Raw genomic sequence first — 113,931 nt, forward strand, 5'->3', positions numbered from 1 at the left:
TGGCGACCATGCCGGAGTCCTGCTGATAGGCCACCGGCGCCAGTTTCTTGAACACCGTCTGGTCATCGCCGAACACCAGTTTGTGGCCCGTGGCGCTGTGCTGGAAGTGGTAGTGAATGCCTTCTTCTTCGCACAGGCGCTGGATGAAATGCAGGTCCGATTCGTCGTATTGCACGCAGTAAATGCGGTCGGGGTAGATCGAACCGGTCTGGAAGGCGTAGGCGTTGCCCTGGATGCCGTGTTCTTCGAGGACCTTGCCGATGATTTTCGGCACGCTGAGGTTCTGGAAGATCCGCTGGTTGATCCGGTGCGCGAGATACGCCAGTTGCGGGCGCAGGGTCACGGAATAGCGCGTCAGGCGCTTGCCGGAATCGCCTTGCGCGGCGCGGTAGATCAGGCCGTGGATGCCGCTGCCGTCGGGCGACAGCTGCAGGAAGGCCGGTTTGTGCAGCAGGGTTTCGAGGTCCAGCGACGGCTGCTCACTGACCAGCTCCACCTCGAACACAAAAGGCTGGCTGATGGCTTCCCGGCCGCTCAGGGTAAACACCTGGAAATCGGCGGAAAGACCTTCGATGGTCAGGGCAAAGTGGGTTTCATTGGCCGGCGCGAACATCCCTTGTTCCTCGTGCTGTACAGCGGCGTTCGTCGATGACCGTCAAGCGGTTCAACGCACGCGAAATTCTGGAGGGGCGTAAACAACATCGACCAGCAGAGCTGGCCGATGCTTGTAACGATCAGCCGTAATTAAACGACTGGAGCACGCCAGTCATCGGAACCCGAAGTACCGGATACTTCGTGGGTCCAGGTGATTTTGCGGTAGGTGAACTGCACTTCTTCCAGGTGGGTGAAGTGGGCGTTCGATGGATCCTGGCAGTTGTGCATCTTGTTGTTGATGGCGACGATGATCGCGTCTTCCAGTTTGGTGGTGTAGTAGTGCTCTTGGGTACCTTGAGCCGAAGTGCGGTACCACTGGATAACGATTTCGCTCATGCGCTCGCCCGAGGTCAGGGCAGCTTGCAGCAGTGGCGAAGCCTTGTCGTAGACCTTGGTGATGATCACTGGCTTGTGAACGCGCTGACCGGTTGGCTGACCGGATTGCGGGTCACGCGGGATGATCACGTCGTGGCTGAAAGCCTGAACCATAACCTGGTCTTCGTGGCCTTCCTGGTAGGTGTTGCCAACGGAGTCGGCGGTGAAGGCGCCGGCAGTGATCAGGCCTTGTTTTTCGCCGGTAACCGACATGTACGCTGGTGTTGCCATGGGAGGTGCTCCTTGCGGATAAAGTTAGGGTGCCCGGGAGGCGAAATCGCCCGGTGGGTACCTGACTGTTATCAAGGAGCGTGCCAGCTTTTGGTGCGTCCCCGGGAGCCGGGGACTTGACCGCTCTGGCTCGCGTGTTTGAGCGTTTTTTGAACAGCGATGAAAGCAAAAGTGCGCNCACTCGGCTACAGGCGACGGTAACCGGGGGCTGTAGCGAAATAAGGCGGCGATTTCGCGAATCAAGTGCGCAAGAAGTTGCGCACCATGGCACATGGCTACCGCCTCTTCGGATCATCTAAAACTGAAATGACCAATCCATCGCCCCTTTTTGCCATTGCGTCACTGGCACGCCACCCTCCGATTCCTTGAAAGTCCCTGTCCAGAGCCCACCCCGTTTAATGCCGGAAGGCTAGAGCGCGGCAAACCGTCTTATAAATGAAACACCGCCCTCAGCTATACTCCCCCGCATTTCGACCCGCCCCGAGGACTGACTGTGAAGAACTGGACGTTGCGCCAACGCATTTTGGCGAGCTTTGCGGTGATTATCGCCATCATGCTGCTGATGGTGGTCGTCTCGTATTCGCGGCTGCTGAAGATCGAAGCCAGTGAAAACAGCGTCCGTGACGACGCGATTCCCGGCGTCTATTACAGCTCGATGATTCGTGGCGCGTGGGTCGACAGTTATCTGCAAACACAGGAACTGCTGGGGCTCAAGGAAGGGCAGGGCATCAGCAGTGAAGATGCGGCCGATTACAAGGCTTTCGAATCTCGGCTTCAGGAACAGATGGCCAATTATCGTGGCACGGTGGTGACGGACGAGGACAAGCTCGAATTCGCGGCGTTCGAGAAATATCACGATGCCTACCTGAAAATTCAGGATGCGGTGCTCGATTTGCACAAGCGCAATCTGGAAGCCGACGCCGTCAAGCTGTTCCACGAACAATTGACTCCGACCTGGTACTCGGGCCGGATGAAGCTCAACGACATCATTGGCGAGAACAAGAAAGTCGCCGACAAGGCCATGGCCAACATTGATGAGGCCGTGGCGGCGGCCAAGGTCAGCATGTTCGTCTCACTGCTGGTGGCCGTGCTGGCCGCCGGTTTCTGCGGTCTGCTGCTGATGCGCGCGATCATGGCGCCGATGAACCGCATCGTGCAGATCCTCGACATCATGCGCACCGGCGATCTGAGCAGCCGCTTGAACCTCGACCGCAAGGACGAGTTCGGTGCCGTGGAAACCGGCTTCAACGACATGATGACCGAGCTCACCTCGCTGGTGTCCCAGGCCCAGCGCTCGTCGGTACAGGTCACCACCTCGGTGACCGAGATCGCCGCCACCTCCAAGCAGCAACAGGCGACCGCCACCGAAACCGCTGCGACCACCACTGAAATTGGCGCGACATCCCGCGAAATCGCGGCAACCTCTCGCGACCTTGTACGCACCATGACTGAAGTCTCCACCGCCGCCGATCAGGCCTCGGTGCTGGCCGGTTCCGGGCAGCAAGGCCTGGCGCGGATGGAAGACACCATGCACTCGGTGATGGGCGCAGCGGATCTGGTGAACGCCAAACTGGCGATCCTCAACGAGAAGGCCGGCAACATCAATCAGGTGGTCGTGACCATCGTCAAGGTCGCCGACCAAACCAACCTGCTGTCCCTGAACGCCGCGATCGAAGCGGAGAAGGCTGGTGAATATGGCCGTGGTTTCGCGGTGGTCGCCACTGAAGTGCGGCGTCTGGCGGATCAGACTGCTGTCGCCACCTATGACATCGAACAGATGGTCCGCGAGATCCAGTCGGCGGTGTCCGCCGGGGTGATGGGCATGGACAAGTTCTCCGAGGAAGTGCGGCGCGGCATGGCCGAAGTGCAGCAGGTCGGCGAGCAGCTGTCGCAGATCATCCATCAGGTGCAGGCGCTGGCGCCGCGGGTGTTGATGGTCAACGAAGGCATGCAGGCCCAGGCCACCGGCGCCGAGCAGATCAACCACGCGCTGGTGCAGCTGGGTGATGCCAGCAGCCAGACCGTCGAATCGTTGCGTCAGGCCAGTTTCGCCATCGACGAACTGAGCCAGGTGGCCGTGGGCCTGCGCAGCGGCGTTTCGCGATTCAAAGTCTGATGAGCGAAATCACCGCCAAACGCAGCGCTGCGCCGGTGGCGAAGCAGGCGTTGTTCCTGCTGTTTCGCATCGGCAGCGAACGCTACGCCTTGCGTGCCACGGAAGTGGCCGAAGTGCTGCCACGCCTGCCGTTGAAGCCGATTGCCCGGGCGCCGCACTGGGTGGCGGGGGTGTTCGCCTACCGTGGCACAGTGGTGCCGGTGATCGACCTCAGTGCCCTGACCTTCGGCCATCCTGCGCAAGCGCGTACCAGCACACGGCTGGTGCTGGTGCATTACCGCACGGATGACTCGCAACCCTCGCAATGGCTGGGCCTGATCCTCGAACAGGCCACCGATACCCTGCGCTGCAACCCGGCTGATTTCCAGCCGTACGGCCTCGACAATCGTCAGGCGCCGTACCTGGGCCCGGTGCGTGAGGATGCGCAGGGGCTGGTGCAGTGGGTGCGGGTCAACGACTTGCTGGACGAGTCGGTGCGCACGCTGCTGTTCCCGACATCGCCGCTGGATCCGGCGCGGCTTGAGGAGCAGCCATGAGCAGCGACCAGCGCTTCTTCGATTTCCTCAAGGAACGCATCGGCCTCGACGTCGCTTCGGTCGGGCCGGCGATCATCGAACGGGCCGTGCGCCAGCGCATCACCCTGTCGCAAACGGTGAATGCCGATGAGTACTGGCAGACCCTGCAAGGCTCGCGGGATGAACAGCAGGCGCTGATCGAAGCGGTGATCGTCCCCGAGACCTGGTTTTTCCGTTACCCGGAATCCTTCGCCACGCTGGGCAAACTGGCGCGCAAACGCCTGGGCGAATTGAACAATATGCGCGCGCTGCGCATCCTCAGCCTGCCGTGTTCCACGGGCGAAGAACCCTATTCGATTGCCATGGCGTTGCTCGATGCCGGCCTCAAGCCCCATCAGTTCAAGGTCGATGGCATGGACGTCAGCCCCTTGTCAGTGGACAAGGCGCGGCGGGCGCTGTACGGCAAAAACTCGTTTCGCGGCCAGGAACTGGACTTTCGCGAGCGGCATTTTTTCGCCGAGAACGAGGGCTTTCGGGTGAGTGAAATCGTCCGCGAGCAGGTGCGCCTGCAGGTCGGCAACGTGCTCGATCCGTCATTGCTGGTCAACGAGCCGCCGTTCGATTTCGTGTTCTGCCGCAACCTGCTGATCTATTTCGATCAGCCGACCCAGCAGCAGGTATTCGCCGTGCTCAAGCGCCTGACCCATGTCGATGGCGTGCTGTTTATCGGCCCGGCCGAGGGCAGTCTGCTTGGGCGGCTCGGCATGCGTTCGATCGGGATTCCACAGTCCTTCGCCTTCAGCCGTCACAGCGATCCAAAACCCGAACCGTTACCGATGCCGACCGCGATTGCGCTGCCGTTGCCTGCGCGCCAACCGCTGCGCAGCACGCCACCGCCGCCGGTGCGCAACCGTCCGTTTGCTGGCGTGACGCCTTTGCCGGCGACGGCTAAAAGCACCAACCCCGAAGCGGCGACCTTGCTGGCCAACATCGCCGCCCTGGCCAACGAAGGCAAAAGCGCCGAAGCCCGGGCCGCGTGCGAGCAGTATTTGCGCAGCCATGAGCCGGTGGCCCAGGTGTTTTACTGGCTCGGCCTGCTCAGCGATGTCGCCGGCAGCGCCTTCGAAGCCCAGGGCTTTTACCGCAAAGCGTTGTACCTCGAGCCGCAACACCCCGAAGCCTTGATGCACCTGGCCGCGCTGTTGCAGGCCCAGGGCGACACGGCCGGCGCCAGACGATTGCAGGAGCGCGCCGCCCGCAGCGACCGTACCGCCGACAGTGAGCGTAAACGATGATCCCGTCCGACACCTTGAACGTCACCCACGAAGACGCCCGGGCCATCGACGATTGCTGGAACCGCATCGGCATCCATGGCGACAAGTCCTGCCCGCTGCTGGACGAGCACATCCATTGCCGCAATTGCTCGGTGTATTCCGCCGCCGCCACACGCCTGCTCGACCGCTATGCGTTGCAGCAGGACGAGCGCGATCCGGTGGCGACCCAGGTCGAAACCGAGCTGAAGACCCGTTCGCTGCTGATGTTCCGCCTCGGCGAAGAATGGCTCGGCCTGGCCACCCGCAGTCTGGTGGAGGTCGCGCCGTTGCAGGCGATTCACTCGCTGCCGCACCAGCGCTCCCGGGCCTTGCTCGGCGTGGCGAACGTGCGCGGTGCGCTGGTGGCGTGCCTGTCGCTGGTTGAACTGCTCGACCTCGACAGCAACGCGGCCCCGGCGACCGGCGCGCGGATCATGCCGCGCATGCTGATCATCTCGGCCCAGGGCGGGCCGGTGGTGGTGCCGGTGGACGAAGTCGACGGGATTCACGCCATCGACGAGCGAATCCTCGACGCCGCCTCACGCTCCGGTGCGCAAGCCAGCGCCAAATACACCCGAGGCGTGTTGCCTTTCAAAGGTCGCAGCCTGCGTTGGCTGGATGAAGAACAGTTGCTGTCCGCCGTGTCCCGGAGCCTCACATGACCCCCGAGCAAATGCGCGACGCCTCCTTGCTTGAGCTGTTCAGCCTCGAAGCCGAAGCCCAGACCCAGGTGCTCAGCGCCGGGCTGCTGGCGCTGGAGCGCAACCCGACCCAGGCCGATCAGCTCGAGTCGTGCATGCGTGCGGCGCACTCCTTGAAAGGCGCGGCGCGGATCGTCGGCATCGACAGCGGCGTCAGCGTCGCCCACGTGATGGAAGATTGTCTGGTCAGTGCGCAGGAAGGACGGTTGTTCCTGCGCCCGGAACATATCGACGCGCTGTTGCAGGGCACCGACTTGCTGATGCGCATTGCCACCCCGGCCAACGCCCCCCAACCGGCGGACATCGAGGCTTATGTGGCGTTGATGGGCGGATTGCTCGATCCGGCGGCGCCGCCACTAGTGCCCGCCGCTGCGAGTGCGCCGCTGATGGCCGAGTTGCAGCTTCAGCCACCGTCGGTGGCGGAGCCTGCGCCGGTTGAAATCCCGGTCGAGGTTGCCGAACCGGAACCCGCGCCGCGCAAGAGCAAACGCGCCACCGAAGGTGGCGAGCGGGTGCTGCGGGTCACCGCCGAACGTCTGAACAGCCTGCTCGATCTGTCGAGCAAATCCTTGGTGGAAACCCAGCGCCTCAAGCCGCACCTGGCCACGATGCAGCGCCTCAAGCGCATGCAGAGCAACGGTCTGCGGGCACTGGAGAGTCTCAATGTGCACCTCAAGGAACATGCCCTGAGCCTTGAAGCTCAGGAAGCGCTGGAGGATGCGCGGCGTTTGCTCGCCGAATCCCAGCAACTGCTGGCAGAAAAAAACGCCGAACTCGACGAGTTTGCCTGGCAGGCCAGCCAGCGCGCGCAAGTGCTTTACGACACCGCACTGGCCTGCCGCATGCGGCCGTTCGCCGATGTGCTGTCCGGGCAAGTGCGGATGGTGCGCGACCTCGGCCGCAGCCTCGGCAAGCAGGTACGGCTGGAGATCGAGGGCGAGAAGACCCAGGTCGACCGCGATGTGCTGGAGAAACTCGAAGCCCCGCTAACGCACCTGCTGCGCAACGCGGTCGATCACGGCATCGAAACCCCACAGGAACGCCTGCTCAAGGGCAAGTCGGAGGAAGGCCTGATCCGTCTGCGCGCCTCGCATCAGGCCGGTTTGCTGGTACTGGAACTGAGCGATGACGGCAACGGCGTGGATCTGGAAAAGGTCCGGCGCAGCATCGTCGAACGTCAGTTGTCGCCGGCCGAAACCGCCGCCCAGTTGAGCGAAGAAGAACTGCTGACCTTCCTGTTTCTGCCGGGTTTCAGCCTGCGCGACAAGGTCACCGAGGTCTCCGGTCGTGGCGTCGGCCTCGATGCCGTGCAGCACATGGTCCGCCAGTTGCGCGGCGCGGTGGTGCTGGAGCAGACGGCGGGCGAGGGCAGCCGTTTCCATCTGGAGGTGCCGCTGACCCTGTCGGTGGTGCGCAGCCTGGTGGTGGAAGTCGGCGACGAGGCCTACGCCTTCCCGCTGGCGCACATCGAGCGCATGTGCGACCTGGCGCCGGAGGACATCGTGCAGGTCGAAGGGCGCCAGCATTTCTGGCACGAGGGCCGACATGTCGGGCTCGTCGCGGCCAGTCAGTTATTGCAACGTCCGGCCAGTCAGAACAGCGGCGACACCCTGAAGGTCGTGGTCATCCGCGAGCGCGATGCGATCTACGGCGTGGCGGTCGAGCGCTTCATTGGCGAGCGCACGCTGGTGGTGCTGCCGCTGGACGAGCGGCTGGGCAAGGTGCAGGACATTTCCGCCGGGGCCTTGCTCGACGACGGCTCGGTGGTGCTGATCGTCGATGTCGAAGACATGCTGCGGTCGGTGGACAAACTGCTCAACACCGGGCGTCTGGAACGCATCGCGCGCCACGGCAATCAGGCGACGGAAGCCGCGCGCAAGCGGATTCTGGTGGTCGACGACTCGCTGACCGTGCGCGAACTGCAACGCAAGCTGCTGCTCAATCGCGGCTACGACGTCGCCGTTGCGGTGGACGGCATGGACGGCTGGAACGCCTTGCGTTCGGAGGATTTCGATCTGCTGATCACCGACATCGACATGCCGCGCATGGACGGCATCGAGCTGGTTTCGCTGCTGCGCCGCGACAACCGTCTGCAATCGCTGCCGGTGATGGTGGTGTCCTACAAGGATCGCGAGGAAGACCGCCGCCGTGGACTGGACGCCGGGGCCGACTATTATCTGGCCAAGGCCAGTTTTCATGACGACGCCCTGCTCGACGCGGTGGTTGAGCTCATCGGAGGAGCGCGGGCATGAAGATCGCAATCGTCAACGACATGCCTCTGGCGGTGGAAGCCCTGCGTCGCGCGCTGGCCTTCGAGCCGGCGCATCAGGTGCTGTGGGTCGCCAACAACGGCGCCGAAGCGGTGCGCCTGTGCGCGGAGAACACCCCGGACCTGATCCTGATGGACCTGATCATGCCGGTGATGGATGGCGTCGAGGCCACCCGGCGGATCATGGCCGAGAGCCCGTGCGCGATCGTCATCGTCACCGTGGACCGCCAGCAGAACGTGCACCGGGTGTTCGAAGCCATGGGGCACGGCGCGCTGGACGTGGTCGACACCCCGGCCATCGGCGGTGGCAATCCTCAGGAAGCGGCGGCGCCGCTGCTGCGCAAGATCCTCAACATCGGCTGGCTGATCGGCGAGAAAACCGCCCGCTCGCGCCCGGCACCTGCGACACCGCGCAGTACCGCCTCGCGCCAGCGACTGGTGGCGATCGGCTCTTCGGCCGGTGGCCCGGCGGCGCTGGAAGTCTTGCTCAAGGGCCTGCCGCGCCACTTTTCGGCGGCCATCGTGCTGGTGCAGCATGTCGACCAGGTGTTCGCCGCCGGCATGGCCGAATGGCTGGCCAGCGCCAGCGGCCTGGACGTGCGTCTGGCTCGCGAAGGCGAACCGCCGCAGGCCGGCGCGGTGCTGCTGGCCGGCACCAATCACCATATTCGTTTGCTCAAGAACGGCACGCTGGCCTACACCGCCGAGCCGGTCAACGAGATCTACCGCCCCTCGATCGACGTGTTTTTCGAAAGCGTCGCCAATTACTGGAACGGTGACGCAGTAGGGGTTTTATTGACAGGGATGGGACGCGACGGGGCGCAAGGGCTTAAGCTCATGCGCCAACAGGGTTACCTGACCATCGCGCAGGATCAGCAAAGCAGTGCGGTGTACGGCATGCCCAAGGCCGCAGCGGCCATCGACGCGGCCGTAGAAATCCGTCCACTGGAAAAGATAGCGCCACGATTGCTGGAGATATTCCCCAAATGAATACGTCCATCGGCAATCCTGGCCCCCGCAGCACTCAGGTGACCGCCCATGAATGACTTACAGATCGATGACATCAAAACCGACGAGAACGCCGCCATGGTGTTGTTGGTGGACGATCAGGCGATGATCGGCGAAGCCGTGCGCCGTGGGCTGTCGAATGAAGAGAACATCGACTTCCACTTCTGCTCCGACCCGCATCTTGCCGTGGCCCATGCGGTGCGGATCAAGCCGACCGTGATCCTGCAGGATCTGGTGATGCCGGGCCTCGACGGTCTGAGCCTGGTGCGCGAATACCGCAATCACCCGGCGACCAAAGACATTCCGATCATCGTCCTGTCGACCAAGGAAGACCCGCTGATCAAAAGCGCGGCGTTCTCCGCCGGGGCCAACGATTACCTGGTGAAACTGCCGGACAACATCGAACTGGTGGCGCGGATCCGCTATCACTCGCGGTCCTACATGACGTTGCTGCAACGGGACGCGGCCTACCGCGCGTTGCGGGTCAGCCAGCAGCAATTGCTCGACACCAACCTCGTCCTGCAGCGGCTGATGAACTCCGACGGCCTGACCGGGCTGTCGAACCGCCGGCATTTCGACGAATACCTGGAACTGGAATGGCGCCGCTCGCTGCGCGACCAGAGCCAGTTGTCGCTGCTGATGATCGACGTCGATTACTTCAAGTCCTACAACGACACCTTCGGCCACGTCGAAGGCGACGAGGCCTTGCGCAAGGTCGCCACGGCAATCCGCGAGGCCAGTGCCCGGCCGTCCGATCTGCCGGCGCGTTATGGCGGCGAAGAATTTGCGCTGGTGCTGCCCAACACCTCGCCGGGCGGGGCCCGACTGGTGGCGGAGAAGCTGCGCCAGACGGTCGCGGCGCTGAAGATTCCGCACAATGCCCCGGCCGAGGGCTCGAGCCTCACCATCAGCATCGGCCTGGCAACCATGGTGCCGGAGTCGGGCAGCGACTGCCGGTTGCTGATCTCGGCGGCGGATCGCGGCCTGTACCTGGCCAAGAACAACGGGCGCAATCAGGTCGGCATCGAATAGGTACGCGATACCCTTGTGGGAGCGGGCTTGCTCGCGAATGCGGTGGGTCATTCAGCAATGATGTCGACTGATACTCCGCCTTCGCGGGCAAGCCCGCTCCCACAGGGATCTGTGTCAGGCCATGTCAAGTGAATCGCCTTAACAGCCGCCGGACGGGCTGCCGTGACAGCTTGATTACGTTATACTCGCCGGCTTTCAAAAGTTCGCCAACGAGTGCTGCCCGTCATGGAAATCAACCCGATCCTGAACACCATCAAGGACCTGTCCGAGCGCTCCGAAACTATTCGGGGGTATCTTTGACTACGATCAAAAGCATGAGCGTCTGATCGAAGTCAATCGCGAGCTTGAAGATCCTGCCGTCTGGAACAAACCTGAATACGCCCAGGAACTGGGCCGCGAGCGCGCTGCGCTGGCGCAGATCGTCGATACCCTCGACGAACTGAACGGTGGCCTGGCCGATTGCCGCGAGCTGCTGGACATGGCCGTTGAAGAGAACGACGAGGGCGCGGTCAACGACGTCGTCGAAGTCCTTCAAGGTCTCGAGGAGTCGCTGTCCAAGCTCGAATTCCGCCGTATGTTCAGCCACGAGATGGACCCGAACAACGCCTACCTGGACATCCAGGCCGGTTCCGGCGGCACCGAAGCCCAGGACTGGGCCAACATCCTGCTGCGCATGTACCTGCGCTGGGCCGACAAACGCGGTTTCGACGCGACCATCATGGAGCTGTCGGCCGGTGAAGTCGCCGGGATCAAGGGTGCGACCGTGCACATCAAGGGCGAATACGCCTTTGGCTGGCTGCGTACCGAAATCGGCGTGCACCGTCTGGTGCGCAAGAGCCCGTTCGACTCCGGCAACCGTCGTCACACCTCGTTCTCCGCGGTTTTCGTCTCGCCAGAGATCGACGACAAGGTGGAAATCGAAATCAACCCGGCAGACCTGCGGATCGACACCTATCGTTCCTCCGGTGCCGGTGGTCAGCACGTAAACACCACCGACTCGGCCGTACGTATCACCCACGTACCGACCAACACCGTGGTGAGCTGCCAGAACGAACGTTCCCAGCACGCCAACAAGGACACCGCCATGAAAATGCTGCGGGCCAAGTTGTACGAGCAGGAAATGCAGAAGCGCAACGCGGCGTCCCAGGCGCTGGAAGACACCAAGTCGGATATCGGCTGGGGGCACCAGATCCGTTCGTACGTGCTCGATGCGTCGCGGATCAAGGATCTGCGCACCAACATCGAACGCAGCGACTGCGACAAGGTACTCGACGGCGACATCGACGAATACCTGGAAGCCAGCCTGAAATCGGGGCTGTAAGCTTTCAACCGACCTCAAGTCCCCCGCCATCGGCGGGGGCAACGAACCTGTGATGGAATATTTAAAGACATGAGCGACCTACAACTCGATCCGCAAGCCCTGCAACAGGAAGAAAACTCCCTGATCGCCCTGCGCAAGGAAAAGCTTGCTGCCGAGCGCGCCAAGGGCAATGCCTTCCCGAACGACTTCCGCCGCGAAAACTACTGCGAAGCACTGCAGAAACAGTACGCGGACAAGACCAAGGAAGAGCTGGCAGAGGCTGCGATCCCGGTCAAGGTTGCAGGTCGCATCATGCTCAACCGTGGCTCGTTCATGGTGATCCAGGACATGACCGGTCGCATCCAGGTCTACGTCAACCGCAAGACTCTGTCCGAAGAAACCCTGGCCGCGGTGAAAACCTGGGACATGGGCGACATCATCGCCGCCGAAGGCACCCTGGCCCGCTCCGGCAAGGGCGACCTGTACGTCGAGATGACCAGCGTGCGCCTGCTGACCAAATCCCTGCGCCCGCTGCCGGACAAGCACCACGGCCTGACCGACACCGAACAGCGCTACCGTCAGCGCTACGTTGACCTGATCGTCAACGAAGACGTGCGTCAGACCTTCCGCGTCCGTTCGCAAGTGATCGCGCATATCCGCAGCTTCCTGATGAAGCGCGACTTCCTCGAAGTCGAAACGCCGATGCTGCAGACCATTCCTGGCGGCGCCGCGGCCAAGCCGTTCGAAACCCACCACAACGCGCTGGACATGGAAATGTTCCTGCGTATCGCACCGGAGCTGTACCTCAAGCGCCTGGTGGTTGGCGGCTTCGAGAAAGTGTTCGAGATCAACCGCAACTTCCGTAACGAAGGCGTTTCGACTCGTCACAACCCAGAATTCACCATGTTGGAGTTCTACCAGGCTTACGCCGACTACGAAGACAACATGGACCTGACCGAAGAACTGTTCCGCGAGCTGGCGCAGCTGGTTCTGGGCAGCACCGACGTGCCGTACGGCGACAAGGTGTTCCACTTCGGCGAGCCGTTCGTGCGCCTGTCGGTGTTCGACTCGATCCTCAAGTACAACCCAGAGCTGACCGCCGATGACCTGAACGACATCGACAAGGCTCGCGCCATCGCCAAGAAGGCCGGCGCCAAGGTGCTGGGCTTCGAAGGTCTGGGCAAGCTGCAGGTGATGATTTTCGAAGAGCTGGTCGAGCACAAGCTGGAACAACCGCACTTCATCACCCAGTACCCGTTCGAAGTGTCGCCGCTGGCTCGTCGCAACGACGACAACCCGAACGTCACCGACCGCTTCGAGCTGTTCATCGGCGGCCGTGAAATCGCCAACGCCTACTCCGAGCTGAACGACGCGGAAGACCAGGCCGAGCGTTTCATGGCGCAGGTGGCGGACAAGGACGCCGGCGACGACGAAGCCATGCACTACGACGCCGACTTCGTTCGCGCGCTGGAGTACGGCATGCCGCCGACGGCCGGTGAAGGTATCGGCATCGACCGTCTGGTGATGCTGCTGACCAACTCCCCGTCGATCCGTGACGTGATCCTGTTCCCGCACATGCGGCCGCAAGCGTAAGTGTTTCAATAAAAAAGCCGCCTGAAATGGGCGGCTTTTTATTGCCTGTCTGGTACAAACGTATCAAATGGTTAATTTTGAAGAAAACAACAGAGGTATGCCTGTCGTGATCGGTGCAATGGCTCAAGAGGGTGCAGCGGGAATCGCCACTGCGGTCGCTGAAAGTGTTCAGTACCAAGGCCGCAAGGCCAGCCGGCAGGGCAGTGAACAGCGTCGACAGGACATTCTCGATGCGGCGATGCGCATTGTCGTGCGCGACGGTGTGCGGGCCGTGCGTCACCGGGCGGTGGCGGCCGAGGCCGGTGTGCCATTGTCGGCCACCACGTATTACTTCAAGGACATTGATGACCTGCTCACCGATACCTTCGCCCAGTACGTCGAGCGCAGCGCGGCCTACATGGCCAAGCTGTGGATCAACAACGAAGGCCTGCTGCGCGAAATGGTGGTCAGCGGCGACGGCAGCCCGGAGTCGCGTTCGCAACTGGCCGACGATATCGCACGGTTGATGGCTGATTACGTGCATCGGCAACTGGTCAACCGTCGCGAGCATTTGATGGCCGAGCAGGCGTTCCGCCAAGAAGCGCTGCTCAACCCGCGTCTGGCGGAACTGGTGCGTTCCCATCAGCAGATTCTGTTGCAGGGCACCTGCCAGTTGTTCCAGGTATTGGGCTCCCGCGAGCCGCAGCAGGATGCCAAGGTGTTGACGGCGATTATCGGACGGATGGAATATCAGGGCCTGCTCAACGACGCCGAGCCTTTGGCCGAAGAGGACATGCTCGGCATTCTGACGCGCTATATGCACCTGGTACTCGCGTCGGTCTGAAAGCCGATGGAGGTCCCTTGTGGGAGCGGGCTTGCTCGCGAATACGGTGNCCGTATTCGCGAGCACGCCCGCTCCCACAGGGGAAGGTGTTTCAGGTTCTAGGGAGTGTCGAATGAAAGCCTGGCGTGGCGTGCTGATCGCCTTGTCGTTCCTGCTGCTCAGCGGATGTCTGGTGACCTTCAAGGAGCCGCTGCCCGCCAGTGAACCGGCGCCCAAGGGCCTGCTCGGCCAATGGTCGAGCACCAATGCCTGGGGCGAGCCGATGAATCTGGAGCTGACGCGCCTGGGCAACGACCGCTATCAGGCGGTTGCGTATTTCAAAGCCAAACCCCGGGAGCGTGAAGCCTATCCGTTCACGGTGTCGCGCCATGGCAACCGCTGGTACCTGTCGGCGAAGGTGCCGGCGCAATACGGCGGGCACTTCATCATTGCCGGTTTCGAGATCACCGACAAGCGCGAGCTGGTGATCTACAACCTCGACCTCGAACAGATCAACCAGGCCATCGCCCAGAAGACCCTCGACGGCCAGGGCTTCCAGACCGATGACGGCGAAGGCGTGCAGGTCGACAGCCCGCTTGAAAAGGTCTTTGCTTACCTCGACGACCCGGCCAATTCCGATGTCTTCGTCGAAGCGGCGCGCTATCAGCATCAAGCCAAAGCCAAATAATTCAGTTCGTCACGTTTTCTACAGGAGTTTCGGGTGGACGATTACCAGCAGACGATACGCATTCTGTCCGATCGCATAGTGCTGGCGCAGACGCCGATCCGCGTGCTCGACGCGGTCAAGTGGGACGAGAACATCCGCAAGGGGTTCCTCAAGGCCAAGGGCAAGGAATTGCCGGCGGTGGATCGCGACTACTACCTCAACCGGCCGCTGTCCTTCGATTCGAGCAAGGTCAAGCTGGAATTCCAGAACATCGAGCGGGACATCACCCGCCAGCTCGGCCAGTTCAACCCGGTCGGCCAGATCATGCGCCGCATGTGCAAGGAATACCGGATGGTGGTGCGCATGCTCGAAGCGCGCGGCACCGAGGATTTCGGCCTGATTTCCCAGGAACTGTACGGCGCCGCGTCCGATGCGTTCCACGCCGGTGACCCGACCCTCGCCGACCTCGGCCTGATGATGTCGGACTATCTGAACAACATCGACGGCCGTGGTGACCTGAAGGACGAACCGAAGATTCTCACCGCCAAGGACGCCGTGCACCTGTTGCAAACCCGCCTGAACAAGGTGTTCGGCGAGGCCGAGGAAACCATCCGCGTGTTCGAGTCCGACGGCATCGTCGCCGACGCGGCGGCGGGTGCCGACTACATCAAGATCCGCACCGACGCGATGTTCAACGACCGCGACGTGCGCGCGCTGGAAGTCCACGAAGGCCTGGTGCACGTCGGCACCACGCTCAACGGTTTGAATCAGCCGATCTGCACCTTCCTCTCCAAAGGCCCGCCCTCGTCGACCGTGACTCAGGAAGGCTTGGCGATCCTGATGGAAATCATCACCTTCGCCTCCTACCCGAGCCGTCTGCGCAAACTGACCAACCGCACCCGTGCCATTCACATGGTCGAGGAGGGCGCGGACTTCCTGCAGATTTTCGAGTTCTTCCGCGAGCAGGGCTTCGAGATGGCGGAAAGCTACGGCAACGCCAGTCGGGTTTTCCGTGGTTCGACGCCGACCGGTCTGCCATTTACCAAAGACTTGTCCTACCTCAAGGGCTTCATCATGGTTTACAACTACATTCAGTTGGCCGTGCGCAAGGGCAAGCTTGAGCAGATCCCGCTGTTGTTCTGTGGCAAGACCACGTTGGAAGACATGCGAACCCTGCGTCAGCTGGTGGACGAAGGCCTGGTGGTGCCGCCGAAGTACCTGCCGGACCAGTTCCGCGACATGAATGCGTTGTCGGCGTGGATGTGCTTCTCCAACTTCCTCAATCACTTGAGCCTGGACCGGATCGAGGCGGATTACTCCAACATCCTGTAACCAACCAATATCCCTTGTGGGAGCTAGCCTGCTAGCGATGGCGGTCAACGTTCAAAAGTGAAGTTGCCTGACACGCCGCCATCGCGAGCAGGCTCGCTCCCACAGGTTTGATCTGTGTTCCAACCCGAAATTTTGCGAGGTTTCACCGGATGAGAATCCTCGGCATCCTTTGCCTGCTCCTGACCCTCGGCGGTTGCAGTTCCTTGCTGTTCTACCCCGAACCGGGTCAGCTTTTCACGCCAGAAAAGGCCAAGCTCGAATACCGCACCGTCACCCTGACCACCGCCGACGGCCTCAAGCTGAATGCCTGGTGGCTGCCGACCAAACCCGGGGTTGAGGTCAAGGGCACGGTGCTGCACCTGCACGGCAACGGCGGCAATTTGCCGATGCACCTGGGCGGGAGCTGGTGGTTGCCGAAGAACGGCTATCAAGTGCTACTGGTGGACTATCGCGGTTACGGTTTGTCCGAGGGCGAACCGAGCCTGCCGGCGATCTATCAGGACATTGATGCCGCCTTCGCCTGGCTGGACAAGGCGCCGGAGGTCAAAGGCAAACCGCTGGTGCTGCTGGGCCAGAGTCTCGGCGGGGCAATGGCCGTGCACTGGCTGGTGCAACATCCGGAAAGGCAAAAACAGCTCAAGGCCCTGGTACTCGACGGCGTGCCCGCCAGTTACCGCAGCGTCGGCCAATACGCCCTCAGCACCTCATGGCTGACCTGGCCGTTTCAGGTGCCGCTGTCATGGCTGGTGCCGGACAGCGACAGTGCGATCAACGCCATGCCGCAGCTCAACGGCGTGCCGAAACTGATCTTCCACAGCCTCGACGATCCGCTGGTGCCCCTTTCCAACGGCATCCGTCTGTATCAAGCTGCGCCGCCACCGCGTGTGCTGCAGCTGACTCGGGGCGGGCATGTGCAGACCTTCGGCGACCCGGTCTGGCGTCAGGTGATGCTGCGCTACCTCGACGATCCCGAACACTTCAACGGCCTGCGCCGCCTCGGCGAGATCCCGAATTATCCAACACCCCCGAATTCTGAAGACGAACCACCAGAGAGTCCGCAATGAGTGAAGAACGTAACGCCATCCCGCTGATCATCACCGGCATCTGCAGCATCCTCGGCACCGTCGGCGCCCTGTGGTACTACGGCTACCTGCACTTCGCCAAACCCGAGGATGCGTTGCTGCTCAACGACTTCACCATGCTCAAGACCGTTCCCGGCGAAGACTACAAGGTCTCCCTGACCCCGGCGCCGCAAGTGGCGCAATGCATCGATGGCGTGCTGGTGCTGTTCGACACCGAACAGAAAGGCCTGACCGGGGTGCTGGTCAACAGTCAGAAAAAGGCTGTGCGCTGCATGGGCCAAGAGACGCCGCAGAAGCTCGAAGAGTAAATCTGCGACGGACAAAAAAGCCCCGCCTGATCAAATCAGGCGGGGCTTTTCATTTACCGCTCAGCGAATCAGTGCGCGGTCGAGCTCACGGCCGAACGCGGCATCACTGGCTGGTTGTCGTTGGAAATGGTCACTTCCACGCGACGGTTCATCGCACGGCCCGAGACCGAGGTGTTATCCGCCACTGGGTATTCCTTGCCATAACCCTGTACGACGATACGCGAAGGGTCTACACCCATCTTGATCAGCGCAACCTGCACCGAAGTCGCGCGACGCTCGGACAGCGACTGGTTGTAGCTCGCGGTACCGGTGCTGTCGGTGTAGCCCTCGACGATCACTTTGCGATCAGGGTTTTCCTGGAGGAACTGCGCCAGTTTGTTGATGTTCACCAGACCGCTGGATTTCAGGTCGGCCTTGTTGGTGGCGAACAGCACGTCACCGAAAGTCACCAGCGTGCCGCGGTCGGTCTGCTTGGCGTTGAGACTGTCCTGCAGCTGTTTGATCTGCTGATCGCGGGCATCCAGACGGGCCTGGGCACGTTGGGCGGCGGCGTTCTTCAGGTTGTTTTCAGCGGTGCGCAGAGCGATGGTCTGCTTGGCCACTTCTACGCGCTGGTTGGTCAGATAAGCCAGTTGATCGACCTTGGCGGCGTCTTCTTTATCCAGATAAGCCTTGTCGGCCTTGTCCAGATAGTCGCTGGCATCCTTGGTTTCCAGCGCTGCGACCTTGCTTGCCTGCGGGTTGGCCTGCAGGCCGGCGTAGTTGGTGCGTGCCTGTTCCAGGTTCGGGTTGGGCGGCGTGGAGCAGGCAGCCAGGGCAACGCTTGCAGCCAGGAGAGCGGGGATCATCAGTTGTTTACGCATAATCGTTCGTCCTTTATATCGATAAGAGTTTCAGCCTTGCGGTCGGGATGCGCGCTTACTGCACTGGGCGCTGACTTTCCTGACGCAGTTCCTGAACACCTTTCTGGGAGTCCTTCACAGCCAGTTCGGCCTTGGCTGCCTGAGCCTTGCGTTCGGCAACGCGGGCATCCCACTCGGCCTGCTCGGACAAGCGACGGGCTTCGTCATACTTCTTGTCGTGCATGGCGATTTCGGCTTGCTTCAGCTTGTCCTGAGCTTGCTTCATCTCCACAGCGGCGAACTCGGTACCGCCAGCGCTGACCGCGCTGTTGACTGCCGATTGAGTGACGGCGTATTGCTCGGTCGGTGGGTTGCCGGCACAACCGGCCAGCACGAAGCTGGTGCCGATGGCCAGAGCAGCCAGTTTCAGACCGCGCAGGTGGGAGAACGAGGTTTGGGTCTTCATGGTCTTCAACTCCATTGGTTAACTCCTTGGAAGCTTCGAAATCCATCCTGGTCGAGGAGTGACAACCGTCATGTGTCAGCGCGTTTTGAAACGCTCGTTCCAGGCGTGGTTACCTGTTCCGACCGAAGGCATTTTTCAAAAGTTCAGAAAAGATGGCCCATCGCCAAAAAAAACTTTGACCGAACGGACAGGGCTCTAAACCGGGAACTTTGGCGGTGGGCAGAGGTACGCGCGGGCGAGAAACGGCGCAAAAGCGGAGGGGGGACACAGTCCCTGTGGGAGCTGGATTGCCAGCGATGAGGCCATCGAATTCAGCACATGTGCTGCTGAACTGACGCCATCGAGGGCAAACCATTCCCACCGTTCTGAAGGGTCAGGAGTCAGTGTTTCTGCTTCCCGGCAGCAGCCGACAAGTCATGCAGATGACGCCGCGACAACGCGAGAAAACGCGGGGTCGGGCCGACGTCTTCATACAGCGGATCGCCTTCTTCGTCGGTGGCGACCACGGTCGAGCCTTTCACATACGGCAGGCTCGCTTCGAACTCCTCGAGGGCGGCGCCGATCAGCTCGCCGAGCAGTTCTTCGGCATGGCGTTTGGGGTACATCTCGGCAATCGCCGCCAGCCGTGCGGCGGCTTCCACGTCCAGATGAATCGTGTAGCCGGTATCGGTCAGGCGACCCTTGGCGGTTTCTTCCCAATGCTGGGCGAGTTCACGGATTTTCATAAAAACCTCATGTCGCACCTGCTCATGGCAGGTCTTGGTGAGTGTCCGGCGTCTGCCGGCGGCAAGCCGTTGTGCGGCTTACTGTTGAGACTAGCTGCAACCCTCAAGGTTTAAAGTCCCTTCGTCGTCTGCTTGTAAGAAGCGTTCCAGAGCGGCACTCTCTGTTCATCCACTCACTTGCGATCCGTCACCGATTACTGCTGGAGAGATGCTGATGACCGATATTGATGCACGCTTGCGCGAAGACGTTCACCTGCTCGGTGAGCTGTTGGGCAACACCATTCGTGACCAGTACGGCGAGGCGTTTCTCGACAAGATCGAGCAGATCCGCAAGGGCGCCAAGGCCGACCGGCGCGGCTCGATGGACGCCGAACTCAGCGCCAGTCTCAATCAATTGAGCGAAGACGAACTGCTGCCGGTGGCGCGCGCGTTCAACCAGTTTCTCAACCTGGCGAACATCGCCGAGCAGTACCAGCTCATTCATCGCCGGGAAGAGACTCAGGCCGCGCCGTTCGAGTCCCGCGTGCTGCCGGAACTGCTCGCCCGCCTGCGCAACGAAGGGCACAGCGCCGAATCCCTGGCCCGGCAACTGGCGCGGCTGGAAATCGAACTGGTGCTCACCGCGCACCCGACCGAAGTGGCCCGGCGCACGCTGATCCAGAAGTACGACGCGATTGCCGCGCAACTGGCAGCCCAAGATCATCGTGACTTGACCACGGCCGAACGCGAGCAGATCCACAACACCCTGCAACGCCTGATCGCCGAAGCCTGGCACACCGAAGAAATCCGCCGCACCCGGCCGACTCCGGTGGACGAGGCCAAGTGGGGGTTTGCGGTGATCGAACATTCGCTGTGGCAGGCGATTCCCCACCATATGCGCAAGGCCGATCAGGCGCTGTTCGCCGCCACCGGTTTGCGCTTGCCGCTGGAAGCTGCGCCGATCCGCTTCGCTTCGTGGATGGGCGGTGACCGTGACGGCAACCCGAACGTGACCGCTGCCGTGACCCGCGAAGTGCTGTTGCTGGCGCGCTGGATGGCGGCGGATCTGTACCTGCGTGACGTCGATCACCTGGCGGCCGAACTGTCGATGCAGCAGGCCAGCGAAGCGCTCAAGGCCCGGGCCGGCGACAGTGCCGAGCCGTATCGGGCAGTGCTCAAACAATTGCGTGAACGGCTGCGCGCCACGCGCAACTGGGCCCATGCATCGCTGACCGCAACCACCCCGGCACCGGCCGATGTGCTGCACAACAACCGCGACCTGCTCGATCCGCTGGAGCTGTGTTTCAACTCGCTGCACGAATGCGGCATGGGCGTGATCGCCGACGGGCCGTTGCTCGATTGCCTGCGCCGGGCCGTGACCTTCGGTCTGTTCCTGGTGCGACTCGATGTGCGTCAGGACTCGTCCCGCCATAGCGCGGCCATGACCGAAATCACTGATTACCTCGGCCTCGGCAAATACGAGGAGTGGGACGAAGAACAGCGCATCAGCTTCCTGACCCGCGAACTGCAAAACCGTCGGCCGTTGCTGCCGGCGCATTTCAAACCCTCGGCCGACACCGCCGAAGTGCTCGCCACCTGCAAGGAAATCGCCGCCGCGCCGGGCGCTTCGCTGGGCTCCTACGTGATCTCCATGGCCGGTGCCGCTTCCGATGTGCTCGCGGTGCAGTTGCTGCTCAAGGAATCCGGCGTACTGCGGCCGATGCGCGTGGTGCCGCTGTTCGAAACCCTCGCCGACCTCGACAACGCCGGCCCGGTGATCGAACGCCTGTTGCTGCTGCCGGGTTACCGCGCGCGCCTGCAAGGCCCGCAGGAAGTGATGATCGGCTATTCCGACTCGGCCAAGGACGCCGGCACTACCGCCGCGGCCTGGGCGCAGTACCGGGCGCAGGAGCGGCTGGTGGAAATCTGCCGTGAGCAACAAGTCGAACTGCTGCTGTTCCACGGTCGCGGTGGCACCGTGGGCCGGGGTGGCGGTCCGGCGCACGCGGCGATTCTGTCGCAGCCGCCGGGGTCGGTGGCCGGACGTTTCCGCACCACCGAGCAGGGGGAAATGATTCGATTCAAATTCGGCCTGCCGGACATCGCCGAGCAAAACCTCAATCTTTATCTGGCGGCGGTGCTCGAAGCGACCCTGTTGCCTCCGCCGCCACCGACTCCCGAATGGCGGCATCTGATGGACGAACTGGCCGCCGACGGCGTCGCTGCTTACCGTGCGGTGGTGCGGGAGAACCCGCAATTCGTTGAGTATTTCCGTCAATCCACACCGGAGCAGGAGTTGGGCCGCTTGCCATTGGGCAGCCGTCCGGCCAAGCGCCGTGCTGGTGGCATCGAAAGCCTGCGGGCGATTCCGTGGATTTTCGGTTGGACCCAGACGCGCCTGATGCTGCCGGCCTGGCTCGGCTGGGAAACCGCACTGAACAATGCGCTGGAGCGCGGCGAAGGCGAGTTGCTGGGGCAGATGCGCGAGCAGTGGCCGTTCTTCCGCACCCGCATCGACATGCTGGAAATGGTGCTGGCCAAGGCCGACGCCGATATCGCGCTGTCTTACGACGAGCGTCTGGTGGAGCAGGAGTTGCTGCCGTTGGGTGCGCACTTACGCGACCTATTGTCGCAGGCCTGTTCCGTTGTCCTCGGCCTGACCGGTCAGTCGCAGCTACTGGCACATAGCCCAGACACCCTGGAATTCATCCGTCTGCGCAACACCTACCTCGACCCGCTGCATCTATTGCAGGCCGAGTTGCTGGCGCGTTCGCGGCAGCAGAATGTCGAGCAGGGCAGCCCGGTGGAACAGGCGTTACTGGTGTCTGTGGCGGGGATTGCCGCCGGTTTGCGAAATACCGGCTAAGGTTTTCTGCGTGGGGCGGGGCACCCGGGGCGAACCTCGGGTGCCGTTTATTGACTGTAGGAAAAATGCGGTCAGGCGACAGTTAATGATGGGGTTGCGACTTGGGGAACCGCGTCGCAAGGTCGCGGCGGGCGCCGGTTTCTCCGACTTTTGGCGTCTTGTGTGGGCGCAGCCTGCTGTGTATCTTGATCAGCCTTTGGCCGTTTGGGCGGCCACGACCCGTTTTATGAGATTGGCCCCACGAGGCGAATCCGTTGTTTTTTATATAAAAAATTGAGGAGCACATCGATGCGCGTCATTCTGCTGGGAGCTCCCGGGGCCGGTAAAGGTACTCAGGCTAAGTTCATCACCGAGAAATTCGGCATTCCGCAAATCTCCACCGGCGACATGCTGCGTGCTGCGGTCAAGGCCGGCACCGAGCTGGGCATCAAGGCCAAGAGCATCATGGATGCCGGCGGCCTGGTGTCGGATGACCTGATCATCGCGCTGGTCAAGGACCGTATCGCTCAAGCCGATTGTGCCAAGGGTTTCCTGTTCGATGGCTTCCCGCGCACCATTCCTCAGGCTGAAGCGCTGGTGACTGCCGGTGTCGAGCTGGACGCCGTGGTCGAAATCGCCGTTGAAGACGAAGAAATCGTTCAGCGTATCGCCGGTCGTCGCGTTCACGAGGCCAGCGGCCGCGTTTACCACATCGTCTACAACCCGCCGAAACTGGCCGGCAAAGACGACATCACCGGCGAAGAGCTGGTACAGCGCAAGGACGACACCGAAGAAACCGTGCGTCATCGCCTGTCGGTCTACCACTCGCAGACCAAGCCGCTGGTGGAGTTCTACCAGAACCTGTCCGCCAAGAACGGTGGCAAGCCGAAGTACAGCCATATCCCTGGCGTCGGTTCGGTTGAAGCGATCACCGCCAAAGTGCTTGAAGCACTGAGCTGAAAAACCTGATCCGCTGCATCATCCACGGCCCGCTTGCGGGCCGTAGTTGTTTATACTGGCGCACTTTTCCCCACCTGATTTACGGACACATCGATGAGCACCTTGCTGGCCCTGGACACCGCGACTGAAGCTTGCTCCGTTGCCTTGCTGCATGGCGGCAAGGTCACGAGCCATTACGAGGTGATCCCGCGCCTGCACGCGCAGAAACTGCTGCCGATGATCCAGCAACTGCTGGCCGACGCCGGCACCACCCTGCAAGCGGTGGACGCCATCGCGTTCGGCCGTGGCCCGGGCGCTTTCACCGGCGTGCGGATTGCGATTGGCGTGGTGCAAGGCCTGGCCTTTGCGCTGGATCGCCCGGTGTTGCCGGTGTCGAACCTGGCCGTGCTGGCGCAACGGGCTTATCGCGAGCACGGCGTGAGCCAGGTCGCGGCCGCCATCGATGCGCGGATGGATGAGGTGTATTGGGGCTGCTACCGCGAGACGGCCGGGGAGATGCGTCTGGTGGGCGCCGAGGCGGTGTTGCCGCCGGAAGTCGCCGCATTGCCGGACGATGCTTCGGGTGACTGGTTCGGTGCTGGCACTGGTTGGGGTTATGGCGAACGCATCGCTGTAAACCTGAGCGGGTTCGACGCTGGCATGCTGCCCCATGCCGAAGACCTGCTGACCCTGGCGCGATTTGCCTGGGAGCGCGGTGAAGCGATTCCGGCAGACGACGCCCAGCCGGTTTACCTGCGCGACAAAGTGGCCACCCCCAAGGCTCGTTGATCCTCGAAATCAAGTTTTCCCAATCGCGAGCAGGCTCGCTCCCACACGAGTGTCGCAAATCATGTGGGAGCGAGCCTGCTCGCGATGCGCTCATCGGCAAACGCCAATCGTCCGTTTCTAACCCCGCGCTTTAAACCTTTTGTCTTTTATGTGTTCTAGTTATCACTCGGCGATTTGCTAAGTCGGTCAGGTGCCGCTAAATTGCCATCATCGATACCGAGCATGACTTTATGCGTATAGACGGCGTTTCCACTCATTCCTACCCCATCAAGCGCAAGCCTCGCAAAGGCAATCCGGCGCTGGATGAGTCCGTCGACGATATCGACGGCGAGCTGGAATTCCCGACCGAAGAGCAACTGGCTGCCCGTGCCGCCAAAGCCACCGCCCAACGCCTGAGCAATCTGCCCGCCCGCCAACAAGACATGATTTATCACCGCGCGATGAAGAAAAGCGTGGCCATGGCCCTGGCCAGCTACCTGAGCACCGCCGGTTTTGTCGATTGGGATGCAGACGTGCTGGGCCTCGATCTGTACATCTGATGGATCTGCCTTACTACCTCGGTTGCCCGTCCTGGAGCGAAAACGCCTGGCGCGAGTATCTGTATCCGGTAGACGCCAGGACCTCCGATTTCCTCGGGCTCTATTCACAAGTGTTCAACGCCGTGGAAGGCAACACGACCTTCTACGCCAGCCCGTCGCCGGCCACCGTGCAGCGCTGGGCCGAGGTGATGCCGGAGCACTTTCGCTTCACTGCCAAGTTTCCCGGTGACATCAGCCACAGCGGCGATTTGCGCGATCAACTGACTGCCGCCGAAACCTTCCTCCAGTTGCTCAAACCGCTCGGTGAGCGCGTCTCGCCAATGTGGCTGCAACTGTCGAAAAGCTTCACGCCATACCGCTTGCCTGAGCTTGCCGCATTCATCGATGCGCTGGATTGTCCGCTGGCGGTGGAAGTGCGCCACGAACAGTTTTTCGCCAAGGGTGAGAGTGAGCGTTTGCTCAACCGGCTGTTGCTGGATCGTGGCGTGGAGCGCATCTGTCTCGATCCGCGCGCGCTGTTCAGTTGCCTGTCCACCGAATCGTCAGTGATCCACGCCCAATCAAAAAAGCCCCGCGTGCCGACACGGCCGGCAGCGTTCACTCAATTCCCGCAGGTGCGCTTCATCGGCCATCCGGAGCTTGAGGCCAACGACCCGTTCCTGGTGCCGTGGGTGGCGAAAATCGCCGAGTGGATCGAAGAGGGCCGCACGCCGTACATCTTCCTGCACACCGCCGACAACATTCTTGCGGCGAAGCTGGCGCAACGTTTTCACGCACAACTGATGCAACGTTTGCCTGGCCTGCGACCTTTGCCTGAGCTATACAGAGAACCCGCCGCTGAGCAACTTGGCCTGCTCTGAGGCGGATTTCTTTCCTGCCCAGGAGCCTGCCGATGGACGCCCAAGCCCGTCAACAACAAGCCCGTAAAGCCGAAACCTTCAAAGCCCTGCACGAACGCCCCGGGATTTTCGTGATTCCCAATCCGTGGGATGCCGGTTCCGCGAAGATGCTCGCCAGTCTCGGCTATCAGGCGCTGGCGACCACCAGCGCCGGTTATGCGTTTTCCCAAGGCAAGCCCGATGGTGGCCTGAGTCTTGACGATACGCTGGCCAATGTCCGGGCGATTGTCGCGGCCACGGATTTGCCGGTGGCAGTGGATCTGGAAAACGGCTTCGCCGACGCCCCGGCCGAATCGGCGCAGAGTCTGATCCGCGCAGCCGAGGCGGGCGCCGTGGGTGGTTCGATCGAAGATGCCACCGGCCGGGAAGACTCGCCGATCTACTGTTTCGAACACGCGGTGGCAAGGATCGAAGCCGCCGTCGCTGCCGTGCGCACCTTGTCGTTTCCCTTCACCCTGACCGCTCGAGCGGAAAACTACCTGCACGGCAATCCCGATCTCAACGACACCATCCGCCGCTTGCAGGCCTTTGCCGAAGCTGGCGCCGATGTGTTGTACGCGCCGGGCCTGCGCACCGCCGAAGAAGTCCTCGCGGTAGTGCGCGCAGTGGCGCCGAAACCGGTCAATGTGTTGATGTCCGGCGGCTTGAAACTGACCGTGCAGGAGCTGGAAGAAATGGGCGTGAAGCGGATCAGCACCGGCTCGGCGCTGGCACTGGCGGCATTGGGTGAGTTTTTCCGCGCGGCTGAAGAAATCCAGCAGTCCGGCACGTTCACCTTCACCTCCCGTTCGATGCCGTACGCCAAGGCCAATCAATTCTTCAAGGGATGAGCATGGGGCGCTGGCTGGTGTTGGCAGGCCTGCTGATCATCGGTGGCGGGCTGATCGGCGTCTGGCGCGGTTGGCTCGATGTGCCGCCGCAGTGGAACCCGTGGGCGCCGCTGGACGTGCAGGCGACGCCCAACTGGCTCACGGGTTACAAGTTGATGCGCCTGCGCAGCGATCCGCTGTTGTGCCAGCAGGCATTGGGCAGCTCTGGCCTGCGGGTTTCGCCACAGGCCGACAGTCCGGATGCCAAATGTCCGTTGATCAGCGCTTTGCGCGTGCAGGGCGGCGGGGTGGGGCTCAGCAGCAGCTTTCTCGCCAGTTGCCCGTTGGCCGTGGCGTTTGCGATGTTCGAGCGCCATACGTTGCAACCGGCGGCGCAGCAGGTCTACGGTCAATCCGTGGCGCGGGTCGATCATCTTGGCAGCTTTGCCTGCCGCAACGTCTACAACCGCGAGAGCGGCGCGCTCAGCCGCCACGCCAGCGCCGATGCCCTGGACATCGCCGGCTTCCGCCTGGCGGATGGTCGTGCGATCAGCGTGCTCAAGGACTGGCCGAAGCAAAACCAAGACGCGCAGTTTCTACGTCAGGTGCGCGATGGCGCCTGCGAGGTGTTCAGTGTGGTGTTGAGTCCGGATTACAACGCCGCCCATCGCAATCACTTTCATGTCGATGTCGGGCGCTGGAGCGTGTGTCGCTGAGGAATCAGGCGGCGATGCGCAGGTTCTGCTGAACGATTGGGCGTACCCAGCCGTTATCGAAGTCCAGGGCTTTCTGCTGCTCGACGATGGCTTCCGGCGGGAACGGCGGGTACGGCTGCAGCAGATCCAGGTCGAACTCGGCAATCGGCAGGTACAGCGGTTTTTTCTGCGGGGCAGGGCCCGGCTCCGGAACCGGCTGGCCGTTGTTGATCACGACCGGACGAACCCAGCTGCTGTCGAAATCCTGCTGCTTTTGCTGAGTCTTGATTTCTTCTGGCGGGAACGGAGGGTACGGCTCGGCCAGTGTCATGTCGATTTCGGCGATCGGCAGGAACAGCGGCTCCGGCGGACGCACCTCGGTTTCAACCACATCGCATTCACGCTGGCTGACGATGTGTGCGTGCAGTTCGCTGCCGACGGTCGGTTCTTCAGGGCTTTCCAGGTCGACCGGTGGGAACGTGCCGCAGGCCGGCACCACATCACTCGATTGTTCGGCCAGTGCCTGGGCAAAGAAATCCTGCCACAGGTGGCTGACACCGCCCAATGCTTGAGTGTTATGACGGCTGAAATCGCCTGTGGGCGAAAGGTAGCCAATCGATGTGGGAAGAATGCCTGACATTTTTTTCGGTTGACGCTCAGCTCTGGCAAAATGCGCGTTGATTGGGTTATCGGCGGTTTTTGCCGATCCTTAACTTTTTTGAGCGTGTTTTCCATGATTGAGCAACCCGCGGCCTGCCGCATCCATGTCGAGGCCCTCGGCCCGACGTTCGAAGCGCAGGCCGAGCAGTGGGCGCAGCGCCTGAAACTGCCGTTGCAGGTAGCTGATGGCGAGTTTGCCCTGCAGGTCGGCGAGCAGGGTTTGCAGCTGCAACAGCTGGGGCCGGATGCGCCGGGGCCGGTGCGGGTGGACTTTGTCGAGGGTGGCGCGGCCCATCGCCGGTTGTACGGCGGTGGCAGCGGGCAGATGATCGCCAAGGCGGTCGGCATCGCTCAAGGCGTGCGTCCTCGGGTGCTGGATGCGACGGCAGGGCTGGGCAAGGATGCGTTCGTGCTGGCCAGTCTCGGTTGCGAGATGAACCTGATCGAGCGCCAGCCATTGATCGGTGCTTTGCTGGAGGATGGTCTGGCCCGCGCTGCGGAAGACTTCGAGGTGGCGCCGATCGTGGCACGGATGAAGCTGCTCAAGGGAAACTCCATCGACGTGATGCGCAATTGGGAGGGCGAGCCGCCGCAGGTGATCTACCTCGACCCGATGTTCCCGCACCGTGAGAAAACCGCGCTGGTGAAGAAGGAAATGCGCCTGTTCCGCCCGTTGGTAGGCGATGACCCGGATGCACCGGCCTTGCTGGAAGCGGCGTTGGCGCTGGCCACGCACCGGGTGGTGGTCAAGCGCCCGCGCAAGGCGCCGTGCATCGAAGGGCCGAAGCCGAGCCATGCGCTGGATGGCAAATCCAGCCGCTATGACATCTACCCGAAGAAAGCGCTCAAGGCCTGAGCCGTCGCATAAGAAAATCCCACGCATGGCGTGGGATTTTTGTTTTCAGGGTCGAAAAGCCCGCATGAACAGCCCGACCACTTCCTGCACATGACTTTCCGCCGCCTCGCCGGTCAGCGGCTCACCGCAGCCGTACAACAGGCGGAAATTCCCGGCGCCCTTGATCAGGCAAAAGAAGTGTTCGGCGGCGTTGTGCGGGTTGTCGATGCTCAGCACGCCGGTCTCGTGAATCCGCCGCAGCAAACGTTCCATTCCCTGCACCATGCGCTGAGGGCCGGCCTCGAAGAAGATCAGTGACAGGTTGGGATCCTGACTGCCCAAGGCCATGATCAGACGATGCAGGTTCACCGATTCATCGCTGTTGATCAGGTGGTGAAAGCCTCGCGCAATGTTCAGCAACACATTTTCCACCGCGATGCCGTCCGGCAATTCGAAGAACAGCGGCGGCAATTGCTCCTCGCATTTGGCCACCACGGCGGCAGAGAACAGCGTCTCCTTGTCGTTGAAATGGCTGTAGACCGTCAGCTTCGACACCCCGGCCTCGGCGGCCACCGCGTCCATGCTGGTGTTGGCATAGCCATGACTCAGGAACAGGATTTTCGCCGCCTCGAGAATCGCCTGGCGCTTGGCCGGATCCTTCGGTCGGCCCGGGCCGTTTGGAGTGGAAAGATTGTTCGACATTCTTCGCTTTTAATACTGGACTGGTGAGTTTGCTATTAATAACATACCGGCCAGTATAATTATTCCAAGCCTCCTTAGCGAAAGGTCCTTCACCATGTTCCGCCATGCGTTGTCCTTTGCGGTGCCAGTCAGTCTGGCGTTTTTATTGTCGGCATGTGGCAAGGAAGAGGTGACGCAAGTCAGCGTGCGACCGGCCATGGTGGTGCAGCCAGAGCCTTCGGCGCAGGCGATGGAAAGTTATCCGGGTGAGGTTCGCGCCCGCTACGAACCCGATCTGGCGTTCCGCATCGGCGGCAAAGTCAGCCGACGACTGGTCGACGAAGGTCAGCGGGTGAAGGCCGATCAGCCACTCGCCGAGCTCGATCCGCAGGATGTACGCCTGCAACTGGAAGCCACCCGGGCCCAGGTTGCGGCCGCCGAAGCCAACCTGAACCTGGTGCGTGCCGAGCGTGACCGCTACAAGACCCTGATGGAACGGCAGATGGTCAGCCGCTCGGCCTACGACAATGCCGAAAATCTCTACCGCTCCGGCGAAGCCCGCCTCAAACAGATCAAGGCCGAATTCAACGTCTCGACCAATCAGGCCAGTTACGCCGTGCTGCGCGCGCCCCAGGATGGCGTGGTGGCCAAGCGTTCGGTGGAGGTCGGGCAGGTGGTCGCCGCCGGGCAGACCGTTTTCACTCTCGCCACTGACGGCGAACGGGAAGTGCTGATCAGCCTGCCGGAGCAGAGCTTCGGCCGCTTCAAGGTCGGCCAGCCAGTCTCGGTGGAGTTGTGGACGCAACAGAACCAGCGCTTCGCCGGGCAGATCCGCGAGCTGTCGCCGGCAGCCGATCCGAAATCCCGCACCTTCGCCGCACGCATTTCATTCACCGCCGGCAAGGTCCCGGCAGAACTGGGCCAGAGCGCCCGGGTCTTCGTGCAGACCGCCGATGTCATCCCGCTGTCGGTGCCGCTCTCGGCACTGACTGCCGAAAACGGCGCGACCTACGTCTGGGTCGTCAGCGCCAACAACACCCTGAAAAAGACCCCGGTGCGCGTCGGCCCGTTCGGTGAGAAAACCGTGCCGGTGCTCGAAGGCCTGAACGCCAGCGACTGGGTGGTCGCCGCTGGCGTTCACGTATTGCTGGAAGGGCAGCAGGTGCGTCCGGTGGATCGCTCCAACCGCGTGGTCAATCTGGCGGACAAGGAGTAATCCCCGATGGGTTTCAATCTTTCCGCCTGGGCGCTGCGCAATCGCCAGATCGTACTGTTCCTGATGCTTTTGCTGGCGATTGTCGGTGCCTTGTCCTACACCAAGCTCGGCCAGAGCGAAGACCCGCCGTTCACCTTCAAGGCGATGGTCATCCAGACCCGCTGGCCCGGCGCAACGGCTCAGGAAGTCTCGCGCCAGGTTACCGAACGCATCGAAAAGAAACTGATGGAAACCGGCGAGTACGAGCGGATTGTTTCGTTCTCGCGCCCCGGTGAATCCCAGGTCACGTTCATTGCCCGCGACTCGATGCATTCGGTGGAGATTCCGGATCTCTGGTATCAGGTGCGCAAGAAAGTCAGCGACATTCGCCAGACCCTGCCGCCGGGCATTCAGGGGCCGTTTTTCAACGATGAGTTCGGCACCACCTTCGGCAATATCTATGCGCTGACCGGCGACGGTTTCGACTACGCGGTGCTCAAGGATTACGCCGACCGCATCCAGATCCAGCTGCAACGGGTCAAGGACGTGGGCAAGGTCGATCTGCTCGGTTTGCAGGACGAGAAGGTCTGGGTCGAGCTGTCCAACGTCAAACTCGCCACCCTCGGCTTGCCGCTGGCAGCCGTGCAGCAGGCGCTGGAGGAACAGAACGCGGTGTCCACCGCAGGGTTTTTCGAAACCGGCAGCGAGCGTTTGCAGCTGCGGGTGTCGGGGAATTTTCAGACAGTCGACGAGATCAAGAACTTCCCGATCCGGGTCGGGGATCGTACGTTCCGCATCTCCGATGTCGCTGACGTGCGGCGCGGTTTCAACGATCCTCCGGCACCGCGCATGCGCTTCATGGGCGAAGACGCCATCGGTCTTGCGGTAGCGATGAAGGACGGCGGCGACATTCTGGTGCTGGGCAAGGCCTTGGAAATCGAATTCGCCCGCATCCAGAAAAACCTGCCGGCCGGCATGCAATTGCGCAAGGTCTCCGACCAGCCCGCAGCCGTGAAAACCGGCGTCGGCGAGTTCGTCCAGGTGCTGGTCGAAGCGCTGGCCATCGTGTTGCTGGTGAGCTTCTTCTCCCTCGGCGTGCGCACCGGCATGGTGGTGGCGCTGACCATTCCGCTGGTGCTGGCGATGACGTTCGCCTGCATGTATTACCTCGGCATCGGCCTGCACAAGATTTCCCTCGGTGCGCTGGTACTGGCGCTGGGTTTGCTGGTGGACGACGCGATCATCGCCGTGGAGATGATGGCGATCAAAATGGAGCAGGGCTTTGACCGGATCAAAGCCGCCAGTTACGCCTGGACCAGCACCGCGTTCCCGATGCTCACCGGTACGCTGATCACCGCCGCCGGTTTCCTGCCAATTGCCACGGCGCAATCCGGCACCGGCGAATACACCCGCTCGATCTTCCAGGTGGTGACCATCGCCTTGCTCGCATCCTGGGTAGCGGCGGTGGTGTTCGTGCCGTATCTGGGGGAAAAGCTCCTGCCGGATCTGGCGAAAATTCACGCGGCCAAACACGGCACGGCTGACGGCCACACTGATCCCTACGGCACGCCGTTCTACCAACGGGTACGGCGTCTGGTGGAGTGGTGCGTACGTCGGCGCAAAACCGTGATCGTGCTCACCGTGCTGCTATTTGTTGCGTCGCTGGCGTTGTTCCGGTTCGTGCCGCAGCAATTCTTTCCGGCTTCCGGGCGACTGGAGCTGATGGTCGATCTGAAGCTTGCCGAGGGCGCCTCGCTGGCCAATACCACGGCCGAAGTCAAACGGCTGGAAGCGATGCTCAAGGATCACGCTGGCATCGACAACTATGTCGCTTACGTCGGCACCGGTTCGCCACGTTTCTATCTGCCGCTGGATCAACAACTGCCGGCGGCGAGCTTCGCCCAGTTCGTCGTTCTGGCGAAAACCATCGAGGAGCGCGAAGCGCTGCGCACCTGGCTGATCGACACGTTGAACGAGCAGTTCCCGGCCTTGCGCTCGCGGGTCACGCGCCTGGAGAACGGTCCGCCGGTTGGCTATCCGGTGCAGTTCCGCGTCACCGGCGAACACATCGAGGAAGTCCGTGCTTTGGCGCGCAAGGTGGCGGCCAAGGTGCGCGAGAACCCGCATGTGGTGAATGTGCATCTGGACTGGGAAGAGCCGAGCAAGGTCGTGTACCTGAACATTGATCAGGATCGCGCCCGGGCACTGGGTGTGAGCACGGCGAATCTGGCGAAATTCCTTCAGAGTTCGCTGACCGGCTCCAGCGTCAGCCAGTACCGCGAGGACAACGAACTGATCGAAATCCTCCTGCGCGGCACCGTGCACGAGCGCACCGAACTGTCGTTGCTGCCGAGTCTGGCGGTGCCGACCGACAACGGTCGCAGCGTCGCGCTGTCGCAGATTGCCACGCTGGAATATGGCTTCGAGGAAGGCATCATCTGGCACCGCAATCGTCTGCCGAACGTGACCGTGCGGGCGGACATCTATGGCAAGGAACAACCGGCAACGCTGGTGAAGCAGATCATGCCGACGCTTGATCCGATCCGCGCCGAATTGCCGGACGGCTATCTGCTGGATGTCGGCGGTACGGTCGAGGATTCGGAGCGTGGGCAGAAGTCGGTGAACGCCGGGGTGCCGATGTTCATTGTCGTGGTGCTGACGTTGCTGATGGTGCAATTGCGTAGCTTCTCACGCACGGCGATGGTGTTTCTGACGGCGCCGCTGGGGTTGATCGGAGTGACGCTGTTTCTGCTGGTGTTCCGTCAGCCGTTCGGGTTTGTGGCGATGCTCGGGACGATCGCGCTGTCGGGGATGATCATGCGTAACTCGGTGATTCTGGTGGATCAGATCGAGCAGGACATCGCCGCCGGGCTCAAGCCGTGGCAGGCGATTATCGAGGCGACCGTGCGGCGGTTCCGGCCGATTGTGTTGACGGCTTTGGCGGCGGTGTTAGCGATGATTCCGCTTTCTCGCAGTGTGTTTTTTGGGCCGATGGCGGTGGCGATTATGGGGGGGTTGATTGTTGCTACTGCTTTGACGCTTTTGTTTTTGCCGGCGTTGTATGCGGCTTGGTTCCGGGTTCGCAAGGAGGCTTGAGGCTGTTTGAGCGTGGCGGCCTTTGGGCCGACCATGCTCTTGGGGTTTTGGGTGAATATCCGTTTCTGCGGGTGTTGCGGCTGGCGGTTTCGCCCTTACGGCGAGTCCCTTTTTCAAACGCCAAAAAGGAACCAAAAGGCTGGGCCCTGGCGTTCGGCCCCTCGCTGGGGCTCGGGGTTCCTTCGTTCCGGGATTCATCCGGGGGCATCGCCTCCGGTTTGCTTCGCTGCACCTCCTCTCGATGTGTTCGACTTCGTCGAACGGCGCTTCGCGCCTACCCCCGGATAAATCCCTCCACTCAGCCGGCCGAAGGGGCCGGCACGTCAAAAGCGTTACTCGAGCTAACGCTCATTGTGTTGAGTGGTTAGAAGCGAAGCGCATCGGAGTGTAGGGTTTTGCGCTTTTCTGTGGGAGCGAGCTTGCTCGCGAAGGCGGCCTGTCTGCCGACCATGCTCTATCGGTTGGACTCAATCTTGTCGGAGCTGGCCTGCTAGCGATGGCAGCCTGACAGCTGAGCAAAACAATGGTGTAGGACTCTGTGTCGCCTCCTACAAGTTTTTCAGACGCCTCCGATATTGAGTCGCTGTGTTGGCGGTGCTGTACTCGAGGCTGTTTTTCAGCCTTGGTTGAGCAGCGTTGATGAAGAAACCGCCGGTATTGAAAGGTCGGGCCGATCCGGTCTTTGAGTTGTTGATGCGCGCGCCTCACAAGCAGCGTCTGGCGGACTATCTTGCGTTGCTCAAGCCGCTGGATGATCAGGGGCGGTATCTGCCTTTTGAGGATTTGCGGTATCGCTGGGCCAGCGGGCTGGATTCGCGTTTGTGTTGGGCGCTGGTCAAGAAGGCGCGTGTCGCTCAGTACATTCATCTTCTGCGTTTGGGGGAACCGGCGCAGTGGGGGAAGTTTGTGCCGACGCCAACCGCGCAGAAGGCCCTTTCAGTGGTTGATCGGCAAACCACGACGGCGTCGCTGGAATACATGACCAGCCAGATAGGCGAGCGGGCGTATTTCAGTTATCTGCTCAACGATCTGATCGAGGATGAGGCGATCAGCAGCAGTCAGCTGGAGGGCGCCGCGACCACCACTCGTGTTGCCAAGGACATGCTCAAGCAACGGCGCCAGCCGCGGACGCCGGATGAGCGGATGGTCATGGGTAATTACCGGATGATGAATTTCGCCTGGGAAAAACGTTACGAGCCTTTGAGCGTGAGGTTGATTGCGTCGATGCATCGGGTCGGTGTCGAAGGCATTGATGACGCGCAGTACGACCCCGGACTTTTCAGGACGAACGATGAAGTGGTGGTGCAGGACGGCGAAGGAAATACCGTGCACTCGCCACCGCCTGCGGTCGGATTGGTGAGGCGACTGGATTTGCTCTCGCAGTGGATCAATCAACCACAGGGTTCACCTCGGCAAAAAAACTACCTGCATCCGCTGATCAAGGCGATCACGCTTCACTTTGCCCTGGGCTATGAACATCCCTTTCGCGACGGCAACGGGCGGGTCGCCAGGGCGCTGTTTTACTGGTTCATGTTCAAGCATGAGTTTTCGGCATTCCGCTATATCGCGATCAGTCTTTTACTGCGCAACGCGCCGGTAAAGTACGGGCGGTCGTATTTGCACAGCGAGGCTGATGAGCTCGACCTGACGTACTTCATCGAGTTTCAGTGTTCGGTGATTTTGCGGGCGGTGGAGGGTTTTACCGATGTGTACCGCAAGAGTGTGGCGTACAGCGAAGGCTTCGAGCGCTGGTTGACCTGTTCGGGCTTTTTTGATCGGCTGACAGAGCGGCAGCGGGCCATTTATCAGGTGGCCAGGAGCGGGGTGGCGAAGGAGTTCACGGCGGGGAACGTCAAGGAGCATCTTGGTTGTGCCTACAACACAGCGGTGTCGGCGTTGAGCGGGTTGGTTGAGCTGCAGGTTTTCGAGAAGAAGAAAATGGGACGCGAGTGGGTGTACTTTTTACGTGTGTCTGCTGGCGACGGATTGAACAACGGGAGTGAGAAAACTCACTCCCGTGTGGTGCCGGTTTAGAGCGTACCGAACACTTTTTTCGCCAGACTCGTCGCCGCAGCGGCCGGGTTCTTGCGAATGGTTTCTTCCTGTTTGCCGATCATTTCGAACAGGCCATTCAGCGCTTGTTCGGTCACGTAGCTTTCGATATTGGCGCTCTTCGCATCCACCACGCCGAAGGTTGCGGCCTGGCCGGCGAAGGCGTTGTATTTCTGGGCTACGCCGACTTTGTCGGTTGCCTGCTTGACGATCGGCAGGAACTTGGTGCGGATCTGTTCGCGGCTGGATTTGTCCAGGTATTGAGTAGCAGAGTCGTTGCCGCCGCTGAGGATGCCTTTGGCGTCTTCCACGCTCATTTTCTTCACGGCGTCGACGAGGATAGGCTGGGCCTGGGTGACGGCGGTTTCCGCGGCCTTGTTCATGGCGGTTTCCAGTTCTTCAACTTGAGCGCCCATGCCGAAGGCTTTCATCTTGCCGGCGACTTTCCCGAGTTTGCCCGGCAGTTCGATCTTCACGTCCGGGTTGTTGCTGAAGCCGCCCGGGGTGCCGAGTTGTTTGACGGCCAGTTGCGCGCCCTGGGTCAGGGCATCCTTGAGGCCACCGGTGGCGTCGCCTTGCGACAGGTCGCTGAGGGACAGGGCCAGTGCGTTGGCGGAGATCATCAGGCCCGCGCACAGGCCGGCGAAGCGAAGGGTAGGGCGGAGCATGGCGGCTTCCTTGTTCGGAGAGGGTTAGCGGGCGGCGTCGACGCGGATCTTCAGTGGCTGCGGATCCTTGCCATCAAGCTGCACGGCATGGTTTTCGGTGGTGATGAACATCAGCTCGCCGTTGACTTCGATGCGCGCGCTGACCGAGTAGCGGTGGCCGGGTTTGACCTGGGCCGGATCGTAGCTCAAGTGGAACGGCAGCGGCACCTGGCCTTTGACCGGTCCTTTCTGTTCGTCGAGTACCACGGCCGGAGCGTCGGCCAGCGAAACGTCCTGCAGGCTCACACTCAAGGTCGCACTGGGTGGCAGGGCGATGCGTTGCAGGTAGAACACTTCGCCGTCGAGGCTGACCTTGCCGGCCGGTGAGGTCGACTGGCAGGCGCTGAGCAGGGCAGCGGCAGCGAGAACGGTCATTTTTTTCATGGTAAATATCCTTTCATTGTGGGAGCGGGCTTGCTCGCGAAGGCGNNNCTCCCACAGGTTTGCATCAGGTCTCGGACTGAGCGGCGGGCTGATCGGCCGCATCTTCGCTGCGATGCAGTGCCACCTGACGGATCGACAAGCGAATCTCCGCCGGCAACACCCGTTTGGCCGCGCCTTCGGCCAGTTCGCCGAGCAGTTCGTGGTAGCTCAACTTGCCGGCTTCGTCGCGACGCAGTACGTCGAGGTCGAGCAGGGTCTGGATGAAGTGGCGGAACAGGCTCTTGTCGAAGAACTCCGGTGCGTTCAGGCCGTGCAGGATCGACAGGCGCTGGGCCATGACCGTGCACAGGTCTTCCAGCTCTTCGGCGCTGATGCTGTTCTGGCCGCTGTTGAGCAGCAGGGAAACGGTCATGTAGAAGCGTTGCAAGGTTTGGGCGATGCTCTTCGACAGCAGGGTCAGCAGCACGAAATGCCGCGAGCTCGGTGCCGGGCGCAGGTACACGTCTTTCTCGAAACGCAGCAGGCCTTGTTCGACGAACGCTTCCAGCCACTGATCGATCACCGCATCCAGTTCGTCCAGCGTCCAGCGAATGAACAGCTCTGATTGCAGGTACGGATACAGCGCGCGGGTGTAGCGCAGGATCTGTTCGCGGCTCATGCGCGAGGTGCTCTGGAAGAAGCTCGCCAGCAGCGCCGGCAGGGCGAAGATGTGCAGCACGTTGTTGCGGTAATAGGTCATCAGGACGGCGTTCTGCTCGTCCAGATAAAGAATCTTGCCCAGCGCATCGTTCTGCTCGGACAGCAGATCCATGTCCTTCACGTGCTCGATCAGCGCGCGGCCATCGCCTTCCGGCAACGTGGTGTGCGGCGAGTACGGGACCTTGCGCAGCAGCGCCAGATACAGATCCAGCACCCGCGCCATGGCCCGATCATCCAGCGCCAGGCGGGTGGTCGACAGCAGCGCCAGCGCCACCAGGTTGACCGGGTTGATCGCCGCCGCTTCGTTCAGGTGCTGCGCGACTTTTTCGCCGAGGCGATTGGTGGTTTCGTTGAGCCACGCCGGCTTGTACTGCGGGCCGAGTTCCTGCTGGCGCCAGTCGGGCTGTTCGCTGTCGAGGAACTCCGCGAGTTTGATCGGTTCGCCAAAGTTCACCGCCACCTGGCCGAAGCGCTGCTTTAGCGCGCCGATGACTTTGAAGATGTCGAAGATCGATTCTTTCTTCTTGCTCGCGCCACGCAGCTCGCCGAGGTAGGTGCGGCCTTCGAGCACGCGCTCATAACCGATGTACACCGGGACAAACACGATCGGCATCCGCGACGAGCGCAGGAAGCTGCGCATGGTGATTGCGAGCATCCCGGTTTTCGGTTGCAGCATGCGCCCGGTACGCGAGCGACCGCCCTCGACGAAGTACTCGACCGGGAAACCTTTGGTGAACAGGGTGTGCAGGTATTCGTTGAACACCGAGGTGTACAGTGGATTGCCCTTGAACGTGCGGCGCATGAAGAACGCGCCGCCACGGCGCAGCAGGCTGCCGATCACCGGCATGTTGAGGTTGATCCCGGCGGCGATGTGCGGCGGGGTCAGGCCATTGCGGAACAGCAAGTACGACAGCAGCAGATAGTCGATGTGGCTGCGGTGGCACGGCACGTAGATCACTTCGTGACCCTGGGCGACCTTCTGCACGCCTTCGATGTGGTTGACCTTGATCCCGTCGTAGATCTTGTTCCAGAACCAGCTCAGCACCACTTCCAGAAAACGGATCGCGGTGTAGGTGTAGTCCGAGGCGATCTCGTTGCCGTAGCGCAGGGCTTGGGCCTTGGCTTTTTCCGGGGAGATGTTTTCGCGCTCGGCTTCGTCGAGGATCGCTTGCTTGACCAGCGGCTGGTTGAGCAGGCCTTTGACCAGGTTGCGGCGGTGGGAAATGTCCGGACCGATCACTGCAGCCTTGAGGTTGCGGAAGTGCACCCGCAGGATCCGCTGGGCCATGCGCACCGTGCGCTCGTGGCCCTTGTTGTGTTCGATCAGTTCGCGCAGGTGGATCGGTGCGGAGAATTGCACGCGGGTCTTGCGCCCCAGAATCATGATGCTCAGCAGGCGACGCAGACGCCCGGTGACGGCCCAGCTGTCGGCGAACAGCAGTTTCCACGGGCTGTTTTCGCTGTCCGGCGACTGGCCCCAGAACACGCTGACCGGAATGATCTGCGCGTCTTCGGCAGCGTTCTGGCTGAGGGCGCTGACCAGTCGGGTCAGGGTCGGCGGTGCACCGCGCTTGTCCTGGCGACCGAGCCAGTCCGGGTCCGGCGTCAGGTAGAAAAACGCTGCCGGTTCGATCAGCGAACCCACGGACACCGGCAGCACCGGGCGCGGCAGGCCGGCCTTGGTGCACTCGGTGTCGACCACCGCCAGATCAGTCAGCGATGGATTTTGCAGGACGTAGAACACCGGACGACTGCGGTCGAGGTTGAGGGTGAACGACGACTGGTTGATCGTCTCGGAGCGAACCCAGAGATACAACAGTCGGCGCAAGGTGCCAAACACAAGACGGCGGAACGGGGAACGGGTCATACGGCTTCTGCGTGAGTGGATAAACCGAGCGTTTGCTCGGGCGGTCGACAGTTTGCCGTATTGGGCGAAAATCGGCAAAAAAGCGGCGAAGTAATCTCCTGTTGAGAGTTTTGCCGCCTGTCATATACTCGGCGATCTGTCGCCGGGGCCCTTTTATGGACGTCGGACGCAGGCTGACGTTCCTCAAAGGCTTTCCTGCGAAAAGCCTGTTCAATAATAAAAAAGGAGTATGAACAGATGGCAACACGTGAAACCGGCAACGTGAAGTGGTTCAACGACGCCAAGGGCTACGGCTTCATTCAGCGCGAAGACGGGGTGGACGTGTTCGTGCACTACCGCGCGATCCGTGGCGAAGGCCACCGTTCGCTGACCGAGGGTCAGCAGGTTGAATACGCGGTGGTGGAAGGGCAGAAGGGGTTGCAGGCTGAAGACGTTGTAGGCCTGTAACGCAAATCTTCAGAACACCGAAAATCATTGTGGGAGCGAGCCTGCTCCGGGCGGCGTTCCGACGATTGCGGTGTATCAGTCAGCCTTGATATCGACTGACACTACGCAATCGCGAGCAGGCTCGCTCCCACATTGTCATTGTGTTGCTGGTTTTTAAGCCGTTTTCCAGGTGATCTCTTCTTCACCATCGGCGCTGATCCGGATCCAGCGATCCGCCGTTTCTTCACCTTCTTCCTCGACCCACGTCCCCGGCGCGCAGCGCACTTCGACGTTCAGCGCGGCAAAGGCTGCCCGGGCGCAGGCGATGTCGTCGTCCCAAGGGGTCGCGTCGCTTTCCAGGTACAGGCTGTTCCACTTGCCCACGGCTTTCGGCAGCCAGGTCACCGGGATGTTGCCGGCCTTGCACTTGTACGTCTGACCTTTCTGTACCCAGTCGCTGCACGGGCCGAGGGCGGCGCCCAGCCAGGCGGATATGGCCTTGTGGTCGACGTCGGCGTCTTTCAGGTAAATCTCGATGTCCGGTTGGCGCATGGATATCCTCACTGCGGGTCTGAAAAATCCATTCGCGGATTTAGCCGGCCCCGGGTCGTTGCCCGGGACCAAAAGTTATTGAAGAACGAAATAATCGTAGCGCATCGAGACCGTGGTCACGAACGGCTCGGCCTGTTCGATCACCGCCGCGCGGCGCTCGGCACTGGCGCGCCAGCCGTGGGGCGTCATCGCCAGCAGGTTGGCGCGATCCTCGGGCTTGTCCAGCGTCAGTTTGAATTCCAGGGTTTCACTGTGCGCCAGCGCCATGCCTTCCGGCACCAGGGCCAGGTGCTTGTCGTCGGTGTATTCGCGCACTTCGTCGTACAGGCGTTCGCGCAGTTCCATCAGATGGCCGCTGGTCGGGCCGACTTTCATCAGGCCGCCGCCAACACTGAGCAGGCGTTTGGCCTCTTCCCAGTCCAGTGGGCTGAAGACGCTGGCCAGAAACTGGCAACTGCCGGAGGCCAGTGGCACCCGGGCCATGCTGGCGATCAACCAGGTCAGCGCCGGGTTGCGTTTGCAGGCGCGTTTGACCGCTTCCTTCGAGATGTCCAGCGCGTAACCGTCGGCGTCGGGCAAAGCCTCGGCGATCTGCGCGGTGTAGTAACCCTCGCCACAACCGATATCGACCCAGCGCGCCGGCGCATAACTCGCCGCCAGTTCCGCCAGGCGCTTGGCCACTGGCGCGTAATGCCCGGCGTTCAGAAAGTCGCGGCGGGCCTCGACCATCGCCTGATTGTCACCGGGATCGCGGCTGTTCTTGTGCTGCACCGGCAGCAGGTTGAGGTAACCCTGGCGCGCACGGTCAAAGCGGTGGCCGGCGGGGCAGACCACGCCGTTGTCCACCGCGTTTAGCGGTTCACTGCAGATCGGGCACGCGAGCATCAGACGAGCAACTTGATCAGGGTCTGGTAGTAGATCTCGGTCAGCACGTCGAGATCGGCCGCCAGCACGCGCTCGTTGACCTGGTGGATGGTTGCGTTGACCGGGCCCAGCTCAACAACCTGCGTACCCATGGTCGCGATGAAACGACCGTCGGAGGTGCCGCCGCTGGTGGACGCCTTGGTCTCGCGGCCAGTGATGTCCTTGATGCTCGACGACACCGCGTCGAGCAGCGCACCCGGCTCGGTGAGGAATGGCAGACCGGACAGCGCCCAGTCGATGTGCCAGTCCAGGCCGTGCTTGTCGAGGATGTCGGCGACGCGTTTCTGCAGCCCTTCAACGGTCGACTCGGTGGAGAAGCGGAAGTTGAACACCGCCACCAGATCGCCCGGAATCACGTTGGTCGCGCCGGTGCCGGAGTTGACGTTGGAAATCTGGAAACTGGTCGGCGGGAAGAAGTCGTTGCCGTGATCCCAATGCTCGGCTGCCAGCTCGGCCAGAGCCGGGGCAGCGAGGTGGATCGGGTTCTTCGCCAGATGCGGATAGGCGACGTGGCCCTGGACACCGCGCACGGTCAGTTTGGCGCCGAGGGAGCCGCGACGACCGTTCTTCACCACGTCGCCCACTAGCGTGGTGCTCGACGGTTCGCCGACGATGCACCAGTCCAGACGCTCGTTACGGGCTGCCAGGCGCTCGACCACAGCCTTGGTGCCGTGATGCGCCGGGCCTTCTTCGTCGCTGGTGATCAGGAATGCAACCTTGCCCTTGTGATCCGGGTAGTCGGCGACGAAACGCTCGGCCGCTACGGTCATCGAGGCCAGGCTGCCTTTCATGTCCGCCGCGCCACGGCCGCAGAGCATGCCGTGCTCGTCGATCACCGCGTTGAACGGGTCGATCTGCCAGGCCGTCACCGGGCCGGTTGGTACCACGTCGGTGTGGCCAGCGAAGCACAGCACCGGGCCGTCGCCTTTGCCGTGAGTCGCCCAGAAGTTATCCACATCTTCGATGCGCATCGGTTCCAGCTGGAAACCGGCATCGCCCAGGCGCTGCATCATCTGCTTCTGGCAATCGGCGTCGACCGGCGTCACGGACGGACGGCGGATCAGGTCGATGGCGAGTTGGAGGGTCGGCGAAAGGTCGGCGTGGGCCGTCATGGAAAACTCCGAAAGCTGGGGGGCAAGGCGCGCAAAATGGCGGTTATCTTAAAGCAAAACGGCGACCATTGGCCGCCGTTTAGTGCATCGGTGAGGATTTAGACCACCGGTGCCGGTTCAGGCGCCGCCGCAGGTTTTGGCAGCGACGACAGGAACGCCATGATCAGCGCCGCCACGTACGGCAGCGACTGCACCAGCAACATGGCCACCCAGAAGCGCATGTCGTTGCTCGGAATGCCCTGCACCAGGAAGATCCCCAGTGCCGCGCCCCACAACAGCAGCATGATGAACAGCTCTTCCCGGGCTTCGGAAATCGCCACCCAGAAGCCATGGTTGTCGGCGTTTTTCGGGGTGCGGAAGAACGGAATGCTGCTGGTGAAGAAGCCGTACAGCACCGCTTTGGCGATGGTGTGCGACAACGCCAGACCGGCCAGTGCCGCGCAGAATGCATCCTTGAGGTTCACGCCCACGGCGCGACGGTAGAGGAAGATGATCTTGCCGACCTTGAACACGAACAGCGCCAGCGGCGGGATCGCGAAGATCAGCAGCGGTGGGTCGACCCGTTGCGGCACGATGATCATCGCCGCCGACCACAACAGCGCGCCGACGGTGAAGAAGATGTTCATGCCGTCCGCCACCCAAGGCAGCCAGCCTGCGAGGAAGTGGTAACGCTGGCCGCGGGTCAGCTCGGTGTCTTTGCCGCGCAGCAGGCTGCGGGTGTGGCGCTTGATGATCTGGATTGCACCGTAGGCCCAGCGGAACCGCTGCTTCTTGAAGTCGATGAAGGTGTCCGGCATCAGACCCTTGCCGTAACTGTCGTGGTAATACGCCGCCGACAGGCCTTTCTCGAATACCCGCAGACCGAGTTCGGCGTCTTCACAGATGCACCAGTCGGCCCAGCCCAGTTCTTCCAGAACCGAACGACGGGTCATGGTCATGGTGCCGTGCTGGATGATCGCGTCGCGGTCGTTGCGGGTGACCATGCCGATGTGGAAGAAGCCTTTGTATTCGGCGTAGCAGAGCTTTTTGAAGGTGCTTTCGTTCTGGTCGCGATAATCCTGCGGCGACTGCACCACGGCGATTTTCGGGGCGGCGAAGTGCGGCACCATGTGCTTGAGCCAGTTCGGGTGCACGCAGTAGTCGGAGTCGATCACCGCGATCACTTCGGCGTCCTTGGCGGTGTGCGGGATCAGGTAGTTCAGCGCGCCGCCCTTGAAGCCGGCCAGAGGCGAGACGTGGAAGAACTTGAAGCGCGGGCCGAGCGTTTCGCAGTAGTCGCGCACCGGTTCCCAGACCGCCGGGTCCTTGGTGTTGTTGTCGATGATCAGGACTTCGAAGTCCGGATAGTCGAGGTTGGCCAGGGCGTTGAGGGTCTGTTTGACCATCTCCGGCGGCTCGTTGTAGCAGGGCACGTGGATCGAAACTTTCGGGCGGTAATCAGAATCGCCGACCACCGGCAGGAATTCACGCCGGCGTTTGTGAATCCACACCGCTTCGGCCAGTTCGTGGGCCTCGGTCAGCAACACGATGAACACCCCGAGCGCACCGAGCGCCAGCAGGAAGCCCACCGTCAGGCTGAACCACGTGCTGTACTGCTGGCTGTAGTCGTAACCGATCCACACCAGCACCGAACCGCACAGAAACGCGATAAAGGTCAGGAAGGTACGGCCGCGCTGACGCAGGGCCGAGCCGTCGATCATCAGCAGGGTCAGCGACAGCAGCGCCAGCACCACCGAACCGATGGCCAGCACGCGCCATTGCGGGATCGCCACCACCGGACCTTCGAAGTTGAATTTCTGCTGGCGCGCGGCGTTGAACACGCCCCAGTAGGCGCCAACCGAACCTTCGTCGCTGGCCTTCCACGGCTGGTCAAACGCTTCGATCACGAAGTAGTTGAAGCCCTGGCGGTTGAGTTTGTTGACCAGCGTGCGCAGGTAGATCGCCTGATCCGCCGGCGACGCATCGGCGCCACCGCGCATGCGGCCGTTGCTCGGCCAGCCCACTTCGGACAGCAGCAGCGGTTTTTTCGGGAACATCTTTTTCAGGTCGCGGGCGCGGTCGAAAACGAACTGCCCGGCCTTGTCCACCGGAATGAATTCCCAGTAGGGCAGAACGTGGGCGGCAATCAGGTCGACGTGTTTGGCCAGTTGCGGGTATTTCTCCCAGATATGCCATTGTTCGGAGGTGGTGACCGGTACCTTCACCGCTGCACGGACACGATCCAGCAGGACGATCAGGGCCTCAGGCGTGATTTCCTCCCGGAACAGTGCTTCGTTGCCGACCACCACGCGAACCACACTGCGCGAAGAGTTGGCCAACTCGATAGCTTTAGCGATCTCCCGCTCGTTGCGCTCCTGGTCGGGGCTGATCCAGATCCCCAGGGTCACGCGCAGACCGAATTCTTCCGCCAGTTTCGGGATGTCCTGCAGGGAGCCGTCGACCGAGTAGATGCGGATGTTGTCCGTCAGCTTGCTCATGATCTCCAGGTCGCGGCGCATTTCATCGTCGGACGGATACTGATCCTTCTGTGGGAACTGTCCCTGCTGGAACGGTGAATAGGAGAAACCGGAGATCTGCTCCGGCCAGTTCGGCGCGGAAACGGGGCGGTTGATCAGCGCCCAGAAACCGGTGAACAGGGCGGCGATTGCCAGAACCACCACCAGGTTGAGTCCAAATTTACGCGATGACATAGCTGTGTCGGGTTCCAAAGGCTGTGGAACGAAGGGTCGGCTGGTTGACGCCAGGAGGGCGCGCATCCTACACCGGCAGTTCGCTGAGTCCTACAAGAGACAGGGAAATGCCGGACGTTGGGCAATCCAACCTGACTTAAGTTCTTTCGTTTCAGTGTGTAAGACAAATCTTTGTTACGTGCAGCTTCAATTAAAGCAGGCGCGTTCGCCGTTCATAGCGCAAAGATGCTCTTGGCCGCCGACGGCCCTATAATGCGCGCCGGTTTTCAGGGTAATGGTCATGAGTACAGAAGATCCGCGGTTTGCAGGCATCGCCCGTTTGTATGGCATCGAGGGCCTCGAGCGCCTGCGTGCAGCCCATGTGGCGATTGTCGGCGTTGGCGGCGTCGGTTCCTGGGCGGCGGAAGCCATGGCCCGTTGCGGGGTGGGCGAGATTTCGCTGTTCGACCTCGACGACGTCTGCGTCAGCAACGCCAACCGCCAGTTGCACGCGCTCGACAGCACCGTCGGCAAACCCAAGGTCGAGGTGATGGCCGAGCGTCTGCGCGGGATCAACCCGGACTGCAAGGTGCACGCCGTGGCGGACTTCGTCACCCGCGACACCATGGCCGAATACATCACGCCGAACATCGACTGCGTGATCGACTGCATTGATGCGGTCAACGCCAAGGCTGCGCTGATCGCCTGGTGCAAGCGCCGCAAGATTCAGATCATCACCACCGGTGGAGCTGGCGGACAGATCGATCCAACGTTGATTCAGGTCTGCGACCTCAACCGCACCTTCAACGATCCGCTGGCTTCGAAAGTGCGTTCAACGTTGCGCCGTGACTACGGTTTCTCGCGAACCGTGACCCGCCATTACAGCGTGCCGTGCGTGTTCTCCACCGAACAGCTGCGCTATCCGAAGCCGGACGGCAGCATTTGCCTGCAGAAGAGTTTTGTCGGTGACGGCGTGAAACTGGACTGCGCCGGCGGGTTTGGCGCGGTGATGATGGTGACGGCGACGTTCGGCATGGTCGCGGCGACCAAGGCCGTAGACAAGATTGTGGCGGGCGTGCGGCGACCGGCGGATCGGGTCAAGCCTCAGGCCTGAAGCATAGGGCTGCCCAGCAGCCCTTTTACTGCGCCAGCTCGTTCATCCGCTGCAGCACGGCATTCAAGCCATTGCTGCGCGACGGCGACAACTGCCGCGACAGTCCCAATTGATTGAACCACTCCGGCAGATCGATTTGCTGCAACTCGGCGGCCGACAAGCCGTTGACCCGCAACAGCAACAACGCCACCAATCCGCGAATCATCCGCGCATCGCTGCCTGCTGCGAATTGCCAGTGACCGTCGCGCAACTCTCCAACCAGCCACACCTGGCTTTCACAGCCGTGCACCCGATTGGCCTCGCACTTGTCCGCATCGCTCAACGGCGGCAGGCGGTCACCAAATTGCATTAACAGCCGCGCCCGCTGTTCCCAGCCGGCGGCGTTCTGAAACGTTTGCAGCGCGTCGGCGGCCTCGACCGGCAGGCTCATCGCAACAGCTCCAGCGCCTGATCCAGCGCTTCAAAGAACCGCTCCAGATCTTCGGAATCGTTGTACAGCGCCAGCGACACACGAATCGCCCCGGCCAGTTCGAAACGCTTGAGCAACGGCATCGCGCAGTGGTGTCCGGCACGCACGGCGATGCCCTGTTCGGTCAGCAAGTGCGCAAGATCGGCGTTGTGCACACCTTCCACGACAAAACTGACCAGCGCCAGTTGCGGCTTGCCCAGCAGACGGATGCCATTGCGGGCAGCAAGGCCGCGCAACAGATAGTCGTGCAGCGCCGCTTCGTGGGTGGACACGGCGTCCTGATCCAGACCGGCCAGATAATCGAGGGTCGCGCCGAGGCCGATCACGCTGGCAATCGGCGGCGTTCCCGCTTCGAAACCCAGTGGCGCCGGGCGGAAACGCGCGTCGTGATAATTGGCTTCCAGCACCATTTCGCCACCGAACTGCCACGGGCGCAGTTGTTCGAGCGCGGCGTTGCGCCCGAACAGCACGCCAAGGCCATCGGGCCCGTACAACTTGTGGCTGGAAAACACATAAAAGTCGCAACCCAGCGCCTGCGCGTCATGCCGGCCGTGAACCACGCCTTGAGCGCCATCGACCACGGTCAACGCGTTGTGCGCCTTGGCCATTGCCAGCAGTGCCGGCAACGGTTGCCAGGCGCCCAGTACGTTGGACAACTGGCTGACCGCCAGCAAGCGAGTGCGCGGACCGATCAGGTGAACGGCAGCAGCGAGGTCGATCACGCCGTCATCGTCCAGCGGCAGGATCACCAGTTTGAGGTCGCGACGTTGTGCCAGTTGCTGCCACGGCAGCAGATTGGCGTGATGCTCCAGGGCGCTGATGACAATTTCATCGCCTGGAAGGAAAAGATGTTCCAGGCCGTAAGCCAGGAGATTCAGCGCACTGGTGGCGCCGTGGGTGAAGATGATCTGCCCGCTGTCACCGGCATTCAGCCACTGGGCAACCTTCAGGCGGCTGTCCTCGAACGCCTGCGTGGCGTGGGCGCCGGGCAGATGCTGAGCACGATGCACGTTGGCCGCGCCATTGGCGTAGTAATGCGCCAGCGCGTCGAGCAGGGCCTGGGGTTTTTGCGTGGTGGCGGCGTTGTCCAGATAGGTCTGGTCTTGCCGTTGCAGGGCGGCGATGGCCGGGAAATCGGCGCGCCAGGGGGAGGGAATCATCACGGTTTCAAGCCCTGGTGAAGATGGGCGGGTTAACGCCGAACCCTGTGGGAGCGGGCTTGCCCGCGAATGCGTCGTGTCAGTCAAAATGAAGGGTGACTGACACACCGTCTTCGCGAGCAAGCCCGCTCCCACAGGAGGTCACAGCGGCGCTTAGTTGTGAGCGTGCAGCGCTTCGTTCAGTTCGATCGCCGATTTGTGGGTTTTGCATTCCACAGCGCCGGTTTCCGAATTGCGACGGAACAGCAGGTCGGTCTGACCGGCCAGTTCACGAGCCTTGACCACTTTGACCAGGTTGTTGTGCTCGTCCAGCAGCGCCACCTTGGTGCCAGCGGTCACGTACAGGCCCGACTCGACGGTGTTGCGGTCGCCCAGCGGGATACCGATACCGGCGTTGGCGCCGATCAGGCAGCCTTCGCCGACCTTGATCACGATGTTGCCGCCGCCCGACAGGGTGCCCATGGTCGAGCAGCCGCCGCCCAGGTCCGAACCCTTGCCAACGAAGACGCCAGCGGAAACGCGGCCTTCGATCATGCCCGGGCCTTCGGTGCCGGCGTTGAAGTTGATGAAACCTTCGTGCATCACGGTGGTGCCTTCGCCCACGTAGGCGCCCAGACGCAGGCGTGCGGCGTCAGCGATACGCACGCCGGCCGGTACCACGTAGTCGGTCATTTTCGGGAACTTGTCCACCGAGAACACTTCCAGCAGCTCGCCGCGCAGACGGGCTTCGAGTTGCAGCTCGGCCAGTTCGCTCAGGTCGATCGCGCCCTGGCTGGTCCAGGCCACGTTCGGCAGCAGCGGGAAGATCCCGGCCAGGCTCACGCCGTGCGGCTTGACCAGGCGATGGGACAGCAGGTGCAGCTTGAGGTAAGCCTCAGGAGTCGAAGTCAGTTGCGCGTCTTCGGCCAGCAGGGTCGCGACCAGCGGCTTGTGGCTTTCGGCCAGGCGGGTCAGCAGCTTGCCTTGTACCGCGTCGATGCCTTTCACGGCTTCAGCCAGTTGCGCAGCCTGTGCGGTGGTGAAGGTGATGGCCTGGTTGCCTCCGGTGTAGCCGAGGATCGGTGCAACTGCGGCAACCAGTTCGGCCGAAGGGTTCAACAGCGGCTGGGCGTAGAACACTTCCAGCCACGCGCCTTGACGGTTTTGGGTGCCGACGCCGAAGGCAATACTGAACAGGGAGTTGGACATGTGAATACCTCTACAAAAAGTGACGGGCTGCTTACTTGAGCGCGGCCGCGTAGATATCTGGCTTGAAGCCAATCAGGGTTCGGTCACCGAGATCGAGCACCGGGCGCTTGATCATCGAGGGTTGAGCGAGCATCAGTTCGATGGCTTTCGACTGGTCGAGATCGGCTTTGCGTTCGTCGTCGAGTTTGCGAAAGGTCGTGCCTGCGCGGTTCAACACCGTTTGCCAGCCATGCTCGTCGCACCATTGGGTCAGGTGCTCACGGTCAATGCCGGCGGTCTTGTAATCGTGGAAGTCATAGCTGACAGCGTGTTCATCGAGCCAGGTGCGCGCCTTTTTCATGGTGTCGCAGGCTTTGATGCCGAAAAGGTGCAACGTTTTGCTTGAAACGGTCAAGGAATTGCCCCCTTTACAGGTGCTGGAAAAAAATGGTGTCGGATTATGCCATGACCAGACGGTTTCGCGGCGCCGGGGTTGCTTTTGCTGAGGGGGCTGCGACATAGGTGCAACGGTCACGCACAGCCTAAGCGGCTAATATGGCAGTTTCAACGCTGTCGATTGTCCGGGATTTCCGCTCTATGCAAACCGCTTATACCGTCCTGATCCTGCTGATGCTGGTCAGTGTCTCGCGCCTGGTGGGACGGGTGATTCCGCTGCCGCTGCCACTGGTGCAGATCGCCGCCGGTGCCTTGCTGGCCTGGCCGACCCTCGGCCTGCACGTGGCTCTTGATCCGGAGCTGTTCCTGTTTCTGTTCCTGCCACCGCTGCTGTTTTCCGATGGCTGGCGCATGCCCAAGCGGGAATTGTGGCGCCTGCGCGGGCCGGTGCTGACGCTGGCGGTCGGGTTGGTGCTGTTTACCGTGGTCGGGGCGGGCTACTTCATTCATTGGCTGCTGCCGACGATTCCCTTGCCGGTGGCCTTCGCGCTGGCGGCGGTACTGTCGCCAACGGATGCCGTGGCCGTCTCGGCCATTTCGCAGAACCGCTTGCCCACACCATTGATGCACATGTTGCAGGGCGAGGCGCTGATGAATGACGCTTCGGGCCTGGTGACGTTCAAGTTCGCCCTGGTCGCGGCGGTTACCGGTGCGTTTTCCCTGGCCAACGCCAGCCTGACCTTCGTACTGGTCGCGGTCGGCGGGCTGGCAGTGGGTGTGGCGCTGAGCTGGCTGGTCGGCCGGTTGCGCGCCTGGATGATCGCCCGGGGCTGGGACGATCCGGCGACCCACGTGGTGTTCATGTTGCTGCTGCCATTCGCCGCTTACGTGCTGGCCGAACGGCTCGGCGCGTCGGGCATTCTTTCGGCAGTGGCGGCGGGGATGATGCAGAGCTGGCTCGATCTGCTGCCGCGCCAGACCAGCACCCGGTTGCTCAATCGCAGCGTGTGGTCGTTGCTGGAGTTTGCCTTCAACGGTTTGATTTTTCTGCTGCTCGGCCTGCAGCTACCGGACATCATTAAAGCGGTGGTCAGCCACGAGACGTCGTTGTGGCCGACCCTGTTCTATCGCTGTCTCGATGTGGTGGCGATCTTCCTGGCGCTGGTCCTGTTGCGTTTTATCTGGGTGCAGAGCATCTGGCGTCTTTCGGTGCTGTTGCGTCGCCTGCGTGGGAAGGGGGATCTGACGCAAGTGCCGACCGCCCGTTCCTGCTGGTTGCTGACCGTTGGCGGTGTGCGCGGTGCGGTGACCCTGGCGGGTGTGATGTCGGTGCCGATGCTGATGGGCAGCGAGGTGTTTCCCGAGCGCGACCTGCTGATCTTCATCGCCGCCGGGGTGATTCTGTTGTCGCTGGTGGCGGCGTGTATTGCGCTGCCATTGCTGTTGCGTGGTATCGAAAAAAGCCCGGACGACAAGCGTCGTCAGGAAGTCCGTGACGCCTGGCGAAAGACCGCGGAAGCAGCGATTCACGCGCTGGAGACCGAAGAGGTCAACCCGCAGGATGCCGCGCAAGCCGCGCTGGCAGCGGAGCTCAAGGCGCGGATCATGTCCGAGTACCGCCATCAGCTGGAGGTGTTCAACGATTCGGCCGAAGCCCAGGCGCTGGCGTTCCAGATGGATCTGCTGGAACGCCGCTTGCGCCTCAAGGCATTGCGGGCGCAGCGCCTTGAGTTGTACAGCCTCAGTCGTCAGCATCAGATTGGTGATGACGTTTTACGTGAAGTGCTGGGCGAACTGGATTTGAGTGAGGCCAATCTGGGGCAGGTCAAATGATCCAGGCGGCCCTGGCCCACTGGCTACGCCGTCTGTGCAGCAGGGTACGGATAGGCCTTCGCCATGAAGGCCTTGTCCTTTTCACTGAGCACTCGATTCAGATCAATCTTGAAATCGCCGTGGGTCCAGTCCTGGCGAACGGGGTAATGCATGATCGATTTCGGATCGTAAGGCGAATAGTCGAACGAGCCTGCATCGAGCAGGTTGAAGTAGCGTTCATCGACAGACTGGCGCGCGTAATCGTCTTCATCGGCGTCTTCGGCCACGCCGTGTGAGGCGTAAACCGCAGGTTTGTTCCAAGGAATGTTTGACTCCGGGTGCAGGTGCTCATGTTCGGCTCCCAATGCGTGCCCGAACTCATGCATGACATTGGCGGCGAAGAACGCAGGTGCTCGCAGGTCCGGTGACAGCCTCATGGTCGGGTCTGGCGCTTCGACCAAAAGGGCGTTGTTACCGATGACAGACCAGTAAATACCGGGCTCGCTTTTGATACGAATATCCCCTGAGTCGCCCTCGACAAAATCGAACTTCAGGTTGATGTGAGGCAGCCAGTTGCTCGCTGCGGTTTTGACAGCCTCTTTGAACGCCTGGTCGCCATTCAGAAAGGCAATTCGCAATGTCTGGCCAGGCGTCCAGAAGTGAGCCGGTTTGCCGGCTGCGCGTTTTTTTCGGCGAGACTGGTTGATTGTTTGAATCATGTTCAAGTGTCCTTACTTGCAGGAAATAATTAACGTGTCCAGCAACTCGATGAGTTCGGGTGGTGAAGTTATTGTTGATCGTGAAAGTATGAAAGTTGTTTGATGTAAGTGGGTGTGTTCAATCCAGTTTCGTCAGGCGTTGCACCTGACGAATGTTGTTTTGAAGCAGGCATTTATTTCGGATAAAGCAGTTTCATCAATTGTTTGTCTTTTTTACTGATCTTGCGGTTGATCGGGACTTCCCAGTTGCCGATGGTCAAATCGTTCGATACGGGATGGTGCATGATCGATCGCCTGTCGTAATTCGTATAAAGCGCGTCCAGCGTATCGAAGGAGGCGAACAGATTGCGGTCGACCTGTTCGCGGGTCAGCGGATTCATTTCCCGATTTCGGTAAAACGCGTACACCTTGGGTTTGTCCCACGGAATATTGGCTTGAGGGTGCTGATGTTCGTGCAGGGCCCCCAGCGCATGGCCGAACTCGTGAACCACGATGGTTTCGAAATCGGCATGTTCCGGTTTGACGCCCAGATTCATCGTTGGATGGTCGGGATGAATCAATAGCGCATCGGTGCCGAGCACCGAACTGTTGTTATTGTTCCGAGTGGCGATGCGGATATCACCTTTCAGATCGTCGACGAATTCAAACTTGAGGTTGATATAGGGCAGCCATTTACAGGCTGCCTTGATAATCGCGACCTTAAGGTCTGGGTCGGGTGTATCGATGAATGCGATTTTTAACGTGCGGCCATTTGCCCAGAGTTTCGAGTAATTGACCACGGAGCGTTTGCGGCGAGAGCCGGGTGCGCTGTGTGTACCGGCATTTGCCGGATTCTCGCTGATGGCGGCTGTGTAAGCGGCCTGATCGTCAGGCCATTGAATCAGTTGGCAATCCAGAAGTTCTTTCATTGTTCACTTCTTCCATGAAGTTAAAGTTGGCGTTGGTTCACGCGCAGCGAGTGGCGCGACTCAAGACTAACGCCTGGCCGGCACAGGAATGAGATACAAAAAACAAGGGAAGTGTTACGTGATATTTGACCACCCGTGCCGGATTGGCCGGCACGGGCATTCAGACATTACTTGTGGCGCAGGACGAAGTCGCGAATACGCTCGGCAGCCTCGACGCACTCCGCCAGCGGCGCAACCAGTGCCATCCGCACGCGCCCGGCGCCCGGATTGACGCCATCGACGTCGCGCGACAGGTACGAGCCCGGCACCACGGTCACGTGTTCTTCGGCAAACAGATCACGGCAGAACGCGGCATCGTCGCCTTGCACATTCGGCCACAGATAAAAGCTGCCATCAGGGCGCTGCACGTCCATCACCGGGCTGAGGATCGCCAGCACGGCATCGAACTTCTCACGGTACAGCGCACGGTTGGCGCGCACGTGCACTTCGTCATTCCACGCTGCGACGCTGGCCAGTTGGGTCTGAACCGGCATCGCGCAGCCGTGGTAGGTGCGGTACAGCAGGAAGCCCTTGAGGATGTCGGCATCGCCGGCAACGAAACCGGAGCGCAGACCCGGCAGGTTCGAGCGCTTGGACAGGCTGTGGAACACCACGCAGCGCTTGAAGTCTTGGCGGCCCAGTTCTGCGCAGGCACTGAGCAGGCCCGGCGGCGGGGTTTGTTCGTCGAAGTACAGTTCGCTGTAGCACTCGTCGGCGGCGATCACGAAGTCGTATTCGTCGGCCAGGGCGATCAGTTTTTTCAGCACATTGACCGGAATCAGCGCACCGGTCGGGTTGCCCGGCGAGCACAGGAACAGGATCTGGCAGCGCCTCCAGATCTCCGGCGATACCGCATCGAAGTCCGGATTGAAGCCGTTCTCGTCCAGGCACGGCAGGTAGTGCGGCTTGGCGCCGGCGAGGAACGCCGCACCTTCGTAGATCTGATAGAACGGGTTCGGGCTGACCACCAGTGCGTCGTCGCCACGGTTGACCACGGTCTGGGTGAAAGCGAACAGCGCTTCACGGGTGCCGTTGACCGGCAGCACATTGCGCGCCGGGTCGATCCAGCCGTTCGGCACGTTGAAACGACGTTCGCACCAGGCCGCGATGGCTTCGCGCAGGGCCGGGATGCCGAGGGTGGTCGGGTACACCGCCATCTGATCCAGATTGTTGGCCAGCGCCTCGGCGACAAAGCTTGGCGAGCGATGCTTCGGTTCGCCGATGGACAGCGCGATCGGGCGCTTGTCCGGGTTTGGCGTAACGCTGCCGAGCAGGGCGCGGAGCTTTTCGAACGGGTAGGGCTGAAGCTGGGACAGAGCGTTGTTCATCGGTGCGGGATCTCGTGCAAAGCGGTTGAATCCGGGCGCGCAATCAAATGCTGATGCGCGACAGTTTGATATCGGGTTCCTGATTGACGCTCAACTGTTCGACGATGGCATCCTGCAAACGGCTGCACAGCAGCGGGTCGGACAGCGGTTGATTGTGGGCGTCGGTGATGAAGAACACGTCTTCCACCCGCTCGCCCAAGGTGGCGATTTTGGCGTTCTGCAGCGACAGGTCGAACTCGAGGAAAATCCCGCCGACCCGTGCCAGCAGGCCTGGACGATCCGGCGCAGTGAGTTCCAGTACGGTTACCGGACGCTGGGCGTCGTTGTGGATCGTCACCTGCGGGGCGAACGCAAAATGCTTGAGCTGGCGCGGCACCCGACGCTGGATGATCGTCGGGTAGTCGGCCGGGTTGCGCAGGGCTTCGGTCAGTCCCTCGCGAATCTGCTTGACCCGGACCGGATTGTCGCCGATCGAGTCGCCATCGGTGTCGAGCACGATGTAGGTGTCGAGGGTGAACTGGCTGCTGGACGTGATGACCCGGGCGTCGTGAATGTTCAGATTGAGCTGATCCATCGCAGCCACGGTCACGGCGAAGAAGTCGTGCTGGTCCGGCGCATAGATGAAGATCTGCGTGCCGCCCTCGAATTCGCGCTGGGTGGTTTCCTTGATCAGCACCAGCGGGCCGCCGTCAGCCGGTTGCTGGAGAATGGCGTCGGTGTGCCAGGCCACATCGCCGGCGGTGTGGCGCAGGAAGTAGTCGTCGCCCAACTGCGCCCACAATTGCTCGACGTCATCCGGGTCGGTGCCGCCGCGTACCAGGATGTCCAGTGCTGCGCTCTGGGTCTGGCGGATCTGTTCTTCGCGATCCACCGGGTTCTCCAGGCCGCGGCGCAGTGCACGCTTGGTCTCGGTGTAGAGCTGGCGCAGCAGACTGGCACGCCACGAGTTCCACAGCGTCGGGTTTGTCGCGTTGATGTCGGCCACGGTCAGCACGTACAGGTAGTCGAGACGTGTCTCGTCACCGACCGCCAGCGCGAAGTCATGGATCACCTGCGGGTCGGACAGGTCCTTGCGCTGGGCGGTGGTCGACATCACCAGGTGGTTCTGCACCAGCCACACGATCAGGCGGCTGTCCCACACCGGCAATTGATGGCGCTGACAGAACGCTTCAGCGTCCACGGCACCAATTTCCGAGTGATCACCATGCCGGCCCTTGCCGATGTCGTGGTACAGGCCGGCCATATAAATGAGTTCAGGCTTGGGCAGTTTCGCCATCAGCTTGGCGGCCAGCGGGAATTTCTCCGACACCTGGGTGTACTGCAATTTGCGCAGGTGCTTGATCAGGTTCAGCGTGTGCGCATCGACCGTATAGATGTGAAACAGGTCGTGCTGCATCTGCCCGACAATGAAGCCGAATTCCGGCAGATAGCGCCCGAGAATGCCGTAACGGTTCATCCGCCGCAGGTTGCGGTGGATGCCGATCTTGCACTTGAACAGCTCGATGAACAGGCTGGTGTTGCGGATGTCGTTGCGAAAGTTGTCGTCGATCAGGTGACGGTTTTCCCGCAGCAGACGAATGGTGTCGGCGCGTACACCTTTGATTTCCGGCTGCTGGGCCATCAGCACGAAGATCTCGAGCATGGCGAACGGCGTGCGGCGGAATACGTTGTCGTTGCGTGCCTCGATGTAACCGTCGTGCAGTTGGAAGCGCGAGTTGATCGGCTGTGGCGGCGCTTCGTCTTCCGGGGCGAGGATGACTTCCTCGAAGTGCTGGATGATCAGGTCGCTGAGCTGGGCGATGCTCATCACCACCCGGAAATACTGCTGCATGAAGTTTTCGACGGCCTGTTTGGCGTCGTCGCCTTCAAAACCCAGCAGCCCGGCGATGGTGCGCTGGTGATCGAACAGCAGGCGGTCTTCGGAGCGACCGGCGAGCATGTGCAGGGCGTAACGCACTTTCCAGAGGAATTCCTGAGAGGACGCCAGCAGGGCGTTTTCACTCTCGACCAGAAAGCCTTCGCCGGCCAGGGCGCGCAGGTTCAGGGTGCCGTACTGACGACGGGCTACCCACAGAATGGTCTGAATATCCCGTAGTCCGCCGGGCGAGCCTTTGACGTTGGGTTCCAGGTTGTATTCGGTGTCGTTGTACTTGTGGTGGCGAGCCTTCTGCTCGGCGCGCTTGGCCAGGAAGAACTCCTTGCTCGGCCACATGTGTGCGGTGCTGGTGACGTCGAGCATGCGCTGGCGCAGGCTCTCGGGGCCGCAGATGGTGCGGCTTTCCATCAGGTTGGTGACCACTGTCAGGTCGGCGCGGGCCTCTTCGGCGCATTCGTCGACCGAACGAACGCTCTGACCGACTTCCAGGCCGATGTCCCACAGCAGGGTGAGAAAACGCTCGATGGAATCGCGGAAGATTTCGTGGTCGGCGCTGTCCAGCAGGATCAGCAGGTCGATGTCGGAGTAAGGGTGCAGTTCGCCGCGACCGTAGCCGCCGACCGCGACCAGCGCGATGTCGGCGTCTTCGCTCCAGTCGAACTGGTCCCAGGCCTTTTGCAGGATGTTATCGACGAACCACGCCCGATCTTCGATCAATCGCCGGATGTCGCGACCGGCCCGGAAGCGTGCATCGAGCACCTCGCGGGCCTGGCGGATCGCCTTCTTGAACGCCGCGATGGGACTCGCTTTCAGGGCCAGTTCAGCCTGGAACTGGCCGCGGTCGAAGAGTTCGGGATCCACCTGCGGCATCGATTGACTTTCCTTCTATAGGCTGGGAACGGTGTCTGGGTCAGGCCGAGATGCGCGGGATGGTGTCGTCGCTGCGCAGGGTGAAGATCTCGTAGCCGGTGTCGGTGACAAGCAAAGTGTGTTCCCACTGTGCCGACAGCTTGCGATCCTTGGTGATAGCGGTCCAGCCGTCGCCCAGTACTTTGGTGTCGGCCTTGCCCTGGTTGATCATCGGCTCGATGGTGAAGGTCATGCCGGCCTTCAGTTCCATGCCGGTGCCGGCACGGCCGTAGTGCAGGATCTGCGGCTCTTCGTGGAACACCTTGCCGATGCCATGGCCGCAGAATTCGCGAACCACCGAGAAACCGTTCTTTTCCGCGTGTTTCTGGATGATTTCGCCAATGTCGCCGAGGCGGCAGCCGGGTTTGACGATTTCGATCGCCTTGTACATGCATTCCTGGGTGACCTGCGACAGGCGCTCGGCCCAGACCGGCACGGTGCCAACGTGGAACATGCGGCTGGTGTCGCCGTGGTAGCCGTCCTTGATCACGGTGACGTCGATGTTCAGGGTGTCGCCGTTTTTCAGCGGCTTGTCGTTCGGGATGCCGTGGCAGACCACGTGGTTGATCGAGGTGCAGATCGACTTCGGGTAGCCCTTGTAGTTGAGCGGGGCAGGGATGGCCTGCTGGACGTTGACGATGTAGTCGTGGCAGATCTGGTTCAGCTCATCGGTGGTCACGCCAGGCTTGACGTGCTCGGCAATCATTTCCAGCACATCGGCGGCCAGTTTGCCGGCGACACGCATGCCAGCGATGTCCTCGGGGGTTTTGAGGGTGACGGTCATACAGGCTCTCTCTGCGCTCGACGGCGCTTGCTGATACGAACAGGGGCGCGGCTGTTGATTTGGCGGCCCCGAAAAACGCGATTCTAACAGACCAAAGGCGCAAATCCGCGCCTGCGTGCATCGCTTCTCTCTATACAATGCGGCGCATTGTCCCGATTCCAAGGGGCTGGCGCGCATGTCCCTGACGCGATTGCAGATTCCGGGTTCCGTTTGCGTCGCCCCTGTGGTATAAAATGCGCCGCTTTCCGGGGATAGCTCCGGGAGCATTAACCCACACACGTGTCGACACGATGGCCTGGGTGCCTTTGATCCTCGGATCAATGGTTGGTCATTGGGATACGTGGAGGCCCAACCCGACTTATCAAGGAACTATCATGTCCCAAGTCAACATGCGCGATATGCTGAAGGCCGGTGTGCACTTCGGTCACCAAACCCGTTACTGGAATCCGAAAATGGGTAAATACATTTTCGGCGCGCGTAACAAGATTCACATCATCAACCTTGAAAAAACCCTGCCAATGTTCAACGAAGCTCTGACTTTCGTAGAGCGTCTGGCCCAGGGCAAAAACAAGATTCTGTTCGTCGGCACCAAGCGTTCCGCTGGCAAGATCGTTGCTGAAGAAGCAGCACGTTGCGGTTCGCCGTACGTCGATCACCGCTGGTTGGGCGGCATGCTGACCAACTTCAAGACCATTCGTGCTTCCATCAAGCGTCTGCGTGACCTTGAAGTACAAGCCGAAGACGGTACTTTCGCCAAGCTGACCAAGAAAGAAGCGCTGATGCGCACTCGCGATCTTGAGAAGCTGGATCGTTCCCTGGGCGGCATCAAGGACATGGGCGGTCTGCCAGACGCACTGTTCGTGATCGACGTTGACCACGAGCGCATCGCGATCACCGAAGCCAACAAGCTGGGCATCCCGGTCATCGGCGTTGTCGATACCAACAGCAGCCCGGAAGGCGTTGACTACATCATCCCAGGCAACGATGACGCAATCCGCGCTATCCAGCTGTACATGGGTTCGATGGCTGACGCAGTCATCCGCGGTCGCAACAACGTTGCTGGCGGTACTGTAGAATTCGCAGCTGAAGAAACTCAGGCTGCAGCTGAGTAATTGACGCCCTGGCGTTGACTCAGTAAGCAAAAAGGGGGCTTGGCCCCCTTTTTGCCACCTCGAAAACCATCTGTCGGCAGCGCAGCTACAGCATCTGTAACGTGCAGCGGCTACAAACAGGTTCGGGAAGAATTGAACGCCCGTTCGATCGGGTGGAATGGTTGAAAACCTATCCAAGAGGAATTTGAAAATGGCAGCAATTACTGCAGCGTTGGTCAAAGAACTGCGCGAGCGTACCGGCGAAGGCATGATGGATTGCAAGAAAGCCCTGGAAAAGGCTGGCGGCGACATCGAAAAAGCCATTGATGACATGCGTGCTTCGGGCGCCATCAAGGCTGCCAAGAAAGCTGGCAACGTTGCCGCTGAAGGCGCTATCGCCATCAAGGACGACGGCAAGGCTGCCGTTCTGATCGAAGTCAACTCGCAGACCGACTTCCTGGCTCTGCAGGACGACTTCAAAAACTTCGTTGCTGCCAGCGTTGACAAAGCATTCGCTGACAAGCTGACCGATGCAGCTCCGCTGATCGCTTCTCAAGAAGCCGCTCGCGAAGCACTGGTTGCCAAAGTAGGCGAGAACGTCAACATCCGTCGCCTGGTGCGCGTAGAAGGCGACGTAGTCGGCACCTACCTGCACGGCAACAAGATCGGTGTTGCTGTTGTCCTGAAAGGCGGCGACGTCGAGCTGGCCAAAGACATCGCAATGCACGTTGCTGCAAGCAACCCTGAGTTCCTGCTGCCTTCGCAAGTCTCCGACGAAGCGATCGAGCGTGAAAAGGCTGTGTTCCTGCAGCTGAACGAAGAAAAAATCAAAGGCAAGCCAGAAAACATTGTTGAGAACATGGTCAAGGGCCGTATCAGCAAGTTCCTGGCAGAAGCAAGCCTGGTTGAGCAGGCGTTCGTCAAGAACCCTGAAATCAAGGTTGGTGAGCTGGCCAAGAAAGGCGGCGCTGAAATCGTTTCCTTCACCTACTTCAAAGTAGGCGAAGGCATCGAGAAGCCGGTCGACAACTTCGCTGAAGAAGTTGCTGCCCAGCTGGCTGCCGCCAAGCAATAAGACGGTTTTTCAACTGTCGCCCGAAAGAGGCTGCCCGCTCACGCGCGCAGCCTCTTTTCAGATAGGGTTACCAATTTTTAATTGGTTTCCCCTTGGAACTGACTTACAAAGCCATGTTCCGATGGCGCTGAAGCAGCGCCAAGCTAGAGTGAACGCCAGCTGTAAACAGCTCGCAAAGAATTTTTAAAATACGCCGCAGGAGAGATTCGCAATGGCTCAGCAGGGCAGTGGTTATCAGGCTCGCTATAAACGCATTCTACTCAAGCTTAGCGGCGAGGCCCTGATGGGCTCGGAAGAGTTCGGGATCGATCCGAAAGTGCTCGATCGCATGGCGCTGGAAGTCGGCCAACTGGTCGGCATCGGCGTTCAGGTCGGTCTGGTGATCGGCGGTGGCAACCTGTTCCGCGGTGAAGCGCTGAGCAAGGCCGGCATGGATCGGGTCACGGGCGACCACATGGGCATGCTGGCCACTGTGATGAACGCCCTGGCCATGCGCGACGCGCTGGAACGTGCCAATATCTCCGCCATCGTGATGTCGGCCATCTCCATGGTCGGTGTAACCGATCACTATGACCGTCGCAAGGCCATGCGCCACCTGAACTCCAAGGACGTGGTGATCTTCGCGGCCGGTACCGGCAATCCGTTCTTTACCACGGATTCGGCAGCCTGCCTGCGCGCTATTGAAATCGACGCTGATGTCGTGCTCAAGGCGACCAAGGTCGATGGCGTCTACACCGCTGACCCGTTCAAAGACCCGCATGCCGAGAAGTTCGATCATCTGACATACGATGAAGTACTGGATCGCAAGCTGGGTGTAATGGATCTGACGGCTATCTGCCTGTGCCGCGATCACAAGATGCCGCTGCGCGTATTTAACATGAACAAGCCGGGCGCCCTGCTGAACATCGTGCATGGTGGCGCTGAAGGCACTCTGATCGAGGAAGTCCAACAATGATCAACGAAATCAAGAAAGACGCTAAAGAGCGCATGACGAAGTCCGTTGAGTCCCTGGCTCACAACTTCGGCCGTATCCGCACCGGTCAGGCGCACCCGAGCATCCTGGAAGGCGTGATGGTGCCTTACTACGGCGCTGATACCCCGATCAAACAAGTGGCCAACATCACCGTCAAGGATGCCCGTACCCTGCAAGTCGTTGCGTTCGAGCGCAACATGCTGGGTGCCGTGGACAAGGCCATCGGCAGTGCAGGTCTGAACCTGAATCCTACCAACTTGGGTGAGTTGTTGCTGATCAGCATGCCGGCCCTGACTGAAGAAACCCGTCGCGGTTTCACCAAGCAGGCGCGTGATGTGGCTGAAGACGCTCGTGTTGCTGTGCGCAACATCCGTCGCGATGCCAACAGCTCCCTGAAGGATCTGGTCAAGGAAAAGGAAATCAGTGAAGACGAAGAGCGTCGCGCAGCCGGCGAGATCGACGATCTGACCAAGAAGTTCGTGGCTGAAATCGACGCCAAGCTGGCCGAGAAAGAAAAAGACCTGATGGCCGTATAAGGGTCGAGTTTTAAATGGACAAGACCAAGCAGACTGCGCCGTCCGCGGTGCCGCGCCATGTCGCGATCATCATGGATGGCAATAATCGCTGGGCGAAAAAACGCTTCATGCCGGGTGTCGCCGGGCATAAAGCGGGCGTGGATGCTGTACGGGCGGTGATCGAGGTGTGTGCCGAGGCCAAGGTCGAGGTACTCACCCTGTTCGCTTTTTCCAGTGAAAACTGGCAGCGCCCGGCCGATGAGGTGAGCGCCTTGATGGATCTGTTCTTCAAGGCGTTGCGTCGTGAGGCCAAGCGCCTGAACGACAACAACATCAGTCTGCGCATCATTGGTGATCGCACGCGGTTCCATCCCGAGCTTCAGGCAGCCATGCGTGAAGCTGAAGCGATGACCGCCGGTGCCAACCGTTTCATCCTGCAAATCGCTGCCAACTACGGCGGTCAGTGGGACATTGCGCAAGCGGCACAGCGTCTGGCGCGTGAGGTTCAGGCCGGGCATTTGCGGCCGGAAGACATCACCCCGGATCTGCTGCAGACCTGTCTGGTCACTGGTGATCTGCCGTTGCCTGATTTGTGCATCCGCACCGGCGGCGAGCATCGCATCAGCAACTTCCTCTTGTGGCAGTTGGCCTACGCCGAGTTGTACTTCTCCGACCTGTTCTGGCCGGACTTCAAACACGAAGCCATGCGCAATGCGCTGGCCGATTTCGCTTTGCGCCAGCGTCGCTTCGGTAAAACGAGTGAGCAGGTCGAAGCTGGAGCCCGGGTTTAATGCTTAAACAACGCATCATCACTGCACTGATTCTATTGCCGATCGCCCTGGGTGGTTTTTTCCTGCTCGAAGGGTCCGGTTTTGCCCTGTTCATCGGGCTGGTCGTGAGTCTGGGTGCCTGGGAGTGGGCACGCCTGGCCGGCTTCACCGCGCAGGCATTCCGTGTCGGCTACGCGGCGGTGGTCGCGCTGATGCTGTTCGTCATGTACATCCTGCCGGGGCTGGCACCATGGGTGCTGGGCGCGTCGGTGATCTGGTGGGTGCTGGCGACCTGGCTGGTGCTGACGTATCCGCGCTCCAGCGAGCATTGGTCCAGCGCCGCCGCCAAGCTGGTAATCGGTTTGCTGATTCTGTTGCCTGCCTGGCAAGGGCTGATGCTGATCAAGCAATACCCGCTCGGTAACTGGTTGATCATGGCGGTGATGGTGCTGGTCTGGGGGGCTGATATCGGGGCGTACTTCTCCGGTCGTGCGTTCGGCAAGCGCAAGCTGGCTCCGCAAGTCAGTCCCGGCAAAAGCTGGGAGGGCGTGTATGGCGGTCTGGCGTTAAGTCTGGTCATCACTACGTTGGTCGCGCTGTTCCGTGACTGGACGGTGGCACAACTGTTCAAGGGTTTGATCGGTGCGGCGGTGATTGTCTTCATCTCGGTGGTGGGCGATCTGACCGAAAGCATGTTCAAACGCCAGTCCGGCATCAAGGACAGCAGTAATCTGCTGCCCGGCCATGGTGGTGTACTGGATCGCATCGACAGCCTGACGGCGGCGATCCCGGTATTCGCGGTGCTGTTGTGGATGGCGGCGTCGTGAGTCGCCCACAGCAGATTACCGTCCTGGGCGCGACCGGTTCGATCGGTCTGAGCACCCTGGATGTCATCGCCCGGCATCCGGAGCGTTATCAGGCCTTCGCCCTGAGCGGTTTTACCCGCCTGAGCGAACTGTTTGCCCTGTGTGTCCGTCATCTTCCTAAATATGCTGTAGTGCCGGAGGTCGGCGCCGCTCGCAACCTGCAGGATGATTTACGAGCCGCGGGTCTGCCGACGCAGGTGCTGGTCGGCGAGGAAGGATTGTGTCAGGTCGCTGCGGCACCCGAGGTGGATGCCGTCATGGCCGCCATCGTCGGCGCTGCCGGCCTGCGCCCGACTCTCGCGGCAGTCGAGGCGGGCAAGAAGATTCTTCTGGCCAACAAGGAAGCGCTGGTCATGTCCGGCGCCTTGTTCATGCAGGCGGTGCGCAAGAGCGGTTCGGTCCTGTTGCCGATCGACAGCGAACACAACGCGATTTTTCAGTGCATGCCGCAGGACTATGCTCGCGGGCTGAGTAACGTTGGGGTCCGTCGGATTTTGCTGACGGCTTCCGGTGGTCCGTTTCGCCAAACGCCGATGGCCGAACTGGCGCATGTTTCACCGGATCAGGCCTGTGCGCACCCGAACTGGTCCATGGGGCGCAAGATTTCGGTGGATTCGGCCAGCATGATGAACAAGGGGCTCGAACTGATCGAGGCCTGCTGGTTGTTCGATGCCAAGCCATCGCAAGTCGAAGTGGTGATTCATCCGCAGAGCGTGATTCACTCGCTGGTCGATTATGTGGACGGCTCGGTGCTGGCGCAGTTGGGCAATCCCGATATGCGCACGCCGATTGCCAACGCCCTGGCTTGGCCAGAGCGCATTGATTCGGGCGTGGCGCCGCTGGATCTGTTCGCTGTGGCGCGCCTGGATTTCGAAGCTCCCGACGAGGAGCGTTTCCCGTGCCTGCGCCTGGCGCGGCAGGCCGCCGAGGCGGGAAACAGTGCCCCGGCCATGCTCAACGCGGCGAATGAAGTGGCGGTTGCCGCGTTTCTCGACGGACGGGTTCGCTACCTGGAAATCGCGAGTATCATCGAGGAAGTCTTGAATCTCGAGCCTGTGGTGGCGCTGGATGATCTCGATGCGGTGTTCGCCGCTGATGCAACCGCCCGGACATTGGCCGGGCAGTGGTTGAGTCGTCACGGCCGATAGGTCTTGCAATACATGGCTTCACGCGGCACTGGACAGGATTGCGGAGAAAGTAGATGAGCGCGCTCTATATGATTGCCGGCACCCTGATCGCTCTGGGTGTGCTGGTCACCTTTCACGAATTCGGCCACTTCTGGGTCGCGCGTCGCTGTGGCGTCAAGGTTCTGCGTTTCTCCGTTGGCTTCGGCATGCCGCTGCTGCGCTGGCACGACAAGCAGGGTACGGAGTTCGTAGTCGCCGCGATTCCGCTGGGTGGCTACGTCAAGATGCTCGACGAGCGCGAAGGCGAAGTGCCGGCCGATCAGCTTCATCAGTCATTCAATCGCAAGTCTGTTCGTCAGCGTATCGCCATCGTCGCGGCCGGCCCTGTGGCCAACTTCCTGCTCGCGCTGGTGTTCTTCTGGGTGTTGGCCATGCTCGGTAGCGAGCAGATTCGCCCGGTCATCGGTTCGGTGGAGTCCGGCAGCATCGCCGCAACGGCTGGGCTGAGCGCCGGTCAGGAGATCGTCGCCATCGACGGAGAGCCGACCTCGGGCTGGGCTGCGGTCAACCTGCAGTTGGTGCGACGCCTGGGGGAAAGCGGCTCACTGCAATTGATGGTGCGCGAGCCTGGCTCCACGGCTGACTCACCTCGTGAGCTGGCGCTCGATAAATGGCTCAAAGGGGCTGACGAGCCGGACCCGATTCGCTCCCTCGGTATTCGTCCTTGGCGTCCCGCGTTACCGCCAGTGCTGGCCGAGCTCGATCCGAAAGGTCCGGCCCAGGCGGCAGGGCTGAAAACCGGTGATCGTCTGTTGACGCTTGATGGCAAGGCGCTGGATGACTGGCAGCAGGTGGTCGATACCGTTCGTACGCGTCCTGATACCAAAATCGTGCTGCGCGTCGAGCGCGACGGTGTTCAAATCGACGTCCCTGTGACATTGGCTGCGCGTGGCGATAAAAAGTCTCCAAGCGGTTACCTTGGGGCGGGCGTGAAGGCTGTCGACTGGCCGCCGGAAATGATTCGCGAGGTCAGCTACGGGCCTTTGGCGGCGATTGGCGAGGGTGCCCGTCGTACCTGGACCATGAGCGTACTGACGCTGGATTCACTGAAGAAAATGCTCTTCGGCGAGCTCTCGGTAAAAAACTTGAGTGGACCGATAACCATTGCTAAAGTGGCGGGCGCTTCTGCCCAGTCGGGCGTCGCTGATTTCCTGAATTTCCTTGCTTATCTGAGTATTAGCCTGGGGGTTCTGAATTTGCTGCCCATTCCTGTACTGGATGGGGGGCATTTGTTGTTTTATCTGATCGAGTGGGCGCGTGGTCGTCCCTTGTCGGATCGGGTGCAAGGTTGGGGGATACAGATCGGTATCAGCTTGGTGGTCGGGGTGATGTTGCTTGCTCTGGTCAACGATCTGGGTCGTCTGTAACGCTTCGCTGAATTGCGAATCTGCCGCATTTTGCGGCAGTTTGTTTATTGCCAGTTGGAATAAGAAAGGACTTCATGAAACGTCTGCTGCTAACTGCGGTTCTCACCGTATTGATGATCGCCGAAGTTCACGCCGAGTCCTTCACTATCTCTGATATTCGCGTCAATGGCCTCCAGCGGGTCTCCGCGGGTAGCGTCTTTGGTGCCTTGCCGTTGAACGTCGGCGAGCAGGCGGATGATCGTCGCCTGGTGGAATCCACTCGTGCGCTGTTCAAAACCGGTTTCTTTCAAGATATCCAGCTGGGCCGCGAAGGCAACGTTCTGGTGATCACTGTCGTCGAGCGTCCCTCGGTCGCCAGCATCGAGATCGAAGGCAACAAGGCGATCTCCACCGAAGACCTGATGAAAGGCCTCAAGCAGTCCGGTCTGGCCGAAGGCGAGATCTTCCAGCGCGCGACCCTCGAAGGCGTGCGTAACGAGCTGCAACGTCAATACGTTGCACAAGGTCGTTACTCGGCTACCGTCGATACCGAAGTGGTCTCGCAGCCGCGCAACCGCGTCGGCCTGAAAGTGAAGATCAACGAAGGCACCGTCGCCGCCATTCAGCACATCAACGTGGTGGGCAACACGGTTTTCCCCGAGGAAGACCTGACCGACCTATTCGAACTGAAAACCACCAACTGGCTGTCGTTCTTCAAGAACGACGACAAGTATGCCCGTGAAAAACTGTCCGGTGACCTGGAGCGTCTGCGTTCCTACTACCTGGACCGTGGCTATATCAACATGGATATCGCTTCGACCCAAGTGTCCATCACCCCGGACAAGAAGCACGTCTACATCACCGTCAACGTCAACGAAGGCGAGAAGTACACCGTTCGTGACGTCAAGCTCAGCGGTGACCTGAAAGTCCCTGAGGACCAGGTCAAGTCGCTGTTGCTGGTGCAGAAAGGTCAGGTGTTCTCGCGCAAGCTGATGACCACCACTTCCGAACTGATCACCCGTCGTCTGGGTAACGAGGGTTACACCTTCGCCAACGTCAACGGCGTGCCACAACCGCACGATGAAGATCACACCGTCGATATCCTGTTCGCTGTCGATCCGGGCAAGCGTGCCTACGTCAACCGCATCAACTTCCGTGGCAACACCAAGTCCGAGGACGAAGTGCTGCGCCGTGAAATGCGTCAGATGGAAGGTGGCTGGGCTTCGACCTACCTGATCGACCAGTCCAAGACCCGTCTGGAGCGTCTGGGCTTCTTTAAAGAGGTCAACGTCGAGACCCCGGCCGTGCCAGGTGTCGACGACCAGGTTGACGTGAACTACAGCGTGGAAGAGCAGGCTTCCGGTTCGATCACCGCCAGCGTCGGTTTCGCCCAAAGTGCCGGTCTGATCCTCGGTGGTTCGATCACCCAGAACAACTTCCTCGGTACCGGTAACCGCGTCAGCGTCGGCCTGACCCGCAGCGAATACCAGAGCCGCTACAACTTCGGCTACGTTGACCCCTACTGGACCGCCGATGGCGTGAGCCTGGGTTACAACGCGTTCTACCGCACCACCGACTACAAAGACCTCGACGTCGACGTAGCGAGCTATGCGGTAGACAGCCTGGGTGCCGGCGTGAACGTGGGCTACCCGATCAGCGAGACTTCGCGTCTGACCTTCGGTCTGTCTGCTCAGCAGGACAAGATCAAGACCGGTCAGTACACCGTTGACGAGATTTTCGACTTCGTTAAGCGTGAAGGCGACAACTACCTGAACTTCAAGGCTTCGGCGGGCTGGTCCGAGTCGACCCTGAACAAAGGTGTTCTGCCAACCCGTGGTCGTTCCCAGAGCCTGACCCTGGAAACCACCATTCCAGGCAGCGATCTGTCGTTCTTCAAGCTCGATTACCGTGGCCAGTTGTTCCAGCCTTTGAGCGAGAACTACACCATGCGCCTGCACACCGAGCTGGGCTATGGCGATGGTTACGGTTCGACCGACGGCTTGCCGTTCTATGAAAACTACTATGCTGGTGGTTTCAACTCGGTCCGCGGCTTTAAAGACAGCACGCTGGGTCCACGCAGTACCCCTAGTCGTGGCGCCGGTGTGACCGGTAACGCCGGTACGTTGCGTGACCCGGATCAGGATCCGCTGCCGTTCGGTGGCAACGTGTTGATCCAGGGTGGTGTCGAGGTGTTGTTCCCGCTGCCATTCGTCAAGGATCAGCGTTCGCTGCGTACTTCGGTATTCTGGGACGTGGGTAACGTATTTGACTCCAAGTGCGAGAAGACTACCAACGCGACTGTCGGCTCGACTTCTGCCACCCAATGCAACGACATCAGTCTGAGCAACATGGCCAGCTCCGTCGGTGTCGGCGTGACCTGGGTCACCGCACTGGGCCCGCTGAGCTTTGCACTGGCGATGCCGATCAAGAAACCGGATGAAGCTGAAACTCAAGTGTTCCAATTCTCCCTGGGCCAGACGTTCTAAGCGTCTGACCCAAGACAACGACAATGGATTTTGTAGGAGTGCATCGTGCGTAAGTTGACTCAATTGGTTCTCCTGGCCTCCGTACTGGTGGCAGGCCCGGCATTTGCCGACATGAAAATCGCCGTCCTGAACTATCAGATGGCTCTGCTGGAATCCGACGCGGCGAAGAAGTACGCCGTGGATGCCGAGAAGAAGTTTGGCCCGCAACTGACCAAGCTCAAGACCCTGGAAAGCAGTGCCAAGGGCATTCAGGATCGTCTGATGGCCGGTGGCGACAAGATGCAGCAAGGTGAGCGCGAGCGTCTGGAGCTTGAGTTCAAGCAAAAGGCTCGTGACTTCCAGTTCCAATCCAAGGAGCTGAACGAAGCCAAGGCTGTTGCCGACCGTGAAATGCTCAAGCAACTGAAGCCGAAACTGGATAGCGCAGTGGAAGAAGTCATCAAGAAAGGTGGTTTTGACCTGGTGTTCGAGCGTGGCGCAGTGATCGATGTCAAACCTCAGTACGACATCACGCGCCAGGTTATCGAGCGCATGAATCAGCTGAAGTAACCCATGACCGTGACTATCAAGCTCGGCCAGTTGGCCGAGTTCCTCGGCGCCACCCTGAGTGGCGACCCCGAGAAGCAAATCACTGGGCTAGCCACCTTGCAGGAGGCTGGCCCAGCTCAGTTGAGCTTTCTGGCAAACCCCCAATACCGTAAATACCTGGCTGGCACGCAAGCCGCAGCCCTGTTGCTCAAGGCTGCCGACGCGGAAGGTTATGCCGGTAATGCGCTGGTGGTGCCGGATCCTTACCTGGCTTACGCACGCATTTCCCATCTGTTCGATCCGAAGCCCAAGGCCGCTGCCGGCATTCATCCGACGGCAGTGATTGCCGAGGGTGCCGTGGTCGATCCGAGCGCCAGTATCGGTCCCTTCGTGGTGATCGAAGCCGGTGCTCGAATTGGGGCGGGTGTGACACTCGGCGCGCATTGCGTTGTCGGTGCGCGCAGTGAAATCGGCGAGGGCGGCTGGCTGGCCCCGCGAGTCACGCTGTATCACGATGTGCGGATCGGCAAACGCGTGGTGATCCAGTCTGGTGCCGTACTTGGTGGTGAAGGCTTCGGCTTCGCCAACGAGAAGGGCATCTGGCAGAAAATTGCCCAGATCGGTGGCGTGACCATCGGTGACGATGTGGAGATTGGCGTGAATACCGCCATCGACCGCGGTGCGCTGGCCGATACCGTGATCGGCAATGGTGTGAAGCTCGACAACCAGATTCAGATCGCCCACAACGTGCAAGTCGGTGACCACACCGCCATGGCCGCGTGCGTGGGGATTTCCGGCAGCACCAAAATCGGCAAGCACTGCATGCTCGCCGGGGGTGTTGGCCTGGTAGGGCACATCGATATTTGCGACAACGTATTCCTGACCGGGATGACCATGGTGACCCACTCGATTACCGAGCCGGGTGCCTATTCTTCCGGCACAGCCATGCAACCGGCGGCCGAATGGCGCAAAAGCGCGGCCCGTATTCGTCAGCTCGATGACATCGCGCGACGTTTGAAACAGCTGGAAAAGCGCTCCGGGGAAGTGACCCCTGGCGGTAATGCTTCATCTGAAGGCTGATACCATTTCCATATCAAGTGTGCACAGCCTCTGGACTGCCTCCTTGATTTGCTAGAGGAGTGCGCGTCAGTCGCGCTCCCAATCTTTACATAGGCTTCCCCCCGAAATGATGGACATCAACGAGATTCGCGAATACCTGCCTCACCGTTACCCGTTCCTGCTGGTGGACCGGGTAGTGGAGCTGGATACGGAAGGCAAGCGCATTCGCGCCTACAAGAATGTCAGCATCAACGAGCCGTTCTTCAACGGTCACTTCCCAGCGCACCCGATCATGCCGGGCGTGCTGATTATCGAAGCCATGGCTCAGGCTGCCGGGATCCTCGGTTTCAAGATGCTTGACGTGAAACCGGCCGACGGCACCCTTTATTACTTCGTCGGCTCCGACAAACTGCGTTTCCGCCAGCCAGTGCTGCCGGGGGATCAGTTGATCCTCGAAGCCAAGTTCATCAGCTGCAAGCGTCAGATCTGGAAGTTCGAATGCCAGGCTTCGGTCGACGGCAAACCGGTCTGCTCGGCTGAAATCATCTGTGCGGAACGCAAGCTATGAGTTTGATTGACCCTCGCGCAATCATCGATCCGTCGGCCGTGTTGGGCGATGGCGTCGAGGTCGGCCCGTGGTCGATCATCGGTGCAGGTGTGGAAATCGGCGAGGGTACGGTCATCGGGCCACACGTGATCCTCAAAGGTCCGACCCGTATCGGCAAGCACAACCGCATCTACCAGTTTTCCTCGGTAGGCGAAGACACGCCGGACCTGAAATACAAGGGCGAAGAAACCCGTCTGGTGATCGGTGACCACAACGTCATCCGTGAAGGTGTGACAATCCACCGTGGCACCGTTCAGGATCGTTCTGAAACGACTCTGGGTGATCACAACCTGATCATGGCCTATGCCCACATCGGACATGACAGCGTCATCGGCAACCACTGCATTCTGGTCAACAACACCGCGCTGGCCGGCCATGTACACGTTGATGACTGGGCAATCCTGTCCGGTTTCACCCTGGTTCATCAGTACTGCCACATTGGCGCCCACAGCTTTTCCGGCATGGGTACAGCGATCGGCAAGGACGTCCCGGCGTTCGTCACCGTATTCGGCAACCCGGCCGAAGCGCGCAGCATGAACTTCGAGGGCATGCGCCGTCGCGGTTTCAGCGAAGACGCCATTCACGCGCTGCGCCGTGCGTACAAAACGGTGTATCGCCAGGGCCTGACCGTCGAGCAGGCGCTGGCCGAACTGGCCGAGCCGTCCGCCCAGTTCCCGGAGGTCGCGATGTTCCGTGACTCCATCCAGTCGTCGACCCGCGGCATCACCCGCTGACCATGGCCAATCTGCGTATTGCGCTGGTGGCGGGGGAGGCTTCCGGTGACATTCTGGGCGCAGGCCTGATGCGTGCCCTCAAGGCACAGCACCCTGCGGTGGAGTTCATCGGTGTCGGTGGCCCGCTGATGCAGGCCGAAGGCCTGACGTCCTATTTTCCGATGGAGCGTCTGTCGGTCATGGGCCTGGTGGAAGTCCTGGGACGCTTGCGTGAACTGCTCAAGCGCCGCAAAGACCTGATCGCTACGCTTATCGCTGAAAAACCGGATGTGTTCATCGGCATCGACGCACCGGATTTCAACCTCAATATCGAACTCAAGCTGCGTCAGGCCGGAATCAAGACCGTGCACTACGTCAGCCCATCGGTGTGGGCGTGGCGGCAGAAGCGGGTGCTGAGGATCCGCGAAGGCTGCGACCTGATGCTCACGCTGCTGCCGTTCGAAGCCAGCTTCTACGAAGAGAAGGGCGTACCGGTGCGGTTCGTCGGCCATACGCTGGCCGATACCATTCCGCTGGAGGCTGATCGCGCCGCCGCGCGTGCCGAACTCGGTCTGCCGGACGGTCCGCTGGTGGCTTTGATGCCTGGCAGCCGGGGTGGCGAGGTCAGTCGACTGGGTGCGTTGTTCCTGGATACCGCCGAACGCCTGCGTGCCATGCGCCCGGGTGTGCGTTTCGTCATCCCGTGCGCCAACCCTGAGCGTCGTGCCCAGCTCGAGGAGCTGCTGGCCGGTCGTGATCTGCCGGTGACCTTGCTCAATGGCCAATCTCACCTGGCCCTGGCGGCGTGCAATGCGGTCCTGATCGCGTCGGGCACGGCGACCCTGGAAGCGCTGCTGTACAAGCGCCCGATGGTCGTGGCCTATCGTCTTGCGCCGCTGACGTTCTGGATTCTCAAACGCATGGTCAAGAGCCCGTACGTGTCCCTGCCGAACTTGCTGGCCCAGCGATTGCTGGTGCCGGAATTGTTGCAGGATGATGCGACGGTTGAGGCACTTGCCCAGACCCTGTCGCCGTTGATCGATGGTGGCGAAGAGCAGACCCGTGGCTTCGACGAGATCCATCGCACCCTGCGCCTGGACGCTTCCAATCAGGCGGCTGACGCCGTTCTGAACCTGATCGGGCAAACACGATGAGCAAGACAAGCATGCAGATGGGCCTGGATTTCACCCTGGTCGCCGAAGTCGAAGAGCTGGTGGCCGGCGTCGATGAAGTCGGTCGCGGTCCGTTGTGCGGAGCGGTCGTCACCGCAGCGGTGATCCTCGATCCGAATCGGCCGATCCTCGGTCTCAACGACTCGAAAAAACTCACCGAAGCCAAGCGCGAAAAGCTCTACGACGAAATCTGCGAGAAGGCGCTCAGCTGGTGCATCGCCCGCGCCGAGGTCGAAGAAATCGACGAGTTGAACATCCTTCACGCCACCATGCTGGCGATGCAACGCGCGGTCGCTGGCCTGCACATCCAGCCGAAACTGGCGATGATCGACGGCAACCGCTGCCCGAAACTGCCGATGCGTTCCGAAGCGGTGGTGCAGGGCGACGGCAAGGTGCCGGCGATTGCAGCGGCATCGATTCTGGCCAAGGTCAGCCGCGACCGCGAGATGGCGGCGTTCGAATTGATCTACCCGGGTTACGGCATCGGCGGCCATAAAGGCTATCCGACCCCCGTTCATCTGGAAGCGCTGTCACGCCTCGGGCCGACGCCGATTCACCGGCGTTCGTTTGCCCCGGTGCGTCAGGCTTACGAAGCGCTGGAAGGCCTGACGCAGGTTTAGCGGCAAGGCTGATGTTTTGTTCGGGGCCCGGTACAATCCGGGCCTTGTTGTCTCTATGTAACTGGACAGGATCACTATGCCGGCTTCATTCGTTCATCTACGCCTGCACACTGAGTACTCCCTGGTCGATGGGCTCGTGCGGATCAAGCCGCTGGTCAAGGCCCTGACCGGCATGGGCATGCCGGCCGTTGCGGTGACCGACCAGAACAACATGTGTTCGCTGGTCAAATTCTATAAAAACACCATGGGTGCCGGGATCAAGCCGATCTGCGGCGCCGACCTGTGGCTGTCGAACAAGGACCCGGATGGTCCGCTGAGCCGCATCAGCCTGCTGGTCATGAATGCCCAGGGCTATCGCAACCTGACCGAATTGATATCCCGTGGCTTCATCGACGGTCAGCGCAACGGCATGGTCATCATCGAGCGCGAGTGGGTCGCCGAGGCCAACGAAGGCCTGATCATGCTGTCCGCCGCAAAGGAAGGCGAGATCGGCATGGCCATGATCGGCGGCAACCCCGCCGAAGCTGAAACCCTGGCGCGCGAATGGATGGCGGTGTTCCCGGATCGTTTCTATCTGGAAATCCAGCGCACCAATCGTCCGAACGACGAAGAACAGTTGCACGGTGCCGTGGCCCTGGCCGACAAGCTCGGCGCGCCGCTGGTAGCCACCAACGACGTGCGCTTCATCAAGCAGGAAGACTTCGCCGCTCACGAAACCCGCGTCTGCATCGGTGAGGGCCGGGCCCTCGACGATCCGCGGCGTTCGAAGAACTACAGCGACCAGCAGTATCTGAAAAGCGCCGAGGAAATGGCCGAGCTGTTCAGCGACCTGCCGGATGCGATCGAGAACACCGTCGAGATCGCCAAGCGTTGCAACATCGATGTGAAGCTGGGCAAGCACTTCCTGCCGGATTACCCGATTCCCGATGGCATGACCATCGACGAGTATTTCCGCAAGGTCTCGTTCGATGGGCTGGAAGAACGCCTCAGCGTGCTGCTGCCCAAGGACACCACCGAGGACTACGAGGCCAAGCGTCAGGTCTACGTTGACCGGCTGAATTTCGAGCTGGATATCATCATCCAGATGGGGTTCCCCGGTTACTTCCTGATCGTGATGGACTTTATCCAATGGGCCAAGAACAACGGCGTGCCGGTGGGCCCTGGCCGAGGGTCGGGTGCCGGATCGCTGGTGGCCTATGTACAGAAGATCACCGACCTCGACCCGCTGGAATATGACCTGCTGTTCGAACGTTTCCTCAACCCGGAACGGGTATCGATGCCCGACTTCGACGTCGACTTCTGCATGGATGGTCGCGACCGGGTGATCGATTACGTGGCCGAAAAGTACGGCCGCAACGCGGTGAGCCAGATCATCACCTTCGGTTCCATGGCGGCGAAGGCTGTGGTCCGCGACGTGGCGCGGGCCCAGGGCAAGTCGTTCGGCCTGGCCGATCGCCTGTCGAAGATGATTCCGTTCGAAGTCGGCATGACCCTGGAAAAAGCCTACGAGCAGGAAGAAATCCTGCGCGACTTCATCAAGGTCGATGAAGAAGCGGCGGAAATCTGGGAGATGGCGCGCAAGCTCGAAGGTGTGGTGCGTAACGTCGGTAAACACGCCGGTGGTGTGGTGATCGCGCCGACCAAGCTGACCGACTTCTCGCCGATCTATTGCGACGAGGCCGGCGACGGTCTGGTGACCCAGTTCGACAAGGACGACGTCGAGGCGGCCGGTCTGGTGAAGTTCGACTTCCTCGGCCTGCGGACCCTGACGATCATCGACTGGGCGCTGAAGACCATCAACCGTGACCGCGCCAAGGTCAACGAACCGCCGCTGGACATCGCGTTCATCCCGCTGGATGACAAGCCGACTTATCAGCTGCTGCAAAAAGCTGAAACCACCGCGGTGTTCCAGCTTGAATCCCGCGGCATGAAAGAGCTGATCAAAAAGCTCAAGCCCGACTGCCTCGAAGACCTGATCGCACTGGTGGCCCTGTTCCGTCCGGGCCCGCTGCAATCGGGCATGGTGGATGACTTCATCAACCGTAAACACGGTCGCGCTGAACTGGCGTATCCGCACCCGGATTACCAGTACGAAGGTTTGCAACCGGTACTGGCGCCGACGTACGGCATCATCCTGTATCAGGAACAGGTGATGCAGATCGCCCAGGTCATGGCCGGTTACACCCTCGGTGGTGCGGACATGCTGCGTCGGGCGATGGGCAAGAAGAAACCCGAGGAAATGGCCAAGCAGCGCGGCGGTTTCATTGAGGGTTGTGCGTCGAACAATATCGACGCGGATCTGGCCGGTAACATTTTCGACCTGGTGGAAAAATTCGCCGGTTACGGCTTCAATAAATCCCACTCCGCCGCCTACGGCCTGGTCTCGTACCAGACCGCCTGGCTGAAAGCCCACTACCCGGCGCCGTTCATGGCCGCGGTACTGTCGGCGGATATGCACAACACCGACAAGGTCGTGACCTTGATCGAGGAAGTGCGCACGATGAAGCTGCGCCTCGACGCGCCGGACGTGAACACTTCGGAGTTCAAGTTCACGGTGAACGACGAAGGCCGCATCGTGTACGGCCTGGGCGCGATCAAAGGTGTCGGTGAAGGCCCGGTGGAAGCGATCACCGAGGCCCGTCAGGCCGGTCCGTTCAAGGATCTGTTCGACTTCTGCGCCCGAGTCGACCTCAAACGCATCAACAAACGCACGCTGGACGGTCTGATCCGCAGCGGCGCGCTGGATCGCCTCGGCCCGTACTTCCATGACGAGCAAAAGGCTTACCAGGCCAACATCGACCGCAACCGCGCCGTGCTGCTGGCGGCGATGGAAGAGGCGATCAAGTCGGCCGAGCAGACCGCGCGCACCCGCGACAGTGGCCACGCCGACCTGTTCGGCGGGTTGTTCGTCGAGGAGGACGCGGACGTTTACGCGGTCCACCGCAAGGCGAAGGAGCTGACCCTCAAGGAACGGCTCAAAGGTGAAAAAGACACCTTGGGCCTGTACCTGACCGGCCACCCGATCGACGAGTACGAAGGCGAAATCCGCCGTTTCGCCCGCCAGCGCATCATCGACCTGAAACCGGCCCGGGACACCCAGACTGTGGCGGGGATGATCATCGCCCTGCGGGTGATGAAGAACAAAAAGGGCGACAAGATGGGCTTCATCACCCTCGACGACCGTTCCGGGCGGATCGAGGCATCGCTGTTCGCCGATGCGTTCCACTCCGCGCAATCGCTGCTGCAGACCGACGCAATGGTGGTGGTCGAAGGCGAGGTCAGCAACGATGACTTCTCCGGCGGCCTGCGCCTGCGGGTCAAGCGGGTGATGAGCATGGAAGATGCGCGCACCAACCTCGCCGAGAGCCTGCGCCTGAAGTTGCAGACCCAAGACCTGAAAGGCGATCAGCTACGCTGGTTGGGTGAATTGCTCAAGCGTCATCGCGGGGCGTGCCCGATCACCATGGAATACACCAGTCCCGATGCGAAGACCTTGCTGCAGTTCGGCGAGACCTGGCGGATTGACCCGGCGGATGCCTTGATTCAAGCCCTGCGTGACCAGTTCGGGCGAGACAACGTCTTCCTCCAATACCGTTGACCGGGAGGTGCCATCAAAGCGCCTGCCCACAACCTGAATTTTTAATCTCGACCTCAGCGCGCCTCTCCCTTAAGGTAGGGCGCGAATAGACAACCGGCCGGCCCAAGCTCATTTGGGACACGACCCAAGACGGACGCCTATGAACCCGAATTTTCTAGATTTCGAACAGCCGATCGCCGACCTGCAAGCCAAGATCGAAGAGTTGCGCTTGGTCGGTAATGACAATTCGCTGAATATCGGCGATGAGATCTCCCGCCTGCAGGACAAGAGCAAGACGCTGACCGAAGACATCTTCGGCAAGCTGACCAGCTGGCAGATCGCACGTCTGGCGCGTCACCCGAAACGTCCTTACACCTTGGACTACATCGAGCACATCTTCACCGAGTTCGACGAACTGCACGGTGATCGTCACTTCTCCGACGACGCGGCCATTGTGGGCGGCGTGGCACGTCTGGAAGACCAGCCAGTGATGGTGATCGGTCACCAGAAGGGCCGTGAAGTGCGTGAAAAGGTACGCCGCAACTTCGGCATGCCGCGTCCGGAAGGTTACCGCAAGGCCTGCCGCCTGATGGAAATGGCCGAGCGTTTCAAGATGCCGATCCTGACCTTCATCGACACTCCGGGCGCGTACCCTGGCATCGATGCTGAAGAGCGTAACCAGAGCGAAGCGATCGCCTGGAACCTGCGCGTCATGGCCCGCCTGAAAACCCCGATCATCGCCACCGTGATTGGTGAAGGTGGTTCCGGCGGTGCACTGGCGATCGGCGTGTGCGATCAGCTGAACATGCTGCAGTACTCGACCTACGCGGTGATCTCGCCGGAAGGCTGCGCTTCGATTCTGTGGAAAACCGCAGAGAAGGCGCCGGATGCTGCTGAAGCGATGGGCATCACTGCCGAGCGTCTGAAAGGTCTGGGCATCGTCGACAAGGTGATCAGCGAGCCTCTGGGCGGCGCCCACCGTGATCCGGCCGCTGCCGCAGCATCGATCCGCGCCGAGCTGAGCTCGCAACTGGCGATGCTGAAGAAGTTCGACAACGAAGCGCTGCTCAAGCGTCGTTATGATCGTCTGATGAGCTACGGTCTCTAAGTCGAGCCGTTTCGGCCAACGATGCAAAACACTGTGGGAGCGGGTTTGCCCGCGAATGCGATGTAACATTCAACAATTGTGTTGGCTGTTTCATCGCTTTCGCGAGCAAGCCCGCTCCCACATTTGGTTTGTGAAAAGGTAGAAAAATGGGTCAGCCCTCGATTGATTTGCCTTCCAGGCTTCTGCGCAATCTCAAGCCCTGGCTCGGTGCTTCCCATTGGCGCATCGCCTTCTCCGGCGGCCTCGACTCCACCGTTCTGCTGCACCTCCTGGCCAATCTCGCCAAAGCCGAATCCCTTCCGGCGCTAAGCGCCATTCATGTTCATCACGGCCTTCAGGCTGCGGCCGATGCGTGGCCGGCGCATTGTCAGGATGTCTGCGACGAACTGTCGGTGCCGTTGCAAGTGCAGCGTGTGCAGGTGCAGCCGGGGGCGAGTTTAGAGCGCGCGGCACGGGATGCGCGCTATGCGGCGTTCAGTGCGGCGACTCAGGCCAATGATGTGCTGCTGACCGGGCAGCATCGCGACGATCAGGCTGAAACGCTGTTGTTCCGTCTGCTGCGTGGCGCCGGCGTGCGTGGGTTGTCCGGAATGCCGGCCACGCGAGCGCTGGGGCAGGGCAGTCTGGTGCGGCCGTTGCTCGACATCACACGCGCAGAGCTGGAAGCCTATGCGCGGGACCATGGCCTGCGTTGGGTCGAGGATCCTTCGAATCAGGATCGACAGTTTTCGCGCAACTATCTACGGCATCAGGTTCTGCCGTTGCTGAGCGGTCGCTGGCCTCAGGCGTACGCCAGCATGGCCCGCAGTGCGGCGCATCTGCGTGAGGCGCAAGGTTTGCTCGATGAGCTGGCGCAAATCGATCTGGCTACTGCGAAATTGCCCGCTGAGTTCGAGTGGTCGGGATTGCCATCGCTGGAGTTCGCGGCCATCGCGAAATTGTCCGATGCCCGTCAGCGAAATGCACTCAGCCACTGGCTTGGACCTTTGACCCGACTGCCGGATACCGACCATTGGTCGGGTTGGGTCGATGTGCGTGACGCCGGCAACGATGCCTCGCCGATCTGGCGTCTGGCGGATGGCGAGCTGCACCGAAGCGCCGGTCGCCTGTGGTGGCTCAGCGGACAATGGTTGCGTACACCGGTGGTCAGCGGCGACTGGCACGAGCCGTCGCTGGCGCTACGCTTGCCCGATAACGGACGTGTCATGTTCAGCGGTCAGACTCCCGCCGGGCCGCTGCAAGTCCGCTATCGGCAGGGCGGCGAGGTGATGCATCTGGCGGATCGCGGTCATCGTGATCTCAAGCGCCTGCTTAATGAGCGCGCGGTGCCGGGCTTCGTGCGTGGCAGATTGCCGCTGCTGTTTCGCGGTGAAGAATTGCTCGCCGTGGCGAACCTGCCGGGGCTCGACGGCCATGTGCTGGAAGGCTGGCGATTGCATTGGCAGCCCTCGGACGAAGATCAAGGTTTGAGATGAAGGGGGCATTCCGGTAGACTACGCTCCCTTCTTGATACAACTTCTGTGGATTCGCCTGAATTGCAGGAGTTGCCGATTACCAAGCAGTCTTTGCTGGGCGATTCCAAAAAATGTGTAGCGAGCAACGTACCGGTGTTTTCACTTCCGGTCTGTCCCAACGCGGCGGTTTTTTTGAAAGGTGCACTGTGATTAATGCAGGTGATCGGGGGCTTCGGCCTTCCTTCGCTTTCCCCGGCGGCTCGGACCGCTTTAACGCAGACTTCTAGGGTTTTTCATGACGCGCTACATATTCGTCACGGGCGGTGTTGTTTCTTCTTTGGGGAAAGGCATTGCATCGGCTTCATTGGCGGCCATCCTGGAGGCGCGGGGGCTTAAGGTCACCATGCTGAAGCTGGATCCGTACATCAACGTCGACCCGGGCACCATGAGCCCGTTCCAGCACGGTGAAGTGTTCGTCACCCACGACGGCGCCGAGACCGACCTGGACCTGGGCCACTACGAGCGGTTCATCCGCACGACCATGACCCAGAACAACAACTTCACCACCGGCCGTGTCTACGAACACGTGCTGCGCAAAGAGCGCCGTGGTGACTACCTGGGTGCAACCATCCAGGTGATTCCGCACATCACCGACGAAATCAAGCGTCGCATCATCAAGGGCGCCGGCGATGCCGACGTGGCGCTGGTGGAAATCGGCGGTACCGTGGGTGACATCGAATCGCAACCGTTCCTCGAAGCCATCCGCCAGTTGCGTGTGGAAGTCGGCTCCAAGCGCGCGATGCTGATGCACCTGACCCTGGTTCCGTACATCGCCACCGCTGGCGAGACCAAGACCAAGCCGACCCAGCATTCCGTGAAGGAACTGCGTTCGATCGGCCTGCAGCCAGACGTGCTGATCTGCCGCTCCGACCATCCGGTGGATGTGTCGTCGCGTCGCAAGATCGCGCTGTTCACCAACGTTGAAGAGCGTGCGGTGATCTCCCTGGAAGACGTCGACACCATCTACAAGATCCCGGCCGTACTGCACGCCCAGGGTCTGGACGATTTCGTCGTCGAGCGTTTCGGCCTGCAATGCAATGGCGCCGACCTGTCCGAGTGGGAAAAGGTCGTCGATGCCAAGCTGAACCCGGAGCACGAAGTCACCATCGCGATGGTCGGCAAGTACATGGAACTGCTGGACGCCTACAAGTCGCTGATCGAAGCGATGAGTCATGCCGGCATCACCAACCGCACCAAGGTCAACCTGCGCTACATCGATTCCGAAGACATCGAGAACCAGGGCACCGCGCTACTGGAAGGCGTCGACGCGATCCTCGTACCGGGCGGCTTCGGTCTGCGCGGCGTGGAAGGCAAAATCACTGCCGTTCAATACGCTCGCGAAAACAAGGTTCCATACCTGGGTATCTGCCTGGGCATGCAAGTGGCGGTCATCGAGTTCGCCCGTAACGTGCTGGGCTGGAAAGACGCCAACTCCACCGAGTTCGATCGTGCCAGCGGCCATCCGGTTGTCGGCCTGATCACCGAGTGGGAAGACGCTACCGGTGCCGTTGAAGTGCGTACCGAAGCGTCCGACCTGGGCGGCACCATGCGTCTTGGCGCTCAGGAATGCCTGCTCGAAGCCGGCTCCAAGGTGCACGACTGCTACGGCAAGGATGTGATTGTCGAACGTCACCGTCACCGTTACGAAGTGAACAACAACCTGCTGCCGCAAATCATCGAAGCCGGCCTGAAAATTTCCGGTCGCTCTTCCGATGCTGCGCTGGTTGAAGTGGTCGAAGCGCCGGATCATCCATGGTTCGTCGCTTGCCAGTTCCACCCTGAGTTCACCTCGACGCCACGCGATGGCCATCCGCTGTTCAGCGGCTTCGTCAAAGCGGCATTGGCTCAACACCAGAAGAAGGCGTAACCCCGATGGCACAGAAGATCATCCGCGTCGGCGACATCGAGATTGCCAACGACAAACCCATGGTGCTGTTCGGCGGCATGAACGTGCTGGAAAGTCGTGACATGGCCATGCAGGTTTGCGAAGAGTACGTGAAGGTCACCGAAAAACTCGGTATCCCTTACGTGTTCAAGGCCAGCTTCGACAAGGCCAACCGTTCTTCTGTGACCTCCTATCGCGGTCCTGGCCTGGAAGAAGGCATGCGCATCTTCCAGGACATCAAACAAGCCTTCGGCGTACCGATCATCACCGACGTCCACGAGCCTGACCAGGCCGCGGTCGTCGCTGAGGTCTGCGACATCATCCAGCTGCCGGCCTTCCTGTCGCGCCAGACCGATCTGGTCGTCGCGATGGCCAAGACCAACGCCGTCATCAACATCAAGAAAGCCCAGTTCCTCGCGCCTCAGGAAATGAAACACATCCTGAACAAGTGCGTGGAGGCGGGTAACGATCAGTTGATCCTCTGCGAGCGCGGTTCGAGCTTCGGCTACAACAACCTCGTGGTCGACATGCTCGGCTTCGGCATCATGAAGCAGTTCGAGTACCCGGTATTCTTCGACGTAACCCATTCGCTGCAAATGCCTGGCGGTCGTTCCGATTCCGCCGGCGGTCGCCGCGCCCAGGTCACCGACCTGGCCAAGGCTGGCATGAGCCAGTCGCTGGCGGGCCTGTTCCTCGAAGCGCACCCGGATCCCGACAACGCCAAATGCGACGGCCCTTGCGCCTTGCGTCTGGACAAACTGGAGCCATTCCTGGCCCAGCTCAAAGCCCTGGACGAACTGGTGAAGAGTTTTCCGACGGTAGAAACCGCGTAAACCTCAATTCTCCGGTAAAGTACCGCACGATTTGTCGCTCATGCCCTCGGGTATGAGCGTTGTCGTCTGCAAGCTGCCCGCTGCACACCACTTGCCGACGGTAAAAAGATTTCCTCTAGCTGCGTCGTTTTCGTCAACTTTGGAGTGTTTACAACAATGGCAAAAATCGTCGACATCAAAGGTCGTGAAGTTCTCGACTCCCGTGGCAATCCCACCGTGGAAGCGGACGTGCTTCTCGACAACGGCATCATCGGCAGCGCCTGTGCGCCGTCCGGTGCATCCACTGGCTCGCGTGAAGCGCTCGAGCTGCGTGATGGCGACAAGAGCCGTTACCTGGGCAAGGGCGTGCTCAAGGCGGTAGCCAACATCAACGGTCCGATCCGCGATCTGCTGCTGGGCACCGACCCAAGCGACCAGAAAGCCCTGGATCACGCGATGATCAAGCTGGACGGTACTGAAAACAAAGCGACCCTGGGCGCCAACGCCATCCTCGCCGTATCCCTGGCTGCGGCCAAGGCGGCTGCACAGGATCAGGACCTGCCGCTGTACGCACACATCGCCAACCTGAACGGTACTCCGGGTGTGTACTCGATGCCGGTTCCGATGATGAACATCATCAACGGTGGCGAACACGCCGACAACAACGTCGACATCCAGGAATTCATGGTTCAGCCGGTTGGCGCCAAGTCTTTCTCGGAAGGTCTGCGCATGGGCACCGAGATTTTCCATCACCTGAAAGCTGTGCTGAAGGCCCGTGGCCTGAGCACTGCTGTCGGTGACGAAGGTGGTTTCGCGCCGAACCTGGCTTCCAACGAAGACGCACTGAAAGTGATCTCCGAAGCGGTGGCCAACGCCGGTTACAAGCTGGGCACCGACGTGACCCTGGCTCTGGACTGCGCGGCCAGCGAATTCTTCGAAGACGGCAAGTACAACCTGTCCGGCGAAGGCCAGGTGTTCACCGCTGAAGGTTTCGCCGACTACCTCAAAGGTCTGACCGAGCGTTACCCGATCATCTCGATCGAAGACGGTCTGGACGAGTCCGACTGGGCTGGCTGGAAGATCCTCACCGACAAGATCGGCGAGAAGACCCAACTGGTCGGTGACGACCTGTTCGTGACCAACACCAAGATCCTGAAAGAAGGCATCGATAAAAAGATCGCCAACTCGATCCTGATCAAGTTCAACCAGATCGGCACCCTGACCGAAACCCTGGAAGCCATCCAGATGGCCAAGGCTGCCGGTTACACCGCCGTGATCTCGCACCGTTCGGGCGAAACCGAAGATTCGACCATTGCCGACCTGGCTGTGGGTACTTCGGCTGGCCAGATCAAGACCGGTTCGCTGTGCCGTTCCGACCGCGTTTCCAAGTACAACCAACTGCTGCGTATCGAAGAGCAGTTGAATGGCAAGGCCAAGTACAACGGTCGCAGCGAGTTTCGCGGCTGAGCAGTAAATGATAGAAAGACACCGGATTGTGTCGGAAAAGTCGTGACAGCGATGGATTTGCCACTAATCTGATGCCTTATATGCACAAGCCTGGATATTCCAGGCTTCGTGCTATCAGATGCTTCAAAGTTTTGGCGTGGCTGTCTTTTTTCACTGGATACCTGATATTCGATGCGCAGTCCTTACTGGTTGTTTCTCGTTTTGCTCTTGCTGCTGGCCGGTCTGCAGTACCGCCTGTGGGTGGGCAATGGCAGTCTGGCGCAAGTCGCCGAACTGAATCAGCAGATTGCTGATCAACACGCCGAGAACGAAGCCTTGCTGGAGCGCAACCGGGTGATGGACGCTGAAGTCAGCGAGTTGAAGAAGGGCATGGAGACCGTTGAAGAGCGGGCTCGTCACGAACTGGGCATGGTCAAGGACGGCGAAACCCTTTACCAGTTGGCCCAATGATCGACTCCCTGCCGGCCTTCTGGGCCGTGATTCCTGCCGCGGGCGTCGGTGCCCGAATGGCTGCGGACCGTCCCAAGCAGTACTTGCAACTGGGCGGGCGCACAATTCTCGAACACAGCCTCGGCTGTTTCCTCGATCACCCAAGCCTCAAGGGCCTGGTGGTCAGTCTTGCCGTTGATGATCCTTATTGGCCGAATCTGGCCAGCGCCAGCGATCCGCGCATTCAACGGGTTGACGGTGGTGCCGAGCGTTCCGGCTCGGTGCTCAACGCCTTGCTTCATCTGCACGCCCAAGGTGCCGATGATGACGATTGGGTGTTGGTGCACGATGCGGCACGACCGAACCTGAGCCGTGATGATCTCGACAAATTGCTTACTGAACTGGCGAACGATCCGGTCGGCGGCTTGCTGGCCGTGCCGGCGCGCGACACCCTGAAACGGGTCGACAAGCACGGTCGTGTGGTGGAAACCGTGGATCGCAGCGTGATCTGGCAGGCCTACACGCCGCAGATGTTCCGCCTCGGTGCCTTGCACCGTGCACTGGCCGACAGTCTGGTGGCTGATGCCGTGATCACCGATGAAGCCTCGGCAATGGAGTGGTCCGGCATGGCGCCGCGCCTGATCGAAGGTCGAGCGGACAATCTCAAGGTCACCCGGCCTGAAGATCTGGAATGGCTGCGCCAGCGCTGGACCAACCGTCGTTAAATCCGATACTCAGGCCGTTCGGCCAAACCTTCCTTGAGAAAGTCCACCAGTTTGCGCACCTTCGGCGACAAGTGCCGCTGCTGCGGATACAACGCCCACACCGCTGTATTCGGCGGTTGATGCGCCTCCAGTAAAGAAATCAACGCGCCGCTGTGCAGATGCTCCAGCACGTAATAGTCCGGCAACTGACACAGTCCGACGCCTTGTAGCGCCGCATCCAGCACCGCTTGCCCACTGTTGCAGCGCCAGTTTCCCTGCACCCGCTGGGAAAATTCCCGCCCGTTCTGCTCAAGCTGCCAGATGTCCGAGCTGCCGATCAGGCAATTGTGCCGTCCCAGTTCCGACAAACTGTGTGGGCGCCCGTACCGTTCCAGGTAGGAAGGCGACGCACACAGATACATGCGCCGCGGTGCCAGCCGGGTCGCCACCAGCCGTGAATCCTGAAGCCGGCCAAGACGGATCGCCAGGTCCAGGCCTTCATGCACCAGATCGAGTTGGCGGTTGGTCAGTTCAATGTCGATGCGCAGTTGCGGGTAGTGCCCCATGAACCGCGTCACCAGCGGCACAATGAAACGCTCGCCATACGCTACGGCACAGGTCATGCGCAGCATGCCTTTGGGTTCGCTGGTCAGATCGCCGACCGCGCGCAAGGCTTCTTCGCGTCCGTCCTGCAGACGTTGGCAATGTTGCAGAAAGGTCTGGCCGGCCTCGGTCAGGGTGACGCGCCGGGTGCTGCGATACAGCAGGCGCGTCTGCAAACGCTCCTCCAGCCGTACGATTTGTCGACTGATGTGCGAGGAAGAAACGCCCAGGCGTTCCGCAGCGGCGGTGAATTGGCTGCATTCGGCAACGGCGACGAACTCGTCGATGCCTTCCCAGCGGTTTTCGGACATGGGGATTATCCCTGTATGGCAATAATGTTTTGCTTTTGCCCGGATTATTCATCAAGCAGCGCTGGACTACACTCCCTGTCTGCTTTTTTATTCAATGGATTCACTGGAGAGTCAGCATGATCAAGTCGCGCGCCGCCGTTGCCTTCGAGGCCAAGAAGCCGCTGGAAATCGTAGAAGTCGATGTCGCCATGCCCAAGGCCGGTGAAGTATTGCTGCGCGTGGTGGCTTCCGGTGTTTGCCACACTGACGCATACACCCTGTCCGGCGCGGACCCGGAAGGTATCTTCCCGTCGATCCTCGGCCACGAAGGCGGCGCCATCGTTGAAGCGATCGGCGAAGGCGTGACCTCGGTGGCCGTCGGCGACCATGTGATTCCGCTGTACACCCCGGAATGTGGCCAGTGCAAATTCTGTAAGTCGGGCAAGACCAACCTGTGTCAGGCCATTCGGGCCACCCAGGGCAAGGGCCTGATGCCGGACGGCACTTCGCGCTTTTCCTACAAGGGCCAAACGATTTTCCACTACATGGGTACTTCGACCTTTTCCGAATACACCGTGCTGCCGGAAATCTCCGTGGCCAAGATCTCCAAGGACGCGCCGCTGGAAAAGGTCTGCCTGCTCGGTTGCGGCGTGACCACCGGTATCGGCGCAGTGATCAACACCGCCAAGGTCAAGCCGGGTGACACCGTGGCGATTTTCGGCCTCGGCGGCATCGGTCTGTCGGCCGTGATTGGCGCGGTGAAGGCCAAGGCCTCGCGCATCATCGCCATCGACATCAACCCGGCCAAGTTCGAAATCGCCAAACAACTGGGTGCCACTGACTGCGTGAACCCGAAAGACTTCGACCGCCCGATCCAGGAAGTGATCGTCGACATGACCGATGGCGGCGTCGACTTCTCCTTCGAATGCATCGGCAACGTGCAGCTGATGCGCGCAGCCCTCGAGTGCTGCCACAAGGGCTGGGGCGAGTCGGTGATCATCGGTGTTGCCGGCGCCGGCCAGGAAATCGCCACCCGTCCGTTCCAACTGGTGACCGGTCGCGTCTGGCGCGGTTCGGCGTTCGGTGGCGTGCGTGGCCGGACCGAACTGCCAAGCTATGTCGACATGGCGCAAAGCGGCGAAATCCCGCTGGATACCTTCATCACCCACACCATGGGTCTGGAAGATATCAACAAGGCCTTCGACCTGATGCACGAAGGCAAGAGCATCCGTACCGTCATTCATTTCTGATCAATCCCGATGCCACGGCCGCCACCGCGCGGCCGTGGTTGCGTAGGAGTCCTACATGAGTCTGGAAAACATCTCCTGTCAGAAGAGTTTCGGCGGATGGCACAAGCGCTATCGCCATCGTTCCGAAGTGCTCGGTTGTGACATGGTGTTCGCCGTGTACCTGCCGCCCCAGGCAGAGCAGGGCGGCAAGCTGCCGGTGCTGTACTGGCTGTCGGGCCTGACCTGCACGGACGAGAACTTCATGCAGAAGGCCGGTGCCATGCGCATGGCGGCTGAACTGGGGCTGATCATCGTGGCACCTGACACCAGTCCGCGCGGCCCGGATGTACCGGGTGATCCCGACGGGGCCTGGGATTTCGGTCTCGGTGCCGGGTTTTATCTGAATGCCACGCAGGAACCCTGGTCGCGGCACTATCGGATGCATGACTACGTTGTGCAGGAATTGCCTTCACTGGTTGAAGCGCATTTCCCGGCGTCGGACAAACGCAGCATCAGCGGCCATTCCATGGGTGGTCACGGTGCGCTGGTCTGTGCGTTGCGCAATCCGGGGCGTTATCAGTCAGTGTCAGCGTTCTCGCCGATCAATAATCCGATTGATTGTCCGTGGGGCCAGAAAGCGTTCTCCCGCTATCTGGGCGAAGACCGTTCGAAGTGGCGCGAGTGGGATGCCTGTGCGCTGATCGCCGAGGCGGACGAAAAGCTGCCATTGCTGGTCGATCAGGGTGACCGCGACGATTTCCTCGCCACCCAACTCAAACCGGAAGCCCTGCAACAAGCCGCAAAACAAGCGGGCCACCCGCTGACGTTGCGTCTGCAACCGGGCTACGACCACAGCTATTTCTTCATCGCCAGCTTCATTGACGACCACTTGCAGCATCACGCGCGCGCCCTCAAGGCCTAATGCAGGTAGAATCACGCCCTGACAAAATTCGGGGCGTTTTTTTATGCGTATTGGCCACGGCTATGATGTGCACCGTTTCGCTGAAGGCGATTTCATTACTCTGGGCGGCGTGCGAATCGCACACCGCTTCGGGCTGCTCGCTCACTCCGACGGTGACGTCCTGCTGCACGCCTTGAGCGACGCCTTGCTCGGCGCGGCGGCGCTGGGTGATATCGGCAAGCATTTCCCGGACACCGACCCGCAATTCAAGGGTGCCGACAGCCGTGTCCTGCTGCGCCATGTGGTCAGTCTGATCCACGCCAAAGGCTGGAAGGTCGGCAACGTCGACAACACCATCGTGGCCCAGGCACCGAAAATGGCCCCCCATATCGAATCGATGCGCGCGCTGATTGCCGCGGATCTGCAAGTAGAACCGGATCAAGTGAACGTGAAAGCCACCACCACCGAGAAGCTCGGCTTCGTCGGTCGCGAAGAAGGCATTGCCGTGCATTCCGTTGCCTTGTTGCTGCGCGCATGAACGAACTGCAACTGCTCGGCCCGCGGGCCTATGGCGATGCCCTCGGCACCGCGGTCCTGAAAGCCATCGCCGAAGATTTCCAGGTCGATGAAGTCCTCGACATTCCGTTCAGCGGTGACGGCGAGCACCTGTGGATCTGGGTCGAGAAGCGCGGCCTGAATACGGAAGAGGCCGCACGCCGTATCGCCAAGGCCGCCGGCGTGCCGCTACGCACGGTGAGTTACGCCGGTCTGAAAGACCGTCAGGCGCTGACCCGCCAGTGGTTCAGCGTGCAATTGCCGGGCAAGGCCGATCCGGATCTGTCGGCGGCGGAAAACGACACGCTGAAAATCCTCAAGACCACTCGCCACAAGCGCAAGCTGCAACGCGGTGCGCATTCGGCCAACGGTTTCACGTTGCGCCTGACCCAGTTCAATGGCGACAAGGCCGCCATCGACGAGCGTCTGCAACTGATCGCCAAACAGGGCATCCCGAATTACTTCGGCGCCCAGCGTTTCGGCCATGACGGTGGCAACGTTGTCGATGCCCGCTCCTGGGCCGCGCGCAAGGCACTGCCGGAGCAGCGCAATGTGCGCTCGCGCCTGCTGTCGACCGCGCGCAGTTTTCTGTTCAATCAGGTGCTCGCAGCACGGGTCGCCGATGGCACCTGGCAGCGTGCCCAGGTCGGCGATCTGCTGGCGTTCACCGATAGCCGCAGCTTTTTCCCGGCCGGTGAGGCCGAGTGCAGCGACCCGCGCCTGGCGATTCTCGACCTGCATCCGACCGGTCCGCAGTGGGGCGAAGGTGACTCGCCGGCGGCCGGGGTTGTCCATGATCTGGAGCAGGGGATTGCCGCACGCGAGGCGGATCTGCGCGATTGGTTGATTAATGCCGGTATGAGCCACGAACGTCGCATCCTGCGGCTGCCCATTGGCGGGTTGACGTGGCATTATCCCGAGCCTGACATTCTGCAACTGGAATTCGTCCTCCCGGCCGGATGCTTCGCCACCGTATTGGTGCGCGAACTCGTTGATCTGGTGCCGGTGGGGCAGACGGACAGCCCATGCGTATTCTGATTTCTAACGACGATGGGGTGACTGCGCCCGGTCTTGCCGCGCTTTATGCTGCGCTGGCGGATTACACCGAGTGCGTGGTTATCGCCCCGGAACAGGACAAGAGCGGTGCCAGCAGTTCGCTGACACTCGACCGTCCATTGCACCCGCAATACCTGGCCAACGGCTTTATCAGCCTCAATGGTACGCCGACCGACTGCGTTCATCTGGGGCTCAACGGTTTGCTTGAACGTGAGCCGGACATGGTGGTGTCGGGGATCAACCTGGGCGCCAACCTGGGTGATGACGTGCTGTATTCCGGGACCGTGGCAGCCGCCCTCGAGGGCCGCTTTCTCGAGCGCCCGTCGTTTGCCTTCTCGCTGGTTTCGCGGCAGGTCGACAACCTGCCCACGGCCGCCTACTTTGCGCACAAACTGGTCGAAGCCCATGCCGGGCTCGATCTGCCTCCGCGCACGGTATTGAACGTGAATATTCCGAATCTGCCGATCGATCACATTCGCGGCATTCAACTGACCCGTCTCGGCCATCGCGCCCGTGCGGCGGCGCCGATGAAAGTCGTGGACCCGCGCGGCAAGGCCGGTTACTGGATCGCTGCTGCAGGTGACGCGGAAGACGGCGGGCCGGGCACCGATTTCCACGCGGTGATGCAGGGTTACGTATCCATCACTCCGTTGCAGCTCGATCGCACCTTCAATGATGCCTTCAGAGGTCTCGACGGCTGGCTGGAGGGGCTCAATTAATGGCTCGTGAACAAGACGACAGGCTGCGCAGCGGCATCGGGATGACGTCCCAGCGAACCCGTGAGCGCCTGATCCAGCGTCTGTATGAAGAGGGCGTTTCCAACGCCAGCGTGCTGGAAGTGATCCGTCGCACCCCGCGGCACCTGTTCGTCGATGAAGCGCTGGCGCACCGGGCCTATGAGGACACCGCGCTGCCGATCGGCAACAACCAGACCATTTCCCAGCCTTATATGGTGGCGCGCATGAGCGAGCTGCTGCTGGAAGCCGGGCCGCTGGATAAGGTGCTGGAGATCGGCACCGGTTCCGGTTACCAGACGGCGGTGCTGTCGCAACTGGTCGAGCGGGTGTTCTCGGTGGAGCGCATCAAGGTGCTGCAGGATCGGGCCAAGGAGCGCCTGGTCGAGCTCAACCTGCGCAATGTGGTGTTTCGCTGGGGCGATGGCTGGGAAGGCTGGCCGGCGCTGGCGCCGTATAACGGCATCATCGTCACGGCGGTGGCGACCGATGTGCCTCAGGCTCTGCTTGATCAACTGGCACCAGGCGGGCGGATGGTGATCCCGGTCGGCTCCGGTGAAGTGCAGCAATTGATGCTGATCGTGCGCGAAGAAAACGGCTTCTCCCGACACGTTCTCGGGGCGGTGCGTTTCGTGCCATTGCTCAATGGGCCGCTGGCCTGAGCATTTGTTCAAGGCTGCTGAATTCCTGTCGAGCGTGCCTGTCTTACAGCGGCAGCGAGTGTTTAAACAGGACGGATCGTCTACAAGCAAACGTGTGCGCCGAGCGATAGCGCTTCTATAAAGGTAAAGCCGGTTGCGCCCGTTATACTTGCGAAGTTTCATGCCGGAATCGGTATTCCACATTTTTCAGCCACCACAAAGGGAGCGGCGGGTGAGTCTCACAGTCATTGCGCAGCGTATGGGTAACACGAGCTTTCAGCGCCTGGTGACTGGCCTTGTCTTGAGCACCTTGCTGGTCGGTTGCTCCAGCACAAAATCGAACAACGTTCGGGTCGTCGATCGCAACAATACGGTGGCCCAGCGTCCGGTCGTGACGACCGGGCAGTATGTAGTCCGTCCGGGCGATACCCTGTTTTCCATCGCTTTTCGCTACGGCTGGGACTACAAAGCCCTCGCCGCCCGGAACAATATTCCTACGCCATACACGATACATCCGGGTCAGACGATTCGCTTCGACGGCCGTACCGGTTCAACGTCGACGGCGGTCGTCAGCAACTCCGGTTCTTCAGCGTCTTCGTCCAGCAAAACCACGGTTATCCGGCGCCAGGCAAATGGCACGACAACCACCACAACCACGGGTTCCGGCGCGGCTTCAACGACGGTTGTACCGTCCGTCGCCAACAAGCCAACACCCGCTCCACTGCCTCCACCGGGCCCGGCCCCGACCGGCTGGGGATGGCCATCTAATGGCATTCTCATTGGAAAATTCTCTTCAAACGGTAGTTTGAATAAAGGAATTGATATCGCCGGAGATTTGGGACAGCCTGTTTTAGCTGCGTCTGATGGGACGGTGGTATACGCCGGGAGTGGCTTAAGGGGCTACGGCGAATTGGTCATCATCAAACACAGCGAAACCTACGTCAGTGCTTACGGACACAACCGTCGGCTGTTGGTACGGGAGGGGCAGCAGGTCAAGGTCGGACAGACAATTGCCGAAATGGGGTCAACGGGTACAGACCGGGTGAAACTGCATTTTGAGATTCGCCGACAAGGTAAACCTGTAGATCCGCTGCAGTTCCTGCCAAGACGTTGATTTGCAGACCAGCCTGTTCCGTCACGTAGAGGGGACAGGCTCCAGCGTTGCCAAGGATAAAGGCGTCGCTTGAGCTTGGGGTCGAACTCACCAAAGGACTATAACAATGGCTCTCAGTAAAGAAGTGCCGGAGTTTGACATCGACGATGAGGTTCTCCTGATGGAGACCGGCATCGATTCGGATTCGATGTCGAATGATGAAGGGGCTGCTCCACCTTCCGTTCGTGCCAAATCCAAACACTCCGCTTCACTTAAACAACATAAGTACATCGATTACACTCGGGCACTTGATGCCACGCAGCTGTACCTCAACGAAATCGGCTTTTCCCCTCTGCTCTCCCCGGAAGAAGAAGTTCATTTTGCGCGCTTGTCGCAAAGTGGCGATCCTGCCGGGCGCAAGCGCATGATCGAAAGTAACCTGCGGCTGGTGGTCAAAATCGCCCGGCGTTACGTCAATCGGGGGCTGTCGCTGCTGGATCTGATCGAAGAGGGCAACCTCGGATTGATCCGCGCGGTGGAAAAGTTCGATCCCGAGCGCGGCTTCCGCTTCTCGACCTACGCGACCTGGTGGATCCGTCAGACCATCGAACGCGCAATCATGAATCAGACCCGGACCATCCGGTTGCCGATCCATGTGGTCAAGGAGCTCAACGTGTACCTGCGGGCTGCACGGGAGCTGACGCAAAAGCTCGACCACGAACCTTCACCCGAAGAAATTGCCAACCTGCTGGAAAAACCGGTGGGCGAGGTCAAGCGCATGCTGGGCCTGAACGAGCGGGTTTCTTCGGTCGACGTCTCGCTGGGTCCGGATTCGGATAAAACCCTGCTCGACACCCTGACGGATGACCGTCCGACCGATCCGTGCGAACTGCTGCAGGATGACGACCTGTCGCAGAGCATCGATCAATGGCTCTCGGAGCTGACCGACAAGCAACGCGAAGTGGTGGTACGCCGCTTCGGCCTGCGCGGTCACGAGAGCAGCACGCTGGAGGATGTAGGCCTGGAGATCGGCCTGACCCGGGAACGGGTGAGACAGATCCAGGTGGAAGGCCTCAAACGCCTTCGGGAAATTCTCGAGAAAAACGGCCTGTCGAGCGAGTCGCTGTTTCAATAAGCCGCCCGCCTGACCGCTATGCAGAAAGCCCCGACTGGTTCGGGGCTTTTTGTTTGTGTGCTGAAAGCGGCAGGTACTCCCACCTTGTAGGTTTGCGCTGTAAGCCTTTGCTGACTGTATCGTAAGTGTTCGTTATTTTTACACTGCTGCCGAAGGCGATTGCGTTCATCGATGATTAGTAAAATATTGATTTATATGGTTATTTTTTAATGTTAAGGGCTTATGACAACAGGTTCGTACGCTGGAGGCCAGTTGCCCCCGGCGGGGAACTCTTTAGTATCTGGGTTGTGTCGACGGATAGACACGCCCTTCAAGGACGAGGGGAATGGACATCGCAGGACGCGATTCATCAGGACGATGAAAAGGAACACAGGGAATAGGGAAAAAATGTGGGCGGGTCAAACCGCCCCTTTTTTTGCCTGGAGAAAAGCCAAACCCGCAAAAACAAAAAGGCCCGCGAGGGGCCTTTTCATTCGAACGCGGGACAGATCAGCGTTCGAGGTCTTTGATCTTGCCTTTGACGCCATCCCACTCTTCGGCATCCGGCAGCGATTCTTTCTTCTCGGTGATGTTCGGCCAGATTTCGGCCAGCTCAACGTTCAGCTGAATGAATTCCTGCATTTCTTCCGGAACTTCGTCCTCGGAGAAAATGGCCACGGCCGGGCATTCCGGTTCGCACAGGGCGCAGTCGATGCACTCATCCGGGTGAATCACCAGGAAGTTCGGGCCTTCGTAAAAGCAGTCCACCGGACAGACTTCTACGCAGTCGGTGTACTTGCACTTGATGCAGTTGTCGGTGACGACGAAGGTCATTTCTAATTTTCTCCTCAGGCGGCGGCAGCGTTGCCCCTTCACGGTTGGGGTCGCCAGGTTCGGGAGCGATGTCTGCCAGCCAGGCTATTAGCCAGCAGCATCCCGAACCGCGCGAGATTCTAACAGCTTGAAGCCGTTTGCGTTATATCCGGTTCGTCGGTGCTTAGATCCGGTTCTTTAGTGCATAGAGCATTTCGAGTGCGCGACGCGGTGTTACGTCATCCAGATCGAGCTTGGCCAACTCATCCAGCACCGGATGCGGGAGGCTGGCAAACATGTCGCTCTGCTGCGGTGTCGCCGGTTTGCCCTTGACGGCCGGTTTTGGCGCCTCATGTGGCAGCGCGGTATCTTCCAGGCGGCTCAGGTGCTCACGAGCACGCACGATCACTTCGCTTGGCACACCGGCCAGCTGTGCGACCGCGAGGCCGTAACTCTGGCTTGCCGGGCCTGGCAACACATGGTGCAGGAACACGATGCGTTCATTGTGTTCGGTCGCATTGAGGTGCACGTTGGCCACCAGCGGTTCGGCTTCCGGCAACACAGTCAGTTCGAAATAGTGTGTCGCGAACAGAGTATAGGCCCGCAATTGCGCCAGACGCTCAGCCGCTGCCCAGGCCAGGGACAGGCCGTCGAAGGTGCTGGTCCCGCGACCAACTTCGTCCATCAGTACCAGGCTGCGCTCGGTAGCGTTATGCAGAATGTTCGCGGTCTCACTCATTTCCACCATGAAGGTCGAACGCCCACCGGCGAGGTCATCGCTGGAACCGATCCGGGTAAAGATCCGGTCCACCAGCGACAGTTCGCAACTCGCTGCCGGCACAAAACTGCCGATATGTGCCAACAGCACGATCAGTGCAGTCTGGCGCATATAGGTGGATTTACCGCCCATGTTCGGGCCGGTGATCACCAGCATGCGGGTGTTGTCATCCAAGCTCAGGTCGTTGGCCACGAACGGCGTGGTCAGCACTTGCTCGACCACCGGGTGACGGCCCTGGGTGATACGCATGCACGGTTCGCTGACGAACGTCGGGCAATTCAGGTCGAGATTCAGCGCACGTTCGGCGAGGTTGCTCAGCACGTCCAGTTCGGCGAGAGCCGAGGCGGTGTCCTGCAATGGGGGCAACTGGCTGATCAGATCTTCCAGCAATGCTTCATAAAGCATCTTCTCGCGGGCCAGGGCACGGCTCTTGGCCGACAGTGCCTTGTCTTCGAACTCTTTCAGCTCTGGCGTGATGAAGCGCTCGGCACCTTTGAGGGTCTGACGGCGAATGTAATCTGCGGGCGCCGACTCGGCCTGTTTGCTCGGCAGTTCGATGAAGTAACCGTGGATGCGGTTGTAGCCGACTTTCAGGTTGGCGAGGCCGGTGCGGGCCTTTTCCCGGGCTTCCAGATCAATCAGGAACTGGCCGGCGTTTTCGCTCAGCGACTGCAGCTCGTCGAGCTCGCTGTCGTAACCGGTTTTCAGCACGCCGCCGTCGCGGATCACCGCCGGCGGGTTGTCGATGATGGCTTTTGCCAGCAGCGCGGCCAGTTCCGGGTACGTGCTGGTGGTGGTCGCCAGGCGTTGCAGGTGTGGCGCTTCCAGGTCAGCCATTGCCACTTGCAGTTCAGGCAACGCGCCGAGTGCATCACGCAGGCGGGCGAGGTCGCGAGGGCGGGCATTGCGCAGGCCGATCCGCGCCAGAATCCGCTCGATGTCGCCGATTTCCTTGAGCTGCGGCTGCAGGTTTTCAAAGCGATAGCGGTCGAGCAGACAAGTGATCGAGGTCTGGCGAGCCAGCAGCACGGTCAGATCGCGCAGCGGACGGTTGAGCCAGCGGGTCAGCAAGCGGCTGCCCATGGCGGTCTGGCAACGGTCGACCACCGATTGCAGGGTGTTGTCGCGGCCACCGGCCAGGTTGGTGTCGAGTTCCAGGTTACGGCGGCTGGCGCCGTCCAGCACCACGGTGTCGTCCAGCCGTTCATGACGCAGGCTGCGCAGATGGGGCAGGGCGGTGCGCTGGGTTTCCTTGGCATACGCCAGCAGGCAACCGGCGGCGCCGATCGCCAGGGTCAGGGTTTCGCAACCGAAGCCTTTGAGGTCCTGGGTGGAGAATTGCTGGCAGAGACTTTTCAGCGCCGAGTCACGTTCGAAATCCCACGGCGCGCGGCGACGAACGCCACGGCGCTTTTCCGCCGGCAGATCCTTCGGCCAGTCATCCGGGATCAGCAATTCGACCGGGTTGACCCGTTCCAGCTCCGCCAGCAGGTTTTCCCAGCCCTTGATCTCCAGCACGGTGAAGTTGCCGCTGGTGATGTCCAGCACCGCCAGGCCGAACAGGCGCTCGTCGCCCAGCACCGCCGCGATCAGGTTATCGCGACGCTCATCCAGCAACGCCTCGTCGCTGACCGTACCGGGGGTAATGATTCGCACCACTTGGCGCTCCACCGGCCCCTTGCTGGTGGCCGGGTCGCCAACCTGCTCGCAGATCACCACCGACTCGCCGAGCTTGACCAGTTTCGCCAGGTAGCCTTCCGCCGCGTGATACGGAATCCCGCACATCGGAATCGCCTGACCCGCCGACTGCCCGCGCGCGGTCAGGGTGATGTCCAGCAACTTGGCTGCCTTCTTCGCGTCTTCGTAGAAGATCTCGTAGAAGTCGCCCATGCGGTAGAACATCAGCTGGTCCGGGTGCTGATTTTTCAGGCGCCAGTACTGCTGCATCATCGGAGTGTGGGAGGACAGGTCGGAGACGGCTTTATTCATCGGATTGTCAGGTAACTCGTTGGAAGGTGTGGGGCAAAAGCGCGGCAGTGGCCGGGCTTTTCCGCGATGGGCGCAAGGTTACCATGGGCGGTCTGTCGGACGCAGGCATCGCGGCCGGGTGACAGCTATATGGCGCAAAAAGCTCGACTATGCACGATTTATGCAAATCAGCATTTGTCTTCGCGAAAAACTTCAAGCACTATGCGCGTTATGCAAAAACGCAACGTATCTACCGTCTTAAGAGCACTGCTCGACCAGCACGGGATCTCCCCCACGGAGCTTCACCGTCGCACCGGCGTGCCTCAATCCACGCTCTCGCGGATTCTCAGCGGGAAGATCGTCGATCCTTCGGATAAACACATCTCGAAGATCGCCGAGTACTTTGCCGTGAGCACCGATCAGTTGCGCGGGCGCGCGGATGTTGCGCCCGCCAGCAACGGCGGACGCGACGAGTTGCATTCCGAACTCAAGGACATAAGCCTGTGGGACGACGACACCCCCGTCGATGACGACGAGGTGTCGGTACCCTTTCTTCGCGAGGTTGAATTGGCTGCTGGATCAGGAAGATTCGTCATCGAAGAGAGCGAGCGCTCGAGCCTGCGCTTCGGCAAGCGCAGCCTGCGCCATAACGGTGTGCAGTTCGATCAGGCCAAATGCGTGACGGTACGGGGCAACAGCATGTTGCCGGTGCTGCGCGACGGTGCCACGGTTGGGGTCAACGCGGGAAAATGCGGGATTGGCGACATCATTGATGGCGACCTTTATGCGATCAACCACAACGGTCAACTGCGGGTGAAGCAGCTTTATCGCCTGCCCACCGGTATCCGCCTGCGCAGCTTCAATCGCGATGAGCATCCGGACGAGGACTACAGCTTCCAGGACATGCAGGAAGAGCAGATCGTCATCCTCGGTCACGTCTTCTGGTGGGGCATGTACGCCCGGTAACCTGATTCCTTTCTGACAAAACCCGCCTCGGCGGGTTTTTTTTCGCCTGTAGAAAACCGGCCAACCCTTGAATGGCGGGGCTTTCATGCATTCGCGCATTTCCAGTGCATAAATAAATGCATTTGCGCATTGACTGTATATGCATCAATGCATATTCTTGCCACCAAGCCGCTCGACAAAGCGGCTGGCAACAACAGCTCTTTAGTTCCACAAGAACAGGCAGCGATGAACCGGCCTCAACGGTTCAGAGGGTTGGCAACTGACCCGGGTGTGCAGCGTAAAGCACCAGAAGCAGTTATCCGGCGGGCAGGGACCGCGGTCGGAAAAACAATTTGAATGGACTCGTACCGCGCCAGTAGCGCCGAAAAGTCAGCTTCCTTCACGTACACAGGATTGAAGGAAGGCGAAGGAGCGCATTACTGAAAAGCCCGGCGAAATGCCGGGCTTTTTGGAATGCCTGCCTGACGCAGGCCGCTTCAACGGAGCTTCACGACATAAACCCAGTCAGGCGGAGAATCAAAAGGACTTGCAGATGTTGAAAGAATGCCGCTGTGGCCATTGCAAACGACTGCTCGCCCGGGTGGGTGAGTACACAGAACTCCAGATCAAATGTTCCCGCTGCGGAACATTGAATCATGTGAAGGCCGCGAGCCTCGAGCGATCGCCTGTGAGCGACATGAGCACATCAAGTGCACAAGACTATCCGACTCTATAGGTAAAAAATGAAATCGATCAAAACTCATCTGGGTTCGATGCTGTTGTCCCTGACGCTGCTGGCTGCCAGCGGTTCCGCCTTTGCGGCCGAACTGGTTGTCAATGGAAGCTTTGAAACTCCTGGCTGCGCTAACGACTGCATCTTGAATACACCCGCTCAGGCTGACTTCATCAACGGCTGGACAACGTTCCTGTCCGGTGTCGAGTACATTAATGTCCGCGCCGCCATCGGCAGTTCGGTTGCTGCGGACGGCGCAATGGCGGTTGATCTTGCCAACTATGTTTACGAAAACGGCGGCGGAATTCAGCAAAACATCAACACCGTCGTGGGCGCAAAGTATCGCCTGACTTTCAGCGCCGGTAACTCGAAGTATGTGAATCGCACCGGCAATGGTGTCATCAACGTCAAGGTAGCCGGACAAACCACAAGCTTCGACACGCCTGTGGCGATAGGTGATGCAACCGTATGGGAAACAAGAACCCTGGACTTCACCGCCACTACTTCGCAAACGACCCTGAGCTTCTGGAACGAGCAGAATCCCAATGCTCATTTCGCGTTCATTGACAAGGTCAGCGTAGTACCTCTTTAAGGGATAGCCGGCGGGCACTCCTTGAGTGTCCGCTTTCCGAGACATCGTTTGAAACCAAAATACATAACACATCAAACTTTCAAGGAGGCGTGACATGACAAGCGAGCAACAAGCGTTGGCAGACATGCCGATCTGGCTGGTCATCCTCCTTGCCGTCGTGGGCGGGGTGTCCGGCGAAATGTGGCGCGCCGACAAGGAGGGCGCCCGTGGCTGGTCACTGCTGCGGCGCCTGGCCCTGCGTTCCGGCGCCTGCATGATCTGCGGCGTCTCGGCGATCATGCTGCTGTACGCCGCCGGCATGTCGATCTGGGCTGCCGGGGCATTTGGTTGCCTGACGGCAATGGCCGGTGCCGACGTCGCTATCGGCCTTTACGAACGTTGGGCTGCCAAGCGTATCGGCGTCTGCGAAGTTCCTCCGCGCGACCCGCAGTAACCCCTTCACTTTCCTGTCTCGCTGCACGCCGTGCGGCGGGACTTCGCGTGGACATCAGAAAAGGAGGTCAAGCATGCCCACACCGATCCAGCAGCCTTCGCAGCTGTTCACGGCGATGGCGACAGCCTTGCGCAACAGCTCCGAGCTGAACGTGCAGGTCGGCAATCACGATGACTTCACGGCCCCCGGCGACAAGGCCTGGGTGTTGATCGACATCGAGCGAAATGCACCGGGAGAGCGCGCCGCCAATGGGCGCATTGCCCATGTGCTGACGCTGTCGTTGCAAGTCATTCCGGCGCTGTCCGCCACGGCATTTGCCGCCTGTGATCTGATCGCCGCGCTGAAGAACCTGATCACCGACAACCGCTGGGGCTTGCCCGGCGATCAATGCGATCTGCCGATGAACATCGATGGAATGCCGTCATTGCTCGTCCGCGCCGATCAGCCGAGCAAAGCCTGGACGCTGTCGTTCAACCAGACCCTTTACCTGGGCCCGACCTTGCTCGACGACCCGCTCGGTACACCGAAATTCGCCCGCACCTGGGAAGTCAGCGACATCGACGATCCCGACCAATACACCTCGCTGGAGGCCTGATCGATGTTCGACGCATTACTGCGAATGCAACTGGGCCCGATCATCGAGCGCCTGGCCGAGATGGAAGCGGAGATCGAAGACCTGCACCGGCGCGCCGAGAGTTATTGCCGCATCGGCATCTGTCAGGAGGTCGATGCGGCGAGCAACACCTGCCGAGTCAGCCACGGTGGATTGCTGACACCCGCCATCAAGTTCTTCAACCCCAGTGCCGGCGCGCAGAGCGAGTCGCGGATCCCGACGGTGGGCGAACAGTGTCTGCTGTTCAACTACGGCAGCGGTGAAAGCGGCGCGCAAAGTGTGGCGCTGTTCGGCCTGAACAGTGACCGTTTTCCACCGACCTCGACGGTGCCGACGTTGACCCGTCGCGTCCATCAGGACGGCAGCGAAAGCGGCTACGACGACGCCACTCACACGCTGCATTGGCAAAACGGTCCGGCCGCCTTCAACGGTTCTCGCGAAGCTCTTGAGCTGAGCATCGGGCCGGCACGGCTGGCAGTGACTCCGCAAGCGATCAACCTGCAACTGGGCGCGGTCGGCCTGACCATCGACGCCTCGGGCGTGCACTTCAGCGGCCCGCTGGTGGATCACCAGGGCCGCGTTATCAGCCCCTGAATCAAGAGCTTCCCATGATCGGAATCGATAGAGACAGCGGGGCCACGGTCGACGACTGGCTGCAATTCGTGCAGCGCGCGACCCGGGCCCTGACCACGCCGCTGGGCACCCGGCAAAAACGGCCCTTGTACGGTTCGCTGATCCCCACGCTGCTGGGGCAGAACCTGGGCGACGACATCCTGTTGCTCGCCCAGAGCCACGCGGCCCAGGCGTTCTACAACCCGCAAAACGGCATCGGCGATTTCCAGCCCGGCGTGATCGTCGCCACCCGACAGGGCGCCGGTTTGCTGCTGCGGTTTGCCGGTACCTGGAAAAACCGCCAACAGACTTTCGAGGTCGTGACATGAGCATGTTGATCCCCGGCCAGAATCAGTTGGCCGAACCCTCCTTGATCAAGGTCGATGCCTTCGAGGATCTGCTCGCCGAGTTCAAGACCTTTGTGGTCGAGTACGTCGGCGCACGTTCGCCGCAGAGCGCGGAAAAGCTCAAGACCAGCCTGGAAAACGAAAGCGAACTGCTGACCCTGGCTCTGGAGGCCTTTTGCGTTCGCCTGCAAACCCACGAACGCAAATACAACGCCCGGATCAAGCAGATGCTGGCGTGGTGGGCCACCGGCAGCAACCTTGATGCGCGGCTGGCGGACATGGGCCTGGAGCGACAGTTGCTCGATCCAGGCGATCCGGCGGCATTCCCGCCGGTGCCGGCGATCTACGAAAGCGACGATGACGCCCGGCTGCGCTATTACCTGGCGCCCCATGCGCCGGCGGCGGGGTCGCGGATGCAGTATCGCCGCGAGGTGTTCACCCTGGGCGAACGGCCGACGGTGAAAGTCGAATCCACCGATGCGGGTGTCGTGAACGTCACCTACACCTTCGACCCGGACGGCCTCGCCGCACAGGTCAAGGACGGCAATGGTCGCCGCACCGCGCCTGGCGAAGTGCAAGTCACCGTGCTTGCCCGCGAGGGCGACGGTACACCGTCCCCGACGTTGCTCGACGGCGTGCGCCGACACTTTGCTCGGCCTGATGTGTGTCCCGAGACGGACAGGGTGACGGTGCAGGCCGCCGAGATTCAGCGCTACAAAATCCGCGTCGTGGCCAAGATCAATTCCGGCCCGGATTCGGGCCTGACCAAGGTCGCTGCGCAGCAACACCTGCAGGCCTACGCCGACAGCTGCCATCGTTTGGAAGGCCGGGTCGATCCGAGCTGGATCGACTACACGCTGCACAGCGCCGGTGCCGTGCAATTGCAGATTCTTGAACCGCTGACGCCCATCGTCTGCAGCGCATTTCAAGCGCCGTACTGCACGGCGGTCGAGGTCGAGGTACAGACGCTATGACCGATCAGACACCGCGTCCGACCCTGCTGCCGGCCAACAGCTCGGCGCTGGAACGGGCCCTCGACATCGGCTTCGGCGCATTGCTTGATCGCGTCGCGCCGCCGTTTCCCGAACTGATGAATCCGGCTTCGACACCTGTCGCGTTCCTGCCGTATCTGGCGGCGGATCGTGGTGTTGCCGAATGGAGCACTGACGCGCCTGAAGCCGAGAAGCGCCTGACCGTCGAACTGGCCTGGCCCACCGCGCGCCAGGCCGGCACCCGCAAGGCGCTGGAGAATGCCGCCAAGGGTTTGCAGCTCAGGCCGGAAATCCGCGCCTGGTACGAACAGACCCCGCCCGGCGAGCCTTACAGCTTCACCGTACGCGCCTTCAGCGAACAACCCTACAGCGAAGAAATCGACGCCCGTCTCGACCGACGCCTGGCGGATGCCAAGAGCGAGCGGGACGTGCTGTCGGTGTCGGTCGGCCTCAGCGCATTCGGCAACCACGTCATCGGCGCCGCGACTTTCTGCGGTGAGCTGACCACGGTTTATCCGGTTTTCCTCGAAGGGCTCGAGACATCCGGCGAGGCCTTCATGGCGGCTGCGCTGTACACCGTCGAAACATCCACTATTTATCCTCAGGGGGCCTGAATGGCTGACTATTACACCCTGCTCACCAACGCAGGGATTGCCTACGAAACGGCGTGCAAGGCCGCGGGCCTGCCGATCAAGCTGACGCAGATTTCCGTCGGCGATGGCGGCGGCGCGGTCTACAACCCGGCCGCGACAGCTACCGCGCTCAAACGCGAAGTCTGGCGCGGACCGCTCAACGCGCTGTTCCAGGACGAGAAAAATCCGAGCTGGCTGCTCGCCGAAGTCACCATTCCGCCGGACGTCGGTGGCTGGTACGTGCGTGAAGCCGGTCTGTGGACCGACACCGGGATTCTCTACGCCATCGTCAAATACCCGGAGTCGTTCAAGCCGGTTCTGGCAACGTCCGGCTCGGGCAAAGAGTTTTATATCCGCTCGATTTTCGAGACCAGCAATGCCTCGCTGGTGACGTTGTTGATTGATGACACGGTGGTCAAGGCCACACGTGCGTGGGTCATGAGCTACCTCGCCGAAGAACTCGGCAAACTCGACGGCAAACAGTCGGTACGTGTCGCCGCCACCGCCAACGTGGTGTTGAACGGTGCGCAGCAGATCGACGGCGTGGCGGTGATTGCCGGCGACCGTGTGCTGCTGCCGAACCAGACCCTGGCCAAGGACAACGGCCTGTGGATCGTCGCCAACGGCGACTGGATTCGGGCCAACGATGCCAACATCAGCGCCAAGGTCACACCGGGCCTGACGGTGATGGTGGAAGAGGGCACGCTCAACGGCGATTCACTGTGGCACCTGACCACCAATGCGCCGATTACCCTTGGCACAACCGCGCTGACATTCAAGATGCTGGCAGGGCGTACCGGGATTGCTGCCGGGACTTACAAGAGTCTGAGCGTCGACGAATATGGCCGCGCTACGGCCGGCTCGAACCCTGACACTCTGGCCGGTTTCGGCATCAAGGATTCGTACACCAAGGCTGAAGTCGAGGCGCTGATTGCCAAGGCGTCGGCGTTGCCGGTGGGGTCGATTGTCGCGTTCCCGGTTGACTCGCCACCTCCGGGCTTTCTGGAGTTGGACAACAGCGTCAAGAGCAGCGCGACCTACCCGGACTTGAGTGCCTATCTGGGCGGCAAGTTCAACAAGGGGGATGAGGGTGTCGGGAATTTCCGGTTGCCGGAGGCGCGTGGGGAGTTCTTGCGGGGTTGGGATCATGGTCGGGGAGTTGACGCCGGACGCGGGCTCGGAACCGCTCAACTAGATGCGATGCAACGCTTGACCGGCGCAATTGCTGCTGCTGACGCTACTGGCCTTGCTCAAGCGCTTAATGGTGTATATGCCGGCAGCAAGTCGGGAGTATCGAAGGGCGTTACGGCTGCTGTAGATGCATACACCAACGTCAATTTCGATAACGCTCGACAGGCCCGCACGGCGGATGAAAATCGCCCGCGCAACGTGGCCGTCATGTGGTGCATCAAGGCCTGGAACGCCCCGGTCAATCAGGGAAACATCGACGTAGCGGCACTGGTCAAGGAAGTGTCACGCCTCGGCTCTGCCGTTCCGGTGGGCGCCGTCATGGCATTCCCGACTGGGATCGTACCGCCTGGCTTTCTTGAGCTGGATGGCAGCATGCAGAGCATGTCGATCTACCCGGATCTGGCGGCGTATCTCGGTACCAAGTTCAACAAGGGCGATGAAGGAGCAGGAAATTTCCGGTTGCCGGAATCTCGCGGTGAGTTCCTGCGGGGCTGGGATCATGGTCGCGGGATCGATATAGGCCGTGGGATTGGTAGCTGGCAGGCGGACGACAACAAGGCTCACGCTCACACCTATACCCGGGTTCCTGTTTTCGGCAATACCGGGGGCTCCAACGCCGCGGGTATCGCTGCCGACAATGGGACGCAGGCGGGCAGTTCCAACTTCGCCAGCTACATGAATACGTCCGGAGGCAGCGAGGCGCGCCCCCGCAACCTCTCCGTCATGTGGTGCATCAAAGCCTGGAACGCGCCGATCAATCAGGGAAACATCGACGTCGCCGCACTGGCCAAGGAAGTCTCGCAACTTAAATCTTCTGTTCCGGTGGGAGCTGTTCTGTCCTTTCCAACGGGTGTCGTTCCTGCCGGTTATCTTGAGCTGGATGGCAGTGTGCAGAGCATTGCGACCTATCCGGATCTGGCGGCTTATCTCGGTACAAAGTTCAACAAGGGAGACGAAGGCGCGGGCAACTTCCGCTTGCCCGAATCTCGCGGCGAGTTCCTGCGTGGCTGGGATCATGGACGTGGAATAGACGCCGGTCGTAATGTCGGTAGCTACCAGGCCGGTACGAAAATCCAGGGTGACAATGCCGAGGCGCCAGCCGTTCAAGGCATTGGCAACTCCGACACGATTGATGCCGATCCGGCACCTGACTTCAAAGGCGACATCTACTACACGTCCACCGGTGTCACTGCCCTCAATACCGGCTCGTACTGGAAGACCGTGCGCCCACGCAACCTCGCCGTGATGTGGTGCATCAAGGCCTGGAACGCGCCGATCAATCAGGGAAACATCGACGTCGCCGCATTGGCAGCTGAAACCAGACTGGCTCGACTCAACGGCGCAGAAGTAGGCGCCGCGCGTAATCTGAGAATGTCGCTGCCTGTCGCCGCATCGGTTGCAACACTGACCGCTGACCAACTGATTGTCGAGCAGCCGGGTGTTGGCCAGTACAAGTTGTCGAACGTCAATCTCTCCATAAATCTGGCTACGGTTGGTGCGGGCGGGATGGACGTTGGCGTTGCGCCTGCAAGCGGTAGCGTCGGAATTTACGTTATCTACAACCCCGAGTTGAAGGTTGCGAAGTTGCTGGGAGTCAACGCGACATCGACTTCCGTGCCCGAGATTTACACAGGTTCCAATATGCCTGCCGGTTACAGCGCCAGTGCCTTGGTCAGCGTTTGGCAAACCGATACCAATCGATTGATGAATACCGGCATTCAACATCAGCGATCAATTTCCTTCGTCCAGACGATGGTGCTTGAAAACGGCTTATCGATGTCGCCGACACCGATCTCGCTGGCCTCTGTTGTTCCGAAGAATGCGAAAACCGTTGGTGGTTACATTCATTACATTGGAAGCGCTGATTTTCCTGGTGGAGGCTCTCTAGGCCTTCTGTCGGATGTTACCGAAGCGGGTCTGAAAGGGTGCGGCATTGGTGGAATCGTCGGACTGGGTGTTCTCAGTCCGTTTTCGGATCTGGTCATGACTACTCCACAGACGGTCTATTACCGCCTCTATTCGTCGGTTTCCCGTGCAAACGACGTCCACATCTCCCAATACACTTTCTAAGGAGTCCTCTATGTTGAGAGCTTACTCAAATGTGGGGACGGCCTTTCGTTGTGTCGCCCCGGACTGGCCGCTGGCTGACGGCGAGGTTCTTTTTGACCATGAACCTACCGAAAGCGAACTGGAGGAGGCGTTTGGTCATGCCTACGACGCACTGGTAAAAAGCCGTCAGCTGGCCGCCATTGCTGAAGAGCGATTCCGTCGTGAAGGCTCGGGCATCATGGTCGATGGCGTCGCTATCGATACTTCCCGAGACAGCCAGTCGCTGATCGCCGGCATGGCTGTCTCAGCGATGCTGGACCCTGCTTATTACTGCAGTTACAAGGCTGTAGCTGGTTTTGTCGAACTGACGTCGGCGCAGATTCTCGGCATTGCAAAGGCTGTTCGTTTTCATGTTCAGGCCTGTTTTGACCGGGAGAAGGCGCTGACAGAAGCGGTGATTGCCGAAACCTTCACCGATGAAATGCTCGAGGATGGCTGGCCGGATTCCTCGTCAGGCACATCAGACCCAACCCTTCAATAAACGCCCCGCACATCGGGGCGTTTTCTTGTCTGCCCTACAACATTCAACACCCGCCAAAGCCCCTCCCCTGAGGGGCTTTCCCGTTTATGGAGAAACGAAAAATGGCAACCCGCCAAACCTACACCGTGCTCGTTCCATTCCCCACCGGCGGTGGGCACTGGTCGAGCGTCGGCCAGGAACTCGAGCTGCTCGATGTCGAGGCCAGTGCCCTGCACAGCGCCGGTCGACTGGAGCTGAAAACATCTACCACCAAGGCCGTGAAGGCCGCTGCCAAGAAGGCTGACTGACTATGGCTGAGGTTCTGAACTTCGAGCACAACGGCATTACCGTCAATGCCACCGAATCCCCCGAGGCCATGGGTGGCCTGGGTGACAACGTCATCGGTCTGGTCGGCACCGCGCCGAAAGCCGATCCGCTGATTCCGCGTAACGCACCGTTTCGCATCAACAGTTTCACCACCCACGCGCTGCTCGATCCGACAGGTTCCGAAGAGGGCACGTTGTACCACGCCGTCTACCAGATCCTCAAAGTGGTCAAGGTGCCGGTGTACGTGGTGATCGTCGAAGCGGGCGCGACCCCGGCTGACACCGTCAACGCGGTAATCGGCGGTGTTGAGCCAGCCACCGGTCGCAAGCTCGGTCTGGCGGCACTGGGCAGCGTCCCGGAAGACCTGACCATCATCGGCGCACCGGGTTTCACTGGCACTAAAGCGGTGGCCAGCGAGTTCGCCTCGTTCGGCAAGCGCATCAAGGCCCGTGTGGTGCTGGACGGCAAGGACGTCTCGGTCGCCGATCAGGTGCTGTACAGCCAGGAACTGGGCGGCGCTGACCTCGGTTTCGACCGTTGCCTGGTGGTGCACAACATGCCCGCCGTGTACTCGAAAGCCGCGAAGAAAAACGTGTTCCTCGCGCCATCCAGTCTGGCGATTGCCGCGCTGGCCAAGGTCAAGCAATGGGAAAGCCCGGGCAACCAGGTGACCTACGCCGAAGACGTCTCGCGGGTCGTTGAGTACAACATCCTCGACACCTCCACCGAAGGCGATCTGCTCAACCGCTACGGCGTCAGCTATTACGCCCGCACCATCCTTGGCGGCTTCTCGCTGCTGGGCAACCGCTCGATTACCGGCAAGTTCATCAGCTACGTCGGTCTGGAAGACGCCATCAGCCGCAAGCTGGTGAAGGCCGGCCAGAAAGCCATGGCGAAGAACCTGACCAAGTCGTTCATGGATCAGGAAGTCAAACGCATCAACGACTGGCTGCAAACCCTGGTCGCCGACGAAACCATTCCCGGCGGCAGCGTGTACCTGCACCCGGAACTCAACAGCGTCGAGAAGTACAAGAACGGCACCTGGTACGTGGTCATCGACTACGGCCGCTACGCGCCGAACGAACACATGGTTTATCAACTCAACGCCCGCGATGAAATCATCGAGCAGTTCCTGGAGGACGTTCTCTAATGTTTACCAACCGCGTAAGACAGGCCATCGCGGCCACCCTGCAAGGTCTGCCGTTGTCGGCGACTGTTGAGGAATTCACTCCGCCGAAGATCGACTTCGACATGGAAAGCATGACGGGCGGGCGCTTCATCGTTGAGGAAATGGCCAAGAGCGCCAAGGCGCTGAATGCCACGCTCAAGCTGCAAGGCACTGGCGCTGAAGTGCTGCTGGCGATGGGCGTGAAACTGGGCGACGACATTCTGCTGAACGTGCGTGAAGCCGGTCAGGATCAGGACGGCAACACCTGGTTCACCTATCACACCATCGGCGGCAAGCTCAAAACCATGGGGGAGGAAGCAATCAAAATGGGTGGCAAAGCCCTGACGACTCTTGAGTTCTCCTGCCGCACCTACAACCGCCTGGAAAACGGCATTCCGGTGATCGACATCGACGTGCGCACCCAGAAGTTCGTGCTCAACGGCGTCGACATTCTCGGTGATGCCCGGCGTGCGGTGCTGATGCCGTAACGCTGTAAGCAAACCAGGCACTCGCCCCTGTGGGAGCAAGCCCGCTCCCACATTGGGCCAGTGTGACTGGCCGATGTTTAGCAACACCCCCTCAAGAATCACCAAGGAATTCATACATGTCGTGGATGCCACCCAAGCATGATCTGTTGTCGCCGATCACCGGTGACGACGGCTCGCAGATCGAATCGATCCAGCTCAAGCCGCTGTTCTACGCCGCCCAAAAAGAGGCGCTGGAACGCGCTGGCGACGATGAGGACGACCAGTTCTTCGAACTGGCGCTGCTGGCCACCGGCTTGTCGGTCAAGGAACTCGACCAGCTCAAGCGCCCGGACTACGTGACCATCGCGCAGTACGTGCACGAATTCTCGACCCGTCCGGCGTCGTACTTTCTCGAACAGGTCGAAGACGCGGAAAAGTCCGACGATCCCGACCAGGTGCAACTGCTGTTGCCGCTCGCCGTCACCGGCCGCACCGTGACTTCGCTGAGCCTGGAAATGCCGGCGCTGCGGGCCACCAAAGTGATGAAGAAACTGAAAACGGCCAAGGAACGTGCCGAATTCATCACCGCCCATTGCACCGGCCTGATGATCCCCGATCTGGCCCTGTTGAGCGTGCCGGACTGGACGCAATTGCAGGTGCGCATCGACGATTTTTTAAACCAGCCGGCGGCCTTCTTTCAGAACGCGACATCGAAGTAATCCTCGATATCGTGCCGCTCATTTACCCGGTAAGTGAGGCGGAAATTCTGGAGTGGGACGCCGAAAAGGCGTTGCGCCGCTACGACATAGCGATCACTCGCCTTGGCGTGAAACAGGAGTAGAGCGGCATGGCAGAGAGCAAATTTGCGCTCATGAATGCCGGTGAAAGCGCCGGCGCAGGATTTGGCAGTGTCTCCCTGAGCACTGCCGCGCTGAACGCAGGTGTCGGGCAACTTGCGGTGGAGCAGACCAACAGCTTGCGCCAGGCCCTGCTGACAGTCAGTGGAAAAATCGTGCTGCTGACGACGGCAATCGATGCATTGAGCGTGACCCTGACCGCCTTGCGTGCGTTGCCGCAGGCAGCCAGTGCCGGAGCGAAGATTGAGTCTGGCGGAGGGCAGAAAACGCCGGAAAAATCCTCTGCGGGGGCTGAGCCTCCCGAGGCGCGCAAGGCCGCGATGGCCATGGATTCGGCGGCGGCCACGCTTGCGAGTGTGGCGCAGCTCTCCCGCGATGACGGGAAAGACATGGCACTCACTAGCCTGAAAATGGCCAGTGCCACGCTGGTGGCCGCCGGAGGCACTACCGGGGTCGAGCTGGTCAGGATTGAAACGCTGGCGGCCAAGGCGGGAATCGGCAACGAAGCGGTAAACGCCGAGGCGAAGAAACTCGAGTTGCTGAACTTTGCCAGCGATGCGGCGATCACCGCATCGGCATTCAAGGTTACAGGGCTGGAAGCCGGCGAAATGTTGAAGGTCTGGCGCACCTCGATGAAGCTCTCGCGTGATCAAGCCCTTGATCTGGCGGACGCGGCCAACCATCTCGGCAAAATGCCCGGCGATGTGCAGACCGCGGACATCGGTTCTGTCTTGCAGCAGTCGGGCGAGGCGGCAATCAGCGCAGGCTTGCAACCGGAACAGGCTGCGGCATTGACGGCAGCGTTGCTCAACAGCGGCACGAAAAAAGACGATGCCGGCAATGCGCTGAAGAACATTTCCAGTGCGCTGGGCAAGGGCGATCAAGCCTCCATGGCCGAGAAAGGTGCCTGGAAGCAGTTGGGCCTGGATCCCAAGGCAGTGGCCGAAGCCATGCGTGATCCTGACAAACAGAATGCCCAAGGCGCTGTTTTGTCGGTGCTTGGGGCCTTGAATACCAGACCGGTGGAGCAGCGCTCGACATTGGCCCGGACATTGTTCGCGGACAGTGGAGACGCTGCGTTGTCGCTGTCCCAGGACCTCGGCAAGGTGAATCAAGCCTTTTACCTCGTGAGTGACAAAAGCCGATACGCGACATCAAAGCTGGGTGATAAAAGCTCGGTAAGAGAGTCCGCACAGGCACTTGCCGATACTCAGCAGGGGCAGTGGAACATCAAGAATGCCCGTGAGGAACGTTTGGCGGTCGCCAAAGGCAATGCACTGGCGCCGGATATCGAAACGCCCGGTGAGAGCCATTCAATAGACAGGCTGAGCGATCTGGCCGAAACCTACCCGAAAACCACGGGTGCAGTTCTGACGGCGACGGCCTGGATCAAACCGGTGTTCGACGCCGTGACCGATGCGGTGGTCGGTGAGCTGAAAGACCGGGGAGGCAAATGGATCGTTGATAAAGCTGCCAGTTCCCTTCCCGGTCGTTCAAAGCTCGGCTTGTCTGCAGCAACCTCTGCGACGGCCGTGGCTGAAACTCAGGGCCTGGCTCTGGCCGGTCGCAGTGCCAGTGCTGGCAACGGTCTGAAAATACTCGAACAGACTGCAAGGGTTGCTACACCGCGGCTGGAGCCTGTGCTTGCATCGGTGCAGCCGGCCTCGCGCTGGATGCCTTGGCAGGCGAAGGCGGCGATTGGTGCTTCGGCTGTCGCCGCAGGTATTGCCAGCGGTGACAAACAGCAGATCGCGCAAGGTCTCGGTGCCGCTGGTGGCGCCTGGGCTGGTGCGGTCGCCGGCAGCTCGATCGGCGCCTCCATCGGCAGTGTAGGACTGGCGCCGGGCATGGCACTCGGCGGTCTGATTGGTGGACTGGTCGGGGGATGGCTGGGCGCTGAGGGAGGAGGCTTTTTAGGTGAGAAGCTCATGTCCAGCGCGCCGGACAAACTCGCCCCGCCGGCCGAAGTCGCCAAAGATCTGGCGGACGCACAGACGCAGAACCAGCAAGTTTCCTTCGCTCCGACGATCCAGGTCACCTGTCCTGCGCCCGACACGGCCCAGCAAATTCATTCGATTATCGAGCAACAGCTGTCCGGCCAGTTCCACGGACCTTTCATGTCGCTGCTGACCACCAACCCCTTGGGCACACGCCGCGATGCAGCCCTGACTGACGGAGCCGGTACATGAAACAACAAATGGCACTGGGCAGTTTCATCTTCGGACTGTCCCGGGATTTTGCCTACAGCACGCTGACGCGAAAATCCGAAGGCGGCTGGACTGACCTGCAGATTCTCAACAGCAAACCCAGATCCCATCAGACAGGGCAGAAGCCAGAAACCCTGACCATCTCCGGCACCTCGATGTACGCCGTGGGGATGGAACGGCTCGATGAACTGCGTGCGCTGCAAGCACTGCGTGCACCGTTGCCGTTGATTGACGGCATCGGCCGCAACTGGGGTTTGTGGCGGATCAACAGCATCGACGAAAACCAGAGCGAGGTCATCGATGACGGCACCGCGATGGTAATCAAGTGGGTCATCGGATTGTCGGAGTTCAACAATGCGTAAGGTACGAAGCGTGGCCGGTGATTCGGTGAATCTTTTGCTGTACCGCGAAACCGGTCGCAGCGATGACAGCGCCGAAGAAGCCCTCTGGACACTCAACCCGACCCTGGCCGAGCACGGCCCGATTCTGCCGGCAGGTGTCTGGGTGACGCTGCCGGAGCTCGACTCGAAACCGGCTGCAATCAAACCGGTTCTGGCCTGGGATTAAGGAGGCTGCATGGCACAGGGATTTACGCCGGCGATCGACATCTACGGCGCCAACGCGGCTCTGCTCAACCAGCGCCTGATCAGTTGGGAACACATCGATGCCGCTGGAATGGAGTCCGATCAACTGACGCTGGTGCTCGACCTGGAAGGCCTCGACGGCTTGCCAACCCTGGGCGGCACCATCGGCCTGCGGGTGGGCTATCTGGAGACCGGGCTGGTGGAAAAGGGCCAGTTCAAGGTGACCCGACTGACGCCGACGCTGTTCCCGCTGCGCCTGACACTGGTCGCGACCGCCGCGCCATTCAGCGGCAAGGACGACACTGGATTCAAGGAACGGCGCACGGCCAGTCATGGCCCCACGACGCTTGGCGGGCTGTTTCGCAAACTGGTTGAGCGGCACGGTTTCTCGCCGCGCGTGGATCCCGAACTGGCGCTGATCAGGATCGCCCATGTCGACCAGTCGAACGAAACCGACATGAGCTTCATCACACGCCTGGCGAAAAAGTACGACGCGGTGGCCAAGCCGTTCAACGACCTTTACGTACTGGCGAAACCGGCACAGCTCAAAAACCTGTCGGGCCAGGTGATACCGGACGTCAGGCTGTCGGTGACCCACAACAATCGGCCGGGCGATCACGCCTTCATCAGCGCCACGCTGGAAGAGACTGCCCGCACCCAGAATCAGGGTTGCAAAACCTCATTCTGGGACGGTGCTCTCGGCAAGCTGCGGGAGGTGATCACCGGTTCCGAACCCTACAAGGTCATCCGCCAGAAACTGGCCAGCGAAGAAGAAGCCAAAACCATCGGCGAAGCCGAAGTGCGCAAGATGCTGCGCGAGAAATACAAGCTGAAGGTCACCTGCCCGGGCGATCCACTGCTGGCAGCCGAAGGTCTGCTGGTAATCGACGATACCTGGCCGGACTTCATGCGCGGTCGCTGGTCGATTGAAAAGGTCACGGCCAGCGGCAAGCGCGAGGAAAGCTATCGCTGCCTGATCGAAGCGACCGGCCGGGATCCCGAGGCAAAAGCCAAGGACTGATCCTCCGATCTCACCGCCACACGCATCACTGTGGCCACTCCCACATCCTGGAACGCTCCCCATGAAGATCTCTCCGATCCTCACGCAGCTGCGTGCGCAATGCCCAAGCCTTGCCGGCCATATCGCGACAGGTGTCGACCTGGCGCTGTTGCAAGGTGACCCGAATCTGCCGATGCCCTCGGCCCATGTTTTACCGCTGGCCGACGTAGCCAGCGCCAGCACCGCACAGAACTCCTACAGCCAACCGATCCGCGACCGCCTTGAAATCATCCTGGCACTTGATGCCACGGACGCCACAAAAGCGCTGGATCTGTTGCACGACCTGCGCGCCGAACTGTGGCGTGCACTGGTGGGTTTCAAACCCGATTCCAACTACAGCGCCATCGTTTACGACGGCGGCGAAACGGTCTCGATCAACAGCAGCCGCGCGTTCTACCGGCTGCGCTTTTTTGCCGAGTTCCAGCTGGGCCGCAATCTGCCAAGTCAGCCTGCGGAGAGTTGGCACGAACGCGAACTGGACGGTTTGTCGTCCTTTACCGGGGCCACCGTGCGGGTCGATGCGATCGACCCGGCCGACCCCAACCTGAAACGCCCGGGCCCTGACGGGCGCGTGGAAATGACTTTCTCTGGAGACGTAACCCCATGAGCAACCGCATCACCGTAGTGCCGGCCCCTGGCCGTGCCGTGCCGGACCCGGAAGCCGGCGACCTGCTGCCACTGGAAGGCCGTGAAGTGCTGGACAGCGCCTGGTGGCGCCGGCGTCTGGCCGACGGCGATATCACCCTCAAAACCGCAACAGCCAAACAAAAGGGAGCCAAATAATGGCGATCGGATTCAGCAACATTCCTGCGGACATTCGTGTACCGCTGTTCTATGCCGAAATGGACAACTCGGCCGCCAATAGCGCGTCCTCGTCCATGCGCCGCCTGATCGTGGCGCAGGTCAACGACAACATCGCTCCGAGCGAAGTCGGCAAACTGGTGCTGGTCTCCAGCGTGGCGCTGGCCAAGAGCATTGGCGGTCAGGGCTCGATGCTCGCGTCGATGTACGAGACCTTCCGCAAGGCCGACCCGATCGGTGAGATCTGGTGCCTGCCGCTGCACAACGCCACCGGCGCCATCGCCAAAGGCGTGCTGACCCTGACCGGCACCGCGACTCAGGCCGGCGTGCTCAACCTGTATGTCGGTGGCGTCCGCGTCCAGGCCACCGTGGTCAACGGTGCCACCGCTGCCCAGGCGGCCACCGCCCTGGCACAGAAAATCAACGCCACCGCCGATCTGCCGGTGAGCGCTGCGGCCGCCGAAGGCGTCGTCACTCTGAACGCCAAATGGACCGGCGAGAGCGGCAACGACATCAGCCTGCAATTCAATCGCCTGGGCAAGAGCAACGGTGAAGAAACCCCGGCCGGCCTGACTACCGCGATCACCGCCATGACCGGCGGCGTCGGTGTGCCTGACCAGGTTGAAGCGGTTGCTGCACTGGGTGATGAGCCGTTCGAATTCATCGCGCTGCCATGGTCCGACCTGGCCACCCTCAACACCTGGCAAGCGGTGATGGACGACAGCACCGGTCGCTGGTCGTGGGCCAAGCAACTGTTCGGTCACGTCTACAGCGCCAAGCGCGGCACCGTCGGCACGCTGGTGGCAGCCGGTCAGGCACGCAACGACCAGCACATGACCATTCAGGCGCTGGAACCGGGCGTTCCGCAACCGGTGTGGGTACAAGCTGCAGCACTGGCCGCGCGCACTGCGGTGTTCATCTCCGCCGACGCCAGCCGTCCGACCCAGAGCGGCAGCCTGCCGGGCGTCGATCCGGCCCCGGCGAGCGAGCGCTTCACCCTGACCGAGCGTCAGTCGCTGCTCAACTACGGCATCGCCACCGCGTACTACGAAGGCGGTTACGTGCGCATCCAGCGCTCGATCACCACCTACCAGAAGAACGCTTACGGCCAGGCTGACAACTCGTACCTGGACAGCGAAACCATGCACCAGTCGGCG

At 60.8% G+C, this 113,931-nt stretch carries 107 protein-coding genes (1 of these 107 only partly in view); 81 read left to right on the plus strand and 26 right to left on the minus strand.

Going from position 1 to position 113,931, the window contains the following annotated elements; all coding sequences use genetic code 11:
* Both tssI and ACTJK9_RS19310 read right to left on the minus strand, forming a co-directional pair.
* Positions 1-613, minus strand: a 613-nt coding sequence (gene tssI, locus ACTJK9_RS19305; protein WP_440815519.1) for a type VI secretion system tip protein TssI/VgrG, incomplete at its 3' end; no start/stop codon positions are given.
* A gap of 131 nt (positions 614-744) precedes the next feature.
* The gene (locus ACTJK9_RS19310; RefSeq protein ID WP_039767797.1) at positions 745-1,260 is read right to left on the minus strand and encodes an Hcp family type VI secretion system effector; all 516 of its coding nucleotides are present in this window, start codon (positions 1,258-1,260) and stop codon (positions 745-747) included.
* 493 nt (positions 1,261-1,753) lie between these two features.
* On the opposite strand from ACTJK9_RS19310, the gene ACTJK9_RS19315 reads away from it, so the two are divergent.
* From ACTJK9_RS19315 to ACTJK9_RS19380, 14 genes are all read left to right on the plus strand, one after another.
* On the plus strand, positions 1,754-3,376 hold the full coding sequence (locus ACTJK9_RS19315) for a methyl-accepting chemotaxis protein (RefSeq protein WP_074691247.1): 1,623 nt from the start codon (positions 1,754-1,756) through the stop codon (positions 3,374-3,376).
* A complete protein-coding gene (locus ACTJK9_RS19320; RefSeq protein WP_440815522.1) occupies positions 3,376-3,912 on the plus strand; it encodes a chemotaxis protein CheW in 537 nt (178 codons plus the stop codon). Before ACTJK9_RS19315 ends, ACTJK9_RS19320 begins: the two co-directional genes overlap by 1 nt.
* Positions 3,909-5,186 carry a CheR family methyltransferase gene (locus ACTJK9_RS19325; RefSeq protein WP_440815525.1) on the plus strand — a complete coding sequence of 426 codons (1,278 nt, stop codon included), beginning with the start codon at positions 3,909-3,911 and terminating at the stop codon, positions 5,184-5,186. The genes ACTJK9_RS19320 and ACTJK9_RS19325 overlap by 4 nt, the downstream gene beginning before the upstream one ends.
* Complete coding sequence (locus ACTJK9_RS19330) at positions 5,183-5,866, plus strand: chemotaxis protein CheW (protein WP_007954679.1); 684 nt, start codon at positions 5,183-5,185, stop codon at positions 5,864-5,866. Before ACTJK9_RS19325 ends, ACTJK9_RS19330 begins: the two co-directional genes overlap by 4 nt.
* On the plus strand, positions 5,863-8,157 hold the full coding sequence (locus ACTJK9_RS19335) for a hybrid sensor histidine kinase/response regulator (protein ID WP_440815528.1): 2,295 nt from the start codon (positions 5,863-5,865) through the stop codon (positions 8,155-8,157). Before ACTJK9_RS19330 ends, ACTJK9_RS19335 begins: the two co-directional genes overlap by 4 nt.
* Positions 8,154-9,164 carry a chemotaxis response regulator protein-glutamate methylesterase gene (locus ACTJK9_RS19340; RefSeq protein WP_085612267.1) on the plus strand — a complete coding sequence of 337 codons (1,011 nt, stop codon included), beginning with the start codon at positions 8,154-8,156 and terminating at the stop codon, positions 9,162-9,164. Before ACTJK9_RS19335 ends, ACTJK9_RS19340 begins: the two co-directional genes overlap by 4 nt.
* A gap of 48 nt (positions 9,165-9,212) precedes the next feature.
* Positions 9,213-10,214, plus strand: a complete 1,002-nt coding sequence (locus ACTJK9_RS19345; protein WP_011332645.1) for a response regulator — start codon at positions 9,213-9,215, stop codon at positions 10,212-10,214.
* A 225-nt stretch (positions 10,215-10,439) separates the two neighbouring features.
* Positions 10,440-11,535, plus strand: a protein-coding gene (gene prfB, locus ACTJK9_RS19350) for a peptide chain release factor 2 (RefSeq protein WP_102621447.1) whose coding sequence is annotated in 2 segments (ribosomal slippage) — positions 10,440-10,511 and positions 10,513-11,535 — 1,095 coding nt in all. Because the reading frame shifts where the segments join, the coding sequence is not laid out codon by codon here.
* Positions 11,536-11,604: 69 nt separating this feature from the next.
* The gene (lysS, locus tag ACTJK9_RS19355) at positions 11,605-13,107 is read left to right on the plus strand and encodes a lysine--tRNA ligase (RefSeq protein ID WP_102686535.1); all 1,503 of its coding nucleotides are present in this window, start codon (positions 11,605-11,607) and stop codon (positions 13,105-13,107) included.
* A gap of 118 nt (positions 13,108-13,225) precedes the next feature.
* A complete protein-coding gene (locus tag ACTJK9_RS19360; RefSeq protein ID WP_011332647.1) occupies positions 13,226-13,930 on the plus strand; it encodes a TetR/AcrR family transcriptional regulator in 705 nt (234 codons plus the stop codon).
* 112 nt (positions 13,931-14,042) lie between these two features.
* Positions 14,043-14,597: a hypothetical protein gene (locus ACTJK9_RS19365; protein WP_440815533.1), complete on the plus strand. Its 555-nt coding sequence runs from the start codon at positions 14,043-14,045 to the stop codon at positions 14,595-14,597.
* Between the two features lie 33 nt (positions 14,598-14,630).
* On the plus strand, positions 14,631-15,908 hold the full coding sequence (locus tag ACTJK9_RS19370) for a flavohemoglobin expression-modulating QEGLA motif protein (RefSeq protein WP_064593712.1): 1,278 nt from the start codon (positions 14,631-14,633) through the stop codon (positions 15,906-15,908).
* Between the two features lie 149 nt (positions 15,909-16,057).
* Positions 16,058-16,972: an alpha/beta hydrolase gene (locus ACTJK9_RS19375; RefSeq protein WP_440815537.1), complete on the plus strand. Its 915-nt coding sequence runs from the start codon at positions 16,058-16,060 to the stop codon at positions 16,970-16,972.
* Positions 16,969-17,298, plus strand: coding sequence for a hypothetical protein (locus tag ACTJK9_RS19380; RefSeq protein ID WP_011332651.1), 330 nt, complete (start codon positions 16,969-16,971; stop codon positions 17,296-17,298). Before ACTJK9_RS19375 ends, ACTJK9_RS19380 begins: the two co-directional genes overlap by 4 nt.
* A 68-nt stretch (positions 17,299-17,366) precedes the next feature.
* Here the strand turns inward: ACTJK9_RS19380 and ACTJK9_RS19385 are convergent, their stop codons facing one another.
* From ACTJK9_RS19385 to ACTJK9_RS19395, 3 genes are all read right to left on the minus strand, one after another.
* The gene (locus ACTJK9_RS19385) at positions 17,367-18,161 is read right to left on the minus strand and encodes an OmpA family protein (protein WP_039769619.1); all 795 of its coding nucleotides are present in this window, start codon (positions 18,159-18,161) and stop codon (positions 17,367-17,369) included.
* 55 nt (positions 18,162-18,216) lie between these two features.
* Positions 18,217-18,621 carry a DUF4398 domain-containing protein gene (locus tag ACTJK9_RS19390; protein WP_011332653.1) on the minus strand — a complete coding sequence of 135 codons (405 nt, stop codon included), beginning with the start codon at positions 18,619-18,621 and terminating at the stop codon, positions 18,217-18,219.
* A gap of 365 nt (positions 18,622-18,986) precedes the next feature.
* Positions 18,987-19,331, minus strand: coding sequence for a hypothetical protein (locus ACTJK9_RS19395; RefSeq protein ID WP_011332654.1), 345 nt, complete (start codon positions 19,329-19,331; stop codon positions 18,987-18,989).
* A gap of 214 nt (positions 19,332-19,545) precedes the next feature.
* Between ACTJK9_RS19395 and ppc the strand changes: the two genes are divergently transcribed.
* The 7 genes from ppc to ACTJK9_RS19430 all read left to right on the plus strand — a co-directional run bounded on the left by ppc (position 19,546) and on the right by ACTJK9_RS19430 (position 26,846).
* The gene (gene ppc, locus ACTJK9_RS19400) at positions 19,546-22,176 is read left to right on the plus strand and encodes a phosphoenolpyruvate carboxylase (RefSeq protein WP_440815540.1); all 2,631 of its coding nucleotides are present in this window, start codon (positions 19,546-19,548) and stop codon (positions 22,174-22,176) included.
* A gap of 288 nt (positions 22,177-22,464) precedes the next feature.
* Positions 22,465-23,115: an adenylate kinase gene (gene adk, locus ACTJK9_RS19405; protein WP_064593717.1), complete on the plus strand. Its 651-nt coding sequence runs from the start codon at positions 22,465-22,467 to the stop codon at positions 23,113-23,115.
* 93 nt (positions 23,116-23,208) lie between these two features.
* The gene (gene tsaB, locus ACTJK9_RS19410) at positions 23,209-23,883 is read left to right on the plus strand and encodes a tRNA (adenosine(37)-N6)-threonylcarbamoyltransferase complex dimerization subunit type 1 TsaB (protein ID WP_440815543.1); all 675 of its coding nucleotides are present in this window, start codon (positions 23,209-23,211) and stop codon (positions 23,881-23,883) included.
* Between the two features lie 230 nt (positions 23,884-24,113).
* Positions 24,114-24,422: a hypothetical protein gene (locus ACTJK9_RS19415; protein WP_007954720.1), complete on the plus strand. Its 309-nt coding sequence runs from the start codon at positions 24,114-24,116 to the stop codon at positions 24,420-24,422.
* Entirely contained in the window at positions 24,422-25,282 is an 861-nt protein-coding gene (locus tag ACTJK9_RS19420) for a DUF72 domain-containing protein (RefSeq protein WP_085612271.1), read from the plus strand. Before ACTJK9_RS19415 ends, ACTJK9_RS19420 begins: the two co-directional genes overlap by 1 nt.
* Positions 25,283-25,314: 32 nt before the next feature.
* Positions 25,315-26,151 (plus strand): isocitrate lyase/PEP mutase family protein, encoded by an 837-nt coding sequence (locus tag ACTJK9_RS19425; RefSeq protein ID WP_440815546.1) that lies wholly within the window; start codon positions 25,315-25,317, stop codon positions 26,149-26,151.
* 2 nt (positions 26,152-26,153) lie between these two features.
* Complete coding sequence (locus ACTJK9_RS19430) at positions 26,154-26,846, plus strand: extensin-like domain-containing protein (protein WP_085612273.1); 693 nt, start codon at positions 26,154-26,156, stop codon at positions 26,844-26,846.
* Positions 26,847-26,850: 4 nt separating this feature from the next.
* Here the strand turns inward: ACTJK9_RS19430 and ACTJK9_RS19435 are convergent, their stop codons facing one another.
* Positions 26,851-27,465 carry an energy transducer TonB gene (locus ACTJK9_RS19435; protein WP_440815550.1) on the minus strand — a complete coding sequence of 205 codons (615 nt, stop codon included), beginning with the start codon at positions 27,463-27,465 and terminating at the stop codon, positions 26,851-26,853.
* Between the two features lie 93 nt (positions 27,466-27,558).
* Here ACTJK9_RS19435 and ACTJK9_RS19440 point away from each other — a divergent pair, with 93 nt between their 5' ends.
* A complete protein-coding gene (locus ACTJK9_RS19440; protein WP_440815553.1) occupies positions 27,559-28,341 on the plus strand; it encodes a class I SAM-dependent methyltransferase in 783 nt (260 codons plus the stop codon).
* 45 nt (positions 28,342-28,386) lie between these two features.
* Here ACTJK9_RS19440 and ACTJK9_RS19445 read toward each other — a convergent pair whose 3' ends face one another.
* Positions 28,387-29,022, minus strand: coding sequence for a TetR/AcrR family transcriptional regulator (locus tag ACTJK9_RS19445; protein WP_085612275.1), 636 nt, complete (start codon positions 29,020-29,022; stop codon positions 28,387-28,389).
* 94 nt (positions 29,023-29,116) lie between these two features.
* Here ACTJK9_RS19445 and ACTJK9_RS19450 point away from each other — a divergent pair, with 94 nt between their 5' ends.
* The 3 genes from ACTJK9_RS19450 (at position 29,117) to ACTJK9_RS19460 (ending at position 35,326) form a co-directional block, all read left to right on the plus strand.
* Positions 29,117-30,217 (plus strand): efflux RND transporter periplasmic adaptor subunit, encoded by a 1,101-nt coding sequence (locus ACTJK9_RS19450; protein WP_221398795.1) that lies wholly within the window; start codon positions 29,117-29,119, stop codon positions 30,215-30,217.
* 6 nt (positions 30,218-30,223) lie between these two features.
* Complete coding sequence (locus ACTJK9_RS19455) at positions 30,224-33,292, plus strand: efflux RND transporter permease subunit (protein WP_440815557.1); 3,069 nt, start codon at positions 30,224-30,226, stop codon at positions 33,290-33,292.
* Between the two features lie 639 nt (positions 33,293-33,931).
* The gene (locus ACTJK9_RS19460) at positions 33,932-35,326 is read left to right on the plus strand and encodes a Fic family protein (protein WP_221398797.1); all 1,395 of its coding nucleotides are present in this window, start codon (positions 33,932-33,934) and stop codon (positions 35,324-35,326) included.
* Here ACTJK9_RS19460 and ACTJK9_RS19465 read toward each other — a convergent pair.
* The 3 genes from ACTJK9_RS19465 to plsB all read right to left on the minus strand — a co-directional run bounded on the left by ACTJK9_RS19465 (position 35,323) and on the right by plsB (position 39,001).
* The gene (locus tag ACTJK9_RS19465) at positions 35,323-36,012 is read right to left on the minus strand and encodes a DUF4197 domain-containing protein (RefSeq protein WP_011332665.1); all 690 of its coding nucleotides are present in this window, start codon (positions 36,010-36,012) and stop codon (positions 35,323-35,325) included. The two genes, ACTJK9_RS19460 and ACTJK9_RS19465, sit on opposite strands and share 4 nt — an antisense overlap.
* Positions 36,013-36,036: 24 nt before the next feature.
* Positions 36,037-36,435, minus strand: coding sequence for a YbaY family lipoprotein (locus ACTJK9_RS19470; protein WP_221398799.1), 399 nt, complete (start codon positions 36,433-36,435; stop codon positions 36,037-36,039).
* 64 nt (positions 36,436-36,499) lie between these two features.
* Complete coding sequence (gene plsB / locus ACTJK9_RS19475) at positions 36,500-39,001, minus strand: glycerol-3-phosphate 1-O-acyltransferase PlsB (RefSeq protein ID WP_440815562.1); 2,502 nt, start codon at positions 38,999-39,001, stop codon at positions 36,500-36,502.
* 237 nt (positions 39,002-39,238) lie between these two features.
* On the opposite strand from plsB, the gene ACTJK9_RS19480 reads away from it, so the two are divergent.
* Entirely contained in the window at positions 39,239-39,448 is a 210-nt protein-coding gene (locus tag ACTJK9_RS19480; protein ID WP_007954750.1) for a cold shock domain-containing protein, read from the plus strand.
* 153 nt (positions 39,449-39,601) lie between these two features.
* On the opposite strand, the gene ACTJK9_RS19485 is transcribed toward ACTJK9_RS19480, so the two are convergent.
* From ACTJK9_RS19485 to ACTJK9_RS19500, 4 genes are all read right to left on the minus strand, one after another.
* Complete coding sequence (locus ACTJK9_RS19485) at positions 39,602-39,979, minus strand: hypothetical protein (protein WP_039769649.1); 378 nt, start codon at positions 39,977-39,979, stop codon at positions 39,602-39,604.
* Positions 39,980-40,054: 75 nt separating this feature from the next.
* Positions 40,055-40,864 (minus strand): putative RNA methyltransferase, encoded by an 810-nt coding sequence (locus tag ACTJK9_RS19490; RefSeq protein ID WP_064593749.1) that lies wholly within the window; start codon positions 40,862-40,864, stop codon positions 40,055-40,057.
* On the minus strand, positions 40,864-42,015 hold the full coding sequence (gene dapE, locus ACTJK9_RS19495; RefSeq protein WP_064593754.1) for a succinyl-diaminopimelate desuccinylase: 1,152 nt from the start codon (positions 42,013-42,015) through the stop codon (positions 40,864-40,866). Before dapE ends, ACTJK9_RS19490 begins: the two co-directional genes overlap by 1 nt.
* A 98-nt stretch (positions 42,016-42,113) precedes the next feature.
* The gene (locus ACTJK9_RS19500) at positions 42,114-44,705 is read right to left on the minus strand and encodes a glycosyltransferase (RefSeq protein WP_440815566.1); all 2,592 of its coding nucleotides are present in this window, start codon (positions 44,703-44,705) and stop codon (positions 42,114-42,116) included.
* 274 nt (positions 44,706-44,979) lie between these two features.
* On the opposite strand from ACTJK9_RS19500, the gene tcdA reads away from it, so the two are divergent.
* Complete coding sequence (gene tcdA / locus ACTJK9_RS19505) at positions 44,980-45,798, plus strand: tRNA cyclic N6-threonylcarbamoyladenosine(37) synthase TcdA (RefSeq protein ID WP_039769652.1); 819 nt, start codon at positions 44,980-44,982, stop codon at positions 45,796-45,798.
* Positions 45,799-45,823: 25 nt separating this feature from the next.
* Here tcdA and ACTJK9_RS19510 read toward each other — a convergent pair whose 3' ends face one another.
* The 4 genes from ACTJK9_RS19510 to ACTJK9_RS19525 form a co-directional block, all read right to left on the minus strand.
* Positions 45,824-46,228 (minus strand): SufE family protein, encoded by a 405-nt coding sequence (locus ACTJK9_RS19510; RefSeq protein ID WP_085612283.1) that lies wholly within the window; start codon positions 46,226-46,228, stop codon positions 45,824-45,826.
* Positions 46,225-47,430 (minus strand): aminotransferase class V-fold PLP-dependent enzyme, encoded by a 1,206-nt coding sequence (locus ACTJK9_RS19515; RefSeq protein ID WP_221398803.1) that lies wholly within the window; start codon positions 47,428-47,430, stop codon positions 46,225-46,227. Before ACTJK9_RS19515 ends, ACTJK9_RS19510 begins: the two co-directional genes overlap by 4 nt.
* Positions 47,431-47,580: 150 nt before the next feature.
* On the minus strand, positions 47,581-48,615 hold the full coding sequence (dapD, locus tag ACTJK9_RS19520; RefSeq protein WP_085612285.1) for a 2,3,4,5-tetrahydropyridine-2,6-dicarboxylate N-succinyltransferase: 1,035 nt from the start codon (positions 48,613-48,615) through the stop codon (positions 47,581-47,583).
* A 31-nt stretch (positions 48,616-48,646) separates the two neighbouring features.
* Entirely contained in the window at positions 48,647-49,009 is a 363-nt protein-coding gene (locus ACTJK9_RS19525; RefSeq protein WP_003222107.1) for an ArsC family reductase, read from the minus strand.
* A gap of 182 nt (positions 49,010-49,191) precedes the next feature.
* On the opposite strand from ACTJK9_RS19525, the gene ACTJK9_RS19530 reads away from it, so the two are divergent.
* Positions 49,192-50,823 (plus strand): Na+/H+ antiporter, encoded by a 1,632-nt coding sequence (locus tag ACTJK9_RS19530; protein ID WP_440815572.1) that lies wholly within the window; start codon positions 49,192-49,194, stop codon positions 50,821-50,823.
* 23 nt (positions 50,824-50,846) lie between these two features.
* Here the strand turns inward: ACTJK9_RS19530 and ACTJK9_RS19535 are convergent, their stop codons facing one another.
* The 5 genes from ACTJK9_RS19535 to map all read right to left on the minus strand — a co-directional run bounded on the left by ACTJK9_RS19535 (position 50,847) and on the right by map (position 57,365).
* A complete protein-coding gene (locus ACTJK9_RS19535; RefSeq protein ID WP_221399662.1) occupies positions 50,847-51,521 on the minus strand; it encodes a hypothetical protein in 675 nt (224 codons plus the stop codon).
* A gap of 173 nt (positions 51,522-51,694) precedes the next feature.
* The gene (locus ACTJK9_RS19540; RefSeq protein ID WP_085612288.1) at positions 51,695-52,429 is read right to left on the minus strand and encodes a peptidase M12; all 735 of its coding nucleotides are present in this window, start codon (positions 52,427-52,429) and stop codon (positions 51,695-51,697) included.
* Positions 52,430-52,596: 167 nt separating this feature from the next.
* Complete coding sequence (gene dapC, locus ACTJK9_RS19545; protein WP_440815576.1) at positions 52,597-53,796, minus strand: succinyldiaminopimelate transaminase; 1,200 nt, start codon at positions 53,794-53,796, stop codon at positions 52,597-52,599.
* A 43-nt stretch (positions 53,797-53,839) separates the two neighbouring features.
* Positions 53,840-56,542: a [protein-PII] uridylyltransferase gene (locus ACTJK9_RS19550; protein WP_440815580.1), complete on the minus strand. Its 2,703-nt coding sequence runs from the start codon at positions 56,540-56,542 to the stop codon at positions 53,840-53,842.
* 40 nt (positions 56,543-56,582) lie between these two features.
* Positions 56,583-57,365 (minus strand): type I methionyl aminopeptidase, encoded by a 783-nt coding sequence (gene map, locus ACTJK9_RS19555; RefSeq protein ID WP_039769663.1) that lies wholly within the window; start codon positions 57,363-57,365, stop codon positions 56,583-56,585.
* 374 nt (positions 57,366-57,739) lie between these two features.
* Between map and rpsB the strand changes: the two genes are divergently transcribed.
* The 23 genes from rpsB to ispD all read left to right on the plus strand — a co-directional run bounded on the left by rpsB (position 57,740) and on the right by ispD (position 83,890).
* Positions 57,740-58,477, plus strand: coding sequence for a 30S ribosomal protein S2 (gene rpsB, locus ACTJK9_RS19560; RefSeq protein WP_008052780.1), 738 nt, complete (start codon positions 57,740-57,742; stop codon positions 58,475-58,477).
* 190 nt (positions 58,478-58,667) lie between these two features.
* Positions 58,668-59,531: a translation elongation factor Ts gene (gene tsf, locus ACTJK9_RS19565; protein WP_064593783.1), complete on the plus strand. Its 864-nt coding sequence runs from the start codon at positions 58,668-58,670 to the stop codon at positions 59,529-59,531.
* Between the two features lie 211 nt (positions 59,532-59,742).
* The gene (pyrH, locus tag ACTJK9_RS19570; RefSeq protein ID WP_011332683.1) at positions 59,743-60,486 is read left to right on the plus strand and encodes a UMP kinase; all 744 of its coding nucleotides are present in this window, start codon (positions 59,743-59,745) and stop codon (positions 60,484-60,486) included.
* Entirely contained in the window at positions 60,483-61,040 is a 558-nt protein-coding gene (frr, locus tag ACTJK9_RS19575) for a ribosome recycling factor (RefSeq protein WP_011332684.1), read from the plus strand. The genes pyrH and frr overlap by 4 nt, the downstream gene beginning before the upstream one ends.
* Positions 61,041-61,054: 14 nt before the next feature.
* Entirely contained in the window at positions 61,055-61,810 is a 756-nt protein-coding gene (uppS, locus tag ACTJK9_RS19580; protein ID WP_007954779.1) for a polyprenyl diphosphate synthase, read from the plus strand.
* Positions 61,810-62,616: a phosphatidate cytidylyltransferase gene (locus ACTJK9_RS19585; RefSeq protein WP_064593785.1), complete on the plus strand. Its 807-nt coding sequence runs from the start codon at positions 61,810-61,812 to the stop codon at positions 62,614-62,616. Before uppS ends, ACTJK9_RS19585 begins: the two co-directional genes overlap by 1 nt.
* Positions 62,613-63,803: a 1-deoxy-D-xylulose-5-phosphate reductoisomerase gene (ispC, locus tag ACTJK9_RS19590; protein ID WP_085647793.1), complete on the plus strand. Its 1,191-nt coding sequence runs from the start codon at positions 62,613-62,615 to the stop codon at positions 63,801-63,803. The genes ACTJK9_RS19585 and ispC overlap by 4 nt, the downstream gene beginning before the upstream one ends.
* A gap of 53 nt (positions 63,804-63,856) precedes the next feature.
* The gene (rseP, locus tag ACTJK9_RS19595; RefSeq protein ID WP_221398808.1) at positions 63,857-65,209 is read left to right on the plus strand and encodes a sigma E protease regulator RseP; all 1,353 of its coding nucleotides are present in this window, start codon (positions 63,857-63,859) and stop codon (positions 65,207-65,209) included.
* Positions 65,210-65,283: 74 nt separating this feature from the next.
* Positions 65,284-67,674, plus strand: a complete 2,391-nt coding sequence (bamA, locus tag ACTJK9_RS19600) for an outer membrane protein assembly factor BamA (protein ID WP_039769675.1) — start codon at positions 65,284-65,286, stop codon at positions 67,672-67,674.
* A gap of 45 nt (positions 67,675-67,719) precedes the next feature.
* Entirely contained in the window at positions 67,720-68,223 is a 504-nt protein-coding gene (locus tag ACTJK9_RS19605; RefSeq protein WP_003222140.1) for an OmpH family outer membrane protein, read from the plus strand.
* A gap of 3 nt (positions 68,224-68,226) precedes the next feature.
* A complete protein-coding gene (gene lpxD, locus ACTJK9_RS19610; protein ID WP_085612292.1) occupies positions 68,227-69,282 on the plus strand; it encodes a UDP-3-O-(3-hydroxymyristoyl)glucosamine N-acyltransferase in 1,056 nt (351 codons plus the stop codon).
* A 106-nt stretch (positions 69,283-69,388) separates the two neighbouring features.
* Complete coding sequence (fabZ, locus tag ACTJK9_RS19615) at positions 69,389-69,829, plus strand: 3-hydroxyacyl-ACP dehydratase FabZ (RefSeq protein WP_003222142.1); 441 nt, start codon at positions 69,389-69,391, stop codon at positions 69,827-69,829.
* The gene (gene lpxA, locus ACTJK9_RS19620) at positions 69,826-70,602 is read left to right on the plus strand and encodes an acyl-ACP--UDP-N-acetylglucosamine O-acyltransferase (protein ID WP_085612293.1); all 777 of its coding nucleotides are present in this window, start codon (positions 69,826-69,828) and stop codon (positions 70,600-70,602) included. The genes fabZ and lpxA overlap by 4 nt, the downstream gene beginning before the upstream one ends.
* Before the next feature lie 2 nt (positions 70,603-70,604).
* Positions 70,605-71,735: a lipid-A-disaccharide synthase gene (lpxB, locus tag ACTJK9_RS19625; RefSeq protein ID WP_221398810.1), complete on the plus strand. Its 1,131-nt coding sequence runs from the start codon at positions 70,605-70,607 to the stop codon at positions 71,733-71,735.
* An 11-nt stretch (positions 71,736-71,746) separates the two neighbouring features.
* A complete protein-coding gene (rnhB, locus tag ACTJK9_RS19630; RefSeq protein WP_064379016.1) occupies positions 71,747-72,373 on the plus strand; it encodes a ribonuclease HII in 627 nt (208 codons plus the stop codon).
* Between the two features lie 76 nt (positions 72,374-72,449).
* The gene (dnaE, locus tag ACTJK9_RS19635) at positions 72,450-75,971 is read left to right on the plus strand and encodes a DNA polymerase III subunit alpha (protein WP_085612295.1); all 3,522 of its coding nucleotides are present in this window, start codon (positions 72,450-72,452) and stop codon (positions 75,969-75,971) included.
* Positions 75,972-76,110: 139 nt separating this feature from the next.
* The gene (locus ACTJK9_RS19640; protein WP_011332694.1) at positions 76,111-77,058 is read left to right on the plus strand and encodes an acetyl-CoA carboxylase carboxyltransferase subunit alpha; all 948 of its coding nucleotides are present in this window, start codon (positions 76,111-76,113) and stop codon (positions 77,056-77,058) included.
* 146 nt (positions 77,059-77,204) lie between these two features.
* Positions 77,205-78,533, plus strand: coding sequence for a tRNA lysidine(34) synthetase TilS (gene tilS / locus ACTJK9_RS19645; RefSeq protein ID WP_440815590.1), 1,329 nt, complete (start codon positions 77,205-77,207; stop codon positions 78,531-78,533).
* Between the two features lie 274 nt (positions 78,534-78,807).
* Positions 78,808-80,439, plus strand: a complete 1,632-nt coding sequence (locus ACTJK9_RS19650; RefSeq protein ID WP_011332696.1) for a CTP synthase — start codon at positions 78,808-78,810, stop codon at positions 80,437-80,439.
* 5 nt (positions 80,440-80,444) lie between these two features.
* Positions 80,445-81,290, plus strand: a complete 846-nt coding sequence (gene kdsA / locus ACTJK9_RS19655) for a 3-deoxy-8-phosphooctulonate synthase (protein WP_007954807.1) — start codon at positions 80,445-80,447, stop codon at positions 81,288-81,290.
* A 156-nt stretch (positions 81,291-81,446) separates the two neighbouring features.
* On the plus strand, positions 81,447-82,736 hold the full coding sequence (eno, locus tag ACTJK9_RS19660) for a phosphopyruvate hydratase (protein WP_007954808.1): 1,290 nt from the start codon (positions 81,447-81,449) through the stop codon (positions 82,734-82,736).
* Positions 82,737-82,907: 171 nt separating this feature from the next.
* The gene (ftsB, locus tag ACTJK9_RS19665) at positions 82,908-83,186 is read left to right on the plus strand and encodes a cell division protein FtsB (RefSeq protein WP_003222158.1); all 279 of its coding nucleotides are present in this window, start codon (positions 82,908-82,910) and stop codon (positions 83,184-83,186) included.
* The gene (ispD, locus tag ACTJK9_RS19670) at positions 83,183-83,890 is read left to right on the plus strand and encodes a 2-C-methyl-D-erythritol 4-phosphate cytidylyltransferase (RefSeq protein ID WP_221398812.1); all 708 of its coding nucleotides are present in this window, start codon (positions 83,183-83,185) and stop codon (positions 83,888-83,890) included. Before ftsB ends, ispD begins: the two co-directional genes overlap by 4 nt.
* Here the strand turns inward: ispD and ACTJK9_RS19675 are convergent.
* The gene (locus tag ACTJK9_RS19675) at positions 83,887-84,783 is read right to left on the minus strand and encodes a LysR substrate-binding domain-containing protein (RefSeq protein WP_007954817.1); all 897 of its coding nucleotides are present in this window, start codon (positions 84,781-84,783) and stop codon (positions 83,887-83,889) included. The two genes, ispD and ACTJK9_RS19675, sit on opposite strands and share 4 nt — an antisense overlap.
* A gap of 116 nt (positions 84,784-84,899) precedes the next feature.
* Here ACTJK9_RS19675 and ACTJK9_RS19680 point away from each other — a divergent pair, with 116 nt between their 5' ends.
* The 8 genes from ACTJK9_RS19680 to rpoS all read left to right on the plus strand — a co-directional run bounded on the left by ACTJK9_RS19680 (position 84,900) and on the right by rpoS (position 92,106).
* On the plus strand, positions 84,900-86,012 hold the full coding sequence (locus ACTJK9_RS19680) for an S-(hydroxymethyl)glutathione dehydrogenase/class III alcohol dehydrogenase (protein WP_007954819.1): 1,113 nt from the start codon (positions 84,900-84,902) through the stop codon (positions 86,010-86,012).
* Positions 86,013-86,067: 55 nt separating this feature from the next.
* Positions 86,068-86,913 carry an S-formylglutathione hydrolase gene (gene fghA / locus ACTJK9_RS19685; RefSeq protein WP_064593801.1) on the plus strand — a complete coding sequence of 282 codons (846 nt, stop codon included), beginning with the start codon at positions 86,068-86,070 and terminating at the stop codon, positions 86,911-86,913.
* A 43-nt stretch (positions 86,914-86,956) separates the two neighbouring features.
* A complete protein-coding gene (gene ispF, locus ACTJK9_RS19690; protein WP_085612298.1) occupies positions 86,957-87,430 on the plus strand; it encodes a 2-C-methyl-D-erythritol 2,4-cyclodiphosphate synthase in 474 nt (157 codons plus the stop codon).
* The gene (gene truD, locus ACTJK9_RS19695) at positions 87,427-88,485 is read left to right on the plus strand and encodes a tRNA pseudouridine(13) synthase TruD (RefSeq protein ID WP_011332702.1); all 1,059 of its coding nucleotides are present in this window, start codon (positions 87,427-87,429) and stop codon (positions 88,483-88,485) included. The genes ispF and truD overlap by 4 nt, the downstream gene beginning before the upstream one ends.
* Positions 88,473-89,222: a 5'/3'-nucleotidase SurE gene (gene surE, locus ACTJK9_RS19700; protein WP_085612300.1), complete on the plus strand. Its 750-nt coding sequence runs from the start codon at positions 88,473-88,475 to the stop codon at positions 89,220-89,222. The genes truD and surE overlap by 13 nt, the downstream gene beginning before the upstream one ends.
* A gap of 41 nt (positions 89,223-89,263) precedes the next feature.
* Positions 89,264-89,899: a protein-L-isoaspartate(D-aspartate) O-methyltransferase gene (locus tag ACTJK9_RS19705; RefSeq protein WP_170844894.1), complete on the plus strand. Its 636-nt coding sequence runs from the start codon at positions 89,264-89,266 to the stop codon at positions 89,897-89,899.
* A gap of 211 nt (positions 89,900-90,110) precedes the next feature.
* Positions 90,111-90,992 carry a peptidoglycan DD-metalloendopeptidase family protein gene (locus ACTJK9_RS19710; protein ID WP_440815596.1) on the plus strand — a complete coding sequence of 294 codons (882 nt, stop codon included), beginning with the start codon at positions 90,111-90,113 and terminating at the stop codon, positions 90,990-90,992.
* A gap of 106 nt (positions 90,993-91,098) precedes the next feature.
* Positions 91,099-92,106: an RNA polymerase sigma factor RpoS gene (rpoS, locus tag ACTJK9_RS19715; protein WP_007954831.1), complete on the plus strand. Its 1,008-nt coding sequence runs from the start codon at positions 91,099-91,101 to the stop codon at positions 92,104-92,106.
* Between the two features lie 489 nt (positions 92,107-92,595).
* On the opposite strand, the gene fdxA is transcribed toward rpoS, so the two are convergent.
* Both fdxA and mutS read right to left on the minus strand, forming a co-directional pair.
* Positions 92,596-92,919 carry a ferredoxin FdxA gene (gene fdxA / locus ACTJK9_RS19720; protein ID WP_007908827.1) on the minus strand — a complete coding sequence of 108 codons (324 nt, stop codon included), beginning with the start codon at positions 92,917-92,919 and terminating at the stop codon, positions 92,596-92,598.
* Positions 92,920-93,082: 163 nt separating this feature from the next.
* On the minus strand, positions 93,083-95,665 hold the full coding sequence (gene mutS, locus ACTJK9_RS19725; protein WP_440815598.1) for a DNA mismatch repair protein MutS: 2,583 nt from the start codon (positions 95,663-95,665) through the stop codon (positions 93,083-93,085).
* Between the two features lie 210 nt (positions 95,666-95,875).
* Here mutS and ACTJK9_RS19730 point away from each other — a divergent pair, with 210 nt between their 5' ends.
* The 22 genes from ACTJK9_RS19730 to ACTJK9_RS19835 form a co-directional block, all read left to right on the plus strand.
* The gene (locus tag ACTJK9_RS19730; RefSeq protein ID WP_085612303.1) at positions 95,876-96,610 is read left to right on the plus strand and encodes a LexA family transcriptional regulator; all 735 of its coding nucleotides are present in this window, start codon (positions 95,876-95,878) and stop codon (positions 96,608-96,610) included.
* Between the two features lie 532 nt (positions 96,611-97,142).
* On the plus strand, positions 97,143-97,325 hold the full coding sequence (locus tag ACTJK9_RS19735; protein WP_085612399.1) for a Com family DNA-binding transcriptional regulator: 183 nt from the start codon (positions 97,143-97,145) through the stop codon (positions 97,323-97,325).
* Between the two features lie 7 nt (positions 97,326-97,332).
* Positions 97,333-97,914 carry a DUF642 domain-containing protein gene (locus tag ACTJK9_RS19740; protein ID WP_085612304.1) on the plus strand — a complete coding sequence of 194 codons (582 nt, stop codon included), beginning with the start codon at positions 97,333-97,335 and terminating at the stop codon, positions 97,912-97,914.
* Between the two features lie 94 nt (positions 97,915-98,008).
* Positions 98,009-98,347, plus strand: coding sequence for a phage holin family protein (locus ACTJK9_RS19745; RefSeq protein WP_221398818.1), 339 nt, complete (start codon positions 98,009-98,011; stop codon positions 98,345-98,347).
* Positions 98,348-98,420: 73 nt separating this feature from the next.
* Positions 98,421-98,942, plus strand: a complete 522-nt coding sequence (locus tag ACTJK9_RS19750; protein WP_221398819.1) for a hypothetical protein — start codon at positions 98,421-98,423, stop codon at positions 98,940-98,942.
* A gap of 3 nt (positions 98,943-98,945) precedes the next feature.
* Positions 98,946-99,554 carry a phage baseplate assembly protein V gene (locus ACTJK9_RS19755; RefSeq protein ID WP_440815605.1) on the plus strand — a complete coding sequence of 203 codons (609 nt, stop codon included), beginning with the start codon at positions 98,946-98,948 and terminating at the stop codon, positions 99,552-99,554.
* 14 nt (positions 99,555-99,568) lie between these two features.
* Positions 99,569-99,901 (plus strand): hypothetical protein, encoded by a 333-nt coding sequence (locus ACTJK9_RS19760; RefSeq protein WP_007954853.1) that lies wholly within the window; start codon positions 99,569-99,571, stop codon positions 99,899-99,901.
* Entirely contained in the window at positions 99,898-100,893 is a 996-nt protein-coding gene (locus ACTJK9_RS19765; RefSeq protein ID WP_085612308.1) for a baseplate J/gp47 family protein, read from the plus strand. The genes ACTJK9_RS19760 and ACTJK9_RS19765 overlap by 4 nt, the downstream gene beginning before the upstream one ends.
* Positions 100,890-101,525: a phage tail protein I gene (locus ACTJK9_RS19770; protein ID WP_440815609.1), complete on the plus strand. Its 636-nt coding sequence runs from the start codon at positions 100,890-100,892 to the stop codon at positions 101,523-101,525. The genes ACTJK9_RS19765 and ACTJK9_RS19770 overlap by 4 nt, the downstream gene beginning before the upstream one ends.
* Positions 101,526-104,804: a tail fiber protein gene (locus tag ACTJK9_RS19775; RefSeq protein ID WP_440815611.1), complete on the plus strand. Its 3,279-nt coding sequence runs from the start codon at positions 101,526-101,528 to the stop codon at positions 104,802-104,804.
* A 10-nt stretch (positions 104,805-104,814) separates the two neighbouring features.
* Complete coding sequence (locus ACTJK9_RS19780) at positions 104,815-105,324, plus strand: DUF4376 domain-containing protein (protein ID WP_440815614.1); 510 nt, start codon at positions 104,815-104,817, stop codon at positions 105,322-105,324.
* Between the two features lie 101 nt (positions 105,325-105,425).
* Positions 105,426-105,611: a hypothetical protein gene (locus ACTJK9_RS19785; protein ID WP_221398825.1), complete on the plus strand. Its 186-nt coding sequence runs from the start codon at positions 105,426-105,428 to the stop codon at positions 105,609-105,611.
* Positions 105,612-105,613: 2 nt separating this feature from the next.
* A complete protein-coding gene (locus ACTJK9_RS19790) occupies positions 105,614-106,780 on the plus strand; it encodes a hypothetical protein (protein ID WP_064379034.1) in 1,167 nt (388 codons plus the stop codon).
* Positions 106,780-107,286: a phage major tail tube protein gene (locus tag ACTJK9_RS19795; protein WP_011332717.1), complete on the plus strand. Its 507-nt coding sequence runs from the start codon at positions 106,780-106,782 to the stop codon at positions 107,284-107,286. Before ACTJK9_RS19790 ends, ACTJK9_RS19795 begins: the two co-directional genes overlap by 1 nt.
* Before the next feature lie 116 nt (positions 107,287-107,402).
* Entirely contained in the window at positions 107,403-107,984 is a 582-nt protein-coding gene (locus ACTJK9_RS19800) for a phage tail assembly protein (RefSeq protein ID WP_039771243.1), read from the plus strand.
* Positions 107,985-108,112: 128 nt separating this feature from the next.
* Positions 108,113-110,311: a phage tail tape measure protein gene (locus ACTJK9_RS19805; RefSeq protein WP_440815618.1), complete on the plus strand. Its 2,199-nt coding sequence runs from the start codon at positions 108,113-108,115 to the stop codon at positions 110,309-110,311.
* The gene (locus ACTJK9_RS19810; protein ID WP_085612314.1) at positions 110,308-110,691 is read left to right on the plus strand and encodes a phage tail protein; all 384 of its coding nucleotides are present in this window, start codon (positions 110,308-110,310) and stop codon (positions 110,689-110,691) included. The genes ACTJK9_RS19805 and ACTJK9_RS19810 overlap by 4 nt, the downstream gene beginning before the upstream one ends.
* Positions 110,684-110,896, plus strand: coding sequence for a tail protein X (locus ACTJK9_RS19815; RefSeq protein WP_007954888.1), 213 nt, complete (start codon positions 110,684-110,686; stop codon positions 110,894-110,896). Before ACTJK9_RS19810 ends, ACTJK9_RS19815 begins: the two co-directional genes overlap by 8 nt.
* 9 nt (positions 110,897-110,905) lie before the next feature.
* Complete coding sequence (locus tag ACTJK9_RS19820) at positions 110,906-111,934, plus strand: phage late control D family protein (RefSeq protein ID WP_440815621.1); 1,029 nt, start codon at positions 110,906-110,908, stop codon at positions 111,932-111,934.
* 61 nt (positions 111,935-111,995) lie between these two features.
* On the plus strand, positions 111,996-112,580 hold the full coding sequence (locus ACTJK9_RS19825; protein ID WP_085612316.1) for a phage tail terminator protein: 585 nt from the start codon (positions 111,996-111,998) through the stop codon (positions 112,578-112,580).
* The gene (locus tag ACTJK9_RS19830) at positions 112,577-112,756 is read left to right on the plus strand and encodes a DUF2635 domain-containing protein (protein WP_039771254.1); all 180 of its coding nucleotides are present in this window, start codon (positions 112,577-112,579) and stop codon (positions 112,754-112,756) included. The genes ACTJK9_RS19825 and ACTJK9_RS19830 overlap by 4 nt, the downstream gene beginning before the upstream one ends.
* Positions 112,756-113,931 carry the 5' portion of a phage tail sheath subtilisin-like domain-containing protein gene (locus ACTJK9_RS19835; protein ID WP_064593835.1) on the plus strand. 321 nt of this gene lie beyond the right edge of the window, so 1,176 of the gene's 1,497 nt are visible here — the first part of the coding sequence; the start codon lies at positions 112,756-112,758; its stop codon lies beyond the right edge, outside the window. Before ACTJK9_RS19830 ends, ACTJK9_RS19835 begins: the two co-directional genes overlap by 1 nt.

Origin of the sequence: Pseudomonas sp. 22082, from assembly GCF_052046055.1 — a bacterium.
Classification (GTDB): domain Bacteria; phylum Pseudomonadota; class Gammaproteobacteria; order Pseudomonadales; family Pseudomonadaceae; genus Aquipseudomonas; species Aquipseudomonas pharyngis.

Bases quoted from the DNA above. Each gene is read 5' to 3' on its own strand.
- ACTJK9_RS19415 (WP_007954720.1), top strand. From the start codon at position 24,114: ATGCGTATAGACGGCGTTTCCACTCATTCCTACCCCATCAAGCGCAAG.
- ACTJK9_RS19380 (WP_011332651.1), top strand. From the start codon at position 16,969: ATGAGTGAAGAACGTAACGCCATCCCGCTGATCATCACCGGCATCTGC.
- ACTJK9_RS19440 (WP_440815553.1), top strand. From the start codon at position 27,559: ATGATTGAGCAACCCGCGGCCTGCCGCATCCATGTCGAGGCCCTCGGC.
- ACTJK9_RS19770 (WP_440815609.1), top strand. From the start codon at position 100,890: ATGACCGATCAGACACCGCGTCCGACCCTGCTGCCGGCCAACAGCTCG.
- ACTJK9_RS19500 (WP_440815566.1), bottom strand. From the start codon at position 44,705: ATGTCATCGCGTAAATTTGGACTCAACCTGGTGGTGGTTCTGGCAATC.
- plsB (WP_440815562.1), bottom strand. From the start codon at position 39,001: ATGACCCGTTCCCCGTTCCGCCGTCTTGTGTTTGGCACCTTGCGCCGA.
- ACTJK9_RS19450 (WP_221398795.1), top strand. From the start codon at position 29,117: ATGTTCCGCCATGCGTTGTCCTTTGCGGTGCCAGTCAGTCTGGCGTTT.
- ispF (WP_085612298.1), top strand. From the start codon at position 86,957: ATGCGTATTGGCCACGGCTATGATGTGCACCGTTTCGCTGAAGGCGAT.
- ACTJK9_RS19800 (WP_039771243.1), top strand. From the start codon at position 107,403: ATGTCGTGGATGCCACCCAAGCATGATCTGTTGTCGCCGATCACCGGT.
- ACTJK9_RS19675 (WP_007954817.1), bottom strand. From the start codon at position 84,783: ATGTCCGAAAACCGCTGGGAAGGCATCGACGAGTTCGTCGCCGTTGCC.
- ACTJK9_RS19785 (WP_221398825.1), top strand. From the start codon at position 105,426: ATGGCAACCCGCCAAACCTACACCGTGCTCGTTCCATTCCCCACCGGC.
- ACTJK9_RS19310 (WP_039767797.1), bottom strand. From the start codon at position 1,260: ATGGCAACACCAGCGTACATGTCGGTTACCGGCGAAAAACAAGGCCTG.
- ACTJK9_RS19390 (WP_011332653.1), bottom strand. From the start codon at position 18,621: ATGGAGTTGAAGACCATGAAGACCCAAACCTCGTTCTCCCACCTGCGC.
- uppS (WP_007954779.1), top strand. From the start codon at position 61,055: ATGGACAAGACCAAGCAGACTGCGCCGTCCGCGGTGCCGCGCCATGTC.
- ACTJK9_RS19340 (WP_085612267.1), top strand. From the start codon at position 8,154: ATGAAGATCGCAATCGTCAACGACATGCCTCTGGCGGTGGAAGCCCTG.
- ACTJK9_RS19535 (WP_221399662.1), bottom strand. From the start codon at position 51,521: ATGATTCAAACAATCAACCAGTCTCGCCGAAAAAAACGCGCAGCCGGC.
- ACTJK9_RS19335 (WP_440815528.1), top strand. From the start codon at position 5,863: ATGACCCCCGAGCAAATGCGCGACGCCTCCTTGCTTGAGCTGTTCAGC.
- dapD (WP_085612285.1), bottom strand. From the start codon at position 48,615: ATGTCCAACTCCCTGTTCAGTATTGCCTTCGGCGTCGGCACCCAAAAC.
- ACTJK9_RS19325 (WP_440815525.1), top strand. From the start codon at position 3,909: ATGAGCAGCGACCAGCGCTTCTTCGATTTCCTCAAGGAACGCATCGGC.
- ACTJK9_RS19830 (WP_039771254.1), top strand. From the start codon at position 112,577: ATGAGCAACCGCATCACCGTAGTGCCGGCCCCTGGCCGTGCCGTGCCG.
- rpoS (WP_007954831.1), top strand. From the start codon at position 91,099: ATGGCTCTCAGTAAAGAAGTGCCGGAGTTTGACATCGACGATGAGGTT.
- ACTJK9_RS19375 (WP_440815537.1), top strand. From the start codon at position 16,058: ATGAGAATCCTCGGCATCCTTTGCCTGCTCCTGACCCTCGGCGGTTGC.
- fdxA (WP_007908827.1), bottom strand. From the start codon at position 92,919: ATGACCTTCGTCGTCACCGACAACTGCATCAAGTGCAAGTACACCGAC.
- rpsB (WP_008052780.1), top strand. From the start codon at position 57,740: ATGTCCCAAGTCAACATGCGCGATATGCTGAAGGCCGGTGTGCACTTC.
- ispD (WP_221398812.1), top strand. From the start codon at position 83,183: ATGATCGACTCCCTGCCGGCCTTCTGGGCCGTGATTCCTGCCGCGGGC.
- dapE (WP_064593754.1), bottom strand. From the start codon at position 42,015: ATGACGGCCCACGCCGACCTTTCGCCGACCCTCCAACTCGCCATCGAC.
- fghA (WP_064593801.1), top strand. From the start codon at position 86,068: ATGAGTCTGGAAAACATCTCCTGTCAGAAGAGTTTCGGCGGATGGCAC.
- ACTJK9_RS19460 (WP_221398797.1), top strand. From the start codon at position 33,932: ATGAAGAAACCGCCGGTATTGAAAGGTCGGGCCGATCCGGTCTTTGAG.
- kdsA (WP_007954807.1), top strand. From the start codon at position 80,445: ATGGCACAGAAGATCATCCGCGTCGGCGACATCGAGATTGCCAACGAC.
- ACTJK9_RS19705 (WP_170844894.1), top strand. From the start codon at position 89,264: ATGACGTCCCAGCGAACCCGTGAGCGCCTGATCCAGCGTCTGTATGAA.
- ACTJK9_RS19385 (WP_039769619.1), bottom strand. From the start codon at position 18,161: ATGCGTAAACAACTGATGATCCCCGCTCTCCTGGCTGCAAGCGTTGCC.
- ACTJK9_RS19765 (WP_085612308.1), top strand. From the start codon at position 99,898: ATGAGCATGTTGATCCCCGGCCAGAATCAGTTGGCCGAACCCTCCTTG.
- ACTJK9_RS19420 (WP_085612271.1), top strand. From the start codon at position 24,422: ATGGATCTGCCTTACTACCTCGGTTGCCCGTCCTGGAGCGAAAACGCC.
- ACTJK9_RS19330 (WP_007954679.1), top strand. From the start codon at position 5,183: ATGATCCCGTCCGACACCTTGAACGTCACCCACGAAGACGCCCGGGCC.
- ACTJK9_RS19550 (WP_440815580.1), bottom strand. From the start codon at position 56,542: ATGCCGCAGGTGGATCCCGAACTCTTCGACCGCGGCCAGTTCCAGGCT.
- ACTJK9_RS19750 (WP_221398819.1), top strand. From the start codon at position 98,421: ATGCCCACACCGATCCAGCAGCCTTCGCAGCTGTTCACGGCGATGGCG.
- ACTJK9_RS19755 (WP_440815605.1), top strand. From the start codon at position 98,946: ATGTTCGACGCATTACTGCGAATGCAACTGGGCCCGATCATCGAGCGC.
- ACTJK9_RS19455 (WP_440815557.1), top strand. From the start codon at position 30,224: ATGGGTTTCAATCTTTCCGCCTGGGCGCTGCGCAATCGCCAGATCGTA.
- ACTJK9_RS19815 (WP_007954888.1), top strand. From the start codon at position 110,684: ATGCGTAAGGTACGAAGCGTGGCCGGTGATTCGGTGAATCTTTTGCTG.
- fabZ (WP_003222142.1), top strand. From the start codon at position 69,389: ATGATGGACATCAACGAGATTCGCGAATACCTGCCTCACCGTTACCCG.
- ACTJK9_RS19795 (WP_011332717.1), top strand. From the start codon at position 106,780: ATGTTTACCAACCGCGTAAGACAGGCCATCGCGGCCACCCTGCAAGGT.
- ACTJK9_RS19805 (WP_440815618.1), top strand. From the start codon at position 108,113: ATGGCAGAGAGCAAATTTGCGCTCATGAATGCCGGTGAAAGCGCCGGC.
- lpxA (WP_085612293.1), top strand. From the start codon at position 69,826: ATGAGTTTGATTGACCCTCGCGCAATCATCGATCCGTCGGCCGTGTTG.
- ACTJK9_RS19360 (WP_011332647.1), top strand. From the start codon at position 13,226: ATGGCTCAAGAGGGTGCAGCGGGAATCGCCACTGCGGTCGCTGAAAGT.
- ACTJK9_RS19735 (WP_085612399.1), top strand. From the start codon at position 97,143: ATGTTGAAAGAATGCCGCTGTGGCCATTGCAAACGACTGCTCGCCCGG.
- ACTJK9_RS19480 (WP_007954750.1), top strand. From the start codon at position 39,239: ATGGCAACACGTGAAACCGGCAACGTGAAGTGGTTCAACGACGCCAAG.
- frr (WP_011332684.1), top strand. From the start codon at position 60,483: ATGATCAACGAAATCAAGAAAGACGCTAAAGAGCGCATGACGAAGTCC.
- tcdA (WP_039769652.1), top strand. From the start codon at position 44,980: ATGGTCATGAGTACAGAAGATCCGCGGTTTGCAGGCATCGCCCGTTTG.
- ACTJK9_RS19825 (WP_085612316.1), top strand. From the start codon at position 111,996: ATGAAGATCTCTCCGATCCTCACGCAGCTGCGTGCGCAATGCCCAAGC.
- ACTJK9_RS19365 (WP_440815533.1), top strand. From the start codon at position 14,043: ATGAAAGCCTGGCGTGGCGTGCTGATCGCCTTGTCGTTCCTGCTGCTC.
- lpxB (WP_221398810.1), top strand. From the start codon at position 70,605: ATGGCCAATCTGCGTATTGCGCTGGTGGCGGGGGAGGCTTCCGGTGAC.
- ACTJK9_RS19510 (WP_085612283.1), bottom strand. From the start codon at position 46,228: ATGAGCCTGCCGGTCGAGGCCGCCGACGCGCTGCAAACGTTTCAGAAC.
- tsf (WP_064593783.1), top strand. From the start codon at position 58,668: ATGGCAGCAATTACTGCAGCGTTGGTCAAAGAACTGCGCGAGCGTACC.
- ACTJK9_RS19465 (WP_011332665.1), bottom strand. From the start codon at position 36,012: ATGCTCCGCCCTACCCTTCGCTTCGCCGGCCTGTGCGCGGGCCTGATG.
- ACTJK9_RS19790 (WP_064379034.1), top strand. From the start codon at position 105,614: ATGGCTGAGGTTCTGAACTTCGAGCACAACGGCATTACCGTCAATGCC.
- rseP (WP_221398808.1), top strand. From the start codon at position 63,857: ATGAGCGCGCTCTATATGATTGCCGGCACCCTGATCGCTCTGGGTGTG.
- pyrH (WP_011332683.1), top strand. From the start codon at position 59,743: ATGGCTCAGCAGGGCAGTGGTTATCAGGCTCGCTATAAACGCATTCTA.
- ACTJK9_RS19485 (WP_039769649.1), bottom strand. From the start codon at position 39,979: ATGCGCCAACCGGACATCGAGATTTACCTGAAAGACGCCGACGTCGAC.
- ACTJK9_RS19680 (WP_007954819.1), top strand. From the start codon at position 84,900: ATGATCAAGTCGCGCGCCGCCGTTGCCTTCGAGGCCAAGAAGCCGCTG.
- ACTJK9_RS19470 (WP_221398799.1), bottom strand. From the start codon at position 36,435: ATGAAAAAAATGACCGTTCTCGCTGCCGCTGCCCTGCTCAGCGCCTGC.
- ACTJK9_RS19650 (WP_011332696.1), top strand. From the start codon at position 78,808: ATGACGCGCTACATATTCGTCACGGGCGGTGTTGTTTCTTCTTTGGGG.
- ACTJK9_RS19640 (WP_011332694.1), top strand. From the start codon at position 76,111: ATGAACCCGAATTTTCTAGATTTCGAACAGCCGATCGCCGACCTGCAA.
- dnaE (WP_085612295.1), top strand. From the start codon at position 72,450: ATGCCGGCTTCATTCGTTCATCTACGCCTGCACACTGAGTACTCCCTG.
- ACTJK9_RS19395 (WP_011332654.1), bottom strand. From the start codon at position 19,331: ATGAAAATCCGTGAACTCGCCCAGCATTGGGAAGAAACCGCCAAGGGT.
- ftsB (WP_003222158.1), top strand. From the start codon at position 82,908: ATGCGCAGTCCTTACTGGTTGTTTCTCGTTTTGCTCTTGCTGCTGGCC.
- rnhB (WP_064379016.1), top strand. From the start codon at position 71,747: ATGCAGATGGGCCTGGATTTCACCCTGGTCGCCGAAGTCGAAGAGCTG.
- lysS (WP_102686535.1), top strand. From the start codon at position 11,605: ATGAGCGACCTACAACTCGATCCGCAAGCCCTGCAACAGGAAGAAAAC.
- ACTJK9_RS19425 (WP_440815546.1), top strand. From the start codon at position 25,315: ATGGACGCCCAAGCCCGTCAACAACAAGCCCGTAAAGCCGAAACCTTC.
- dapC (WP_440815576.1), bottom strand. From the start codon at position 53,796: ATGAACAACGCTCTGTCCCAGCTTCAGCCCTACCCGTTCGAAAAGCTC.
- ACTJK9_RS19540 (WP_085612288.1), bottom strand. From the start codon at position 52,429: ATGAAAGAACTTCTGGATTGCCAACTGATTCAATGGCCTGACGATCAG.
- mutS (WP_440815598.1), bottom strand. From the start codon at position 95,665: ATGAATAAAGCCGTCTCCGACCTGTCCTCCCACACTCCGATGATGCAG.
- ACTJK9_RS19320 (WP_440815522.1), top strand. From the start codon at position 3,376: ATGAGCGAAATCACCGCCAAACGCAGCGCTGCGCCGGTGGCGAAGCAG.
- surE (WP_085612300.1), top strand. From the start codon at position 88,473: ATGCGTATTCTGATTTCTAACGACGATGGGGTGACTGCGCCCGGTCTT.
- ACTJK9_RS19530 (WP_440815572.1), top strand. From the start codon at position 49,192: ATGCAAACCGCTTATACCGTCCTGATCCTGCTGATGCTGGTCAGTGTC.
- ACTJK9_RS19445 (WP_085612275.1), bottom strand. From the start codon at position 29,022: ATGTCGAACAATCTTTCCACTCCAAACGGCCCGGGCCGACCGAAGGAT.
- ppc (WP_440815540.1), top strand. From the start codon at position 19,546: ATGACCGATATTGATGCACGCTTGCGCGAAGACGTTCACCTGCTCGGT.
- ACTJK9_RS19730 (WP_085612303.1), top strand. From the start codon at position 95,876: ATGCAAAAACGCAACGTATCTACCGTCTTAAGAGCACTGCTCGACCAG.
- ACTJK9_RS19435 (WP_440815550.1), bottom strand. From the start codon at position 27,465: ATGTCAGGCATTCTTCCCACATCGATTGGCTACCTTTCGCCCACAGGC.
- map (WP_039769663.1), bottom strand. From the start codon at position 57,365: ATGACCGTCACCCTCAAAACCCCCGAGGACATCGCTGGCATGCGTGTC.
- ACTJK9_RS19810 (WP_085612314.1), top strand. From the start codon at position 110,308: ATGAAACAACAAATGGCACTGGGCAGTTTCATCTTCGGACTGTCCCGG.
- bamA (WP_039769675.1), top strand. From the start codon at position 65,284: ATGAAACGTCTGCTGCTAACTGCGGTTCTCACCGTATTGATGATCGCC.
- eno (WP_007954808.1), top strand. From the start codon at position 81,447: ATGGCAAAAATCGTCGACATCAAAGGTCGTGAAGTTCTCGACTCCCGT.
- tilS (WP_440815590.1), top strand. From the start codon at position 77,205: ATGGGTCAGCCCTCGATTGATTTGCCTTCCAGGCTTCTGCGCAATCTC.
- ACTJK9_RS19585 (WP_064593785.1), top strand. From the start codon at position 61,810: ATGCTTAAACAACGCATCATCACTGCACTGATTCTATTGCCGATCGCC.
- tsaB (WP_440815543.1), top strand. From the start codon at position 23,209: ATGAGCACCTTGCTGGCCCTGGACACCGCGACTGAAGCTTGCTCCGTT.
- adk (WP_064593717.1), top strand. From the start codon at position 22,465: ATGCGCGTCATTCTGCTGGGAGCTCCCGGGGCCGGTAAAGGTACTCAG.
- truD (WP_011332702.1), top strand. From the start codon at position 87,427: ATGAACGAACTGCAACTGCTCGGCCCGCGGGCCTATGGCGATGCCCTC.
- ACTJK9_RS19775 (WP_440815611.1), top strand. From the start codon at position 101,526: ATGGCTGACTATTACACCCTGCTCACCAACGCAGGGATTGCCTACGAA.
- ACTJK9_RS19740 (WP_085612304.1), top strand. From the start codon at position 97,333: ATGAAATCGATCAAAACTCATCTGGGTTCGATGCTGTTGTCCCTGACG.
- ACTJK9_RS19820 (WP_440815621.1), top strand. From the start codon at position 110,906: ATGGCACAGGGATTTACGCCGGCGATCGACATCTACGGCGCCAACGCG.
- ACTJK9_RS19745 (WP_221398818.1), top strand. From the start codon at position 98,009: ATGACAAGCGAGCAACAAGCGTTGGCAGACATGCCGATCTGGCTGGTC.
- ACTJK9_RS19490 (WP_064593749.1), bottom strand. From the start codon at position 40,864: ATGCTCGCGTGCCCGATCTGCAGTGAACCGCTAAACGCGGTGGACAAC.
- ACTJK9_RS19760 (WP_007954853.1), top strand. From the start codon at position 99,569: ATGATCGGAATCGATAGAGACAGCGGGGCCACGGTCGACGACTGGCTG.
- lpxD (WP_085612292.1), top strand. From the start codon at position 68,227: ATGACCGTGACTATCAAGCTCGGCCAGTTGGCCGAGTTCCTCGGCGCC.
- ACTJK9_RS19430 (WP_085612273.1), top strand. From the start codon at position 26,154: ATGGGGCGCTGGCTGGTGTTGGCAGGCCTGCTGATCATCGGTGGCGGG.
- ACTJK9_RS19345 (WP_011332645.1), top strand. From the start codon at position 9,213: ATGAATGACTTACAGATCGATGACATCAAAACCGACGAGAACGCCGCC.
- ACTJK9_RS19780 (WP_440815614.1), top strand. From the start codon at position 104,815: ATGTTGAGAGCTTACTCAAATGTGGGGACGGCCTTTCGTTGTGTCGCC.